This window comes from Streptomyces sp. 35G-GA-8 (assembly GCF_023534745.1).
Classification (GTDB): Bacteria; Actinomycetota; Actinomycetes; order Streptomycetales; family Streptomycetaceae; genus Streptomyces.
In genome coordinates this window covers 1-115,343 of the sequence record NZ_JAMHJQ010000016.1, presented here as the reverse complement: position 1 = coordinate 115,343, position 115,343 = coordinate 1, and the positions used below count along the sequence as shown (strand labels likewise).

The 115,343-nt window shown below is 68.9% G+C and carries 97 protein-coding genes, 1 tRNA gene, 3 pseudogenes and 1 CRISPR repeat array (1 of these 102 running past the window's edge); of the genes and pseudogenes, 55 read left to right on the top strand and 46 right to left on the bottom strand.

What is annotated here, in order from left to right; all coding sequences use genetic code 11:
• The 4 genes from M1203_RS31320 to M1203_RS31305 all read right to left on the bottom strand — a co-directional run.
• Window positions 1–1,450: the 5' portion of a hypothetical protein gene (locus M1203_RS31320; RefSeq protein WP_249953203.1), read on the bottom strand. The gene continues 518 nt to the left of window position 1, outside the view; the window shows 1,450 of its 1,968 coding nt (coding positions 1–1,450); it begins with the start codon at window positions 1,448–1,450; the stop codon falls past the left edge of the window.
• A 113-nt stretch (window positions 1,451–1,563) separates the two neighbouring features.
• Window positions 1,564–2,472: a hypothetical protein gene (locus tag M1203_RS31315; protein WP_249953202.1), complete on the bottom strand. Its 909-nt coding sequence runs from the start codon at window positions 2,470–2,472 to the stop codon at window positions 1,564–1,566.
• 209 nt (window positions 2,473–2,681) lie between these two features.
• Complete coding sequence (locus M1203_RS31310) at window positions 2,682–3,341, bottom strand: Crp/Fnr family transcriptional regulator (protein ID WP_249953201.1); 660 nt, start codon at window positions 3,339–3,341, stop codon at window positions 2,682–2,684.
• Window positions 3,342–3,750: 409 nt separating this feature from the next.
• Entirely contained in the window at window positions 3,751–4,215 is a 465-nt protein-coding gene (locus tag M1203_RS31305) for a tetratricopeptide repeat protein (protein WP_249953200.1), read from the bottom strand.
• A gap of 367 nt (window positions 4,216–4,582) precedes the next feature.
• On the opposite strand from M1203_RS31305, the gene M1203_RS31300 reads away from it, so the two are divergent.
• Window positions 4,583–4,732, top strand: coding sequence for a hypothetical protein (locus M1203_RS31300; RefSeq protein ID WP_249953199.1), 150 nt, complete (start codon window positions 4,583–4,585; stop codon window positions 4,730–4,732).
• Window positions 4,733–4,780: 48 nt separating this feature from the next.
• Here the strand turns inward: M1203_RS31300 and M1203_RS39330 are convergent.
• Window positions 4,781–5,293 (bottom strand): annotated as a pseudogene (locus M1203_RS39330) (regulator); the annotation flags it as partial.
• Window positions 5,294–6,247: 954 nt separating this feature from the next.
• On the opposite strand from M1203_RS39330, the pseudogene M1203_RS31295 reads away from it, so the two are divergent.
• The 9 genes and pseudogenes from M1203_RS31295 to M1203_RS31255 all read left to right on the top strand — a co-directional run.
• A pseudogene (locus M1203_RS31295) lies at window positions 6,248–7,009 on the top strand (tyrosine-type recombinase/integrase); the annotation flags it as partial.
• Window positions 7,010–7,767: 758 nt separating this feature from the next.
• Window positions 7,768–9,811: a CRISPR direct-repeat array (repeat unit 29 nt; unit sequence CTGCTCCCCGCGCCTGCGGGGATGGACCC).
• Window positions 9,812–10,909: 1,098 nt separating this feature from the next.
• Window positions 10,910–15,487 carry a type I-E CRISPR-associated protein Cse1/CasA gene (gene casA / locus M1203_RS31290; protein WP_249953198.1) on the top strand — a complete coding sequence of 1,526 codons (4,578 nt, stop codon included), beginning with the start codon at window positions 10,910–10,912 and terminating at the stop codon, window positions 15,485–15,487.
• A complete protein-coding gene (gene casB / locus M1203_RS31285) occupies window positions 15,484–16,224 on the top strand; it encodes a type I-E CRISPR-associated protein Cse2/CasB (RefSeq protein ID WP_249953197.1) in 741 nt (246 codons plus the stop codon). The genes casA and casB overlap by 4 nt, the downstream gene beginning before the upstream one ends.
• The gene (cas7e, locus tag M1203_RS31280) at window positions 16,221–17,438 is read left to right on the top strand and encodes a type I-E CRISPR-associated protein Cas7/Cse4/CasC (protein ID WP_249953196.1); all 1,218 of its coding nucleotides are present in this window, start codon (window positions 16,221–16,223) and stop codon (window positions 17,436–17,438) included. The genes casB and cas7e overlap by 4 nt, the downstream gene beginning before the upstream one ends.
• A complete protein-coding gene (gene cas5e, locus M1203_RS31275; RefSeq protein WP_249953195.1) occupies window positions 17,435–18,175 on the top strand; it encodes a type I-E CRISPR-associated protein Cas5/CasD in 741 nt (246 codons plus the stop codon). The genes cas7e and cas5e overlap by 4 nt, the downstream gene beginning before the upstream one ends.
• Window positions 18,166–18,870: a type I-E CRISPR-associated protein Cas6/Cse3/CasE gene (gene cas6e / locus M1203_RS31270; protein WP_249953194.1), complete on the top strand. Its 705-nt coding sequence runs from the start codon at window positions 18,166–18,168 to the stop codon at window positions 18,868–18,870. Before cas5e ends, cas6e begins: the two co-directional genes overlap by 10 nt.
• Before the next feature lie 2 nt (window positions 18,871–18,872).
• Window positions 18,873–19,850, top strand: a complete 978-nt coding sequence (cas1e, locus tag M1203_RS31265) for a type I-E CRISPR-associated endonuclease Cas1e (protein ID WP_249953193.1) — start codon at window positions 18,873–18,875, stop codon at window positions 19,848–19,850.
• Window positions 19,847–20,233: a type I-E CRISPR-associated endoribonuclease Cas2e gene (cas2e, locus tag M1203_RS31260; protein WP_066955287.1), complete on the top strand. Its 387-nt coding sequence runs from the start codon at window positions 19,847–19,849 to the stop codon at window positions 20,231–20,233. Before cas1e ends, cas2e begins: the two co-directional genes overlap by 4 nt.
• Window positions 20,234–20,386: 153 nt before the next feature.
• On the top strand, window positions 20,387–20,875 hold the full coding sequence (locus M1203_RS31255) for a hypothetical protein (protein WP_249953192.1): 489 nt from the start codon (window positions 20,387–20,389) through the stop codon (window positions 20,873–20,875).
• 1,236 nt (window positions 20,876–22,111) lie between these two features.
• Here the strand turns inward: M1203_RS31255 and M1203_RS31250 are convergent.
• Together M1203_RS31250 and M1203_RS31245 are read right to left on the bottom strand one after the other, a co-directional pair.
• Entirely contained in the window at window positions 22,112–22,516 is a 405-nt protein-coding gene (locus M1203_RS31250; protein WP_249953191.1) for a hypothetical protein, read from the bottom strand.
• Between the two features lie 113 nt (window positions 22,517–22,629).
• Window positions 22,630–27,801: a DUF6531 domain-containing protein gene (locus M1203_RS31245; protein ID WP_249953190.1), complete on the bottom strand. Its 5,172-nt coding sequence runs from the start codon at window positions 27,799–27,801 to the stop codon at window positions 22,630–22,632.
• Between the two features lie 947 nt (window positions 27,802–28,748).
• Here M1203_RS31245 and M1203_RS31240 point away from each other — a divergent pair.
• Entirely contained in the window at window positions 28,749–29,159 is a 411-nt protein-coding gene (locus M1203_RS31240; RefSeq protein WP_249953189.1) for a hypothetical protein, read from the top strand.
• Window positions 29,160–29,175: 16 nt separating this feature from the next.
• Here the strand turns inward: M1203_RS31240 and M1203_RS31235 are convergent, their stop codons facing one another.
• The 3 genes from M1203_RS31235 to M1203_RS31225 all read right to left on the bottom strand — a co-directional run bounded on the left by M1203_RS31235 (window position 29,176) and on the right by M1203_RS31225 (window position 31,490).
• Complete coding sequence (locus tag M1203_RS31235; RefSeq protein ID WP_308404938.1) at window positions 29,176–29,517, bottom strand: Rid family hydrolase; 342 nt, start codon at window positions 29,515–29,517, stop codon at window positions 29,176–29,178.
• 186 nt (window positions 29,518–29,703) lie between these two features.
• On the bottom strand, window positions 29,704–30,258 hold the full coding sequence (locus M1203_RS31230) for a GNAT family N-acetyltransferase (RefSeq protein WP_249953187.1): 555 nt from the start codon (window positions 30,256–30,258) through the stop codon (window positions 29,704–29,706).
• A complete protein-coding gene (locus M1203_RS31225; protein WP_249953186.1) occupies window positions 30,255–31,490 on the bottom strand; it encodes a Tat pathway signal protein in 1,236 nt (411 codons plus the stop codon). Before M1203_RS31225 ends, M1203_RS31230 begins: the two co-directional genes overlap by 4 nt.
• Before the next feature lie 401 nt (window positions 31,491–31,891).
• On the opposite strand from M1203_RS31225, the gene M1203_RS31220 reads away from it, so the two are divergent.
• The 3 genes from M1203_RS31220 (at window position 31,892) to M1203_RS31210 (ending at window position 33,563) form a co-directional block, all read left to right on the top strand.
• Entirely contained in the window at window positions 31,892–32,317 is a 426-nt protein-coding gene (locus M1203_RS31220; RefSeq protein ID WP_249953185.1) for an ATP-binding protein, read from the top strand.
• A complete protein-coding gene (locus M1203_RS31215; protein WP_249953184.1) occupies window positions 32,317–32,799 on the top strand; it encodes a hypothetical protein in 483 nt (160 codons plus the stop codon). Before M1203_RS31220 ends, M1203_RS31215 begins: the two co-directional genes overlap by 1 nt.
• A gap of 305 nt (window positions 32,800–33,104) precedes the next feature.
• Window positions 33,105–33,563, top strand: coding sequence for a LuxR C-terminal-related transcriptional regulator (locus tag M1203_RS31210; RefSeq protein ID WP_249953273.1), 459 nt, complete (start codon window positions 33,105–33,107; stop codon window positions 33,561–33,563).
• A 189-nt stretch (window positions 33,564–33,752) separates the two neighbouring features.
• Here M1203_RS31210 and M1203_RS31205 read toward each other — a convergent pair whose 3' ends face one another.
• The 5 genes from M1203_RS31205 to M1203_RS38860 all read right to left on the bottom strand — a co-directional run bounded on the left by M1203_RS31205 (window position 33,753) and on the right by M1203_RS38860 (window position 38,173).
• Window positions 33,753–34,757 carry an NAD(P)H-dependent glycerol-3-phosphate dehydrogenase gene (locus M1203_RS31205; RefSeq protein WP_249953183.1) on the bottom strand — a complete coding sequence of 335 codons (1,005 nt, stop codon included), beginning with the start codon at window positions 34,755–34,757 and terminating at the stop codon, window positions 33,753–33,755.
• A 24-nt stretch (window positions 34,758–34,781) separates the two neighbouring features.
• Window positions 34,782–35,624, bottom strand: a complete 843-nt coding sequence (locus M1203_RS31200) for a class I SAM-dependent methyltransferase (protein WP_249953182.1) — start codon at window positions 35,622–35,624, stop codon at window positions 34,782–34,784.
• Window positions 35,617–36,768 carry a YcaO-like family protein gene (locus M1203_RS31195; protein ID WP_249953181.1) on the bottom strand — a complete coding sequence of 384 codons (1,152 nt, stop codon included), beginning with the start codon at window positions 36,766–36,768 and terminating at the stop codon, window positions 35,617–35,619. The genes M1203_RS31200 and M1203_RS31195 overlap by 8 nt, the downstream gene beginning before the upstream one ends.
• Window positions 36,765–37,961: a TfuA-like protein gene (locus M1203_RS31190; protein ID WP_249953180.1), complete on the bottom strand. Its 1,197-nt coding sequence runs from the start codon at window positions 37,959–37,961 to the stop codon at window positions 36,765–36,767. Before M1203_RS31190 ends, M1203_RS31195 begins: the two co-directional genes overlap by 4 nt.
• 77 nt (window positions 37,962–38,038) lie before the next feature.
• Window positions 38,039–38,173: a hypothetical protein gene (locus M1203_RS38860; RefSeq protein ID WP_283959234.1), complete on the bottom strand. Its 135-nt coding sequence runs from the start codon at window positions 38,171–38,173 to the stop codon at window positions 38,039–38,041.
• A 280-nt stretch (window positions 38,174–38,453) separates the two neighbouring features.
• On the opposite strand from M1203_RS38860, the gene M1203_RS31185 reads away from it, so the two are divergent.
• Together M1203_RS31185 and M1203_RS31180 are read left to right on the top strand one after the other, a co-directional pair.
• Window positions 38,454–39,821 carry a transcriptional regulator gene (locus M1203_RS31185; protein WP_249953179.1) on the top strand — a complete coding sequence of 456 codons (1,368 nt, stop codon included), beginning with the start codon at window positions 38,454–38,456 and terminating at the stop codon, window positions 39,819–39,821.
• Between the two features lie 156 nt (window positions 39,822–39,977).
• Window positions 39,978–40,622, top strand: a complete 645-nt coding sequence (locus M1203_RS31180; protein ID WP_249953178.1) for an HAD family phosphatase — start codon at window positions 39,978–39,980, stop codon at window positions 40,620–40,622.
• Between the two features lie 234 nt (window positions 40,623–40,856).
• On the opposite strand, the gene M1203_RS31175 is transcribed toward M1203_RS31180, so the two are convergent.
• From M1203_RS31175 to M1203_RS31145, 7 genes are all read right to left on the bottom strand, one after another.
• The gene (locus M1203_RS31175; RefSeq protein ID WP_249953177.1) at window positions 40,857–41,945 is read right to left on the bottom strand and encodes an ImmA/IrrE family metallo-endopeptidase; all 1,089 of its coding nucleotides are present in this window, start codon (window positions 41,943–41,945) and stop codon (window positions 40,857–40,859) included.
• Window positions 41,946–42,012: 67 nt separating this feature from the next.
• Complete coding sequence (locus tag M1203_RS31170) at window positions 42,013–42,621, bottom strand: hypothetical protein (RefSeq protein WP_249953176.1); 609 nt, start codon at window positions 42,619–42,621, stop codon at window positions 42,013–42,015.
• A 1,259-nt stretch (window positions 42,622–43,880) separates the two neighbouring features.
• Window positions 43,881–44,681 carry an ABC transporter ATP-binding protein gene (locus M1203_RS31165; RefSeq protein ID WP_249953175.1) on the bottom strand — a complete coding sequence of 267 codons (801 nt, stop codon included), beginning with the start codon at window positions 44,679–44,681 and terminating at the stop codon, window positions 43,881–43,883.
• Window positions 44,678–45,646 (bottom strand): iron ABC transporter permease, encoded by a 969-nt coding sequence (locus tag M1203_RS31160; RefSeq protein ID WP_249953272.1) that lies wholly within the window; start codon window positions 45,644–45,646, stop codon window positions 44,678–44,680. Before M1203_RS31160 ends, M1203_RS31165 begins: the two co-directional genes overlap by 4 nt.
• Window positions 45,647–45,702: 56 nt before the next feature.
• Window positions 45,703–46,749 carry an ABC transporter substrate-binding protein gene (locus M1203_RS31155; protein ID WP_249953174.1) on the bottom strand — a complete coding sequence of 349 codons (1,047 nt, stop codon included), beginning with the start codon at window positions 46,747–46,749 and terminating at the stop codon, window positions 45,703–45,705.
• Window positions 46,750–46,832: 83 nt separating this feature from the next.
• On the bottom strand, window positions 46,833–47,510 hold the full coding sequence (locus M1203_RS31150) for a sigma-70 family RNA polymerase sigma factor (RefSeq protein ID WP_249953173.1): 678 nt from the start codon (window positions 47,508–47,510) through the stop codon (window positions 46,833–46,835).
• A 143-nt stretch (window positions 47,511–47,653) separates the two neighbouring features.
• Window positions 47,654–48,256, bottom strand: a complete 603-nt coding sequence (locus tag M1203_RS31145; RefSeq protein ID WP_308404933.1) for a hypothetical protein — start codon at window positions 48,254–48,256, stop codon at window positions 47,654–47,656.
• A 527-nt stretch (window positions 48,257–48,783) separates the two neighbouring features.
• Here M1203_RS31145 and M1203_RS31140 point away from each other — a divergent pair.
• Genes M1203_RS31140 through M1203_RS31130 form a run of 3 tightly spaced genes read left to right on the top strand, consistent with a single transcriptional unit; the run spans window position 48,784 to window position 51,868 of the window.
• Window positions 48,784–49,047, top strand: coding sequence for a hypothetical protein (locus M1203_RS31140; RefSeq protein WP_249953171.1), 264 nt, complete (start codon window positions 48,784–48,786; stop codon window positions 49,045–49,047).
• On the top strand, window positions 49,044–51,338 hold the full coding sequence (locus M1203_RS31135) for a cation-translocating P-type ATPase (RefSeq protein WP_249953170.1): 2,295 nt from the start codon (window positions 49,044–49,046) through the stop codon (window positions 51,336–51,338). The genes M1203_RS31140 and M1203_RS31135 overlap by 4 nt, the downstream gene beginning before the upstream one ends.
• Complete coding sequence (locus tag M1203_RS31130) at window positions 51,335–51,868, top strand: copper chaperone PCu(A)C (protein WP_249953169.1); 534 nt, start codon at window positions 51,335–51,337, stop codon at window positions 51,866–51,868. Before M1203_RS31135 ends, M1203_RS31130 begins: the two co-directional genes overlap by 4 nt.
• Window positions 51,869–51,892: 24 nt before the next feature.
• Here the strand turns inward: M1203_RS31130 and M1203_RS31125 are convergent, their stop codons facing one another.
• Window positions 51,893–52,594, bottom strand: coding sequence for a DJ-1/PfpI family protein (locus M1203_RS31125; RefSeq protein ID WP_249953168.1), 702 nt, complete (start codon window positions 52,592–52,594; stop codon window positions 51,893–51,895).
• Window positions 52,595–52,895: 301 nt separating this feature from the next.
• Between M1203_RS31125 and M1203_RS31120 the strand changes: the two genes are divergently transcribed.
• On the top strand, window positions 52,896–54,005 hold the full coding sequence (locus M1203_RS31120; RefSeq protein ID WP_249953167.1) for a ferric reductase-like transmembrane domain-containing protein: 1,110 nt from the start codon (window positions 52,896–52,898) through the stop codon (window positions 54,003–54,005).
• A gap of 346 nt (window positions 54,006–54,351) precedes the next feature.
• Window positions 54,352–55,593, top strand: a complete 1,242-nt coding sequence (locus M1203_RS31115; RefSeq protein ID WP_374404431.1) for an MFS transporter — start codon at window positions 54,352–54,354, stop codon at window positions 55,591–55,593.
• Window positions 55,594–55,649: 56 nt separating this feature from the next.
• Here M1203_RS31115 and M1203_RS31110 read toward each other — a convergent pair whose 3' ends face one another.
• The 5 genes from M1203_RS31110 to M1203_RS31090 form a co-directional block, all read right to left on the bottom strand.
• Complete coding sequence (locus M1203_RS31110) at window positions 55,650–56,405, bottom strand: class I SAM-dependent methyltransferase (RefSeq protein ID WP_249953165.1); 756 nt, start codon at window positions 56,403–56,405, stop codon at window positions 55,650–55,652.
• 437 nt (window positions 56,406–56,842) lie between these two features.
• Window positions 56,843–58,570, bottom strand: coding sequence for a relaxase/mobilization nuclease domain-containing protein (locus M1203_RS31105; protein WP_249953164.1), 1,728 nt, complete (start codon window positions 58,568–58,570; stop codon window positions 56,843–56,845).
• Window positions 58,567–58,908: a plasmid mobilization relaxosome protein MobC gene (locus tag M1203_RS31100; protein WP_308404937.1), complete on the bottom strand. Its 342-nt coding sequence runs from the start codon at window positions 58,906–58,908 to the stop codon at window positions 58,567–58,569. Before M1203_RS31100 ends, M1203_RS31105 begins: the two co-directional genes overlap by 4 nt.
• Window positions 58,909–59,400: 492 nt before the next feature.
• On the bottom strand, window positions 59,401–60,186 hold the full coding sequence (locus M1203_RS31095) for a DUF2637 domain-containing protein (RefSeq protein ID WP_374404428.1): 786 nt from the start codon (window positions 60,184–60,186) through the stop codon (window positions 59,401–59,403).
• A gap of 261 nt (window positions 60,187–60,447) precedes the next feature.
• Window positions 60,448–61,722 (bottom strand): DUF3631 domain-containing protein, encoded by a 1,275-nt coding sequence (locus M1203_RS31090; protein ID WP_249953270.1) that lies wholly within the window; start codon window positions 61,720–61,722, stop codon window positions 60,448–60,450.
• Between the two features lie 944 nt (window positions 61,723–62,666).
• On the opposite strand from M1203_RS31090, the gene M1203_RS31085 reads away from it, so the two are divergent.
• Window positions 62,667–62,879 (top strand): helix-turn-helix domain-containing protein, encoded by a 213-nt coding sequence (locus M1203_RS31085; RefSeq protein ID WP_249953162.1) that lies wholly within the window; start codon window positions 62,667–62,669, stop codon window positions 62,877–62,879.
• Window positions 62,879–64,042, top strand: a complete 1,164-nt coding sequence (locus tag M1203_RS31080) for a tyrosine-type recombinase/integrase (RefSeq protein ID WP_374404425.1) — start codon at window positions 62,879–62,881, stop codon at window positions 64,040–64,042. Before M1203_RS31085 ends, M1203_RS31080 begins: the two co-directional genes overlap by 1 nt.
• Window positions 64,043–64,366: 324 nt before the next feature.
• On the opposite strand, the gene M1203_RS31075 is transcribed toward M1203_RS31080, so the two are convergent.
• A tRNA-Gly gene (locus M1203_RS31075) sits at window positions 64,367–64,440 on the bottom strand.
• 243 nt (window positions 64,441–64,683) lie between these two features.
• Between M1203_RS31075 and M1203_RS31070 the strand changes: the two genes are divergently transcribed.
• From M1203_RS31070 to M1203_RS31060, 3 genes are all read left to right on the top strand, one after another.
• Window positions 64,684–64,866, top strand: a complete 183-nt coding sequence (locus M1203_RS31070; protein WP_249953161.1) for a hypothetical protein — start codon at window positions 64,684–64,686, stop codon at window positions 64,864–64,866.
• 69 nt (window positions 64,867–64,935) lie between these two features.
• Window positions 64,936–65,511 (top strand): dCTP deaminase, encoded by a 576-nt coding sequence (gene dcd, locus M1203_RS31065; protein ID WP_249953160.1) that lies wholly within the window; start codon window positions 64,936–64,938, stop codon window positions 65,509–65,511.
• A gap of 27 nt (window positions 65,512–65,538) precedes the next feature.
• On the top strand, window positions 65,539–66,036 hold the full coding sequence (locus tag M1203_RS31060) for a phosphoribosyltransferase (RefSeq protein WP_249953159.1): 498 nt from the start codon (window positions 65,539–65,541) through the stop codon (window positions 66,034–66,036).
• Between the two features lie 100 nt (window positions 66,037–66,136).
• On the opposite strand, the gene M1203_RS31055 is transcribed toward M1203_RS31060, so the two are convergent.
• The 4 genes from M1203_RS31055 to M1203_RS31040 all read right to left on the bottom strand — a co-directional run bounded on the left by M1203_RS31055 (window position 66,137) and on the right by M1203_RS31040 (window position 71,858).
• Window positions 66,137–67,126, bottom strand: coding sequence for a Yip1 family protein (locus M1203_RS31055; RefSeq protein ID WP_249953158.1), 990 nt, complete (start codon window positions 67,124–67,126; stop codon window positions 66,137–66,139).
• Between the two features lie 146 nt (window positions 67,127–67,272).
• Entirely contained in the window at window positions 67,273–68,496 is a 1,224-nt protein-coding gene (locus M1203_RS31050) for a VCBS repeat-containing protein (protein ID WP_249953157.1), read from the bottom strand.
• A 273-nt stretch (window positions 68,497–68,769) separates the two neighbouring features.
• A complete protein-coding gene (locus tag M1203_RS31045; RefSeq protein ID WP_249953156.1) occupies window positions 68,770–71,079 on the bottom strand; it encodes a (Fe-S)-binding protein in 2,310 nt (769 codons plus the stop codon).
• A gap of 266 nt (window positions 71,080–71,345) precedes the next feature.
• Entirely contained in the window at window positions 71,346–71,858 is a 513-nt protein-coding gene (locus M1203_RS31040; protein WP_308404932.1) for a sugar transferase, read from the bottom strand.
• Between the two features lie 310 nt (window positions 71,859–72,168).
• On the opposite strand from M1203_RS31040, the gene dnaK reads away from it, so the two are divergent.
• From dnaK to M1203_RS31020, 4 genes are read left to right on the top strand one after another with little or no spacing between them, the layout of a single operon-like run.
• Window positions 72,169–74,028: a molecular chaperone DnaK gene (dnaK, locus tag M1203_RS31035; protein WP_249953155.1), complete on the top strand. Its 1,860-nt coding sequence runs from the start codon at window positions 72,169–72,171 to the stop codon at window positions 74,026–74,028.
• Window positions 74,025–74,687 (top strand): nucleotide exchange factor GrpE, encoded by a 663-nt coding sequence (grpE, locus tag M1203_RS31030; protein WP_249953154.1) that lies wholly within the window; start codon window positions 74,025–74,027, stop codon window positions 74,685–74,687. The genes dnaK and grpE overlap by 4 nt, the downstream gene beginning before the upstream one ends.
• A gap of 45 nt (window positions 74,688–74,732) precedes the next feature.
• A complete protein-coding gene (dnaJ, locus tag M1203_RS31025; protein WP_249953153.1) occupies window positions 74,733–75,920 on the top strand; it encodes a molecular chaperone DnaJ in 1,188 nt (395 codons plus the stop codon).
• Between the two features lie 4 nt (window positions 75,921–75,924).
• The gene (locus M1203_RS31020; RefSeq protein ID WP_249953152.1) at window positions 75,925–76,386 is read left to right on the top strand and encodes a heat shock protein transcriptional repressor HspR; all 462 of its coding nucleotides are present in this window, start codon (window positions 75,925–75,927) and stop codon (window positions 76,384–76,386) included.
• Between the two features lie 17 nt (window positions 76,387–76,403).
• Here M1203_RS31020 and M1203_RS31015 read toward each other — a convergent pair whose 3' ends face one another.
• Together M1203_RS31015 and M1203_RS31010 are read right to left on the bottom strand one after the other, a co-directional pair.
• A complete protein-coding gene (locus tag M1203_RS31015; RefSeq protein ID WP_249953151.1) occupies window positions 76,404–77,381 on the bottom strand; it encodes a LuxR C-terminal-related transcriptional regulator in 978 nt (325 codons plus the stop codon).
• Between the two features lie 199 nt (window positions 77,382–77,580).
• Entirely contained in the window at window positions 77,581–78,600 is a 1,020-nt protein-coding gene (locus M1203_RS31010; protein ID WP_249953150.1) for a helix-turn-helix transcriptional regulator, read from the bottom strand.
• A gap of 102 nt (window positions 78,601–78,702) precedes the next feature.
• On the opposite strand from M1203_RS31010, the gene M1203_RS31005 reads away from it, so the two are divergent.
• Together M1203_RS31005 and M1203_RS31000 are read left to right on the top strand one after the other, a co-directional pair.
• Window positions 78,703–79,038, top strand: coding sequence for a hypothetical protein (locus M1203_RS31005; RefSeq protein WP_249953149.1), 336 nt, complete (start codon window positions 78,703–78,705; stop codon window positions 79,036–79,038).
• Window positions 79,035–79,355 (top strand): hypothetical protein, encoded by a 321-nt coding sequence (locus M1203_RS31000; protein WP_030353182.1) that lies wholly within the window; start codon window positions 79,035–79,037, stop codon window positions 79,353–79,355. Before M1203_RS31005 ends, M1203_RS31000 begins: the two co-directional genes overlap by 4 nt.
• Window positions 79,356–79,492: 137 nt before the next feature.
• Here the strand turns inward: M1203_RS31000 and M1203_RS30995 are convergent, their stop codons facing one another.
• Complete coding sequence (locus tag M1203_RS30995) at window positions 79,493–79,897, bottom strand: pyridoxamine 5'-phosphate oxidase family protein (protein ID WP_249953148.1); 405 nt, start codon at window positions 79,895–79,897, stop codon at window positions 79,493–79,495.
• 189 nt (window positions 79,898–80,086) lie between these two features.
• On the opposite strand from M1203_RS30995, the gene clpB reads away from it, so the two are divergent.
• Both clpB and M1203_RS30985 read left to right on the top strand, forming a co-directional pair.
• Window positions 80,087–82,708: an ATP-dependent chaperone ClpB gene (gene clpB / locus M1203_RS30990; RefSeq protein WP_249953147.1), complete on the top strand. Its 2,622-nt coding sequence runs from the start codon at window positions 80,087–80,089 to the stop codon at window positions 82,706–82,708.
• Between the two features lie 161 nt (window positions 82,709–82,869).
• Window positions 82,870–83,397 (top strand): YbjN domain-containing protein, encoded by a 528-nt coding sequence (locus M1203_RS30985; protein ID WP_249953146.1) that lies wholly within the window; start codon window positions 82,870–82,872, stop codon window positions 83,395–83,397.
• Between the two features lie 90 nt (window positions 83,398–83,487).
• On the opposite strand, the gene M1203_RS30980 is transcribed toward M1203_RS30985, so the two are convergent.
• A complete protein-coding gene (locus tag M1203_RS30980) occupies window positions 83,488–84,633 on the bottom strand; it encodes a pyridoxal phosphate-dependent aminotransferase (protein WP_249953145.1) in 1,146 nt (381 codons plus the stop codon).
• A gap of 176 nt (window positions 84,634–84,809) precedes the next feature.
• On the opposite strand from M1203_RS30980, the gene M1203_RS30975 reads away from it, so the two are divergent.
• From M1203_RS30975 to M1203_RS30895, 17 genes are all read left to right on the top strand, one after another.
• The gene (locus M1203_RS30975) at window positions 84,810–85,118 is read left to right on the top strand and encodes a hypothetical protein (protein WP_249953144.1); all 309 of its coding nucleotides are present in this window, start codon (window positions 84,810–84,812) and stop codon (window positions 85,116–85,118) included.
• Window positions 85,119–85,464: 346 nt separating this feature from the next.
• A complete protein-coding gene (locus M1203_RS30970) occupies window positions 85,465–85,983 on the top strand; it encodes a DUF2617 family protein (protein ID WP_249953143.1) in 519 nt (172 codons plus the stop codon).
• A 54-nt stretch (window positions 85,984–86,037) separates the two neighbouring features.
• Entirely contained in the window at window positions 86,038–87,678 is a 1,641-nt protein-coding gene (locus M1203_RS30965) for a polyamine aminopropyltransferase (RefSeq protein ID WP_249953142.1), read from the top strand.
• A 617-nt stretch (window positions 87,679–88,295) separates the two neighbouring features.
• Window positions 88,296–89,045: an SRPBCC domain-containing protein gene (locus M1203_RS30960; RefSeq protein ID WP_249953141.1), complete on the top strand. Its 750-nt coding sequence runs from the start codon at window positions 88,296–88,298 to the stop codon at window positions 89,043–89,045.
• Between the two features lie 9 nt (window positions 89,046–89,054).
• On the top strand, window positions 89,055–89,849 hold the full coding sequence (locus M1203_RS30955; protein WP_249953140.1) for an aldose 1-epimerase: 795 nt from the start codon (window positions 89,055–89,057) through the stop codon (window positions 89,847–89,849).
• A 23-nt stretch (window positions 89,850–89,872) separates the two neighbouring features.
• Window positions 89,873–90,412 carry an orotate phosphoribosyltransferase gene (gene pyrE / locus M1203_RS30950; RefSeq protein ID WP_249953139.1) on the top strand — a complete coding sequence of 180 codons (540 nt, stop codon included), beginning with the start codon at window positions 89,873–89,875 and terminating at the stop codon, window positions 90,410–90,412.
• 154 nt (window positions 90,413–90,566) lie between these two features.
• Window positions 90,567–91,598: a class II fructose-bisphosphate aldolase gene (fbaA, locus tag M1203_RS30945; protein WP_249953138.1), complete on the top strand. Its 1,032-nt coding sequence runs from the start codon at window positions 90,567–90,569 to the stop codon at window positions 91,596–91,598.
• A 113-nt stretch (window positions 91,599–91,711) separates the two neighbouring features.
• A complete protein-coding gene (locus M1203_RS30940) occupies window positions 91,712–93,343 on the top strand; it encodes an MFS transporter (RefSeq protein ID WP_249953137.1) in 1,632 nt (543 codons plus the stop codon).
• A 2-nt stretch (window positions 93,344–93,345) separates the two neighbouring features.
• The gene (locus M1203_RS30935) at window positions 93,346–93,759 is read left to right on the top strand and encodes a DUF3151 domain-containing protein (RefSeq protein WP_249953136.1); all 414 of its coding nucleotides are present in this window, start codon (window positions 93,346–93,348) and stop codon (window positions 93,757–93,759) included.
• A 318-nt stretch (window positions 93,760–94,077) separates the two neighbouring features.
• Window positions 94,078–94,944: a DUF3152 domain-containing protein gene (locus M1203_RS30930; RefSeq protein ID WP_249953135.1), complete on the top strand. Its 867-nt coding sequence runs from the start codon at window positions 94,078–94,080 to the stop codon at window positions 94,942–94,944.
• 93 nt (window positions 94,945–95,037) lie between these two features.
• Window positions 95,038–95,883, top strand: coding sequence for a tryptophan 2,3-dioxygenase family protein (locus tag M1203_RS30925; protein ID WP_249953134.1), 846 nt, complete (start codon window positions 95,038–95,040; stop codon window positions 95,881–95,883).
• Window positions 95,876–97,153, top strand: coding sequence for a kynureninase (gene kynU / locus M1203_RS30920; protein WP_249953133.1), 1,278 nt, complete (start codon window positions 95,876–95,878; stop codon window positions 97,151–97,153). Before M1203_RS30925 ends, kynU begins: the two co-directional genes overlap by 8 nt.
• A 134-nt stretch (window positions 97,154–97,287) precedes the next feature.
• Window positions 97,288–98,172 (top strand): alpha/beta hydrolase, encoded by an 885-nt coding sequence (locus M1203_RS30915; protein WP_249953132.1) that lies wholly within the window; start codon window positions 97,288–97,290, stop codon window positions 98,170–98,172.
• A 99-nt stretch (window positions 98,173–98,271) separates the two neighbouring features.
• The gene (locus M1203_RS30910) at window positions 98,272–99,114 is read left to right on the top strand and encodes an NAD(P)H-binding protein (RefSeq protein ID WP_249953131.1); all 843 of its coding nucleotides are present in this window, start codon (window positions 98,272–98,274) and stop codon (window positions 99,112–99,114) included.
• Window positions 99,115–99,320: 206 nt separating this feature from the next.
• Window positions 99,321–100,571, top strand: coding sequence for a sensor histidine kinase (locus M1203_RS30905; protein ID WP_249953268.1), 1,251 nt, complete (start codon window positions 99,321–99,323; stop codon window positions 100,569–100,571).
• Entirely contained in the window at window positions 100,568–101,227 is a 660-nt protein-coding gene (locus M1203_RS30900; RefSeq protein ID WP_249953130.1) for a response regulator transcription factor, read from the top strand. The genes M1203_RS30905 and M1203_RS30900 overlap by 4 nt, the downstream gene beginning before the upstream one ends.
• Window positions 101,228–101,365: 138 nt before the next feature.
• Window positions 101,366–101,950 (top strand): Uma2 family endonuclease, encoded by a 585-nt coding sequence (locus tag M1203_RS30895; RefSeq protein ID WP_249953129.1) that lies wholly within the window; start codon window positions 101,366–101,368, stop codon window positions 101,948–101,950.
• A gap of 81 nt (window positions 101,951–102,031) precedes the next feature.
• On the opposite strand, the gene M1203_RS30890 is transcribed toward M1203_RS30895, so the two are convergent.
• Both M1203_RS30890 and M1203_RS30885 read right to left on the bottom strand, forming a co-directional pair.
• Window positions 102,032–103,651, bottom strand: coding sequence for an ABC transporter permease (locus M1203_RS30890; protein ID WP_249953128.1), 1,620 nt, complete (start codon window positions 103,649–103,651; stop codon window positions 102,032–102,034).
• Window positions 103,648–104,583, bottom strand: a complete 936-nt coding sequence (locus M1203_RS30885) for an ABC transporter ATP-binding protein (RefSeq protein ID WP_249953127.1) — start codon at window positions 104,581–104,583, stop codon at window positions 103,648–103,650. The genes M1203_RS30890 and M1203_RS30885 overlap by 4 nt, the downstream gene beginning before the upstream one ends.
• Window positions 104,584–104,724: 141 nt before the next feature.
• Between M1203_RS30885 and M1203_RS30880 the strand changes: the two genes are divergently transcribed.
• On the top strand, window positions 104,725–105,261 hold the full coding sequence (locus M1203_RS30880) for a GbsR/MarR family transcriptional regulator (protein WP_249953267.1): 537 nt from the start codon (window positions 104,725–104,727) through the stop codon (window positions 105,259–105,261).
• A gap of 73 nt (window positions 105,262–105,334) precedes the next feature.
• Here M1203_RS30880 and M1203_RS30875 read toward each other — a convergent pair whose 3' ends face one another.
• Both M1203_RS30875 and M1203_RS30870 read right to left on the bottom strand, forming a co-directional pair.
• Window positions 105,335–106,501 carry a hypothetical protein gene (locus M1203_RS30875; protein WP_249953126.1) on the bottom strand — a complete coding sequence of 389 codons (1,167 nt, stop codon included), beginning with the start codon at window positions 106,499–106,501 and terminating at the stop codon, window positions 105,335–105,337.
• 37 nt (window positions 106,502–106,538) lie between these two features.
• A complete protein-coding gene (locus tag M1203_RS30870; protein WP_249953125.1) occupies window positions 106,539–107,420 on the bottom strand; it encodes a diacylglycerol kinase in 882 nt (293 codons plus the stop codon).
• 217 nt (window positions 107,421–107,637) lie between these two features.
• Between M1203_RS30870 and M1203_RS30865 the strand changes: the two genes are divergently transcribed.
• On the top strand, window positions 107,638–108,921 hold the full coding sequence (locus M1203_RS30865; RefSeq protein WP_249953124.1) for an adenylosuccinate synthase: 1,284 nt from the start codon (window positions 107,638–107,640) through the stop codon (window positions 108,919–108,921).
• A gap of 72 nt (window positions 108,922–108,993) precedes the next feature.
• On the opposite strand, the gene M1203_RS30860 is transcribed toward M1203_RS30865, so the two are convergent.
• The 4 genes from M1203_RS30860 to M1203_RS30845 form a co-directional block, all read right to left on the bottom strand.
• Entirely contained in the window at window positions 108,994–109,419 is a 426-nt protein-coding gene (locus M1203_RS30860; RefSeq protein ID WP_249953123.1) for a hypothetical protein, read from the bottom strand.
• Between the two features lie 1,753 nt (window positions 109,420–111,172).
• Complete coding sequence (locus tag M1203_RS30855) at window positions 111,173–111,859, bottom strand: hypothetical protein (RefSeq protein ID WP_249953122.1); 687 nt, start codon at window positions 111,857–111,859, stop codon at window positions 111,173–111,175.
• Between the two features lie 205 nt (window positions 111,860–112,064).
• A complete protein-coding gene (locus M1203_RS30850) occupies window positions 112,065–112,301 on the bottom strand; it encodes a DUF397 domain-containing protein (protein ID WP_249953121.1) in 237 nt (78 codons plus the stop codon).
• Window positions 112,298–113,134, bottom strand: a complete 837-nt coding sequence (locus tag M1203_RS30845) for a helix-turn-helix transcriptional regulator (RefSeq protein ID WP_249953120.1) — start codon at window positions 113,132–113,134, stop codon at window positions 112,298–112,300. Before M1203_RS30845 ends, M1203_RS30850 begins: the two co-directional genes overlap by 4 nt.
• Window positions 113,135–113,290: 156 nt before the next feature.
• Between M1203_RS30845 and M1203_RS30840 the strand changes: the two are divergent.
• Together M1203_RS30840 and M1203_RS39115 are read left to right on the top strand one after the other, a co-directional pair.
• Window positions 113,291–113,698, top strand: a pseudogene (locus M1203_RS30840) (hypothetical protein); the annotation flags it as partial.
• Window positions 113,699–114,033: 335 nt separating this feature from the next.
• On the top strand, window positions 114,034–114,702 hold the full coding sequence (locus M1203_RS39115) for a DUF4232 domain-containing protein (RefSeq protein ID WP_249953119.1): 669 nt from the start codon (window positions 114,034–114,036) through the stop codon (window positions 114,700–114,702).
• Window positions 114,703–114,755: 53 nt separating this feature from the next.
• On the opposite strand, the gene M1203_RS30830 is transcribed toward M1203_RS39115, so the two are convergent.
• Window positions 114,756–115,343, bottom strand: a 588-nt coding sequence (locus M1203_RS30830; protein WP_249953118.1) for a C40 family peptidase, incomplete at its 5' end; no start/stop codon positions are given.

Below are 115,343 nucleotides of genomic sequence, written 5' to 3'. Positions count from 1 at the left end.
CGGCGGGCCGGGCCAGGCCGTAGCTGCCCGCGCAGGTCTCCGCCACGGTGCAGCGCAGGGCGATGGGGGTGGATCGGCTCCATTGCCGTAACTGTTCCCGTACCGCGCTGGTGAGAGCGGGGTACTGGACCATCTCGCCGAGTGCGTATGCCACCAGTCGGCGCCGCCAGCGTCTGTCCGAGACGGCGAAGGGATGCAGCTGGCGCAGAGTGTCCGGGCCGGTCGCGTGGGCCAGTACCTTCCCGATCGCCTGGCCCGCAGCCAGTTCGATGCCGGAGTGGTGGGCAACCTCGCCCAAGGCCCGCCACATCAGGTCCGCCATGCCTTCGTAGTCGAGCCACAGACAGCGCAGCAGGGCCTCCGACCTGTGCCGGCCGGAGAACGCGACCGGCTGGACCGGATAGCGCTGCGCGGATCCGAAGCGGAGCGGCAGTTGGTGTGCGCCGACGGCTTCCAGCCGCTCCTCGAAGGACGGCCCGAGAAGGTTGCGTCCCGTTCGGGGCCTCGCCGTGGCCGGTCTCCGCGTATCGACAGGCTCAGGCTGCCCGGCCGCGTCAGGCGCCGGGCCCCCGCGTTCCTCGATGTGGGGGCGCAGAACCGCGCTGAACTTCTCAAGGACCGTACGGTCCTGTTCGGAGAGCAGCGAGATCGCCGCCATCAGGGCGAGACTGTCGGCCCGGTCGCCCGCTTCCGCCAGCGCTTTCCGGGCCGCCGTGATGCTGCCGGCCCGCAGATCGTCGAGTACGGATGCGGCGGGCTTTCCGAATACGACGAGGTCGCGCAGTCCCTCCGCCACGTCGACACCGTCCTGTGGCAGCGGATGGGCGCGCAGATAGTCGGCGAAGTCGGCGGCGCCGAGGCGTCCCAGCGCTTCGGTACTCTGCTCGGTGGTGAGTTCGCCCGCGTTCGGCGTGGTCTTCAGGCGCTTTGAGGCCACCTCGAACGCCGGCGGCTGGAGGTGCTCGACCTGCCAGGGCACCGTGTCGACAGGGAGCGTCGTCTCCGAACGAACGGTGACGACCAGATGGGCACCCGACAGGCGCAGCAACTCGGCCAATCCGGTGAGCACGACCTCGCCGAGAGATGTGGCAGCGGCGGGTGACAGCCCCTGCAGCAGGTATCCGCGCCTTTCGGCCGGGCGCCAGCGCGAGAGGTCGTCGGGGGAGTCGATACCGGTGATGCCGCCGGTTCCGTACCGCTCCGCGAGCAAGGCGAACGCCGCTGTGCTCGCACCGGTGCCACTGCCCGCCCTCAGCACCAGAATGTGGCTGTCCAGCACCTTGCGGCACTGTCTGAAGGTGGGTGGTTCGACGAACGCCCGCAGTCGGGCGCGGACATCGGCTGCGGGATAGGGACCTTCGCGCAGTCGTGGGGGGACGATCAGGTCCGCGACGGTCTCGTCGAGCGGTGCTCCGTTGATCACTGTGACGTTGCCGCCTACCGGGCCCATGACTTGTGCGCCTTGACCCAGCCGCTGTTGGTTGTCCCGGTAGGAGTCCCCGGCGTCCGATCGTTCGTCGGCCTCCGAACCGCTCGAGCCCCCATCCGCACCGGCCTCAGCGCTCACCGGTCGCCTCCGGCTCCGCCGACCTGCTTGTCACCCGTCACGTTGTCGCCGCTGCCCCAGTGCTGGTTGGTGCCGCGGTACGAGGTGGAGCCGCCCCGGTACGTGACGTCCCTTCCCACGCTGCCCATCACGGCGGCGCCCTCGCCCACGTGCTGTTTGTTGCCGCTGTACCGCGCGCCGGGCCCCGTGGCCTGGACGGGTTCACGATCGACGGATTCGCTGCCCTGCGCCGCGGATTCCTCGCGCGGTCGTACACCGGCCTGTACGAGGTTTCCGGACGGCGACGGGACGTAGAGCCAGGCCCGCTGCGCGAAGTTCTTCCCCTCAACGGTGGCCGGCACCTCCACACAGCGATCCGGATGCAGTCCGGTGTACGCGCCGAGTACGACATCCTCGTAAACGCGCTGGGAGATGACCGCCGCCAGGTGGGTGACCTCTTCACTCGCCGCCGCCATGATGGCTTTGACCGGACGGGAGTCCAGCAGTCGGTGGGTGTCGTTGCGGGCCGTGCCGTTGCCGTCGCCGGGATTGTCCGCGTCCGGCAGCGGTCCTACGTGGACACTGGCCCGGAGCCGGATGCGGGGACCCACACTCTGCCTGTTGTACGCGCCGAGGATGTCGTCCAGCACGCCCAGGAACGGCCAGAGGACGAAGGGCAGCAACGCCGGGTCGAAACCGAACACCACGCCGTCACCGGTGTTGGCCGGGAACCGCTTCGAGTCGCGCAGCTCGTGTAGCCCGGCCTGCTCCAGTGCCTGGTCCACCAGTTCGGGGATCAACTGGCTCACCGGACCGTGCTGCACGGCGGGCAGACCCGTGAAGTCCTTGGCGTCGACGGCGAACAGACCGCGGTAGGGAGGCAGCGCTCGGCTCTCGGAGTACGGGGCGGGAACGGACGTGGACATGCGGGATCTCCTCGTGGAAGCGGGGCGGGGACGAAGCCGTTGGCCGGCTGCTTCGAGGTTCTTCCGGATCCGTCCGTCCGACTGCACAGGAGAGGGCGCTTCGCGGGTGTCCCACGTCACAACGGCGGCGTACTCAGGCGGGGAAGCCCGCCCGCGGGCGGGCAGCGCTCATTCAGCGGAGGAGGAGAGAAGACCGTCGCTGTCGTAGTTCACGGTGCGGTCGTCGCCCAGTCGCGCAGCACCTTCATGTCCTTGATGACGATCGCCCGGCGGGCCGTCTCGACGGCGCCTGACTCCCGTAGCCGTTGCAGTCCTGTGATGGCGGCGTTGCGGGTTACGCCGATCGCCTGGGCGATCTCCTCCTGGCTCAGACCGGTCAGCCGTACGACGTCGGACTCGGCTCCGGGCGCGGTGAGTTCGACCAGCCGCAGGAGCGCCCGTGCCAGCCGCACGACCACCGGCAGGGTCAGCAGCTCGGTGCGGTGTGCGTCGGATTCGCGCAGCCGGGAGAGGGCCTGGCGCATCAAGTCCATGACGAGACCGCGCCGTTCGACGAACCGGCGGAACCTCTCCGCTTCCAGCACGACAGCCGTGCAGGGGGTGAGCGACACCACTTCCGCCGTACGTGGGGTGCCATTGAAGACGGACACCTCACCCAACAGGTCACCCGGCCCCCGGAAGGCCAGCCAGGTTACGACCCCGCCCGGCTCCCGGCACACGACCTTGGCCAGACCGTCGGTGAGGGCGAGCAGGTGCGTGCCCGCGGAGCCCTGTCTCAGCATCACGCTGCGCTCGCGAAAAGTGCGGATGGCTCCCTGCCCAAGCAGCTCACGCCATGCCTCGTCCGACAGCACCCGTCGCCTTCCCATCAGCCCTCTACACACGCCCGGCGTCGCCCCGTACGCGAGACCTCTTCACCCGTGCCTATCCTCAAAGAGTTCTACGCTGGGCCGACCGCTTCCGCCGAGAGTCGGGCGACCTTGTCCGAGAACGGCTCCACCTCGCACGCCACCACGCAGGCGCCTACTGCGCTGACGCGACGTGATGGCCCAGGTGAACGGTTATCTCGCCAGTCCGCCAGCGCACCCCTCTCGCGTTGGCTACAGTCCGGAGCGGAAAGGCTCCTGGGTGGTGCGCAACGTCGCCGGAACTAGGCATCTGTGAGCAAAAGGGCTGGTGAGGGCCAGCAAACAGGAAATGAGCCAGACAGCGCAGACAGATACCGGGCTCACTGCGACCAGAAAATACGGGTGCTGCACAGAATCGCTGTGCAGAGGCTCAGGATGTCCGATTCAAGCGTCGCAGAGACGACTCGGCCCGCTGTTGCATTTCTCGCGCCCTGGTAAATTCCCCCTGCTGAGTGAGGATCGAACTCATGTTGGCCAACGTGGTGACCAGGTTCTGATGGTCTCCGAGCTGCTGGAAGAGCTGCGCTCCTTCGCTGTAGCAACTCAGTGCGGTGTCCATCAGCCCGAGACCCATGTAGGCCCCGCCCATGTTCGCCAGTGCGATGCCGCGGTGATATCGACCGTCATCTCCGTCGGCGAGGTGCAGGGCCTCCTGGCAGACATCGAGTGCCTTGCGGTACCTACCCAAGAGAATCAGGGGGCCGCCCATGTTTCCTAGCGCGAGGGCTTCGGCGTGAGGGTCGCCGTATAGAGCGAATAGGCCGCCAGCCTGAGAAAAGTGGTTGACGGCCTTCTCCGGCCGACCGCTGGCCAGGTGGATTCGGCCGAGATGCATGATCGGTCCGGCTGCTTCGTAATAGCGACCAAACTGTTCGAAAAGCCAAACGGACCGGGCGTGCGCGCGTTCGGCGGTCTCCTTGTCGCCCGACGTGCTTGTAGAGCCGCAGTCTGGCCTTGTTCCGCTCGTTGTCCCGTGTCTGAGCGAGGATGCCGTGTTCCAAGGCGTGCAGCCGGACCAAGTCGTGCATGGACCAGCGGTCTTGGGGACCCTGCTTCAGGAGGTGGATGCGGGCCAGGCCCACCAGCAGTCGACGGGACACCGCCGTGCTCTCGCCGATCAGGGCAGCGGCCGCTGCGGTCGCCACGTCCGTTCCGGGACTACAACCCAGCAGGTGGAGTGCGCGAGCTTGATTCTGTGTCAAGTGCTGGTAGGACAGATCCAGGACCGCGCGCACTACCAGCGGCCTTCCCGAGCTGTCTACGTCGTCGTACGTCAGGACGTCCAGCCGACTGTGGGCTGCCGCCAGATCGGCAACTTGGTCGCGAAGCGGTCGTTCCCGCTCGTCCCGTAGCAACGCAGCCAGGACCACCAGGGCCAGCGGGAGACCCCCACACAGGTCGACGAGGCGACCAGCATCCTCGGCCTGCTCGACGAGCCGCTGGTCGTTCTCAGGTACCGGAGTGTCGATGCCCGGCGACTGCAGCGCTCGGGCCAGCAAGTCGAGACCCTCGCTCTGAGTCAGAGGATCTAGACGTATGTTCCCGAAAGGCAGGTCGGAGAGTTTCCGGCGTGATGTGACGAGCACACGGTGCGGGCCGGACGGCAACAGGTCTGCAATCTGGGCTGTCGCGTTCACATTGTCAAACACGACCAGTAGCGGGCGCTGCGAGTCTGACAAGCGCTCCAGACTTGCGTGCCATAGGGCCGACCGTCCCTCTCCGATCGGCGGCAGATCCTTGTTGCGAACTCCGACAGCTCGGAGCACACGCTCTGCCACGACTTGAGGCTTGAGGGGAGGTTCGTGACTGTAGCCGTGCACGTCAAGATAGATGATGCCGCCGGGAAACCAGCCCCTGTCGTGTGCCAGGCGCGCGGCCTGCAGGGCCAGGGTGGTCTTTCCCACTCCGGGCATTCCTACGATCGGTAGCACTGGGGCGTTGTTCGTTGCGGAGTCGTGTGCGGACGCCATCCACGACATGGTCCGGCGCAGTTCCTCGTGCCGGGCCGCGAAGATGAGCGGGCGGGCGGGCAGCGTGACGTGGTTTGGCTGCTCAGGGCTTCGGGGGGCTGACGGGCGGCCGCCCCGCTGAGCGTTGCGGTCCTGTCGCGCAGCGATGAGTAACTGGTGCCAGTCCGGTTCAGGCCCGGTTCGACGGCCACGATCGACCGCCTCCCGCTGAAGGAAGGTGACCAGGGATCCGAAGAAGGGTTGGAACCGTCTGCTCGGCACCGTCTTGCCAGTCAGCCAGTCAGCCAGTCATTCAGGGTGGACATTCCGGGAGCAGGGCCGGTGGACGGCATCCTTATCAGCTGATCGTGCGTGCAGCCGGCGGCCTCACGCAGGGTTCGCAACTCTGACCAGAAGCGGGTTGCCGCCCCTGTACCCATCCCGTACACCTCGCACCTTCCGGGGCTTAGGCGCCCCGGAAATCCGGAAATATTTGTCTGGCCACGGTATCCCGCTGGGTTCGGCGCAAGAGCAGCTCGCCGGAAACCTTCCGGAGGCGCGTTCATGGCTTTACCGCCAGGCCCTCGTCCGGCGGTTTTAGGCCGATGTGAGGAGTACTGCCGTGACTGCCCGCCGAAAGCCGTTCGTTTCCAACCGTCGCCTGCGCACGGTCCTGTGGCCTGTCAAGAGGAGGAGGAACAGAGCGCAGGGCCCGCGCCGGAGCTTCTGGTTTGGTGCAGCGAGGTCCGGCACTCTCACGCACCAGCGCCATGGATTCCAACAGGGATGGCGAGACCCTGACTCGCTGTCCGGGGCGATCCTGGTGTCGACAGTCAGCAGCCTGATTGTGGTGTTGCTCAGCATCGTCGTGGAGCGTCTCTCCCTTTGAGGGGCAGTGTCGCGGATGAGAGGTAGCCGTGGCGCGCGGAGCGGCTGCGGTCCACGGGCGGGACCGCGGTCGTCAAGTCGTACCGGCTGCTGAAAGCCGTTATGGAGACCGCGGTCGACGATGACATGATCCGCAAGAACCCGTGCCGTATCCGCGGCGCGGGACACGAAGAAGCGGATGAACGTCCCGTCGCGACGGTGGCCCAGGTCTTCGCTGTCGCCGATGTCATCGGACTGCGCTGGCGGCTGATGGTCCTCCTCGGAGCGTTCGCCTCGATGCGCCCTGAGGAACTCGCCGAACTCCGCCGAGGGGACATTGACCTCGACGCGGGCTCCCTCTGGGTGCGCCGTGCCGCGCCCGCGCTGAACACCGGACACCGCGTCATCGGCGACCCCAAGTCCCGCGCCGGCAAACGGGAGATCGTCCTGCCCGCCTTCCTGTACGAAGACCTCCGCCGTCACCTGGAATGGTTCGCCGAGCCAGGAGGCGACGGGCTGGTGTTCGTCGGAGAGAAGGGCGCGGCGCTGCGCGGTACGACCTTCGGGCGCAAGTGGCGAAGAGCCCGGGACCAGGCGGGCCTGCCCGATGGCTTCCGCTTCTACGATCTGCGGCACACCGGCAACACCCTCGCCGCCGACACGGAGGCCAAGCTGAAGGACCTCATGGTCCGCGCGGGCCAGTCCTCCGAGAAGGCACAGCTCATCTACCAGCACTCCACCAAGGAGCATCAGCGCCGGCTCGCCGCCGACATCGACCACGACGTCCGCCGCCAGACAGAGCCGACCCCACCAGAGCGGCAGCGGCGCGACCACTCACCCTCTCGTGCCACGCCCACCGGGGCCCGCCGCACAGGCCGCTCGGCGGCGGTAGTCCGAAGGACTGCCGCCTCCTACCGCAGAGTGAGGACGACAACAGCATTCGCTCCGCAGCGGATTCGCTCCCGCACAGCCCAGCCCGATCCAACTCTTATGACGCAGGTCACCCAAAGTGCGTCTCATTAAATGAGACGACGGGGTGTCAGGCGCCGCTTGAGGAGGTCCGAGAGCAACGTTCGGCCTGGTCGGAGGGGTCGCTATGGCACGCGAATGGCACGCGGCCGGAAAATGGTCTAGACAACAAAGGAGGCCCAAGTCGCTGACTTGGGCCCTCGTCATGGAGCGGGTGGCGAGAATCGAACTCGCGCTCTGAGCTTGGGCATCACGGGTGCCTTTGTGGTTCCCCTGCTGGTCAGGCGGGACTTATGTCCGGCGGCGGCTGAATCGTCGATGTCTTGCCTGGCCGTGGCTGACCACAGGATGCCGCTGTGAGTGGTGCGGAAGTGGTGCAGTGGAGGGAGGGTGTCGGGGTTCGACATCTTCCCTCGACCAGGCTCGGCCCGCACGACGTTTCCGGGCTCTTGGGCGGGAGGCTGGTGGCGGTCTGTGGGCGGCCGTAACCTGTTCGCTGGAGAGCCGTGCGCAACTAGTTGGCCGATTTACCCTATTTGTCGCTCTCGTTGCAGTTGGTTCAAAGCGGCCTTGCTCGCTAGGAAACCTGCTGGTCACGCACACTGCTCCCCGCGCCTGCGGGGATGGACCCGACTGATCGACCGCGCCCGGCCGCTCGAAGTGCTGCTCCCCGCGCCTGCGGGGATGGACCCGGGGCAGGGGATCGGGGGTGTGCTCGGACGGGCTGCTCCCCGCGCCTGCGGGGATGGACCCGAGAACTGAGAGGAGATCAGCACGTGAGCGACCTGCTCCCCGCGCCTGCGGGGATGGACCCAGTCGAAGAACACGCTGGAATCCCTCAGGACGCTGCTCCCCGCGCCTGCGGGGATGGACCCATCAGTCTGCCGGGACTGATCAGCCGCTACGGCTGCTCCCCGCGCCTGCGGGGATGGACCCAACGCATCGGCCGCGGAAGACCTGGTGGTGGCCTGCTCCCCGCGCCTGCGGGGATGGACCCACGATCTCAGCAGCGGCGCACAGTCCCGGGATCTGCTCCCCGCGCCTGCGGGGATGGACCCCCGGCGAGGATCACGTGCACGAGGTTCGTTTTCTGCTCCCCGCGCCTGCGGGGATGGACCTGAGCTGGGTGTCGACATGCCCACGATCATGGACTGCTCCCCGCGCCTGCGGGGATGGACCTGCCTCGTCCCCGCCCAGCTGGTCGTTCGAGCTCTGCTCCCCGCGCCTGCGGGGATGGACCCGCCATCAGCTCTTCGGCGTCTTCTCGTTGCATCTGCTCCCCGCGCCTGCGGGGATGGACCCACGTTGCGCGGCTCGGACCCGTACGTACCGGACTGCTCCCCGCGCCTGCGGGGATGGACCCAGCCACCACAACACCCCAACACCCATCCGCAACTGCTCCCCGCGCCTGCGGGGATGGACCCTTCAGCGGCGTCGACCAGGCCCGGCAGGTGATCTGCTCCCCGCGCCTGCGGGGATGGACCCAAGGCCGTCAAGGAGGGCTGGCAGCCGTGCTGCTGCTCCCCGCGCCTGCGGGGATGGACCCGTCCACCACTGGATGCTCGCCGACGTCACCGCCTGCTCCCCGCGCCTGCGGGGATGGACCCTCCGGCTCCGCAACAGCAGCGAGCACTCGCCACTGCTCCCCGCGCCTGCGGGGATGGACCCGCCATCGACACGGCGGGCGGCCGTGACTCCGGCTGCTCCCCGCGCCTGCGGGGATGGACCCGCGTCCGGACAGGTCTACACGACCGCCCCGACCTGCTCCCCGCGCCTGCGGGGATGGACCCACCGGTCGCCACCACGCCGAAGCACCAGCCCACTGCTCCCCGCGCCTGCGGGGATGGACCCTCATGGGCGCTGTCCGTCGGCTCCGGCGGCGGCTGCTCCCCGCGCCTGCGGGGATGGACCCTCGCCGTGGCGCTGGTCGGCGAGCAGCTGGCGCTGCTCCCCGCGCCTGCGGGGATGGACCCAACCGTGGGGGGGTGGGGAAGTCGGACGTGACCTGCTCCCCGCGCCTGCGGGGATGGACCCTCCTCCCTCGCCCGTTTGGCCTGGTCCCGTACCTGCTCCCCGCGCCTGCGGGGATGGACCCGCGACCGCGTCAGCCTGGATGAACGGGAACGGCTGCTCCCCGCGCCTGCGGGGATGGACCCGTCCCGGCAGAGGAGGGCGAGTCCAATCTGAGCTGCTCCCCGCGCCTGCGGGGATGGACCCGGGGTCAGATGCGCAGGGCGGCGACGGTGACGCTGCTCCCCGCGCCTGCGGGGATGGACCCACCCGTCATCTGCCCAGCGCACCAACCCCGGACTGCTCCCCGCGCCTGCGGGGATGGACCCGGGTACGGCGATGGCTCCGGCGGCGATGAGGGCTGCTCCCCGCGCCTGCGGGGATGGACCCGGCCTGCGCTGGCCTGGCGACGGCAAGGGCGACTGCTCCCCGCGCCCGCGGGGATGGACCCAGCTCCCAGATCTTCTCCAGGCCCTCGTACGGCTGCTCCCCGCGCCTGCGGGGATGGACCCGCCGACGCGGTCGCCTGGGCTCACGAGACCCGCTGCTCCCCGCGCCCGCGGGGATGGACCCGCCGAGGACGGGGGCGCCCGGCAAGGCTGGTGTCTGCTCTCCCGCGCTTGCGGAGGATGGGCCTAACTTGTCAGATTCCGAGCCGGTGGAGTCGCGTGGGGTGCCGTTCCTGGTTGAGCGGAAACCAGAGGTTTTTCCTAGGTGAGGCGAACGCTTCCCTGGCGATTGGCGGGCTTCCAAAGACAGGCGCACACAGGCAAGCCGTGGATTTGGCGCTGGGGATCCGCAGGACTGGTGACCGGCCGGACCCGCGAGATGTCCGGGTTCGTGCACGGGTGCGACGTGAGCGAGGGCGCCATGGCAGCACGGACTCTCCGGACCCCGGCTCTGACGCTCGACGGATTGCACCACCAGCCGAGCAGGTAAATGACGATTGCCGGGCAGAGCTGCGAGACGGGCGCAACAACTCCAACGGTCATTTTCTCCGCCAAACATTTAAGTCGCATTATCGATGACCTGCGTACTGGCATGGCACAACCCGGCCTGACGTTTGGGCCATGGCGGACGCTACCCATGAATCGTGAGCGTGCGCTATCGCCGCGCCGTGGGTGAGATGTCTGAACGCTTATTTCTAGCGTTGCTGGCTATTGAATCCTGGCGTTGCCGCTTGTGATTCCCGGATGGTTTGGTGCGGGGATTACCTCGCTCTGCCGGTGAGCGTGATGCTAATCCCCGCAGGCGCGGGGAGCAGGCGGATAATAAGAGTGGAACGTAAATTTCTAGCGGGTACATCCGGTTTGCTCCGGATCCTGAATATTCCCGCCGGTATAACCGGGCCACCGTTCGCACGCGGTTCTCGTGCGCTCATGGCTCCAGCCAATTTCCCCGCATCGGCGGGGAGCAGATCTTGGGTCAACCGTAATCGATCCAAACCTGTTGGCGGGTACTTGGGTCTATCGGGAGAGCGGACGCATCCTTGATGGCCGTCTCGTCGTGCGCTGTCGCGCTGTCCGCGTTCCGTTGAGTCTGCCTATATTTGACCGATCCTGATCGATTCGCCGAACGTAGCGCACGCTCCACGCGGCGCCCTGTTAAATGACCGCCGTGCGTAACGACAGGGCTCAGCCCGCAAGTCTCGGTGGCCGGTTGACGGCTGCTGCCCGGACCGTGTGGGCCAAGCACGATCGGACCACGGGGAAGTGGCTGCCCTTGTGGCGGCACATGGCTGACAGCGCTGCCGTTGCCGGGCTGTTGTGGGAGCACTGGTTGCCGCGCAATGTGAAGGGAATGGTGGCGGAGGTCCTTCCCGGGGGAGAGGACGACGGGCGGCGTCTGGCCGTGTGGCTGGCGGGAACACACGACATCGGAAAGTGCACGCCGGCTTTCGCCTGCCAAGTGGAGGAGCTGGCACAGGTGATGGCGTCCGCCGGTTTCGGGATGCGTACCCAGAAACAATTCGGTGACGATCGACGGATGGCTCCGCACGGGCTTGCCGGCCAGATACTGCTCCAAGAATGGCTTGAGGAGCGGCATGGATGGACCCGCCGGGCCTCGGCCCAGTTCTCCGTGATGGCAGGAGGCCACCACGGTGTCCCGCCGGATCACATGCAGATCCACAACCTCGACGCTCACCCGGAGTTGTTGCGGACTCCCGGCCCGGCGGAGGCCGTCTGGGCGCGCGTGCAGAACGAGCTGCTGGACGCGTGCGCGGAAGTGTTCCAGGTGGACGATCGGCTCGGCGACTGGCAGAAAGTGAAGCTGCCGCAGACAGTTCAGGTGTTGCTCACCGCCGTGGTGATCGTGTGTGACTGGATCGCCAGCAATCCTGACCTTTTTCCTTACTTTCCCGAAGAGCACTCCCGTAGTGATGCCGAACGGGTGGCTGCGGCATGGGAAGGTCTGAGGCTCCCGGCTCCCTGGGCGCCGGTCGAACCACCTGAACACGTTGACGAGTTGTTCGGTTCGCGCTTCGCGCTTCCCCCCGGCGCGTCAGTGAGGCCCGTACAAGAACAGGCCGTTGCGATGGCCCGCGATATGACACGGCCGGGAATGCTCGTCATCGAGGCGCCCATGGGGGAGGGGAAGACCGAAGCGGCGCTCGCGGTGGCAGAGGTGTTCGCTGCTCGCTCAGGTGCGGGTGGATGCTACGTCGCGCTGCCCACCATGGCGACCAGCAACGCCATGTTCCCGCGGCTGTTGGACTGGCTCGACCGGCTTCCGGGGTTCGTACCGCCCGCGCCGGACGCGCCCTCGGCCAGCGGCGAGCGGTCGGTACTGCTGGCCCACGCCAAGGCGGCGCTCCAGGAGGACTACGCCCTTCTGATGCGGGAAAGCCACCGCACCATCGCCGCCGTGGACGCGTACGGCGCCGACGAGCGCCCTGCCGCCCCGGTGGCTTCCGCCGGGGCCGCCCCAACCGGGCTGATCTCCGCCGAAGGGAAGGCCGCGTCCGCCGACCTCGTCGCACACCAATGGCTGCGAGGCCGCAAGAAGGGGCTGCTCGCCTCATTCGCGGTCGGGACGATCGACCAGTTGCTGATGACCGGCCTGAAGAGCCGGCACTTGGCGCTGCGGCACCTGGCCATGGCCGGCAAGGTCGTCGTCGTCGACGAAGTGCACGCCTACGACGCGTACATGAACACCTACCTCGACCGTGTGCTGTCGTGGCTGGGGGCCTATCGCGTTCCGGTGATCGTCCTGTCGGCGACACTTCCTGCCTCCCGGCGGAGGGAGTTGGCGGAGGCGTATACGGGCGCCGACGCCGCGGACGTGGCAGCCGCATCCGGTTACCCGCTGCTGACCGCGGTGGCCCCCGGTGCGGTATCCGTGACGGCGTCGCCCGCCGCCTCCGGCCGTCGTACCGACGTGGAGTTGGAGCGTCTCGATGACGACGTGAGCGTGCTGGCCGACCGGTTGGTCGAGGAACTGGCCGACGGGGGCTGTGCCTTGGTTGTCCGCAACACCGTCGACCGGGTGACGGACACCGCGGCCGTACTACGGGAGAGGTTCGGCGCTGAGCACGTCACCGTGGCGCATGCGCGCTTCATCGACGTCGACCGAGCCCGTAAGGACGCGTCACTGCTGGCCCGCTTCGGAGCGCCGGACCACGACGGCACGTCCCCGCAACGACCGTTCGGGGCGCACATCGTGGTGGCCAGCCAAGTGGCCGAGCAGTCGCTGGATGTGGACTTCGATCTGCTGGTGACCGACCTGTGCCCGGTGGACCTGCTGCTCCAGCGGATGGGGCGACTGCACCGCCACCCGCGTGGCGAGCACCAGAGCGAGCGTCCGCCACGCTTGCGGCGGCCTCGCTGCCTGGTGACCGGTGTCGACTGGCAGACGCGGCCTGCTCCCGAACCCGTACGAGGTTCGCGCACCGTCTACGGTGCCTACCCTTTGCTGCGTTCCCTTGCCGTCCTGGCCCCGTACTTGGGCACCGGAGACGGCCCGGCCCGGCCGGTACGCCTGCCGGAGGACATCTGCCCGCTCGTCCAGCGGGCCTACGGCGCGGACGAGCCCTGTCCACCGCAGTGGGCAGAGACTGTCGGCCAGGCACGCGCCGCGCATGAAGAGGTCAGTGCCGGACAGCGGCAGAAGGCCCGCGTTTTCCGGTTGGACGAGGTACGCAAGGCCGGGCGACCGCTCATCGGCTGGATCGACGCCGGTGTCGGGGACGCGGACGACAGTCGGGCCGGACGGGCACAGGTCCGTGACAGCCGGGAGAGTCTGGAGGTCCTGGTCGTGATGCGCCGGGCCGACGGGACTCTGTGCACCTTGCCCTGGCTGGACAAGGGCCGGGGCGGTCTCGACCTGCCGACCGACGCGGTGCCGTCGGCTCGCGCCGCGCGTGCGGCCGCCGCGAGCGGTCTGCGGTTGCCGTACCACTTCTCCTTCCCCAACGAATTGGAACGGGCTCTCGCCGAACTGGAGGAGCTCTACATCCCGGCCTGGCAGGAGAAGGAGAGCCACTGGCTCGCCGGGGAGTTGGTCCTCGCGCTCGACGAGGATTGCCGGGCCTCGTTGGCGGGGTGGTACCTGTCCTACGACCCGGACGAAGGACTTCTGGTGACCCGGGACGAACCGAGCAAGAAGGAGGAACTGGTGCGGCGGAGCGAAGCACCGTCCTTCGACTTGACCAACCGCCCCTGGCTACCGGTGCAGTTCACCGACGGCCAGAAGCGTGAGCTGTCGTTACTGGAGCTGTTCGACCAGGCCGGCGACATCCGTCGGCTCGTCGGGGATCTCCCGACCCAGGACTTCGCCCTGATCCGCCTGCTCCTGGCGATCCTCCATGACGCGCTCGGCGACGACCCGGAGGACGGCCAGACCCCGGCCGACACCGAGGCGTGGGGCGAACTGTGGCTGGAGGAAGCACCGTTCGCGCCGGTCGCCGACTATCTGGACCGCTACCGCGAGCGGTTCGACCTGTTGCATCCGGAACGTCCCTTCTTCCAGGTCGCCGAGTTGCGTACGGCCAAGGACGAGATCTCTTCGCTCAACCGCCTCGTGGCCGATGTGCCCAACGGCGAGCCGTTCTTCAGCATGAGAAGGCCGGGCGTCGACCGGCTCGGCTTCGCGGAGGCAGCCCGCTGGCTGGTCCATACCCAGGCGTTCGATTCGTCGGGCATCAAGTCGGGTGCCGTGGACGATCCTCGGGTGAAGGCGGGCAAAGGCTATCCGCAGGGCTTGGCCTGGGCGGGGAATCTTGGTGGGATTCTGATCGAGGGGGACACTCTCCGCGAGACGCTGCTGCTCAACCTCATGGCCGCGGACATGACCGGTCGGCATACGGACAGGGCCGACCGGCCGGCCTGGCGGGCGGCGCCCTGCGGGCCGGCCGAGGCGAAGGATCTCTCACAACGACCCTACGGTGTAAGGGACCTGTACACCTGGCAGTCCCGTCGCATCCGGCTGCACCACGACACCGACGGCGTTCACGGTGTTGTGCTGGCCTACGGCGACCGCCTCGAACCGCACAACAAGCAGGGATACGAGCCCATGACGGGCTGGCGGCGCAGCCCCGCGCAGGAGAAGAAGCGCGGAGAGCCGCTGGTGTATCTGCCCCAGGAGCACGACCCGTCGCGGACGGCCTGGCGCGGTCTGAAGGGGCTGCTCGCTGGCCAGGAGCAGGGGACCGCGATGCGGCAGGACGGGGCCCAACGTCTCACGCCCGGAATTGTGGAGTGGGTCGCACGGCTCGCGACCGAAGGGTTCCTGCCGCATCGGCACCTGATCCGCACCCGCGTCGTCGGCGCGAAATACGGAACCCAGCAGTCGGTGATCGACGAGGTGGTGGACGACGGGGTGCTGATGCCCGTGGTCCTTCTCCACCGCGACGACCGGCGTTACGGACAGAGGGCCCTGGACGGGCTCAAGGATGCGGAAGAGGCTGTCCAGGTGCTCGGCGACCTCGCCGCCGACCTCGCCCTGGCAACCGGCTCCGATCCCGAGCCGCGTAAGAACGCGGCACGTGACCTGGGATTCGGCACCCTCGACACCCCGTACCGCCACTGGTTGAGGGAACTCGGCACGGCTTCCGACCCGGATCGACAGCGCGACCGCTGGAAACGGGACCTGCGCCGCATCGTCGGGGACCTCGGCGCCGGGCTGCTGGACGACGCGGGGCTCGCCGCGTGGGAGGGCCGCGTCGTGGAGGCCCGGGGCGGACCGCGCTGGCTGAACGACGCCGCGGCCGAATCACGCTTCCGCACCCGGCTCGGTCGGCTCCTGACCACCGACAGCGACGGCCCCCCACCTTCGACGCCCGCCCAGCCCGCTTCTGTGGAGTCCCCGGCATGACCGCCACCGTTTCTACCGCCGCAACCGTCTCCGCCCCAGGAACCGGCCCCCGGCAGGCACCGCTCGGTCCTGTCGGCGCTGCCGTCCACCAGCACATCAACGCTCTACAGCGTGGCTATCTGGACGACCGGAGTGACGCGGTAAGCACCCTGGCCCGGCTGCGGCGTGGCATCGGCTGCTCCGCCGGGGAGGCACCCGATCTGTGGGGTCTGATCGGCACCGAACCGCTGTACGCGCGTTACGAACGTGGCGAGGTGGCCGAAGAGGCGATGTGCTGGGCCGAGGAGGCGGCGTACGCAGCGGTCACCCTGTGGTCGCTGCACCAGCAGTCCCACCGCATCGCCCGCATGCACCGCAGACCCGGTCCCGAACTCGGCTCAGCCGTACGCCGGTTGCATCCCGGTCCCGAGATCGACGAGCCCACACGTAAACGCTTCGTCCGCGTCGGCACCGCCGCCACCCCCGCCGTGCTTGCCGGACGGCTGCGCGACCTCGTTCTCCTGCTCCGCCGCGACACGATCCCACTCGATTACGCGCTGCTCGCCGACCAGCTCCACACCTGGCAACAGCCGGGCGGATCTACGTCGGTGCGTCGCTCCTGGGGCCGCTCCTACCTCGCGGTCCACCGGCCCCCGTCCGTCGGGGGCATGGCGGAGGCCGGAAACAGCACGGCGGAAGCCGGACAGAACACACCGGACGATCCCGACACCACCACCCCAGAGGACGACACCCCGTGAGCCGCACCATCATCGACGTGCACGTCCTGCAAACCGTGCCGCCGAGCAACCTCAACCGCGACGACACCGGAACCCCGAAGACCGCCATGTACGGCGGCGTGCGCCGAGCCCGGGTATCCAGCCAGGCGTGGAAGAAGGCCACCCGCCGGGCGTTCGGGAAACTGCTGGACCCGGACGAACTGGGTGTCCGTACCCGCCGGGTCGCTGAGCTGCTCGCCGAGCGGATCACTGCCGAAGAGCCCTCGCTCGAAGGTTCCGTCTCCTTGGCCCTCGCCGCCGAGACGCTGTCCGCCGCGACAGGGGCGAAGATCGAGGTGCCCCGGAGAAAGGCGGAGAGCGCCAAGAAGAGAGGCGAGCCCGAGCCACCACCCGAGTCCTCCTACTTGATGTTCCTCAGCTCCCGCCAGTTCCACGGCCTGGCCCGGCTCGCGGTCGACGGTGCCGATGACATCAAGGCGTATCTGAAGGTCAAGGAGAACAAGCAGAAGGCCCGGGAGATCGCCGACACCCGGCACTCGGTGGACATCGCGCTGTTCGGAAGGATGGTCGCCGACTCGTCTGACCTCAGCGTCGACGCCGCAGCCCAGGTCGCGCACGCCATCAGTGTCCACCAGGTCGAGAACGAACCCGACTATTACACGGCGGTGGACGACCAGAACGAGAAGGATGAAGAGTCCGGTGCCGGCATGATCGGCGTGGTCGACTTCAACTCGGCCACGCTCTACCGCTACGCGGCGCTCGACGTGGACCGGCTCCGGGAGAACCTGGGTCTCGGCCTGCGTGCCGACGAGCCGCTGGACGAGCCGGTACTCAGGGCGGTGAGGGCCTTCGTACAAGGCTTTGTGTCTTCCATGCCCACCGGGAAGATCAACACTTTCGGCAACCACACCCTTCCCGAAGCGGTCGTCGTCACCCTCCGCTCGGCCCGGCCGATCAGCTTTGTCACCGCATTCGAGGAGCCTGTCCTCGCTCCTCAGGGGGGCGGCCACCTGCGCGGTGCGTGTGCCCAACTGCTCGCGTACGTCTCCGACATCGAGAAGGCGTACGAGGTCACAGGCGACCCGAGCTGGGTGCTGCGCGCCGGGGCGGCCACCGAGCCGCTGGCAGCGCTCGGCACCGAGGTCACCATGGGCGGGCTGCTCGACGCGGTGGGCACAGCGGTTGCCGCCCGGCTGACCGGTACGGAGCCACAGGGACGGATCCGTTCCGCATGAGCGAACACACCAGGGTACTGACACTGCGCCTGGCCGGCCCGCTCCAGTCCTGGGGGGTGTCCTCCCGCTTCTCGCGGCGTACGACGGAACGCGCACCCACCAAGAGCGGTGTGCTGGGACTCCTCGCCGCGGCCCTGGGCCGCGATCGCAGCGCCGATGTCTCCGATCTGGCGGCTCTCGCCTTCGCCGTTCGGCTCGACCAGCCGGGCACCCGAGTACGCGACTACCAGACCGCGCGCCATGGTGACACCGGGAAGCCCATGCCGGTCTCCGAACGCTTCTACCTCTCCGACGCGGTTTTCGTCGCCGCCGTCGAGGGGGAGTCAGCGCTGATCGAAGCCCTGTACGAGGCGGTCCGGGCCCCGGTGTATCTGCCGTACCTCGGCCGCCGTTCCTGTCCGCCTTCCCGTCCGATCGATCTGGGTGTCCATCGGAGGGGCCTGTGGCGGGCCTTGCGTACAGAACCCTGGCAGGCATCCCCCTGGGTCCAGCGCCGTCGTACCCGTGAGCGACGCGTCGAACTCGAAGTGATCGCCGATCCGGTGGTCGGCCATGGTCCCGGCGACGCGGTACGGGACCAGCCGCTCAGCTTTGACCCCCGCCACCGACGGTACGCCCTGCGCACCGTCGAATCGGGTGCCGTCACTGTCCCCAATCTGCTGAGTACCTCCCGCCGTGCCTTCGTACCGTCGAACCATGATCCGATGCGGCCACTGAAAGACCGACCATGTTCCTGACCCGATTCCGCTTCAACACCGCACGCATGGGTGCCCGCCGCCTCCTCACTGCTCCTCAGAGCCTGCACGCCGCGGTGATGGCGTCCTTCGCTGAGAAGGTCGATCACCAGGGTGGCGGCCCCCGGGTGCTGTGGCGGCTGGACCAGGACTCGCGGAGCGACGTACTGCTCTACATCGTCAGCCCGCACCGGCCCGACCTCACGCATCTGGTGGAGCAGGCCGGCTGGCCGACGACGGGCAGCTGGCAGACCGCGCCCTACGCCCCCTTCCTCGCCCGGCTCGCCCCTGACGACACGTGGGCCTTCAGGCTCACTGCAAATCCCGTGCACAGTACCCGTCGGCATGCCGCCGAGCCGACGAAGCGCACCGCGCATGTCACCCCGCGCCACCAACTGGACTGGCTGCTCAAGCGGCAGACCGATGCCGGCTTCGCGATCGTGGAACGACCGGAACGCCTGCCGGACGGACGCGACGGCGTCTGGCGCGAGGTCGTTGTCCACAACCGTCACGACCTCACGTTCGGCAAGAAGGACCAGTCCGACGGCCGCGCGCACGAGGTGAAGCTGACGCGCGTCACGTACGACGGCCGCCTCCGGGTCCTCGACCCGGACACGCTGCGCCGCACCCTCACCGTCGGCCTCGGCAAGGCCAAGGCGTACGGCTGCGGGCTCATGACGCTCGCCCCGGCGGAGTAGCGGTGACCACCGTCGGCAGGCGTCCGGCCGCCGGCCCGCGACAACTCACCCGTGTCGGTGACCGCTTGTCCTTCGTCTATCTCGAACGCTGCGTCGTGCACCGCGACGCCAACGCCATCACCGCCGAGGACGCCGACGGCGTCACCCACATCCCCTCCGCGACCATCGGCACCCTGCTCCTGGGGCCGGGCACTCGGATCACGCACCAGGCCATGGCTGTTCTGGGTGAGAGCGGAGCCGTGGTGGTGTGGGTCGGCGAGCAAGGGGTTCGGTTCTACGCCGGCGGCCGGGCACTGAGCCGTTCCTCCGGCCTCGTCGAGGCGCAAGCGGTCGCGTGGGCCAACCAGCGGACCAGGCTCGATGTCGCGAGAGCCATGTACCGGCTGCGCTTCCCAGACGAGGAGCCCGCGGGCTGCACCCGGCGCCAACTTCTGGGGCGCGAGGGCGACCGGGTCAAGCGCTGTTACGCGGAGCAGGCCGCCCGTACTGGAGTCGCCTGGTGCGGTCGGCGGTTCACGCCCGGCGACTTCGGCTCCGGCGACCCGCCCAACCAGGCCGTCACCGCCGCCGCTCAGTGCATGTACGGCATCGCGCAGACGGTGGTCGCGGCGTTGGGGTGCAGCCCGGGGCTCGGGTTCGTCCACTCGGGCCACGAACTGTCCTTCGTCCTCGACGTCGCCGACTTCTACAAGACAGACATCGGCATCCCGGTCGCCTTCGACGTGGCCGCCGAAGGCCCTGAGGACATCGGGTCCCGCACGCGCCGGGCGCTTCGCGACCGGATCAACACCACCGGGCTGCTGGACCGGTGCGTACGTGACATCCAGGCGCTGTTCGCACCTGTGGGTGCCACTCTTGCGGACGGCGGCGACCGCGTCCTACTCCTCTCCGACAAGGGTGCGGAGGTGGCGGCCGGCCGCAACTACGGAGACGAGGAGGCGAGGCAGGACGCCCTCGTACAGGGCGGTGTCATCTGGTGACCGTCATCGTCCTGACCCACTGTCCTGTGGGCCTGCGCGGCTTTCTCACCCGCTGGCTCCTGGAGATCTCTCCCGGCGTTTTTCTCGGCAACCCCAGCGCACGTATCCGCGACGCCTTGTGGGACGAGGTCCGCCAGTACGCGGGGAACGGCCGCGCCCTTCTCGCGTACTCCACCAACTCCGAGCAGGGCTATACCTTCCGCACCCACGACCACAAATGGCACCCCGTGGACCACGAGGGACTGACCCTGATCCTCCGCCCGTCGGAACGACCCGCTCCTGGAAGCGCGTCTTCTGCGGTGGATGCGGGTTCATCCGGCACGTCGGGCTGGAGCAAGGCGTCCAAGCGCCGAAGATTCGGCAGCCGCAACCGCAACCCATAGCCGCACCACGAACACGCTGGGCGACGGCTCTCCGTCTGTCCGCACGAGGTGCGGTTAACGCTGACCGCTCCGGGTTCCGGCCGATGGGTGCTGCCTGAGTGCGTTAGCCCGGCCGCCCCCCGCCGTGGCTCTTTGATGAGGGGCCAGCCCATCGTGGACGATCTTCAACTGCTGCACTGTCCGAGCGGAAGACATGCCTGCCGTCCGAATCAGCCCGATCGCCTTCTTCGTGGCTTCCACACTGTGGTCGATGTCCCCTGCGCCGAAGGCTGCGGTCGCGAGCCGGCCGAGGCACATGCCTCTGTTCCGCGACTGAGCGCGCACCGTCTGACCGAGGTCGAGGCGGCACATCCCCTCCAAACAGACCAGTTCAGCTTGGTTGAGGAACAGTGTCCAATCAGGATCCCGGTCGTCCGTCCCGCGCTCCCGGTTGGTCGGGCGGTCCACCAAAGCGCGAGGGTCGGCCTCCCTGTAGACGTTCGCGCCCTCACCGCTTCCGCTCGGCAGCTCGGCGCCGATCTGGCCTCGACGCTGGAGCGGCAGAAGGAGGTCGCGGCCGGACTCGACGCCCGTGTGAGCGCGGAACGGCATGACGTGGCCGAGGCCAAGGCAAGCGGTGCGGAAGTGGTGCGCCGGGCCTGACGCTGGACTGGCCGACCGTTCGGGGGCTGACGTGACGCGGCGTCAGCCCCCGAACTGGCGTCTCGTCACGCTGAGTGCTCGACCCTGTCCGCCCGACGGCTGTCCACTTCGGCACCAACACGGCTTTCCAGCAGTCATGTTGGCTGATGCGGGTGCTCATGCCGCGATCAACAGCCGCGACGGTCAGTAGTTTTGGGGCGGCTAGAGGTGTGGCGCGCGTCACGCAAAGTCGGTCTCAGAATTCGAGAACGTATCCGAATGTATGCTCGACAGGGCGCCGAAGTGCGGTTCGTTGCTCCTGTTGACCGCCAGATGTCGTGCACAAGTGGTGCGCGGTCCTCGGATTGGACTAGACAACAAGGAAGCCCCGGGCCGGTGGCCTGGGGCTTTTGTGTGGAGCGGGTGACGAGAATCGAACTCGCGCTCTGAGCTTGGGAATCAACGGCGCTCTGGAGTGCCGCAGCGCTCTGACCAGGGACTACTTGGGTCTGCGAGCTGTACTGGAGCCGGTTGGATTGACCGTTTCTGACCCTGGTGTACCGCACTGAAGGGCTGGGACGGGGCTGGGTTGCGATGGGACGGCTACGAAGACGACTCGGGTGGCCTTGGCCTACGCGATGAGAGACTTCGAGCCCATGGCGACAGGGGCGTATGCGCACGCGAAGGATTCGGAGTCCCGTTCACTCGCGCGGACCAGCACGCTTTCCAGCTGTTCGTCTGGGGATTCGGGCGGGTTCATTACTGTCCTGGCCTGCGACGGAGCTACTCGCAGGCCGTCCTCCGGACCTGGCACGCATCCTGATGTGAGGCATCGTCGGGCTCCACGAAGTGCGTGGAGTACCGCTCCAGTGGAGGGCGGAGTTCGGGGCAGGCTCAGCCGACCATGGCCAACTCGGCCCAAGACAGAGTCGGTCCCGCCGCCCAGAGGCCGAGCACGCCCGAGAGCTCATCTGTCGGAGACGGCGGCGGGCGCTGAGGTCAGGGCCTTGCCGTGCCCTCCGGACTGCTCACGGGTCGACTACAGGGTGGGTCCGCAGAAGAGTGTTCCACCTTGAAGTCCGATCTCCCCGGGCGGTCGACCTACGACCCGTACGGCACTCGCGTCCTCAACACCACTACCAGCAGCACCCCCACCAGTAATCCCTCGGACGGGCGGCGCGTCGTCGGCCCTTGCAGGACAGCCTGTTCCGGTGGCCGAACCGGCCAAGCGGATCCCGGATCCAGAAATCTGACTGCTCAGCCCTGTGCGCGGAGAGACATGAAGAAATCGTCGATCTCCATGACTTCTTCATCAGTGAGAGGAGGCACGATCCATTTCACCCTCGCGCCGTGTTCCATGAATGCGGAAGGAAGGCGCGTGCCGTAGGTCTCCACGTACTCGGCTGTGTCGCGACGCCAGTAGTAGGTGCCGTCGCTGTGAAGGGCGGATCCGCCCATTACGGAGAATTTCTGACCCAAGACGTCCTCTGTGTGTCCCATGAGGGCGATAATCACGGGTGCCGCTCTCAGATATTCCGCAACGCGTGCGCGTTCGTGTACGGGTATCTGACCGGAGAGTTCCTTGATTTCCTCCGCGTTGCGGCTGAAGCGGGACTGGCCGGAGATACTGCCGAACAAGCCGAGGGGGGTGACTTGGCGCATGCGACGTCCTCCTGGTCGGGCTGCTGACGGCGTTGGATATGATCACGTTAGCGCATGAGGGTGCGCCAGGGCCCCCGGTCCTGGCGCACCCTCCGGACTACTTCTGGGCTGGTTTACTTCGGGTCGCCCAGGCTGCCCTCAGGCCATTCGCGGACCTTGCCGGTCCGTCGATCGAGGTCCACCTGATGGCCGCTCGCGTTTCTCACCTCCACGCCACCGAGCGCCTCGGAGAGTTCGCCTGCGGCCTTGCAGGCGCCGTGGCAGGTGACCAGCTGGATGGGACCCCCATCGTAGTACGGATTCTCTCTGACCAAATCAGCGATTTGCTGCGGGTGGGTTATCTTGCCGTCGACGATGAATTCTCCCTGTTCATTGCCGTGAACAATGACGTCGTGCCCGTAGTTCCCCTTCGACCGCAGAAGATTCTGGATCGTGTTTGCATCGTCGCCGATCGCCGTGGCAGTCCTCGTGTAGCGGACGCTTCCGCCGGCCCAGGTGAACGACGCGGCAGGCGGAACCCCCATCACGGTTGCTCCAGCCGCACCGCGAGGAGCCACCGCTGCCCGTCGCCAGCCGGTCAGTCCCCCGATGCCGGTGAGGGCGATCTGTTGGCTGAGTTCGTCGGCGGCTTTGGCGTATTGGTCGGCAAGGGCCTCGCAGCCTTGTTGGCGGAGCATGTCTTCGGCGCGGTAGAGGCGGTAGGCGGGGCGTACGGGGAGGTATTTGTCGACGAAGCCGCCGGCGCCGCCGTTTTCGCCGGTGAACGCGTCGTGTGCGTCCTGGAGGAACACGTACGGGGACGTGAAGACGTCGACGAAGGCGTCGCCGAAGATGCCGAGTGCTTCGCCGATGCTGTCGACGCGTTCGTTGTTGGGGTCGTCGGGTGTCAGGCCGCTGGGGTCGGTCAGGAGGGTGGGGACGTTGTCGGCGTACGCGTACGGCGAGATCCCCGGGGTCGACTGGTCGCGGGTCGCGGGGTCGGGGCTCGTGAAGCGGCCGGTGGCGGTGTTGTACTGGCGGGCGTGGAGGTCGAGGTTGCCGGTGGTGGTCTCGTAGCGGGCGCCGGTGTATGAGGGGGTGCTGGTGGGGGCGCCGCTGGTGGTGGTGTTGAGGACGCGGGTGCCGTACGGGTCGTAGGCCCAGCGCTGGTGGAGGGTGCCGGTGCTGCTGGTGACGTCGACCGGTGAGCCCTGGGTGTCGTGGTGGTAGTAGAAGAGGGCCCCGGTGCCGGTCTTGGTGGCGGTGGGCTGCCCGAGCGGGTCGTAGCGGTAGGACTGCTTGATCGCCCAGGCGCTGTCGTACTCGGTGGCAAGGATCGGCTGGGGTGCGTTGGGGTCCCACTGGGTGCGGTTGGTGACGGTGCCAGCCTCGGCGGTGGCGACCTGGTTGCCGCTGGCGTCGTGGTCGTAGGTGTAGGAGGCGCCGGCGACGGTGGCGGCGGATATCTGTCCGGCCAGGTCGTAGGTGTAGGTGTCGGTGCCCGCCTTGGTCTGGTTGCCCTCGGTGTCGTAGCCGTAGGCGGTGGTCGTGGTGCCGGTAGTGGTCGAGGTGAGCTGGTCGGCCGCGTCGTAGACGTAGCTGGTGGAGGCGGTACCGAGGGTGGAGGTGAGGCGGTTGCCGACCTTGTCGTAGGTGTAGGACGTGGTGCGGCTCGCCGCGCAGCCGGTAACCCAGGGCTGGGTGTAGCAGCCGGAGGTGAGGCGGCCGGCCGCGTCGTAGGTCTGGTCATAGCCACCGGTGCCGACACCGGCCCGGGTGACGTCGACGTGGGAGGGCAGACCTGCGGCGGAGAGGGTGAGAGCGGTCTTGGTTACCGTGGCGCCCGCTTTGGCGGAGGCGACGGCTGTCAGGCGGCCCGCCCGGTCGTAGGTGCGGTCCTCGGTCTCGGTGTTGGGCAGCGCCGACTTGGTCAGGTTGCCGACTGCGTCCCAGGTGTAAGTGGTGGTCTTGCTGTCGGCCGCCATCGTGGAGGTGCGGCCGTCGTTGTCGTAGGTGTAGGTGAGGGTGTTGCCGTCGGAGTATTTGCGGGTGAGCATCTGTCCGGCGGCATCGTAGGTGTAGGCGAAGCCGCGTGTCTTGGTGAGGTTGCCTACGGCGTCGTAGACGAAGTCCTCGGATATCTTGGAGTTGGCGCGGGCAGTCATGCGCCCGGCGTCGTCGTAGCCGAACGTCACGTCGGGCGTGGTGTCCGAGTAGTCAACCTTGGTGGGGAGTCCCCGCTGGTCGAACGAGTAAGTGGTGGATCCCCGGGGCGTGGTCGTTTTGACGAGGTTGTTGTCGGCGTCGTAGCTGTAGGTCGTCTCTCGTTTCAGCGGGTCGGTGACCGAGGTGAGACGGTGTGCGGAGTCATAGCCGTACGTGGTGACGTGGTCGTTGGCGTCGGTGCGCTGGGTGACATTGCCGACTTTGTCGTAGCCGTAGGTGGTGACGGCGCCGCCGGGTGCGGTGACCTTGCTCAGCTGGTCGAGGTTGTTATAGCCGTAGGTGGTGGTGCGCTTGTCGGCGTCCGTCTGCTTGACGACGTTGTTCACCGCGTCGTAGGCGGTGGCGGTCACGCCGCCGAGTGGGTCGGTGACGGTCGTGGGGTTGCCCGCCGGGTCGTAGCCATAGGTGGTCGTGTACTGGGCGGGGTTGGCGCCGGTGGCGTTGCCTCGGGGGTCGACCGCGGTGGCTCGGCGGCCGTCGTCGTCGTAGGTCCAGCTCGCCTTGTTGCCGAGCGGTGAGGTGCTGCTGAGCAGGTTGCCGTCGGCGTCGTACGCGTAGGAGGTGGTCTTGCTCAGCTGGTTGGTGCTGCTGGTGAGCCGATTGTTCTTGTCGTAGACGGAGGTGAGCGTCTTGCTTGCGGCGTCGGTGGTCTTGGTGACGTTGTCGTTGGCGTCGTAGGTGTACCCGGTGGTGTGGGTCAGTGGGTCGGCGACCACGAGGGGTCGGTTGATCGCGTCATACGTCGTGGTGGTGGACGCACCGGTGGGACCGGTGACCTTGGTCTGGTTACCAGCGGCGTCGTAGGTGTAGCTCGTGGTGTAGGCGGCCGGGTCGGTGCCGGAGACGTTGCCGCGCGGCGAGACGGTGGTGAGCAGGCGGCCCACCTTGTCGTAGGTGTAGGTGGTCTTGTTGCCGGCCGCGTCGGTCTCGGAGGCGAGTCGCCCGCTCGCGTCGTAGGTGCGGGTGGCGGACTTGCCGGACGGATCGGTGGTCCGGGTCGGGTGTCCGGCGTCGTCGTAGCCGAACGTGGTGATGTCGCCCGCCGGATTTCGCGCGGACGTCAACTGCTCGGCACCGTTGTACTCGTAGGCCGTGGTGTTGCCCAGCGGATCGGTGGCCGAGCTGAGGAGACCACGCCCGTCATAGGTGTACGTCGTGGTGTAAGGAGCCGGGTCGGCTCCCGCGACGTTGCCGCGTGGGTCCGTCTTGGACAGGATCCGGCCGGCCTTGTCATAGGTGAACGTGGTCTTCTCGCCGAGCGTGGTGGTGACCGATGCCCGGTTGCCTGCCGTGTCGTAGCCGTAGGTGGTGACCTTGCCGCGCGGGGTCTTCACGGTGGCGAGGGCACCGAGCGTGGTGTAGGTGTAGGCGGTTGCGCCGCCCATCGGGTCCGTGGTCAAGGTCAGCTGGTTCGACGTGTTGTACGCGTACGTCGTCTTGTTGAGACGGCCGTCGGTGTGGCTGGTGATGTTGCCCGAGGTGTCGTAGGTCCAGCTCTCCGAGTAGCCGAGGGCCGACGGCGCGCTGCGGGTGAGCATCCGCCCGGCGCTGTCGTACGTCATCTCCGTGGTGTTGCCGCGCTGGTCGGTGATGGAGATGGGCCGCAGATAGCGGTCGTAGTCGTAGCTGATGCTCTCGCCGTACGGGTCGATCGTCTCCATCAGGACGTTGGCGGCGTACACGTCGGTCCACACCCCGCCGTCGGGGGCCGTGGTGTGCGCCGAACCGGTGCTGCTGTCCCAGGTGAATGTGGTGGTCTTGCCGTTCTGGTCCGTCTGCGACGTGACGCGGCCCGCGCTGTCGTAGGTGTTGGCGACCTTGCCACCCGCCGGGTCGGTGTACGAGGAAAGCCGCTTGTCCGCGCCGTACGCGTAGGAGGACGTCTTCCCGGCCGGGTCGGTCACCGAGGCCAGCAGACCATCGGTATAGCCGTACGACACCGAGGTGCCGTCCGGCAGGCTCACCTTGGACAGCAGTCCGTCGGTGCCGGTGGTGAAGGTGGTCGTGCGGTCGGCTGCGTCCTTGACGGCAGCGAGCTTGCCGGACGCGTACGTCAGGCTCAGCCCCTTGCCGGCCGTGTCGACCACAGAGGTCAGCAGCCCCCCGCTGTCGAAGGTCCGTCTGGTGTGGTCCGGCGTGGTGAGCGTATAGGTGCTCGTGCCCTTGACCAGCTTGGCCGTTGAACCCGCCGGAGCTGTGTACGTGCCGTCACTGGCCTGTGTGAACACGAACGACGCCCCGTCGTCCGCCCGGTACGTCACCTTCCCCGTCGCTACGGTCAGCCCCGCATCGAAGGGCGTCGCCCACCCGCGCCCCAGCAAACCGGTGGCAGATGAGTCCGAACGGTAGGTCCGCTCCAGGGCCAGGGGCACGCCGGGACCCACCAACGAGGCGTCCGTGAGCTGCTCGTAGAACATGCCGGTCGCCGTGTTGACCGGGTCGGCACGGTTCGCCTGCGCGTAGCAGGAGCAGATGCCCGCCTGGGCACCTGGGATGTCCGGGGTGTAGAACGCCTCGATCAGCGGAGAGGTGGTGCCGTAGGGGTCCCACGTACCGTCCGTACCCTTGGTGTAAATCCATGCGTAATACTTCTTACCATCCTCAAGTGGGCCATCCAGCGCGGTGTTAGCCCACCAGAAGCATTGGTCGACAGGGAGCTGACTGGCCGGCCACCAGCCGTAGCACCAGGCCCCGCTGTCCATGATCCCCTTGCCAGCCGGGTCGTAGGTGGCCTTGTCGATCTCCCAGTCGTGAACGATCTTCCCGGCCTCGTCCAGGATGAATATCCACAATCCGGAGTAGTTCGCACCGGTGCCCGAGGCGAACTGTAGGTGCCCGCCAATGAAGAAGCTGCCGGGCCACACCCCGTTAGAGATTGATACCCATTTCGGGCCGACGGTGGCGGCCGCCGAGAAGGGCGTCGCCTCACTGTTCGCCGCCGGGCCCTTCTTGGGCTGCGCGTTGGGACGGCTGTGCGGCTTCTCGGTCGGCTCCGTGCCTGGCGAGCGCGCATAGTTGCGCATGGGCGAGAGCTCGTCCCGCTCCTGCGCTACCTGCTTGCGCCGCTCAGTCAGGGTCATGGCCTCGGGTGGTTCAGGTATGTCCGCAGCCGTCCGGGCCTCAGCCTGGGCGATGTTCGACGAAGCCGTGGACGGCGGCCGGTCTCGGGGCGACGCCCAGGACGGGACGACACCCGCTATCGCAAGGAGAGCCAGGGCCAGGACGGCCGTGAGAAGTCTTCGCGTCTGTGTGCGCATCGTGAATCACCTGTAGGGCAGCAGTGAATAGAGCCTCGGTGATGTTGATCCACGAAGTATTCGATCTAACGCGCGGTGAGGTACACGACTGGATTACGGCGGAGACTTAAGGGCGACTCCGCTGCATACTTCCTGGTAACGCGACCAGAAGAGGTCGACCAGCCAACCAACTTGGCGTGATTGCGCTCATGCGTACGCCATGGCGTACATGAACTCGCCACCGCCGACGAGCCAACGACATGAAACGGCCCGGTGGCTGGAGAGGAGGCCCGCTCTCGGACGGGCGCCTTACCCCTATGCCCGGCGTCTTAATCAGTTCGCGACAGACGAAGCCGGCGGCACGTCCGCCTTCGACGTCTTCGTCTGCAAAGAAACATTGACTGGCATCGACGACGCCGATCCAGCCCGGAATCGACAATGCGCGGCGCGGGTTGTGGCAGCCCAGCGGGTGGCTGTTCATACGGTCGGGTGAGTGCTGCTGTACCCGCTCCGAGCGAGGCAACTGAGACCACCCATGTCGAAGGGCCCCACCGCGTCTTCGAGCAGTTGCAGGCCCAGGCCGACGTGAAGGGACTGATCATCTAGGTCATCTCGGCGGACTCCACGGTTGCCCGCGCCCACCAGCACGCGGCCGGTGCCCGCAAAAAGGGGATCAGCAGGTCGAGCCGCCCGGCGGCGTCTTCTCCGAGCCTGACGACAACGGGCTTGGACGCTCCCGGGACGGGCTGACCACCAAGATCCACCTCGCGGTCGAGCAGGCCCAGAAGCCGATGTCGCTGGTGATCACGGCCGGGCAGCGCGGCGACTTTTCCCCAGTTTCAGGTCGTCCCGGGCCGCATCCGGGTCCCCCGGCCCGGGCAGGGACACCCGGGCAGCCGGCCGGACAAGGTCCGCGCGGACAAAGCGTACGGCTCCCGCGCGAACCGCGCCTACCTGCGCCGACGCCGCATCCGCTGCACGATCCCGGAGAAGCGCCCGCCCAGACAGCCAACCGCAAGAAACGCGGCTCCCGCGGGGGCCGACTGCCGACGTTCGACAAGGACGACTACAAGAAGCGCCACGCGGTGGAGTGCGGGATCAATCGCCTCAAGCGCCACCGCGCGGTGGCCACGAGGTACGACAAACTTGCCGTCCGCTACGAAGCGACCGTGCTGGTCGCGGCCATCAACGAGTTGATGTGACCAGCACTTTCGGACGTCAGTCGAGTACGGCGTCAATCTCCACTTCGACAAGCCAGTCGGGATCGATGAAGCGTGAGACCTCAACGAAGGTGCAGGCTGGCCGGACAGACGCGAATCGCTCTCCGTGTGCTCGTGCAGCTTCCTTCCAACGACTCACGTCCGTGAGCATGATGCGGGTCCGCACGACGTCTCCCGGTGAGGCCCCCGCTGCCTTCAGTGCCGCCTCGGCAATGTCGAGGTACCTTACGGTTTGGGCATAGACGCCGCCTTGCCCCACGGTCGTTCCGTCGTCGCCGATGGGGGCAGTGCCAGCAACCGCGATGTGCACGCCTCTGCGGATTGCCCGGGAAAATCCAATCTGGGGTTCAAGCGGTGAGCCAGAACTGACCGTCTGCCGAACAACATCCTTCGCACCATGCTCTCAGATCACGGCACTTTCGAAACACGCCCTACATCCAGTGCGAATTGTTGATCTACCCAGTGGGTTCGTCGGTGAGTGGAAGAGGCAGTTTGAACGCGCCACTTCACGAACGAGTCCCGGCCCTTATGGCAGTGGGCGGAGCATGGTCGCGTAGACCGGGGCGTCGGGGAATGGCTGCTGATCACCGATGTACTTATATCCCCACTGTTCGTAGAGCGCCTGCACCTTCGGATGGCTCGGCTCCACCAGGAGCGTCACCCGCTCCTCCGGGCGGTTGGCGAGGAGTGCTTCGTGGATGTGGTGGGCGTTGCCGGTCTTCCGCCACGGCTGGCGGACCATCAGCTCGAACAGCGCGAGTGTGCGCCTGCCGCCTGTCTCATCGATGTCTTCCTTGGGCAGTGGGCTGAGCATTCCCGCCCACCACCTCGACCCTTCAGGCAGGGCGGAGCCGTATGCGTAACCGATGGCCTCGCCGCCGTCGTACCCGACGACGACTTCCCAGCCGGGGCGGGAGACGTGCCCGTCCAGGCGCTCCTGGAAGCGTTCCACGGAGAAGAAGGGGTCGGAGAGCCGGTCTGCGTAGACCTCTGCGTAGACCTCGGCGAGCGTGGTGCGTACACCGTCGTCGAGTTCGTTCGGGCCGTAGTGGCGCAGGGTTACGGTGCCGTGGGGGTTCACGGGTGTCTCCTCGGTGAGGTGGCGGTGCGGTCGTTCCATTCGCGAGTGGTCCTCGCATGCGGGGCCTGGTTGTTGAGGTGCCGGGTGAAAGTGCTCAGCAGATGAGGAATGCGGCCGGTCGGGGTGGATCCCGGCGGCGGCATCACCGCGGCGGCGGTGGAACAGGCTTGGTCGATGTCCCCCTGGCCGAGCTGGGCGAAGGCGACGTGGACGGTGTAGTACGCGCGGTTGCGGCGCTGGTCGTCGCGGAGGTCGGACAGGCAGCGGTGCAGGTGGAACTCAGCCTTCTCTGCGTTTCCCAGGCGTAGATGGGTGATGCCGGTCAGACCGTCCAGTTCGCCCCGAGTGTAGAAGTCCATGGACGCCGGCCGGAACGCTTCCGGGTCAGCGCGGGTGAACGCGCGGCTCGCGTGGTCCAGAGCGTGCTGGGCGCGGGAGTGCTCGCCCAGCGCCGGGAGAGACAGAGCCAGTCGAGCGTGGGTGAGCGAGGCGTATCGGGGGTCGCTGCGGTGAACGGAGGTGCCCATGGCTGCTTCCGAGGCGGCGACCGCGTCGGCCCACCGTCCGCGCTGTCCGGCGAGCATGGATGCGTAGCGCCAGATCTGGTGCTGTGCCTGCCCGTCGCCGGACAGCCCGGCGAGAGTGATGGCCTTCTCCATGTGCCGCTGTGCGTCTCCGAGTCGGCGGGAGTCCGTGGCGGCCCACATCGCTGTTGCGGTGAAGGTGGCGGCCAGCGCGTAGAGACGGCTGCGGATACGGGTGGTGGCACTGCCGTTCTGCTGGAGTTCCATGGCATGCGCGCTCAGAGCCACCGCACGGGTTTCCAGCTCGGGGCCACCACCGTTCTGGTCGTCCAGCAGCCACAGTTCCGCGAGCTTGTCCCGAAGCCGCTGCACGTCGCCCGCGCCGACGGTGAGTCGGGTCGAGGGAATGGCGGACAGGGCCGTTCCGGTGGTCGCGGCTATAAATGCTCGGCGATGCACAGGATCCTCCGACGATCGCGCTGCCAGGGCCGGGTCCTTGCCCCGACGAACGAACCCTAAGTCCGTCGCGGCCAGCCCGGTGATCTGCTCCAGCGCGGCCCGTGTAGCCGACTTGGGCCATCGCACACGTCCAGCCTTCCAGCCGCGAACGTCGGAGCCGTCGAGCCCGCCCATCTTGCCGGTCAGCTCGCCGATGACCTGATTGACCTTCTCAGCCAGGGCGTTGGAACTCATCTGGTGCTCAGACATCCATGCACTGAGCGCGTCATTCCGTGTGCTGCTCACCACTTCACGGTAGGCCGAGACGAGCGAGCAAAGGTAAAGAGAATGTCAAATCCCCCTAGGGGATGTGCCGCGAGAAGTTGTTGATCCCCCTAACCAAGGGACGTTGAGGTGGCGTTAAGTCGCGGTACGGCTTCACTCCGTGCCGACGCGACAGGCGTTCACGGGCGGAGTGCGGCGCCACCCACGATCACGAGGCACGCCATGACTCGTACTGATCAGGAGAAGACGCGGCCCGACCCGCCAGGCCGGGAACGCGGGAAGAGCGGCCGTCACGCGGTGCGCCAGTCCCTGCGCCCCGGCTTGGCACTTGGTGTGTTGGGGGCTTTACCGCCCCTGGCAATCCTCGCCCCCCACATTGGCCCCCGATGAGCCCCGCCAGCGCCGTCGCGCCGCCCGCTGCACAGCTGAGGACGGGCGTCTTCGAGGTGGCCATGGCACCGGACCCGGCTCGCGTCGCCCAGATACGGCGCATCACCGTCGCCCACATGCGACTGTGGGCCGTCCCCGCCACGTTGGCGGAGGACGTACGGCTTGTCGTCTCCGAACTGGTCACCAACGCGGTCGAGCACGGCCACGGGACCGTGAGCCTGCGGATGCGGCACACCGGCAGCCACCTCCACATCGAGGTCACCGACGCCAACCCGACACCCGCCCAGTTATGTGCTGCTGCGGATGACGACGTGTGCGGACGCGGTCTGTTCCTCGTTGACGCTCTCTCTGGGAACTGGGGTGTCAGCAACGGCGGCACCACCACCTGGGCCACCTTCCACGTCCCCGAGGGAGGGGTGTGATGGTCGCTGTCGATGAAGCCACCGCCGCCGAACTGCTGGGGCGACCGGACACCTCCAAGGACGAGGCGAAGCGCCGCCTCGTCTATCTCCTGTCCCGCTCTCTCGCTGACGAGGGGATCAGCGATGACCTGATCGACACGCTCGAAGAGGTGCTCGCCGACCGGCCCGGACGCCCAGCCCGCAGCTGGCGGCTCGATGACCTGGCGATCCGCCTCGGGCTCCCCGCGTGTCGTCAGCAGCCCCCCGAGGTCGTGCCGCTGAGCTGCGAGGACGCGGCGCGGATCAACGACCGGTTCCGGCGGGCCACCCGTCAGCTCGTGCAGGTGGTCCCGCACCGCGTCGCGATGTACCCCACCGAGGAACTGCGCCACCTGCTTGCTCTGCGCGACGAACAGCCAGACCCCGACGAGGCGCTGTGGTATCTGCGCCGGTACGCCCTGGCGATTCTCGCGCTCTTGGACCTGATGGGAGACGACGCATGACGCCTCCTGTCGCAGATGTCGGGCCGCTTCCCCTCGCGGCTCGACGCTCCGCCCGGCGCTGGGAGAACACGGCTCCGTATGTCCCTCACGGGGAGCCGAAGCGCCTCAGCGCCGGGCGGACACCCAACCGCTCCGCCCTCGCTCTCTTCGTCGCGCTCGCCCTCGTGACGCTGCGCCGGGCGCGACACCGACGGCGACCGGCACTCGTCATACACCGCCTGGTGGCCGCCGACGAGCTGCGGTTCGCCGCATGGTGCCAGCGGATCGATCGTTCACACGCACTGAGGAGTTGAGCAGTGACCACCATGATCGTCACGAGGGTCTTCCTCGCGCCCCGAGAGCGGCAGGTGCTTGAGGGCCTGGCCGCCGGCAACACGCTTGCCGTGGTCGCGCAGGACCTCAAGATCCGCGAAGGGACCGCTGCCAGCTACCTGAGGCAGGCGAAGACCAAGCTGCATCGCGTGAGTGAAACCCCCGCTGCCATCGCTGTCGGCTACGCCACGAGGGCCATCCCGCACCCGCCGTTGCTCGACCCCGGAACGCTGTACCTGCCGCGCGAACAGCGCGCCCTTGTCCCGCTGATCGCGCGGGGCATGGGGCTCGCGCATATGGCCACGGAGCTGAACCGGCCGGTCAACGACGTACGCGCGGATGGCCGTGAACTCCTCACGAAACTCGGTGCCCGCAACCGGAACCACCTGATCCCCCGGGCGTGGCAGGTCGAGATCCTCACCACGGACCAGGTGGCGACATGGCTCCGCTGACCCCCACCGTGTCCGATGCGGCCGAGATCGCGCGCCTGTCCGCCGCGCATCTTCCCTTCGAGGGCGCGAGCTGGGCGACCTGCCTCGGCGCCGGGCTTGATCGTGGGGAAGGGCTTCCCGGCGAACGCGGGAAAGCCGGTGGTCAGCCCTGTGCTCGTACCGCTGTCCCGGCAGGGCGGCGCGTGGGGTTCAGTGAAGCTCGGGTTTCGCTGAGCGTGACATGAGTTCTTTGATGGCCTGTTGTAGTGGTGTGCCGCCGTGGACGATGCCGACAACGGTCTCGGTCAGTGGCATGTCTACGCCGTGGCGTCGTGCGAGGTCGAGGACGGACCGGCAGGAGGTGACGCCTTCGGCAGTCTGCTTGGTGACTGCGGCGGTTTCGGCGAGGGTGAGGCCGCGGCCGAGGTTGGCGCCGAAGGTGTGGTTGCGGGACAGGGGTGAGGAGCAGGTGGCGACGAGGTCGCCCATGCCGGCGAGTCCGGCGAGGGTCTGGGGGCCGGCGCCCATTGCCTGGGCGAGGCGGGTGGTTTCGGCCAGGCCCCGGGTGATGAGTGCGGCCTGCGTGTTCTTGCCGAGGCCGTGGCCGTCGGCGATGCCTACGGCCAGGGCGATGACGTTCTTGACCGCGCCGCCGAGTTCGCAGCCGATGACGTCGGTGGTGGTGTATGGGCGGAAGTACGGGGTGTGGCAGGCGGCTTGGAGGCGTTCGGCGACGTCCTTGTCCGCGCATGCCACGACGCTGGCGGCGGGCTGTCGGCGGATGATCTCGCCTGCGAGGTTGGGGCCGGTGACGACCGCGATCCGCTCTGGCCCGGCTCCTGTGATGTCGGCGATGACTTCGCTCATCAGCGAGGCCGTGCTGAGCTCGACGCCTTTCATCAGGGAGACGAGGACGGTGTCGTGCGCGAGGAGGGGTGCCCAGGTCGTCAGGTTGGCCCGCAGGGTCTGCGCGGTGACGCTGAGGACAGCGAAGTCAGCGTTCTCGGCGGCCTGTGCCGCGTCGGCCGTCGCCGTGATCCCGCTCGGGAGGGTCACGCCGGGCAGATAGTCGGGATTGCTGCGGGTGCTGTTGATGGCGTCGACGAGTTCGGCACGCCGCCCCCACAGCGACACTTCACACCCGGCGTCGGCGAGGATCATGGAGAAAGCGGTGCCCCAGGATCCGGCCCCGTAGACGGCCACACGAGTCGGCATCGGCCGGTGCACCTACCTTTCGTTTCATGCCCCGGAACGGCTCTGTCGTGCCGTGGCGCTTGAGGGTGCGTCCTCAATACTGGGCCGCCTCAGCGTAACGGTGACGGAGCGTCGATTTCCGAGTGCCGGTGCATGTGTGCGGGCCTCGGTGAGCATGCTTTCGGCCTGCTGGTCGCCGAGGTGGCGGCGCAGGTCCGCTTCGTGTCCGGTCCACAGTTGGTAGAGGCGGTGCCACATCGCCGGTTCGCCTGGTCGCTCTTCCTCCGATTCCAGCTCCAGGCCGGCCGCCGCGGCCCGGTGCGACCACGGCGGGGCGACGGGGTTTGTGTGGCGGCCGCCGGAGGTGAGGACAGCCCGGCTGCCGGGGCGTAACACCCGGCGCATCTCTCTGAGCGTGCCCATCCGGTCGGGGGCGAATCCCAGGGCGTCGATGCAGACGATGCCGTCGGCCTGCGCGTCGGGGAGGCCGGTCGCCTCCAGGGTCGCGACGCGGAAGGCGGCCTGTCCGGGCGGTACGAATGCGGGAGTTCGTCGGGTGGCCAGGGCGATTGCCGTCGGTGAGATGTCGATGCCGACCAGGTGCACGGACAGTGCGCGGGCCAGCCACAGCCCTGCGCCTCCGGTGCCGCATCCCAGGTCGATGAGCCGCTGGCCGGGGCGCAGCCGCAGTCGGCTGATCAGGGTCCCGAGCAGGGGCCAGTCGCATGAGCTGGAGGCTTCCAGCTCATGTGGGTAGGCGTCGCCCATGGCTTCGGCGTAGAGCTGTGCGACCAGGGTGGTCGAGGCTCTGGCCGTGTGGAAGGCGTCGTATACGGCTGCGAGCTGCTGCTCGGTCGCGGTCTGGTGGCTCCGGTGGCTCTCACCCATGGTGGTTGCCTGGGCGGGGGATGGAGCGGATGATGCGCATTTCCAGTCCGGGGCTGATGACCTTCGCTCCGGCGTAGGCGTCGGACTGGTGCAGGGTGACGGCGATCGGCTCGTGGCCGGTGACGGAGGCGATCCGGGCGGCCACTGACGCCGTTTCCTGGGTGAAGTCCGGCTCGGCCGGCCCGTAGTGGCTGATGAGGGTGTTCCAGTCGGCGGTGCCCGGCCAGGCCGGTTCGGGGGACGGAGGGCGGGCGGCGAAGGCGTTCTCGTGGGAGTCGAGGTCGTCGCGGGTGCCGGCGATGCAGGTCAGCCGGGACTGGGCGGCTTCGGTGAGGGCTCGGGAGAGCGCGATGTGCGGATCGCGGTGGCATCCAGATCCGGCGAAGAGGACCGGATAGTCCTCCGACCAGATGTAGGCCGCGCACACGGGGAGCTGGTGGTCACTGTCCACGAGCGCTATCTCCAGGAACATGCCGGCAGCCTGGAACCGGCCGATCAGCTCCCGGCAGTACGGGTCGTCCACGCTCTGCGGGTCGACCAGGGTGCGGCGGCGTCCCCCGCTTGCGTAGTCGCAGTGCAGGACGTCCCGCTCGACGACCTCGAACAGCCCGTGCAGGATCGCTTCCTCCAGAGTGTTTCCACAGGCCAGGCCGTTGCTCGTGACATGGAAAGGCTCCGGCTGCGATACATCGCGCCGTACGCGGCGCCGGACCAGGTCGGCGGGGACCGGGATGTCCTGACCGCTGAGCAGACCCGCGCCCGTAACCCAGTCCAGCTCGATGTCCTTGAGGCTTTCGTGATGGAGCTTCACCGGCAGGAGAGCCATCGGGTAGGGCGGTTCGAGGGCGCGGTAGGAGCCGCGTACTGGTGCTGTCGCCGGGAGCTGCTCGGCGTGCCACAGTTCCGCGCCCTCCAGCACGGCCGAGATCTTGGCCAGCTCGTCGCTCGCGCCTTTGCCCTGGGAGGTGACGAGGGTGTGCGAGTGCGGGCGGATCGCCGTCCACACCGGGATACCGAGGTGATCGAGACCCGTGAGGCACGCCACGCGGGAGATACCGAGGTGCTCCAGCTCCGGTTCCAGAGCCCGCCACGTTTCCCCCGGGGGCCTGGTGCGCACCGTGCCGTCGAGGACAATCCGGCTCACCGTCCCACCTCCTGATCGTGTAAAAACCCCAGTACGAACACCTTGACCGCGTCCACCGCATCGCGGTCGCCCTGGAATCCACGGGCCCAGGACTCGTCCTCCAGTGCGTCATCCGTCTGCGTGGACCAGAGTGAGGCGAGGAGCCTGCGGGCCAGGCTGTTCTTGATGGCGTCCGGGAAGAAGCCCTGGTGCGATCGGGCCGTCTCCTCGTTGCGCGCGACATACCGGGCGATGGCGGTCCGGTCGGCCGGTGTCTCGCGCACCAACAGCCGGGCCACCGTGTCCTGGTCCGTCAGGTCTGTCTCCGGACGGATCACCGCGCAGGCCAGCGAGCGGGGCAAACCCGCCGCGCCGGACGCGGCCGTGCTGAGGTAGTCCCACCACAGCTCTTTGAACTGCGGGTCGAAGAGCTGCTGATAGGTGATCCGGTGACGTGTCGCCAGCTTGACCCCCTCGACGGTCTGTACGGCGAACATGTTGGCCCACGCGCGGAAATGGCGGGTCCGCCAAACCAGCGCGGACGGCGGCGACGCGGGCGTGCCGGCGAGGGACAGTGCGGTCTTCAGCGCCCGCAAAGCGTCGGCCCGTTTGAGATCGCCGAAGTGCCGGTCCTCAGCCACGCGCGCGGTGAGCCACCGGGCGAACTCCTCGGCTCCGCACCGACGGCTGATGACCAGGACGGCCGTCAGTGACCGGTGCGGGTAGTAGACGCCCCGCAGTTCCCCGAGGACCTCCGCGGACGCGTCCGGTGTGATGACTCCGGCTGCCGCTGCGAGCTTCAGCACGTGGCGGAGATTGACCAGGGGCCAGGTCACCGAACGCATATCAGCATCGGCCGACTGCCCGACGGCGACTTCATCGTCCCCCTGGATCCTTCCGGCGGCGTAGGCGTCGTAGATCTCGCCCACTCCGACCATTCCGCACGGTGCCAGCTCAGCCGCGCGCAGGGCGCCGATGCTCGCGGCGCCGACGACGCGCACGCCCTTGCCGAGAGCCCAGATGATCTCTTTGTGCCGGACGGCGGGCGTGTGGTGGTAGACGCCGTCGATGATGACCACGCTGTCCGCTGCGGCGATACCGGTGTCGAACAGGTCACCGTGCCGGATGGGGAGCCGTGGGGCGAACCGGGGATCGGACAGTACCGGGTCGTCCGGGCTGAGCGTCGGCCCGGTGAATACGTGGATCAACCGCACCTTCTCCTTTGGCTTTGAGTACGAGGGGGTGCCCTGCGCCGATGGCTGCACAGCACCCCCTCGCCCCCATCAGCGGGTCAGAACGTGTAGCACTCTTCCTGCTCGACGTCCTCGGACCGAACGACCGCGGACGGCTCGATCACCTCCATGACGTCCGTCTCGCCCTCCTGGACGCTGCTCTGGGCAGCCGCCTGCGACTTCGAGATCTCCATCTCTCATCCTCCTCAGGTGTAGCGGGCTGAATGCGCCCCTGGTGGGGCACACGGTGCACGGCAGCCGCCCCGTGAACGGAGCGGCTTGCCGTGCATCACACATCGTCAGCCCGGGGCACGGGCCGAGGGAACGGCCTCCTGTCTGCCTCTGGTTGCGCCCGTCTGCCTCCGATTGCCTTCTCGTGCAGGCACCTTGACCGGCTCCACGAGAGGGGCAGGACACTGGGAACGGTGGGTACACATGTAGCTCCGCCCGCCATAAATAGGGGGAGGACCGCGCGTGGCCGCAGCCGTGGACGACGGGGCCGGGGGCCTCCTGCAATTGGTGTTGGATCAGGAACGCTGCGACGGCAATACGTTCGCCCGCCGCCTGGCGGCCCACCACCAGCGTCTCGGCCTCGGAACCATGGCCTGCCGCCCGGAGAAAATCTCCCGGTGGAAGAAGGGCCGTAGCCGGCCGGACCGCCGCGCCACCATCGCCATGGCCGACATGCTCGGCGTCCCCCTCGACCAGGTCCACGCGCTGGGCTGGCCCCACTGGTTACGGCTCGCGCTCAGAGACGACCGTGCGCTGCTCGCCTCCCCATGGACACCATCCGGAACCGTCCAGGCACTGGAACTCGTAGGAGGGTCCGCCGACATGGAACGCAGGGAATTCGTGATCACCGGCGGCACGCTGGCCGCCCTACTGGCGAACTGGGCCGCCGCCTCACCGGCGACCGCCGTCCTCTCCTCCCACCGGCGCCCCCTGATCAACGACCACACCCCCCGGCTCATCGAGGACCGCCTCGCCACCCTCAGACACCTGGACGACCAGATCGGATCGGGCCAGACCTATGCCCTCGCCTGCGCCGAACGCCGGATGATCACCCACACCCTCAAGAACACCTCCTACAGCGCCACCACCGGCCGCCGCCTGTTCGCCGCCGCCGCCGAAGCATCACGTATCTCAGGCTGGTGCGCCGTCGATTCCGGCCACCCCGCGCAGGCGCAACGCCACTACCTGGCCGCCTTGCGCTCCGCCGGGAGCGCGGCCGACCCCGTTGTTACCGCCAACACCCTCGGCTTCTGGGCCATGCTCCGCTACAGCACAGGTGACCCCGAAGGCGCGCTTCAACTCGTCGACGCTGCCCACCGTCACGCCGTCCGAGCCGACTCGCTCAGGATGACCGCGGTACTCCACGCACGTGCCTCCCGCGCCCACGCACGCGCCGGAAACACCCTGGCCAGCCAGCGGGCCGAACACGCTATGTTCGACACCTACGAACGCGTCGGCCCACCGGACGACGAACCCGCATGCGTGTACTGGATCAACCGCGACGAACTCCACGGCTGGGCCGCCACCAACGCCCTCGACCTCCGCGACCCCCGCCGCGCCCTCACCCACCACGCCGCCATCGCCACCGCCCACCAGGTCGGCACACACGACCAGCCCCCGCCGCGCACAGCCGCTCTACGCCTCACCCGCGAGGCCGACGCGCATCTCGCGCTCGGAGACATCGACGCCGCCGTACACACCGCCAACCGGGCAATACAAACCCTCGGCGGCGTCACCTCCTCCCGCGGAACCAGCCTCCTCACGGGACTCAAAAGCAAGCTCGCCGCACATACGACCCCCCTCGTGAGGGACTTCCTGGAAAGAACCTGACCAGTCGGCATACGGCGTGAGAAGCAAAGTCTGTTTCCTGTTAGAGCAGCCCGGAGCAAAGCGGTACCGAGATGCTGGTGTCTCTCTACCGGGAGGGCACCCAACGGTCTGTCTGCCGTTGCGGTGGCTGGGCCGCTTCAGCATCACCAAATCCACATGGAGGATGAATTGCCCGCCCCATACCGTGGCCTGATTCTCGACTTCGGTGGCGTTTTGACCACTCGCATGAGGCTGAACGGCGAGGCGTTCGAGAGGTCCGAGGGACTGAGCCCGGGTGCCTACTTCCACGCGCTCGGCCAGCACCCGGAGGGCGTCGCGATCTACTCGGCGCTGGAAGTCGGGGAGGCCACGCAAGAAGACTGGAACCGTGTCATCGGAGGCATCCTCGGCATTGACCCGACGGACCTGATGCGGCGCGCACTCGCCAACCTCCACCCGGAACCTCAGATCGTCGAGGCAGCCCAGCGCGCCCGCGCGGCGGGAATCAAGGTCGCCATCCTCAGCAACTCGTTCGGCATCGAGCCGTACAACCCGTACGAGGACAAGGGGATGTGGCGCGACTTCTTCGACGCAGTGATCTTGTCGGAGCTGGAGGGTGTACGGAAGCCGTCGCCGACCATCTACCAGCGTGCGCTGGAGGCTCTGGAGCTTGAGGGTCCGGAGTGCGTGTTCGTCGACGATCACGCTGAGAACCTGCCTCCGGCCGAGGCCCTGGGTATCCAAACCATTCACCACACCACCGACCCCGCGGCTACCGCGGCGCTCCTGGATTCCCTGCTCCGCGATCGCACCCCCGCCTGACCGGCGCCGCCGAGGAAACGGAGACCTACGTGCAAGACGCCATGCCCTTCAAGCACTCGGCCGGCCCAGTGCCGCGCAGTCGGCACGCAAGTGGGCCCGCCGCACTGTTCTTTTACGGAACGCGGGTGGATCAAGTCTAAGCCGGTGGAGCGGGTGTGGTTGGTGTCCTGCCTACTTTGGAAGCTCCCCGGGGCGGGCCACTGCACGGCCGCGCGGTGTGTGCGGACGTGGCCCTCAGGGGACGATGGACAGACTGCGCTTTGCAGGAGCCGTCACGTGTCGGGCCTCACCGTCGAAGGTGGTGAGGGTGAGCCCGAAGAGGAGCCGGTTCATCTCCTCACTGGTGAGCCCGAGTTCTGCCGCGACGGACCAGGGGCGAACGCGCTTCGAACGCAGCGCGGTGAAGACTTTCGTCAGTACCTGCGACGTTTCGCGCTGGCCCATGCCCTGCGGCTCGTTGGACCGGTACCCCAACCGGCTCAGCTCGGCGCATGTGGACCGGTACTGCCAGTCGGAGAGCAGGCCCAGATCGTGGATGCGGTAGGTCAGGGCCATGGCGGAGACATTCCAGATCTTCTTGCCGTGAAGGATCTGGTCGACGTGCGCGCCCGACGGCATATGCCCCAAAACGCTCGCTCGCGGCATCAGGAACGCGGAGGCGAACTCGTTCGCTTGCCGTTCGGCCTCGGGCCCTGAGCAGGCATGCTCGCTACCGTGCATGACGAGATGGCCCAGTTCGTGGGCTGCGTCGAAGCGGCCACGCTCGGCTGACTTGAGCGTATTGAGGAACACGAACGGAACGCCGTCGCGCCAAACCGCGAATGCGTCGACTTCGGCGTGGTCGGGATCCAGTGAGAACACCCGAACCCCATGTGCCTCCAGAAGGTGCACCATGTTGGGTGCCGGCGCTTCTCCCAGGCCCCAGCGGGTGCGGACCATGCCAGCGGCTGTCTCCGGGTCGGGTTTGCCCAGTGAGGGCACGTTCACTGCTGGGAGGTGGAATCTTTCATCGATCCACTCGTACAGCATCGCGCCCAACGTGCCGGCGGCCCGAGCGGCTTCGAGGACTCTCGCCGACGTCTTGCTGCGCGCCCGCCAGGAGATACCTTCGGCGGGGAGCTCGTCCAGCGCCGGGCCCTCGAAGAAGGCGGCAGGAAAGTCCAGCGCCGAGGCGATCTTGTTGAGAGTGTCAGGACGTGGTGCGGTGCGTCCCGTCTCGTAGTTCGACAGGCTCTGCAGTGACACCCCAGCCAGGTCCGACAGCTCAGCGAGGGTGAGGCCCCTGCGCTTGCGGGCCAGCGTGATACGTGACGGGGTAACCATGTGGGGCTGCCTCAGTTATTGGCGGTGCACGGTGGGGCGACAGGGTTCGCCGCCCCACCGACGGGCCTCAGCGGAAGTCGACGGGGATGTCGATCTCTCCAGGCCCATCATCGTTCACGGGTTCGATTCCGTCCATCACCAGGGTGGGAAGCGGAATCCGTCTACCCCATTCGACCACGAAGCCGTCCTCGAACCTCTTTGGCTGCGACAGTTCGCAGTCGATCCGCACAGTGTCGCCGATCTTGGTGCGGTAGGACAGCAGGAACCACGTCTTGAGGGCGTAAGCCTCTTCTTCACTCAACGCAACCCCGTCAGGACCGGCACCGGCTACGAACAGAGCCGTCTGTACGTGCGAGGTACCTTCACCGGCATTGGCGCGAGTGACCATGTCGGTGGCGGGTCCGCGTCGGCGTGCGTTCTTCGGGAACAGGCTTGCCTGTCCCGTGGCGGCGTCGCCGATCATCACGCCCATCGCGACCGACCGGTCCGCGTTGCAGACAAGCTCCAGGCGACCGTGGATGAGCCGGGCCCACCCCTCCTTCTCGATGTGGAACTCGCGGATGGTCCGCACGTGCGCCTCGTAGGCCCGTCGGCCCGCCGTTCCCGTCGGGTCATTGGGGACGGCGGTGCGCCTCGCAGCCTCGCCCGCGCGCAGTACGTTGTGCAGGAACTCCAACCTGGTCCCCAGGCCGCCCAACTGGGCCCGTACGTCATCGGGTTCAGGGGACGGCTTCGCGAGGGACAGGACCAAGGGAACCTCCGGGAGTCGATAGCAGGCTTATAAAGACTCTACCGCAAACGAGGATTGAGTTTTATAAGACCCTCCAGGGTCCGTGATTTGGGAAGGCCCGTACAGCTCGTGCCGACGAGTGCAACTGGGACGCAGAAGTGGCCTGTCTGCGGCAGTTGTTCGCAAGGGAGAGGGCGGAAGGGACTGCTCCCTTCGACTGCAAGAGTTTCCCCCGAGATGATCTCCTTGCCCGCGGGGCCGCGTACCCGTACAGGCCGGCAGCGATCCGGCCGACAACGGTGTCCGGCTTCTATGGTCCGCCTCCTGCCGTGTCGCTGTTGCTGTGTGAGCTCGTGCGGCGCGTGCTCGGGCGATCGGGGCAGGGCGTTGGGGGAGGCGGTGGCTTCGCCAGGTGAGGACCTGCGCGTGGAGCGTGCGTCATCCACTGCTCGCTTGTCGACTGCTTGCTGCAGTTGGTGCTCCGGGGTGTGGCCCTGCGGCTTCGGCGTTGGTGAGCGCGGCGGCGAGGGATGCCCGGTGGCGGTTGGTGAGGATTTCTGGGTGGACGTTTCCGCCTCTTGAGTGGTGCGCAAGTGGTGCGAGAGGCCATGAGCGGTCTAGACAACAATGATCCCCGGGCCACTGGCCTGGGGCTTTCTCACGGAGCGGGTGACAAGAATCGAACTCGCGCTCTGAGCTTGGGAATCACAGGTGCTTTGTTTGCTTCCTTGCAGGTCAGCGACTTAAGTAGCTGTTGTGTGTGAGTTGTGGAGCAGCCGTCACGTGCTTCGATTGGCCGTGGTCTACCGCCTCTGCTGGTGCGGCGGTAGTGACGAGACACCGGGGGGACGCTCCGTCGTCGTGTTCGCCAAGCGGAACTACGGGCTGCGGGCGCCCGTCGAAGGGGAGCTGAACCATGCGCGGTTCATTGAATTCAGCGCCCAGACCCGGGTGAGCGGTGTCGACCTTCGCTGGGAGAACGGTGCCGCCTGCCTCATTCGCAAGGGCGCCGCCGCCCAGGTGATCCAGTGGGTGAAGACAAGTGGCGGGCTCGTACCGCCGAGGCCCGACGGTTCACCGACTCGATCTCCGCCTCGGGCGACAACCTGCTGACGGCGCGGGCCATCACGGACGCGCCTGGCAGGGACCAGGCGCGCCGTCCTGCAGGCGGGTTCGGCACTGCTGCGTACCTTGGCTCCCCGCGGTTATCGAGCCGCCGTCCCCGTGGGCCGGTCCGCGTTGAGAGGCTGTGCCGCATAGGTGATGCGTACGACGCCGTCGGGATGGCGGTCCGCACTGGCGGCCACGCCGAAGACATCGGCCAGGATCCGGGAAGTGAGAACGTCGAGGACCTCTCCCGCCGCTACCACGGCTCCTTCGTTGAGGACGATGATCCGGTCGCAGAGCCGGGCCGCGAGGTCGAGGTCGTGCAGTACGGCGAGCGTCGTGGTGCCGGTGGACCGGATCAGTTCCAGGAGCTCGAAACGGGCCCGGATGTCCAGGTGGTTGGTGAGTTCGTCGAGAACGAGGACGTCCGGGCGCTGGGCCAGGGCGCGGGCCAGGAGCACACGTTGGCGTTCGCCGCCGGACAGGGAGGCGAAGTCCCGGTCGGCGAGGAGGTGTGCACCGCATCTCCGGAGGGAGTCGTCCACAGCCTGGTGGTCGTCGGCGCTGTCCCGGCCGAGGAGGCCGTGATGGGGGGTGCGGCCGAGGGCGACGATCTCGGTGACGCTCAGCCCCGACACGTTGCCGCCGTCCTGCAGGACGGCGGCGGTCCGGCGTGCGGCGTCCCGGGAGGAGAGTGTCCAGACGTCGTCGCCGCCGACGCGGACGACGCCGGTTCTGGGGCGCAGGGAGCGGTAGACGGCGCGCAGGAGTGTCGACTTGCCGCTGCCGTTCGGACCGACGAGGCCGACAACCGTGCCCGGCGGCACGTCCAGGGTCACATCACGCAGGATCGGCTGCCGTTCGAGGGTGATGTGGAGCTCTTCGACGGTGAGTCTCATGCGGAGTCCAGTCCTTTGTTGCGGCGCAGCAGCCATAGGAAGAACGGGGCGCCCAGCAGGGCGGTGAGAATGCCGATCGGCAGTTCGTTGGGGCGGTTGAGCGTGCGGGACAGCAGGTCGACGAGGACCAGGTAGATGGCGCCCACCACGGCGGTCAGGGGAATCAGTCTGCGGTGGTCGGCGCCGGTGGCGAGGCGTACGAGATGGGGGATCATCAGGCCGACGAAGCCGATACCTCCCGCGACGGCGATGACCGTGCCCGTGATCAGGGCGGACATCACCAGCAGGAGGCCCCGCAGCCGGTGGACGTCCACGCCGAGCGCTGTCGCGGACTCGTCCCCGGCCAGCAGGGCGTTGAGTCGGCGGCCGAACAGCGAAAGAGCGAGGGCGCCGGCGAGGACGACCGTGGCGACCACGGGCAGCTGATCCCACCTGGCTCCCGAGACGCTTCCGAGCATCCAGAACATGACGGTGCGCAACTCGGTCGGCGTCGCACGCAGTTGGAAGAAGCTCGTGGCCGCGAGGAAGAGGTAGCCGACGGCGACTCCCGAGAGCACCAGCCGGGTTGGTGCCATGCGTCCTCTCTTCTGCCCCAGGACGAAGACCAGAGCTCCGGCGGCCAGAGCGCCGACGAAGGCTGCGGAGGAGACGCCGAGCCCTCCCAGTGTCGCGCCGCCGGCCGCGGTGATGGCGAGGACGGCGCCGAGTGACGCTCCGTAGGAGAAGCCGAGAACGGTCGGATCCGCGAGCGGATTGGATACCACCGCCTGGAGGATCACGCCGGCGATCGCGAGCCCGGTGCCGACCAGCGCGGCCAGTACGACACGGGGCGTGCGGAAGCTCCACACGATCTGGTCCGTGGCGGGATCGCCCGTCGCGCCGCCACCTGTCAGATGACGGAGGATGATGTGCCACACCTCCGCGACCGGGATGGTGACCGCCCCGATACTGACGCCCACCACCATCACCAGGGCGAGCAGGGCCAGGAGCACCGTCAGCAGGAGCGGCAGGGGAAGCCGGTTCAGAACGCGTCGGGGTGAAGCTTCCTTGCCAGCTTGTCGACCGCCAGGTCGTTGCTCGGCCCGAGGTACATCGAGTCCGACAGGATGGTGTACGTGTTGTTCTTGGCGGCCGGCCACTGGGGGAACTCCTTGAGCAGTTTCTTGGCGTACGCCTCGGGGGCGGGGTCGTTGTAGCTGATGACGACGAGCTCGTCGACGGCGGTGGCGGCCACCTTCTCCTTGCTCAGGTCGACGAAGGTGGTCCTGGAGGAGTTCGCGAAGGCGTTGGAGCCGCCGGCCTTGGTGAGGATGTCGTTGATGATGCCGTTGGCGACGACCGCGCTGAAGTCGTTGCCGCCCATGGCCATGTTCGAGAAGAGCACCATCACGTTGGGCTTGTCCTCGCCCGCGATCTTGGCGGAGATCGTGTCGACGCGTTTCTCGGACTCGGCGATCAGCTTCTCCGCCCGGTCGCTCACGCCGAAGATCTTGCCGAGGTCGCGCAGCAGTGTGTAGCTGTCGGCGACGGTCATCTTGGAGGGGTCGTCGTCGCAGCCCTGCGGCGAGATGTAGCTGTTCGCGCTCACCGAGCTGAGGTCGTCGCGGGTGGCGAACCCGTTCTTCGCGTCGAACCCGTAAGAGGTGACGGACAGGACCAGATCGGGACGCAGCCCGAGCATCGCCTCGCGGGGGATGTCGTAGGCGTCGTTCAGCTTGACGTCGCCCGTGGGCAGGGCCTTGATGGCCTCGGCCCGCCCCTCGACCTCGGATTTACCGTACGACTGCTGGTTGGCGATGATCCGATCGCCGAGGCCGAGCGCGAGGAGCGAGGAGACCTCGGCGACGGACATGCCGTTCATGACGACAACACGCTCGGGCGCCTTCGTGAAGGTCTGCTTCTCGCCGCAGTTCTCGACGGTCACCGGGTAGCCCGATCCGGACCCGGCCTGGGCCTCGGGCGACTTGTTGCTCGCCGTTCCCGTCGAGGAGTCGGCGCATCCGGCCGCGAGCAGACAGAGCGCGGTGACCGCGGTGACCGCGATGGCAACCGGTCGTTTCCTGGACATTTTGGCTCCTTGGTGCTGCCTGATCAGATTTTCCGTCCGAGTAGTCGGGGCGGAAGCCTCCGTGGTTCCCCCTCTCCGCCGCATCAGGCCGCCGCACCTGTGAGATCCGGCACGGACGTGCGGTGGGACGTGCCCGTCCCACCGATCGCCGAGCGCTCGGCGGCGGTGAGCATGCCGATCAGATGGCCGCGGGCGCGGGACACCCGGGAGCGGACAGTGCCCACCGGACAGCCGATGGTCTGGGCGGCTTCCTCGTAGGGCAGGCCGACCAGTTGAGTGAGTACGAAGGCGTCGTGCCGTTCCGCCGGGATGGACGCCAGCAGCTCCGCGAGGGCGATACCTTCCTCGAACCCGGGGACGCCCCGCGGTGTGGCCCTCTCGGCCGCGACGCGCCAGTCCACCTCGTCGGAGAGGACCGGCCGGACGGCCGCGTACCGAAGACTGTCGATGAATGATCGTCGGGCGATCGACTGCAGCCAGGTACGGGCGGAGGAACGGCCCTCGAAGCGGGGCAGGCTGCCCAGCGCTCGCAGGAAGGTCTCCTGGGTCAGGTCGTCGGCGGATTGCGGGTCGCCGCTCAGATACGCCAGGTACCGCCAGATGTCGCGGTGCAGGGCGCCGACGAACCGTTCCACGGCGTCGGCGTCACCTTCGCCCGCCGCGAGGGCCCAGTTCGTGATGGTCTCCTCGTCCCCCTGCGGGCGGTCCGGTGTTCGTATGCGGCTGTTTCTCTGTACGGGGCGGGGCAGGGCATGCGTCATCGCCTGATGTCCTTCGTGGATTCCGGGATCGGTCCGGACGCCGCGCGCAAGCGGCTCCGGCCCACTGGTACGGCCCCGTTCAGGCAGGGCCGGGCACCGTGACCGCGCCGGGCGGAACCGTCGTGGTCACGGGAATCGGGCTGTCACAGGACAGCGGTTCCCGTGGGCGGGCCCCGTGAGGTGATGGCATGGGCGAGCAGCAACTGGCGCGGTCTGTCCACGGTGTGCGGCAAATCGACGCGCGCGGGTGGTGGAGCGGAAGATGTCGGCACGGCGCCCGGCAGTCGCAGAGGCGCGACGATCCAGCCGGCGCAGGCGCGTAGGCACTGGAAGGCGGCCCGCTCCCCGAACGCGAGCCACAGGCCGCACAGCACGGCGGCCAGGAGATGCGCGGAGAGCATCCCGAACGGCGCGATACCGCCCTGTCCGGTGCCCATGGCCATGCCGTCGGACATGCCCGGCATTCCGGCCATCCCGGCCATGGTGTGGTGGGTGTGGTCAGCCATGGTCACGGCAGGTGCTGCGCACAGCACATGCTGGATCCACTGTGCCATGATCGAGGCGCCGCCCGAATCGGCGGGACGCAGTGTCACCTGGGCCAGGGCGAACCAGGCGTGCAGAACGGCTTGGACAGCGACCACCGAGGACAGGACCGCCGGGAAGCCGCGTTCCCTGTCGGTCAGTGCCCATCCTGTGGCCCCGGCGATCGCGCTTGCGAGGAGCACCGCCGGCCATGGAACGGTCATTCCCGACATGAGGACGTGACCCAGGGCAGCGAGAAGCACACTGACGGCCGCGAACAGCGCGGCCCTCACTCCGCGGAAGCATGGACCCAGGGTCATGACGGTGTCATCGTCGCACCGCGATCACCCCGGGAAAAGCCTCTTCCGCGATGTCCGCCAGGGAGACGGAGACCTCTGTCACAACGGAGAGAAACCTTGGCAAAGCGGGGAACTGGACGGCTGCCAAAGCCGACGGGTAGACGGGTGTCCACTCGTCGGCCGACATGAATGGAGTCTCCTGCCCCTTGAGGAGACACGCGACCGCGCAGTCGGCCGCGTGACTCACTTTCCATGATTGTCGGGCGAGCGGTGCCCGGAGTTCCCGCGGCTCGGCGGGAGAATCCTCACACGATGACGAGCCCGCACAACCGCGGCCCGCGAGTCCGCCTCATGTCAGCATGGCGTCCCGAGCGTGTGCGGGCCCACCGCCACGACCCTCGATTCCCGCCGTTTGTCCGGCAGCCGGCGGAGATCTCTTCTCTGGAGCAGTGATGGCGGACCGGCATGTGCCCTTCGTCCCGCGGGTGGTGGCGTTGCTGAGGCGATGCGTGCCGCCCCCGGCATTGACCGGGTTCCTGGTTCTGCTGATGGTGCTCTTCGGGGTGTCGTACGCGGTCGGCTCGGCGGTCGGCCCAGTCGCTCCAGGCATGCACTCCACCGACACCGGGCCCCAGGACTCGTCCGACAGCCCACGGGGCGGCGACGCCGACGACATGGGCGACATGGGTGGTATGCACTCGGACGGCGGGCGATGAGCACGGAGACCAAGGACACCGCGGCGGTCACCACGGACCTCCTGGTCGGCGGGATGACCTGTGCCGCGTGCGTGAGCCGCGTGGAGAAGCGGCTGGCCAAGCTCGAAGGAGTCACCGCCACCGTCAACCTGGCCACCGGGAACGCCCGTGTCAGTCACCCTCCGGACATCACGCCCGAGGTCTTGGTGGCGACGGTCGAACGGGCCGGCTACACCGCTCAACTCCCCCTGCCGCCGGCGCCCGAGGAGGGGACGGAGCAGACGGAAGCCCCCGATTCGCAGGAGGCGGACGAGGCGCGCCGACGGCTGTTGGTGACAGCGCTGCTCTCCGTACCGGTCCTGGTGCTCTCCATGGTTCCGGACCTGCAGTTCCGTAACTGGCAGTGGCTCTGTTTCGCGCTCGCCGCTCCGGTGGCTACCTGGGGGTCCTGGCCCTTCCACCGCCGTGCGCTCACGGGAGTGCGCCACTCGGCGGCCACGATGGACACACTGGTGTCGCTCGGCGTGGCGGCCTCCTTCGCCTGGTCGACCTACGCGCTTTTCCTCGGCGGCGCCGGCGATCCGGACATGCGTATGCCGTTCACGTTCCTGCCTTCCGCGGGCGACGGCATACCGCACATCTACCTGGAAGCGGCGGTCGGTGTACCGCTGTTTGTCCTCACCGGGCGTTTCCTCGAAGCACGGGCCCGGCGGGCCACGGGGCAGGCGATGCGCGCGCTCGCCGGACTGGCCGTCAAAGACGTCACGGTGCGGGTCGACGGCGAAGAGCGCAGTATCCCCGTCGAGCAACTCCGCGTGGGGCAGGAATTCGTCGTCCGGCCCGGCGAGCGTGTCGCCACCGACGGCGTCGTGGTCTCCGGCAGCTCCGCGCTCGATCTGTCCCTGGTCACCGGGGAGAGCGAGCCCGTCGAAGTCGCCCCCGGCCGGGCGGCGGTCGGCTCGGCGGTCAATGCCGGTGGCCTGCTCACCGTCCGCGCCACGGCGGTCGGGACGGACACCCAGCTCGCCCGCATCACGCGTCTCGTCACCGATGCCCAGGCCGGCAAGGCCCGCGCGCAGCGGCTGGCCGATTCAGTGGCGGGCGGCTTCGTCCCGGTCGTACTGACGCTCGCCGTCACCGTGCTCGGATTCTGGCTCGGTGCCGGAGCCGACCCGCAGGCAGCGGTCACCGCCTGCGTGGCGATCCTGGTCGTCGCCTGCCCCTGTGCCCTGGGGCTGGCGACCCCCACCGCGCTGCTGGCGGCGACGGGGCGCGGCGCGCAGCTCGGCGTACTCGTCGGCGGTCCCCAAGCACTGGAGACACTGCGCCACATCGACACGGTGGTTCTCGACAAGACAGGCACTCTGACCACGGGCCATATGAGTGTCACCGACGTCACGGTGGTCGCCGACGGCCTCGGGGAGCGGGCCGTACTCCGGCTGGCCGGAGCGGTGGAACGAGGTTCGGAGCACTCACTCGGCCGGGCACTCACCGCGTACGCCCGACGCACCTTGCCCGAGGTGCCCTTGCCCGAGGTGACGGAGTTCGCCGCCACCGCCGGGATCGGCGTCACCGGTCTCGTCGACGGCCACCGCATTGAGGTGTGTGCCCCCGGGGACGGCATGGCGGAGTCCCTGACGCGGGCGCTGGCGGACGCGGAGGCCGCGGCGCGCACGGCGGTACGGGTCCGGGTCGACGGGGTGGACGAGGCGCTCATCGCCCTCGGAGACGTCCTGCGCCCAGGGAGCTACCGCGCCGTTGACCGTCTCAAGCGCCTTGGGGTGGAGCCCGTACTGGCAACTGGTGACCGCGAGGTCACCGCCGAGGCGGTCGCCGCCGAACTCGGCATCACCGAGGTGCACGCCCGGTGCACCCCCGAGGGCAAGGCCGACCTCGTCCGCCGACTACGCGCCGAGGACCGTCGTGTCGCGGTGATCGGCGACGGCGTGAACGACGCCGCCGCCCTCGCGGGCGCGGACCTGGGCATCGCGATGGGAAGCGGAGCGGATGTCGCCATCGGCGCGGCCGACGTGACGCTGGTGCGCGGCGACATCGAGTCCGTCCCCGACGCGATCGGCCTCGCCAGACGCACCCTCGGCACCATCCGTACCAACCTGATCTGGGCTTTCGGGTACAACGTCGTGACCGTGCCACTCGCGGCAGTGGGGTTGCTCAACCCGATGGTCGCCGCCGCGGCGATGTCCGTCAGTTCCCTGCTCGTGGTGGGCAACAGCCTCAGGCTGCGCGCCTGGCGGCCCTCTCACGCACCGAGAAGCGGAGCGCGTATGAAACAAGGAGCACAGCGGAGATGACCGACCGGCCCTCGCACGAGATCTCGACGGGATGGCACATCACGCGCGAGCGTCTGCGCGACGGTTTCTACGCCGCGCTCATCCCCTGGACGGCCTGCGTGCTCGCGCTGGCAGGTCTGACTCAGTGGGTCGCGGCGGGGCAGGCGGGCAGGCCGCCCGCCCTTGAGGTCACCGACCCGCACGTCTTCCTTCCGTACAGCGACAACACGGAGACCGCCGCGTTCTTCACGGTGACCAACAAGGGCGGCGCGGACGACGAGCTCATATCCGTGACGTCGCCCGCCATTTCGAAAGCCATGCTGAGCCGGCACCAGAGCAACGGAGGAGGGGCCGACTCCATGGGGATGGCGGAGTCGGCCACGGTGCCCGCCGGGGCGGCCCTGACCATGTCGCCGTACGACCTGGACGTGATGGTCACACTCGACGAAGGGACTCGCCTGAACGAAGGGGACGCCGTCCCGTTCGTCCTCCACTTCCGTCACAGTGACAGCGTCAGAGCGGTGGCGACCGTGGTGCGCCCCGGCAGTTGATCGAGCCCGTCGGCGTCTCACGGCTCAGGCCCGCCGCCACACCGTGCCGCGTCGCTCGTACTCCAGCACCGTCTCGACCCGCTGGGCGAGTTCCGCGCCCACGAACCGCTCCACCAGCCACAGCGCGACGTCCAGCCCGGAGGTGATGCCGCCGCCGGTGACGAGGTCGCCGTCGTCGACCACGCGCCCGTTGATCACCGTCGCACCCTGGGCGGCCAGATCCGCCTTCGCCCCCGCGTGGGTGGTGGCGTTGCGCCCCTTGGTCAGCCCGGCGGCCGACAGCACCATGACGCCGGTGCAGATTCCCACGGGCAGCGCCTCGGAGGCGGCCAGTCGGTGCAGGAATCCCCGGTCCGCGATAAGCCTGTTCACACCCGGTCCGTCCTTGGCCGTGTACCCGCCGCCCGGCACCACGAGCACGTCCGCCTCCTGCGGCGACCAGCCCTTGTCCACCTCGACCTTCGTGCGGTAGGTGCAGGTGATCGTGGAAGGCCCCCCGGGCGTCACCATTGTCGTCGTCAATGCGCCGCCGCTCATCCGCCCCGCGAGCCCGAGCACCTCCACCGGGGCGATGAAGTCCTGTTCCTCCACGCCGTCGAACATCAGCACCTGCACCCGCAGTGGATTCGCCGCCGATACCGCCAACGCGCCGTCGCCCACGGCCCCGACACCGGCTGCCGCGCCGACGGACAGAGCCGAAGCGCGCAAGAACGTACGTCGCTCCATGACCGACCTCCCTGGATTCATCGTCTGCACAAGATGTCGGCAGACATCCGCGTCCAGTTCCTGAGCCTGACCAAGTGGTCGGCGTGAAAGCCGACTCCAGTCGTTCAGCGGCCCCGATAAGTTCCCGGCGATGGTGGTGTTTTTCAAATGCCCGCGAAATGTGGAGTCCGGATCGCTGTCTTCCCTGGCGGGAAAATCGTCGTTATTCTCCACCGCAGGGAGCGTGGTACAGACCAACGTTGCCGCGGGTTGCTCACCATCGGTGTCCCGTGGCACGTCCTACGGGAACCGGAGTTGAGTGATGGCTGAGTCCTCGGGATCGGTGACGCCTTCGTCGCGTCAGCGGAAGGAACGTGCCCGTTTCGACTGGGCCGGTCTGCGCGCCGATCTGCGAGGCGCGGTACCGGACGCCTCACTGGCTCTGGTGATCACCCTGTTGATCTACTGGCTGCTCTACGTCCGCGCGGAGAACGGGACCTCGGCGACCGTCAAACTCATGCCTACCATGGCGAACGCCGGCGAGTACTGGATGTACTGGATGTGCCAGGCGTTCGGATGGTCAGCGATGCTGTGGGCCTACGGGACCGTCATATTCGGGCTGATGCGCTCCGGTCCGAGACCACGCTGGGGCTGGCTGCCTGCGGCGCGGCTGGAGAAATGGCACCGCACCACGAGTCTGACCACCATCGGTCTGATGTTCATGCACGCGCTCTTCTTCTTCACCGACCAGATCAGGACCAACCAGGATCAGTGGTCGCTCGGGCGCAGCGTATGGACCGCGTTCGTCGACGTCTTCGTACCCGGCGGATACGCGACCGGCACCGGCCGTGTCGCCATCCTGGTGGGCCTGCTGGCGATGTACCTGGCCATCCCCCTGGGGCTCGCCTTCTACCTGCGGCACCGGACCGGTTCGCGCATGTGGCTGGCCCTGCACCGCTTTGTCATCGTGGTCTACATACTCAGCGCCTGGCACACCCTGCTGTACAGCAGCCAGGCGTGGTTCGACGGCCCCTTCCGCACCATGGTGTGGGCTCTGCAGATCCCCATCGCCGTCCTGCTCCTGGTCCGCCTGATGGCACCGGCCCGCCCTGGCGAACGCCTGCGACTGCGGGGCCCCCGGCGCCGTGACGTCGCGTTGCCGATCAGCGCGCGGCTGCTCGGCAGGATCGTGGTGGCGGCCACGATCCTGGGGCTCGTCGCTGTCGTCGTCACCGGCGTGGACGGCGGTCGGTCGCCCGAGGACGGCGCTCTCGTGCCGTGGCCTCACAAGTGGGTGATCTGGGCTGGCCTGGTGCTGTTCACTCTGGCCATCGTCGCTGTGGTTCTCAGGCTCCGGCCCCGAGCCGCCGGCACGGCGAAGTCCGGGGTCCCTGAGGAGGAGCGCGCGACCGACACGGCCGACCGGGTCTGACGCCGCGGCGGTGCGTTTCGCCGAGGGCATGGTGTATTCAGGGAATCGGGGCCGAGAGTGCCCCGGTTTCTTGGCGACTGGATATTCCCCGCCCCGCGGCTGTCGTGAAAGCACCGAAAGGGAGAGTACCGAAAAGGAGAGCCCCGGAAATTCGCAGGGTTCCTTCGAGTCCTTCAACGGTTTTCACCACGACGCTTGAAGAGGAAGATTCCTCGTACGGATTTCCTGAAAGCCGCCGGGAACCCCGCGAGCCTCATCGACGACTTCTCAGGCAGGACTCCACCGTCCGAACCAGGGAGGCGGCAATGCGTGGACGCAAGAACGACAGGTCCCGGGCCACAGGCCGATGACCACGTCGACACCGCCCCCCGCGAGCACCCGGCGGCGGCGCTTCCCGGCCCTCCAGGCTTGGCGTGTCCTCACTGGCGCCCAACTCGCCTTGTTGGTCGGCGGGTTGCTTATCAACATCGGCACCTTCGCCGTCTACCCGTACCTTGCCGTTCTGCTGCGTGAACGTCTGGGCACCGGGATCGCGCAGGTCGGCATCATTCTCGGGGCGGCCACGCTGGTGCAGTTCGCCGGCGCACCGTTCACCGCCGCGTTCGCCGAACGGATCGGGCTGAAACGGTCCCTGATGCTCGCCACTTGCCTCTACACTCTGGGCGCGCTGATGTATCTGGGCGGGATGGGTGAGCCCGCACTGATGGTGGTGGCCCTCTTCGTGAGCTGCGGCGCGGGGGCGCTCTATTCCCCCGCGTACCGTGCGTACCTGGTGCAGTCGGCGACAGCCGAGCAGCGCCCGCAGGCGATGTCCGCGGGCAACGCCGCCGGCAACCTTGGCATCGCGCTCGGGCCGGTGGCCGGGGCGCTGTTCCTCCGTGATCCCGCCCTGCTGTTCACCCTCAGCACGGCCCTGTACTCGACGCTGATGGTCGGCCATTTCCTCCTGCGACCCGAGCGTCCGGCTGCGGGCGGGCAGCCGCCCGTGGAGCCCTTCCGGCGGGTACTTCGCGGCCTGGCCCGCGTTCCCTTCGCGGTGACGGCGCTCACCCACTATCTGTACATGCAGTTTTACCAGTATCTGTCCGTATACGCGGATGGACGAATGGCCACGGCCCTGTACGGCACGATCATGATGGGCTACTCACTCGGCCTGGTCGTGGTTCAGCCGCTGGCGGCGCGATGGGTCGGACAGACGCGGCACTCGGTGGCGATGGCGATCGGCTTCTCCTGTATGGCCGTTGGCATGGCCGCGTTCGCCACGGGCCGACCGGCCGGAGTGGCTGCCGGGGCCGCGGCGATGAGCGTCGGCACCGGTGTGCTGTTCCTCAAGAACGAGCTGGAGGCGCTGGAGCTGTCGCAACGATCGGCCGCGGTGACGTTCGGCCAGCAGCGACTTGCGGTCGGAGTGGGCGCGTTGCTCAGCGGTGTGATCGGCGGCGCCGTGTACGGGCTGTTCGAGCGGGCGGAGCTGCTGCCGGGATTCTGGCTGGCCGTCGCCGCGCAGTGTGTCCTGCTCCCGCCGCTCGTATTCGTGGCGGCGCGCCGACTGAGTCGGACGAAGACCGAGTTGAGTGGCGCGACGTGAGACCGGGGGTCGCGCTGCTGCGCGAGCCCCGGTCCGCACGATGATGCCGGGGATGGTCAGGAGGCCGGCGCGGCGGGCTTCTCGTAGACAGTCACATAGTTGCCTTTGCCGCTGAACTTCTCACCACGCCAGTCGCCCCACCGCCCGCTGAATTCGAGACCGGCCAGACGTGCCATCAGGTCGAGCTCGCTGGGCCAGGCGTAGCGCATGAACGCGGGTGCGAGCCTGATCCCGCTATTGGTGATCATTACGTGATGGCCTTCGAAGCGCTGCTCGACGGGGTCGTGGCGGACGGCGGTGAGCCGTACATGGTCAAGACCCACCTCGTGGGCTTCCACGCGCTGCTCGCGGTCGTAACGTGCCACGTCCGGCATCGGGCATTCGAGGACGAACCGGCCGCCGGGAAGCAGCCGGCTTGCCGCGTTGGCGAAGCAGCGCACCTGCTCGTCCTGGGTCATCAGGAAGAAGAACGTGGAGAACACGACGAACACCATCGCGAACTGGTCGTCGGTGCCCGGGTCGACGTCGGCCATGTCGCCGATGGTGGCGGGGATCCGGGCACCGCCCGGCTTGGCGCGCATGCGTGCCACCATCGCCTCCGAGGCGTCGACGCCTCGCAGGTCGACGCCCTCCGCGGCCAGTGGGATCGTCACCCGGCCGGTACCCACCGCCAGTTCGAGGACGGGTCCTGCGGGCCCTTCCTTGATGAGCTCGGCGAGGAACCGGACCGCGTCCGCGGGGTCGATGTCGTGCCACTCGTCGTACACGTCGGCGTTCAGCTCGCCATAGGTCTCCGGCCCGTGCTTCTCCATGAAGAATCCTCCTGGAAGGTCGAGTCGCCGTCGAGCACGGCCGGGAGCCCGTGCGCTATGACGAGGGTCCACTCAACACGTCGGTCGACCGGCCCGGAGAGTGGTCGAGTCGCCGTCGAGCACGGCCGGGAGCCCGTGCGCTATGACGAGGGTCCACTCAACACGTCGGTCGACCGGCCCGGAGAGTTCCCCAACCGGACCGATTCGGGGACGTCTTGACGTCGTCGGGTACGTGGCGCCGGCCTTCCCCGCCGTAGACCGAGGGATCGGCTTCCGTTTCCTGCAACGGAAAAGGGGGCTGTCGCAGGGGCGGACTGCCGGAACGCCGAAGGTGGAACGAGGTCTCAACGGTTGTTTCGACCGGGACATCACGGGTGCCGTGATCGCGCCAGTGGCGTATGGCCGGCCCCACTCAAGAAACCTCTGGCCATCGCGGATCATCGGCCTCTGCGCGGTTGATGCGGAAGATCCGTGACGGGGCGTGCTGTCCTCAGCGAGGACGATGGCGGGGTCGCTTTCTCGCCCACCGGCGCGTGCTGGGCGTGGGCCGGGAGGCCGGCAATGTGCCGGAGGCGCCATACCAGTACGTCGCTGAGGGAGTCGGCGGTGTCGAGTTCTCGTTGTGTGGCTGCTTGGGTGAGCAGGGTGGCGGGGTGGTGGCCGGTGGCTTCGGTGTCGGCGAGGGTGGTGGCCAGGGCGTGCCAGCCGGGCTCGGCGAGGATCCGTTCGGCCAGTTCCGGCACCGCTTGGCGCAGGTTGGCGGCCTGTCTGCGCTTGACGGGCTGCGGCAGGTCTCGGCCGCGGTGGTGGAGGACGCCCATGGGCTGCTGTGCGGCCGCGTGGTAGGCGGCGCGCAGGTGTTCGGCGGCCTGCCGTGCGGCAGCGGCCTGCTGGGCGTGCTGGTGTCTGGCGTGCCAGTGCGCGGCGCCGGTCACCAGGAAGAACACCATGTCGATGACCATCGCCGTGGTCGCGCCGTCTTCTCCGCGGCCCAGGGCCGGGCCGCTGTGGACGAGGTCGCGGGCGGCCTGGCGCAGGGCGTGGTCGTGTCCGCGTTCCGCGCGGATGTGGGAGCGGGTGGCGCGCTCGAACGCGAAGGCGGCCTCACGCAGTTCACGCCGCGTATGAGCGGCGGAGGTCTTGGCGAGCGCGTCCAGCACCTCACCCGCCGCCGCGACCTGCGCGGCCACTGCCCTGTCGTCACCGTGGTCGACGACCAGCACCGCCTGCCACACCGCGGTGGTCGCACGACGGCGCGCCGCTGCCGGGCTCATGGGCTGGCCCGCCCGGCTGGTCCGGGCTTCGCTGTCGTGGTCCGGTTCCGTGCTGTTGCCGGACCAGCGTTCGCGGATTTGGGGGAGCGAGAGGTCGGGGGCTAGCTTGGAGCCTGGATAGAAGACCGGCTCGCCGTCTCTGTTGCGATCGTCGGGCAGTGCGACCTTGTAGCCCAGCAGGTCGCCGGAGGGGGCGGCGCGCTTGCGGATCAGCAGGCCGGCGGCAGCGAGACGGTCGAAGAACTCCTCTTCGCCCTGGGCGCCCGCGACTGCCCGGCGGACGTGCTCACGCAGTTCCTCACGTGAGGTCCGCTCGCGGCCCTGACGTTCGGCTTTGTGGCGTTCGGCGCTGGTGGGGCGTTTGGCGGCGGTGCCGTCGCCGGGGGTGACCCGGCGCAGGCCGTAGTCGGCTTCGATGCGGCGGGCCTCGGCTTGGGCGCGGCGGGCTTCGTTGTGCAGCCGTGGGCGGCGGCCGTCGTCGCGTACCAAGGTGGCGACGATGTGGATGTGGTCGTCGGCGTGGCGGACGGCGGCCCATCGGCAGGCTCGTTCGTCTCCGTCGGGGGCGACACCGGTGGCGGCGACCGTCCGGCGGGCGATGGCCGCCCAGTCCTCGTCGGACAGGATCGGGTCCTCGGGGCTGGCCCGTACGGACAGGTGCCATACGTGCTTCTCCGGGCGCCTGTCTTGGGCGAGGGCGTTGACGGGCTGATCGAGCAGGCGCTCAAGTTGCTCGTAGGTGGCACTGGGGTCGCGGCCGGGGTCCGGAGTCAGCGGATCGAAGGCGGCGACCAGATGCGGGTCTATGTGGTCTTCGTGGGTGCCGGGTCCGTAGAGGTAGCGGATCAGGCCGATCGTCCTGCTGCCGCGTTTGTGGATGCTGGGGATCATGCCGGGGTGTGGCCGTCGCGGTGGGCGAGCAGGGCGTCGGCGGCGTCCTCCATCCGGCGGGCCGCGCCGAGGACCGCGTGGGCTGTGGCGTCGAGGTGGGGTGCGTCGGCGCCGGAGTTGAGGGCTTTGGCGGCCTGGTTGAACAGGCCGTGGATGCGGCCCAGGTGCCGGCGGGCGGCGAAGATCTCGGCGATGACTTCCCGTTCGGTGGCTATCTCGGCGGCGGTACGGGTCAGGTCGCGGGCCGCTTTGTCCACGGCGTAGGCGAGGAAGGCGGCGTTGCTCATCTCGCACTGGTCGGCGGCTTTCGTGAAGCGTGCGAACTCGGCGTCGTTCATCCGGCAGCTGGGCTGGTGCATTCGCTTGAGCGGCTTGGGCTGGCGCGGGCGCTGACGCTTGCGCGAGAAGTGCTCGGTCGGCCGTTCCCCTCCATGCTGCGAACCGCCCTCGGTCGCTGCCTGCCGGTCCGGTGCCCCCTGGCGCCGGACCGCTCCCGCCACCCCTGGGGCGGGAGACCCGGGAGCATTGCTCCCGGTACAACTTGCTCCGCTGGTACTGGTGGCCGTCATCTCCCGCTGCAAACGGTCCGGCTGCCCAGGCGACTTCGTCGGTGTCAGCGACTCGTCGGGTGTGTGGTCGGGGTAGTGCGGGTGGTACGTCACGAGCGGTTCTCCGAAAGTGGGCGGGGCAGGGCGGGCAGGTTCACTGGGACGGGCTGGCGGCTGCTGTGGTCAGCGCCCCATCCATAGATGTGGATGAGCGGGTGACGAGTGGGGACTGGCGGGTCGGGGTGACCGGAAGGGGTTCCGGTCACCCCGTCGGGATTCCGGTCAGCCGCTCTCCGGACCGGCCCCGGCGCCGGCTTCGATCTCGGGCCGAAGGATGTCCATCACCTCGGTCTGCCGGTCTCCGCCGATCGTCAAGTCCCTGTCCTTGACGGCCTTCCGGAGAAGGGAGCGACTCAGCGTGCCGTGCTCAGAGAGAGCGGTCCGGCCGATCTCCACAAGTTCCTCGACCGTGGCTTTCGCCGGACGGCCACCGCGCGGCTTGCTCTCCGAAACCCGGGCAGGTGATTCCCGCGTCTCGGCGGACGCCGTGGTCGGCAGGTCGGCGGGCCGCTCGGAAACCGTGTCCGGACGGCCTGCGGGTTGGTCGACGAGCTGGTGGATCTGCCGCATCAGGACACCGAAAGCGAGCAGGGCTGCGGTGGGCGGGACCGCGGCGACCACATAGTCGAGCAGCGGCACGGCGTTGGTGCTGTTGACGCCTGCGACGTTGAGGGCGATGGAGCCGACCGATCCGGTGGCGGTCACGGCGATGGCCCATCCGTCGGTGACCCTGCGCAGGCCGGCGCGGAGCATAAGGAGTTCACCGGCGACGATGAACGCGTCCAGGGTTGCCGGCCAGGCCCATTGACGGACGGGTGAGCCGCCCAGCCCGTGCTTCCCTGCGACTTCGGCGAGATGCGCGTAAGACAGCCAGAACGCCCCGGCGGTCAGGGTCACGATGACGACACCGGCGGCCACGAGCGCGTAGCGCTCGGCGGTGTGCTTCGTCACCCGCAGACCATGGTTCGACGTGACGGTGGTCTCGTGCCGGGTGGTGGGCTGGGGCAAGCGGGTTCTCCTCAAGTAGCGGGTGGTCCGTCCTGGCGGGCCGGGGGTGACATGCCGGGGATGCCTGGGACGGCACAACTGGGGGTGGGGCACTGCCTCAGCGAGGGCAAGGCCGCCGTGGGGGCGGGACTCGTACCACTCGTTGCGTGCCTGGTCAGGACAGGTACGGGTGAAGTGGTGATGTCGAGTCGACTCGTTGCGAGGTCTTCACTCGTCCCCGCGCTGACCTGGGCGGGGACGGGTGCGACGGGACGTTCCGAGTCAGGGCGCGGTGCCGGGCAGCAGCTCCGCCGTGGCCACGGTGGAACCGGCTGCGGGTGCCGGTTCGGGGCAGTAGCGGGCCCAGGCGTCGAGGAACTGGTTGCGGGCGAAGCCTTTGGCCTGGGTGCCGTCGGGGAAGCGGCGGTTGGCCGAGCTGATGCCGTAGGGCTTCAGGAGCAGTTGCAGGCCGCGTGGCGTCAGGCCGCCGGCACCGTACTCCGCCCACGGCGCTTCCCTGTCCGCGTTCAGTGCCTCCAGCAGGCGCTTGGTGGCCAGCACCGCCGGGTCGCGCTCGGCGCCGAAGGCCCGGCGGATACCGACCAGCAGGCGGGTACGCAGACCGCCTTCCTCGTCCTGCCCCGCCTCGTAGTCGCTCATGATCCGGCAGGCGGTACGCACGAGCGCGGGCCAGTCGCCACCGGCGAGGTCGGCGACGATCACCAGCGGCTCCCATGTGTCGGCCGCGCGGTCCTCCACCGGCATCACCGGCTCCCTGTCCGCCGCCAGCGCACCGAGGGGCTGGAGCCAGGAGGCGAGGCGGTCACGCAGGGCGTGGAGCGCGGGGGTGTCGCGGTGGGTGCGGAAGGCCGCGACCTTCTCTCCCGGTGCGCGGCGGCGCATCCGGATGACGACCGACCGGTCCATGATCGTGTCCGGCAGGTCGTCGATCCCGGCAAGGGCTGCCATGGCGAACGTGGGGAACGGGGTCGGCTTGTGCTCGGGCCCGGAGACCCGCAGCGTGGGCCGGTTCCGCTGATGCCCGGCGTTCAGCAGGCCCCGGAGGTCCTCGTTGCGCTCCGCCGCCTTCGCGGTGCCGAAGAGGGTGTCGGCCTCGTCGACCAGGAGGGTGGGCGGATTGTCGTCGGTGATCGAACGGAAGATCGCGGCAGGACTGGCGTTGACCGTGATCAGGCAGTTGTGCACCGTCTCGGTCAGCACGTCCAGCAGCCGTGACTTGCCGCACCGCTTCTCCGGAGCGACCACCGCCAGACGCGGCGCGTGCTGCCACGCTGGTTGCAGATGCGTCGCCGCCACCCACAACGTCACCGCCGTGAGGGCCTCAGCCGAAGGCAGGATTACGTACCGCGTGATCTGCGCCTGCAGATCGGCCAGTACTTGTGCCCCTTCGAGCGGCGGCGTCGCTGGAGGCTCGTCGTCGCGGTCCTCGTCCGTGGGAGGCACGGTGGACTTGGCGCCCTGGCCGGGTACGGCGACCGGACGCCACGGTGGCGTCACGTCACGGTGGGACGGGGTCTGCGGCTGGGCTTCGGTCATACTGGGCATCAGCTCCTCTGCTCGCGGGCCTTATGGGACGGCAATCCCGGTTTCCGCAGGTTGATCGCTAGGGATGGCGGTTGAGAGGTTGCGGTTGAAGCCCCCGGCCTTGCCGGGGGCTTCATTCATGCATGGGGCGGTATGGCTGCGGCGGGTCAAGAGGCAGGCGGCTAGGGCTGGTTGGGTCGCCGCTGGCGGGCGAATCCAAGACAGCCACAACCACCCCGCACAAGTCCAGCATTCGCCAGAGAAAGCGGACAGCTGTCGGCGAACACCTGCTGCGGGGCTTGCATATAACGGTAGACCCGAAACGCCGGTCGACAAAAAAGCCCGAGCAACGGCAAAGTCAGAAGCATCACATCACGGATATCTTGCACAGCCGTCGTGACCCGAGCTACAACACATAACCCCACGTCAGACCACGCCTTGTCGGCCGAATCCACCACTCATGGCCGCGCCCTCAGGGGGGGGCCAGCTAACCCCCCTCACGGATATGCGGAGCGCAACATAGCCGCAGAACGCCGGTTCACCAAACCGGCGAACGCGAGGTACACATTTGGTCATGGAAAACAGGCCGCTCGCAAATAGGCTCGGCAGGATCCCAGGGGAGCCAACCGTTGAATCCCCCCGCGCTCAACAAGGCACCGGCCAGCGCCAACCCGTCCACCGAGCCGCCGCTTTGGGCAGGCTGATGACCAACGCCTTCGTGTCCCCAAGCGGTCCTGCCGGTGAGAACGGCCCCACCAGCGACGCGTAGCTCAACTCCCGCCCTGGCTCCCCCGCAGGGGCGGGCGCCCGTAACCAACCGCCATCCCATGCGATCGACCACGCAGGCCGGCATTGCCGTGCCATATGCCTGCGAAGAGAGGACCCCGCCTTGCGCCGGCCAGCGACACCCCATGGCTCCGCTCGGACCACGCGTGCCGCGAAGGAGGTGACGCTGCATGGCTGACCCCCTCCTCACCGTGGACGAGGCGGCCGAACGACTCGGCACAGGTGTGCGTTTCGTCCGCCGCCTTGTGGCGGAACGCCGCATCGCTTTCGTCAAGGTCGGACGCCACGTTCGCATCGCCGACAGCGCCCTCACCGCCTACATCGAGGCCCACACCATTCAGCCCGCGCGACGGGTTCGCTCCGGCTACGGCAGGGCCGCCTGATGCCGCGCAAGCCGCAGCGGCGGCGCGAGTTCGGCAGCGTGCGCAAGACCCAGTCGGGACGCTTCCAGGCCCGCTACTGGGCTCCGGACGGTGTGCGGCGCTACGCGCCACACACCTTCGAGACCAAAACTGAGGCGACGACCTGGCTCACGCTGACCCAGGCGGACATAGAGCGCAAGCACTGGACCGACCCCGACGCCGGAGCGGTCAACTTCGAGGACTTCGCCAACAAGTGGGTTCGGGAGCGCGGCCTCGCGGCGACCACCGAGGATCTGTACACCCGCTTGCTCAGGCTCCACATCCTGCCTGCCTTCGGCGCGTGGGACCTGGACGACATCCAACCGGCGGATGTGCGCGTGTGGCGAGCCGAGCGGCTCAAGGCGACCAACGGCGCCAAGACCACAGTGGCCAAGTCCTACCGTCTGCTGAAGGCGGTGCTCCAGACTGCGGTCGACGACGAACTCCTCAAGAGCAACCCGTGCCGTATCAAGGGCGCCGGCAAGGAGGAGGCGGACGAGCGCGATGTCGCCGAGATCCATCAGGTCTACGCGCTGGCCGAGGCGATCGGACCGCGCTGGCGCCTCATGATCTTCCTGGGTGCCTTCGCGTCCCTCCGCCCCGAGGAACTCGCGGAGCTGCGGCGCGGTGACATCGACCTTGACGAAGGCGTCGTGTGGATCAGGCGAGCCGCACCGGAGCTGACCAACGGCCAGAAGGTCGTGGGAGCCCCGAAGTCGCGTGCAGGGAGGCGTGCGATCTACCTGCCCGACTTCGTGGTGCCCGAGCTGCGTCGCCACCTTCAGTGGTTCGCCGAGAAGGAACCGGACGGACTGCTTATCGTCGGAGAGCGCGGAGCCGCTTTGCGACGGTCTTCCTTCGGGCGCAAGTGGCGCACGGCGCGGACCGCGGCGGGCCTGCCGGACAGCTTTCGCTTCTACGATCTCCGCCACACCGGCAACACCCTTGCGGCGGACTCGGGCGCGAAGCTCAAGGACCTCATGGTCCGGGCGGGCCAGTCGAGCCCCAAGGCACAGCTGATCTACCAGCACTCCAAGAAGAAGCACCAGCGCAAGCTCGCGAAGAGCATCGACGCCGAAGTCCGGCAGCAGCGCGGCGAAGCAGCCGAGCAGGCCCAGGCGGAGACGCGGAAGCACTCCGGCTGAGGTCGTGGTGGCCTCGTCCGTCGCGGCGTGGCGGAGACAGGACCGCTCAGGAACAGTGGTCCTGTCTCCGCCGCATGCTCTCGGCGGAGTTCGCGGGCAGCGACATTGCCTTCGCAATGCCGCAACGCCTCACGCTCCTGTGACCCAGTTCACAGGAAATGCGTCTCGCCATTCGAGAAGTCCGGCGCGGAAAGGCTCGGGCATCGCGCAGAAGGCCGCCGAAACCGCGCTTCTGCCAGCAGAAAGGGCTGGTGGAGGGCTGGCCGGACAAGAAATGGTCTAGACAACAAAGGAGGCCCAAGTCGCTGACTTGGGCCTTAGTCGTGGAGCGGGTGACGAGAATCGAACTCGCGCTCTGAGCTTGGGAAGCTCATGTTCTACCATTAAACTACACCCGCGAGGCGAGCCGGTGATCGGCTGTGCATCGTCGGACACTCTACCTCATCGCGGGCCCCGGGCGTATTGCGCCGTGGGGCCGCTCGCGTTCCGGGGCGGGTTGCTGGGGCGTTGGGTGTGGGGTGGATGTGGGGGTGGTGGGCGGGAGTTGGGGCGTAGGGTCGGGGGCGGAGTGCCGTTGACGGGTGGGTTTCGTTCATCCCCTAGTGTGGGCTTTCGTCCGCGTTTGTTGGGGAAAGGACCTGATGGACTTGATGGAGCGCACCGTCGTCCGCTGTGCCGAAGGGCATGTGTTCAGTACCGCCACGTTTCCGATGCAGCAGCTCGATTCCGGACGGATCGGTCCCGGGCGGCTCATCCGGTGTCCGCGGTGTGCGCGGTTGCGGCATGCCGTGCCCGTAGAGGCCGTGGCGGTGGAGCGGCACTGACCGTAGTGGCTCAGGCGCGCGGGGCTGCCCGATTGGGGCGGGCTCGCGCGCTCTGCGTATCCTCGGGGCGTGCTTCTCTCAGACAAGGACATCCGGGCCGAGCTCGAATCCGGACGCGTGCGCATCGAACCGTATGACGCGTCGATGGTGCAGCCCTCCAGCATCGATGTGCGGCTCGACCGGTTCTTCCGGGTGTTCGAGAATCACCGCTATCCCCATATCGATCCCGCCGTCGAGCAGGTCGATCTGACGCGCACCGTCGAGCCGGACGGGGACGAGCCGTTCATTCTGCACCCCGGGGAGTTCGTGCTCGCGTCGACGTACGAGGTCATCTCGCTTCCCGACGACATCGCCTCCCGGCTGGAGGGGAAGTCCAGCCTCGGCCGCCTCGGGCTGGTGACGCACTCGACCGCCGGCTTTATCGATCCCGGGTTCTCCGGGCATGTCACGCTCGAACTCTCGAATATGGCGACCCTCCCGATCAAGCTCTGGCCCGGCATGAAGATCGGGCAGCTGTGTCTTTTCCGGCTCAGTTCGCCGGCGGAGTTCCCGTACGGCTCCGAGAGGTACGGCTCGCGTTATCAGGGGCAGCGGGGGCCGACCGCCTCCCGCTCGTATCTCAATTTCCATCGGACACAGGTGTGATATGGGAATGACAGGTGTGATACCGGAATGACCGAGACCCGAGAGAACCTCACCTACGAGAAGTTCGGCCGCGCCGTCCGCGAGCTGGCGCAGACGATCGCCGACGACGGGTACGAGCCCGATGTCGTGCTGAGCATCGCGCGCGGTGGTGTGTTCGTCGCCGGTGGGCTCGCCTATGCCCTGGACTGCAAGAACATCCATCTGGTCAACGTCGAGTTCTATACCGGCGTCGGGACCACGCTCGCGATGCCCGTCATGCTCGCGCCCGTTCCCAACGTGATCGACTTCTCCAACAAGAAGGTCCTCATCGCGGACGATGTCGCCGACACCGGCAAGACGCTGAAGCTGGTGCACGACTTCTGCGTAGACCACGTCGCCGAGGTGCGCAGCGCCGTCATCTACGAGAAGACCCAGTCCCTCGTGAAGTGCGAGTACGTGTGGAAGCGCACCGACGACTGGATCAACTTTCCCTGGAGCGTCGAGCCGCCCGTCGTCCGCCGCGGCGGGCAGGTCCTCGACGCCTGACGCGCTGTACGCCCAAGGGGCCCGGCGGTTCTCCCGTCCGGGCCCCTTCCGGGCGCGTGGTGTGTGGTGCGCGGTGCGTAGTGCGTGGTGCCCGAGCCCGCTACAGCGTGCCCAGCTTCAGCAGCGACAGCAGCGCGATCAGCTGGATCGCCGACGCGCCCAGCGCCTTCGGCCACGGCAGGTCGTGCGACTTGCCGACCATGACCGTGAACAGCGCGCCCGCCCCGATCCAGGTGAGCCAGCCGAGCACCTGCACCAGCGCGTTCTCCCCGCCGAGGAAGAGTGCGAAGACCAGACGCGGGGCGTCCGTGATCGACATGATCAGCATGGACAGGCCCACGGTCGGCTGCCAGGCGCCGTCGCCGCCGAGCTGGCGCGCGAGCGTGTGGGTCACCGCGCCGAGGATCAGACCGCCGAAGACGAAGGCGATGCCGGTGGTCAGGACGTACGGAATGGCCGTGGAGAGGGTCGCGTTGATCGCGTCCTCGCGGGCCGTGTCGAAGCCGAAGATCGCCAGCAGGCCGTAGACGAACGTCACGATCAGGGCGGGGCCCCAGACCGGGTAGTCGCGCATCCGCAGGAACGTCTCGGAGGGGCGCAGTACGACGCCGCTCAGCAGTTCCTTCCAGTGCAGCCGGGGGCCCGCGGGGACCGCGGCCGCGCCGGCGCGGTAGGCGGTCCCGTCGCCGTACGGGTCGTCGTTGACGCTGAAAGCCTGGGTATGACCGGGGTCGTTGGCGTACGGGTCGCCGGGCCGGCCGCCGTGTCCGCCCTGCGGGGGGTGGCCGTACTGCGCATGCTGCCCACGAAGGCCCTGCGGATTGTGCGGGCCCGGCTGTCCCTGCTGGCCGTACGGGTCGCCGAAGTACTCCGGTTCACCATGACCACCGCCGTGTCCGCCACCGCCGTATCCGTTCGGTGCGCCGCCGGCGGGAGGCCACTGCTGTCTGCCGTACGGGGGCGCGGCTTGGTGCCCGCCCCCGTAACCCGGGGGCGGTGCCTGCCCTCCGTACGGCTGTTGCTGCTGCCGCTGCGGTTGTTGTTGCGGGGTGCGGTTGTCCCGGCCGCGTCCGATCCTGAATCCAGCCACGCGATCGAACGTACCCGGTCCGGGCGGATCGGGTAGCTGAGGTGGCGTAACGGGGGGTCCTTTGCGGCCGAGCTGTGACATCCCCTAAGGGATCCCCGTGGGGACAACCCCCGGTCCGCCAGGGACCTCTCGCGACCTCCTCCGCCCTATCCGAGGAAGATCGAAGTACTGAACGTGATCACGGGCCGGTCGGCTCCCGACGGGTACAGCGCGATCAGATCCGTACGCTCGCCGCGGTGGGTGCGGGTCACCAGATCCTGGCGCCCGTCCCCGGTGAAGTCGGCCGAGGCGACGAGCTCCGTCACGGCCCGGCCGGACCCCGACGGGAGCCTGGGCGGGGTCGGGAACCGGGCGCCCTTGAAGCGGTACGCGCCTCCCGCGCGCCCCGGCCCCTCCGGGCCGCCGAGCAGCAGCTCGCCCTTCGCGGCGTGGCCCGGGGCGCGGGCCCTGGTCAAGTGGACGAGGTCGTCGTAGCCGTCACCGTTGACATCGGCCTTGGGCGTGGGCGCTTCGAGGACAGGGCCGCCGCCCGGGATCGGCGCGGAGGCGGCGCGTGGGGCGCCGGTGCGGCTGAAGGGGCCCCGGAGATAGCTCACCTGGCCCGCGCTCGCGGTCACCGCGAGGTCCATCTCGCCGTCGCCGTCGAAGTCGCCGCAGACGGGGTGGTCGGGCCACTCGTCTCCGGCGCGGGCCTTGGCGGGGATCCGGAGGACGACCGCCCTGCCACGATCACCGCCCCTGCCGGCCTTGTCGGTCTTGTCGGTCTTGCCGTCACCGCCCCCGCCGAGGCCGTCGGGACCGCCGAAGAGGATCTGGAGCGGCACGGGCGGGGCTCCGATCCCGTCGTACGGCGGGTCCGTGGTGACGATCAGATCCCCGAACCCGTCGCCGTCCAGATCGCACGCGGCCTCGGCGTCGAACGCCGAGGGCAGCACGCCGTCGACACGGGCGCCGTGTTCCCGCGGGCTGAGGATCTGGCGCACGGCCGGATCGACACCGCGGGCCGTGGCGGTGCCATAGACGATCCCGATGCCCGCGTCGTCGCCGTAGGTGTCGCCCGGGGCCTTGACCAGGTCGTTCAGTACGAGGTCAGGGTGGCCGTCACCGTTGAAGTCGTCGGGGACACGGCTGCCCTTGCCGCGCGGTACGGGACGACGCGGGGCGCCGGAGCGGCCCGAGAGGGGCGCGGTGTCGCCGTTCTTGTCGGCCGCCGTGCCCTTGCCCCGGTCCTGGCCGCCGCCTCCGTCCGGGCCCGAGAAGGCGGTGCAGCCCGTGAGCAGCAGCGCCGTACAGACGGCCGCGCACACCGCCGCGCACGCGGCCGTACGGAACCCACGTCCGCGGAAGCCACATCCGCGTTCGCGTCTCACCGCCGCCCCGGCAGCCGCCCTCGCTGTCACGCGTATGCGCATGCCCCACTCACCCGTCCGCCCGCCGTCCGTCCGCCCGGTCCCTCTCACCGGCCTCAGTCGTCACATGGTGCCCCAGTCCTCTCCCATTCAGCGGCCGAAATCGGAGCCGAATCCCCAGGATCACGCCACACGCACCGCACGCCACACACCGAGCGGCCGGACCCGCCCCCAGGCAGATCCGGCCGCTCCTCCACTCCTGCTCGTCCTGCTCGCTCGCTCCTACCCGCTCATCTACTTCACCGGCTGAGGCTCCGGGTCCGGATCCGGGTCCGGCGCGCTCTCCGGCTCCTCCGAGCCCTCCGGCCCCGCCGGCGTCCGCACCGAGTCGAGCAGCAGCTGCGCCACGTCCACGACCTGGAGGGACTCCTTCGCCCGTCCGTCGTTCTTCTTGCCGTTGACCGAGTCGGTGAGCATCACCAGACAGAACGGGCAGGCCGTCGACACGATGTCCGGGTTCAGCGAAAGGGCCTCGTCCACCCGCTCGTCGTTGACGCGCTTGCCGATCCGCTCCTCCATCCACATCCGCGCGCCACCCGCGCCACAGCAGAAGCCGCGCTCCTTGTGGCGGTGCATCTCCTCGTTCCGCAGACCGGGCACCTTCGCGATGATCTCGCGCGGCGGCGTGTAGATCTTGTTGTGCCGGCCCAGGTAGCAGGGGTCGTGGTACGTGATCAGACCCTCGACCGGGGTGACCGGGACCAGCTTGCCCTCGTCCACGAGGTGCTGGAGCAGCTGCGTGTGGTGGATGACCTCGTACTCGCCGCCGAGCTGCGGGTACTCGTTCGCGATCGTGTTGAAGCAGTGCGGGCAGGTCGCGACGATCTTCTTCGACGACTTCGGCTTCTTCGTCGAGGCGTCGTCATCGTCCTCCCCGTACGCCATGTTCAACATCGCGACGTTCTCCTGGCCGAGCTGCTGGAACAGCGGCTCGTTGCCGAGGCGGCGGGCCGAGTCACCCGTGCACTTCTCGTCGCCGCCCATGATCGCGAATGTGACGCCCGCGATGTGCAGCAGCTCCGCGAAGGCCTTGGTGGTCTTCTTGGCCCGGTCCTCCAGCGCGCCCGCGCAGCCGACCCAGTACAGGTAGTCGACCTCGGTCAGGTCCTCGATGTCCTTGCCGACGACCGGTACCTCGAAGTCGACCTCCTTCGTCCACTCCAGGCGCTGCTTCTTCGCCAGACCCCAGGGGTTGCCCTTCTTCTCCAGGTTCTTGAGCATGGTCCCGGCCTCGCTCGGGAAGGCGCTCTCGATCATCACCTGGTAGCGGCGCATGTCGACGATGTGGTCGACATGCTCGATGTCCACCGGGCACTGCTCCACACACGCGCCGCACGTGGTGCAGGACCACAGCACGTCCGGGTCGATGACGCCGCCCGTGGCGAAGCCGCTGTCGGACACCGGCTCCAGCGTTCCGATCAGCGGGCGTTCGGCCTCCGCGAGGGCCGCGGCGGGCACCCCGGCCAGCTGCTCCTCGGTGGCCTTCTCCTCGCCCTCCATCGTCTTGCCGCCGCCGGCCAGCAGATAGGGCGCCTTGGCGTGGGCGTGGTCGCGCAGCGACATGATCAGGAGCTTCGGGGAGAGCGGCTTCCCCGTGTTCCAGGCCGGGCACTGCGACTGGCAGCGGCCGCACTCCGTACAGGTGGAGAAGTCGAGGATGCCCTTCCAGGAGAAGTGCTCGATCTGGGAGACACCGAAGACGTCGTCCTCGCCGGGGTCCTCGAAGTCGATCTCCTTGCCCGCGCTCGTCATCGGCCGAAGGGCGCCGAGGGCCGTCCCGCCGTCCGCCTCGCGCTTGAACCAGATGTTGGGGAAGGCGAGGAAACGGTGCCAGGCGACGCCCATGTCGGTCTTGAGCGCGACCGTGATCATCCAGATGAAGGACGTCGCGAGCTTGATCAGCGCGACCAGGTAGACCAGGTTCTGGAGAGTGCCGAGGCTGAGCCCGTCGAACGCCGCGACCAGCGGGTACGAGACCAGATACGCCGCCTGGTACGAGTCGACGTGGTGCAGCGCGCCCTCCAGCCCGCGCAGGACCAGGATCGCCAGGCCGATGACGAGGATGACGGCCTCGACGAAGTACGCCTGGCCGAAGTTCGAGCCCGTGAAGCGGGACTTGCGGCCGGCGCGGCCGGGGAGCGAGAGCTGCCGGATGACGATCAGGGTCAGGATGCCGAGCGTCGTGAGCAGGCCGATGAGCTCGACGAAGACCTCGTACGGCGTCCAGTTCCCGATGACCGGCAGCAGCCAGTCGGCCTTGAAGAGCTGCCCGAAGGCGTTCACCAGGGTCAGTACGAGCGAGAAGAAGCCGATGGCGACGAACCAGTGCGCGACGCCGACCACGCCCCAGCGGTTCATCCGGGTGTGGCCGAGGAACTCCTTGGCCACGGTCAGGGTGCGCCGGCCGGGCTCATCGGTCCGTGTGCCCGCGGGGACGGGCTGGCCGAGCCGTACGAAGCGGTAGATCTGCGCGATGGCTCGGCCGAACAGCGCCACACCGACGACGGCGAGTACCAGCGACACGATGATCGCGGCGAGTTGCATTGGGGGCTCCTCGGGCCTGCGAGGGTGGGAGATCGGCCCACTCTTCCACGGGCTTGTGCGTTACGGGGACGGGTGGCCGGCTCGCTGCTGCTCACCGACCACGGGTGTTGTCGAACCACTCGTGCTGTCAAACCACTGGTGCTGTCAACTATCGCCGCTCACTGGCGCTTACTAAGCGGTAACTTAATCGTTTCGTGCTGAGGTTACCCACTTATCCAGCCGCAATGTAGCGGCGCAGCCGGTGATCTGTGTCGCTCAGGGGACCCTCAGGGAAACCTGGCCGCCCGCAAGGCGCGTCCGGGCGTGCGGGCGAGGATCGCGAGGTCCAGGCCGATCCAGTGGTGTTCCACGTAGTGCTGGTCGAGCAGCGGTGTCTCGTCCCACGGCAGCCCCGAGTGGCGCCGTACCTGCGCGAGACCGGTCAGGCCGGGCCGTACGCGCTGACGCCAGGGCGCCGACCCCGTGGGGGAGCCGGTCTTCAGGGGCGCGGGCCCCACCAGGGACAGCTCGCCGCGTACGACATGGGGCAGCCGGGAGAGCAGGTCGAGCCGGAACAGGCGGGTGCGCAGGGAACTCAGCAGGAAGGGGTGGCCGTTGAGTCCTGTGCGGTAGTCGCGTACGAAAACGCCCCCGGCCGGCCGGGACAGCGCGAGGGTGAGGGCCGCCGCCCCGAGCAGGGGCGCGGTCAGCACCAGGAGGGCCGAGCCGAGGGTCAGATCGAGTAGGCGCTTGGGCTCCGGGAGGTGGGGCGGGCGCCATGCCGTGGGGCGTCGCTTCAAGGTCACACCTGACCGTTCTGTTCGCTATAAGTGCTCTATTACATTCAGCTGGGTTCAGCGGTAGTTTCGATTACTTCGCGAGTTTCATCAGCTTCGGTGTTTTTGGGTGTTTTCAGTGCTTTTGCCACGGAACAATCGCACGGTGTGGGTGCCCGGATCGGGTAGGTGGGCCCCTCAGGCGCGTCCGGCGGCCCCCGGAGACGGGCGCGGCGCACGATAGTTGAGTCCCATCGACTCAGGTCCTTTGACTCTCGGGGATCCGTCATGCATCCTTGAGTCAGTTCCACTCAAGTCAGCTGGAGGAATCGAAATGGCACGTGCGGTCGGCATCGACCTGGGCACGACTAACTCCGTCGTCAGCGTTCTCGAAGGCGGCGAGCCCACCGTCATCACCAACGCCGAAGGCGCCAGGACCACGCCGTCCGTCGTCGCCTTCGCCAAGAACGGCGAGGTGCTCGTCGGCGAGGTCGCCAAGCGCCAGGCAGTCACGAACGTCGACAGGACCATCCGGTCGGTCAAGCGCCACATGGGCACCGACTGGAAGATCAACCTGGACGGCAAGGACTTCAACCCGCAGCAGATGTCGGCCTTCGTGCTGCAGAAGCTGAAGCGGGACGCGGAGTCGTACCTGGGCGAGAAGGTCACCGACGCGGTGATCACCGTCCCCGCGTACTTCAACGACTCCGAGCGTCAGGCCACCAAGGAGGCCGGCGAGATCGCGGGCCTCAACGTGCTGCGTATCGTCAACGAGCCGACGGCGGCGGCGCTGGCCTACGGGCTCGACAAGGACGACCAGACGATCCTCGTCTTCGACCTCGGTGGCGGCACCTTCGACGTCTCGCTGCTGGAGATCGGTGACGGCGTCGTCGAGGTGAAGGCCACCAACGGCGACAACCACCTCGGTGGTGACGACTGGGACCAGCGTCTCGTCGACTTCCTGGTGAAGCAGTTCGCCAACGGCCACGGCGTGGACCTCTCCAAGGACAAGATGGCTCTCCAGCGTCTCCGCGAGGCCGCGGAGAAGGCGAAGATCGAGCTGTCGTCCTCGTCCGAGACCACGATCAACCTGCCGTACATCACGGCGTCCGCCGAGGGCCCGCTGCACCTCGACGAGAAGATCACGCGCTCGCAGTTCCAGCAGCTGACCGCGGATCTGCTCGACCGCTGCAAGACCCCGTTCCACAACGTCATCAAGGACGCCGGCATCCAGCTGTCCGAGATCGATCACGTGGTGCTCGTGGGTGGTTCGACGCGTATGCCCGCCGTCGCGGAGCTCGTCAAGGAGCTGACCGGTGGCCGCGAGGCCAACAAGGGTGTCAACCCCGACGAGGTCGTCGCCATCGGCGCCGTGCTCCAGGCCGGTGTCCTGAAGGGTGAGGTCAAGGACGTCCTGCTCCTCGACGTCACCCCGCTGTCCCTCGGTATCGAGACCAAGGGCGGCATCATGACCAAGCTGATCGAGCGCAACACGACGATCCCGACGAAGCGTTCGGAGATCTTCACGACGGCCGAGGACAACCAGCCGTCCGTGCAGATCCAGGTCTACCAGGGCGAGCGCGAGATCGCGGCGTACAACAAGAAGCTCGGGATGTTCGAGCTGACCGGTCTGCCGCCCGCGCCGCGCGGTGTGCCGCAGATCGAGGTCGCCTTCGACATCGACGCCAACGGCATCATGCACGTGGCCGCGAAGGACCTCGGCACCGGCAAGGAGCAGAAGATGACCGTCACCGGTGGCTCCTCGCTGCCGAAGGACGAGGTCAACCGGATGCGTGAAGAGGCCGAGCAGTACGCGGACGAGGACCACCGCCGCCGCGAGGCCGCGGAGACCCGCAACCAGGCCGAACAGCTCGTCTACCAGACGGAGAAGTTCCTCAAGGACAACGAGGACAAGGTTCCCGGCGACATCAAGACCGAGGTCGAGACGTCCATCGCCGAGCTGAAGGAGAAGCTCAAGGGCGAGGACACCGCCGAGATCCGTACCGCCACGGAGAAGGTCGCGGCCGTCTCCCAGAAGCTCGGTCAGGCGATGTACGCCGACGCCCAGGCGTCCGGTGCGGCCGCCGGCGGTGCCGAGGCCGGTGCGGGCGCCGGACAGGCCAAGGCCGATGACGATGTCGTCGACGCCGAGATCGTGGACGACGAGAAGCCCAAGAAGGACGGTGCGGCGTGACGGAGGAGACCCCGGGCTTTGAGGAGAAGCCCGACGTTCCCTCCGGCGCGACCCCCGAAGAAGCCGCGTCGAAGGGCGCCGAGTCCGACTCCGCTGCGGAGTCGGGCCCGGCGGCCCCGGGCGGGGACGTACAGGAAGTCGCTTTGACGGCGCAGCTGGACCAGGTCCGTACGGCGCTCAACGAGCGCACGGGGGACCTCCAGCGGCTCCAGGCCGAGTACCAGAACTACCGCCGCCGGGTGGAGCGGGACCGGGTCACGGTCAAGGAGATCGCGGTCGCGAGTCTGCTGACCGAACTGCTGCCGGTCCTGGACGACATCGGCCGGGCGCGCGACCACGAGGAACTGGTCGGCGGGTTCAAGTCGGTGGCCGAGTCGCTGGAAGCGGTCACGGTGAAGCTGGGCCTCCAGCAGTTCGGTACGGAGGGCGAGCCCTTCGACCCGACGATTCATGAGGCCCTGATGCACTCGTACGCGCCGGATGTCACGGAAACGACGTGCGTCGCGATCCTCCAGCCTGGGTACCGGTTCGGCGAGCGGACTATCAGACCCGCCCGCGTCGCGGTGGCCGAGCCCCAGCCGGGGGCCCAGCCCAAGGCCGCGGACGAGGGCGCCGAGTCCGCCAACGACAAGGAGAGCGGTGGCCCGGACGAGGGCTGACGCGGCGGGCAGTGGGGTAGCGGGCGGAGAGGAGGGACGTCGGGAATGAGCACGAAGGACTTCGTGGAGAAGGACTACTACAAGGTTCTCGGCGTCCCCAAGGACGCCACCGAGGCCGAGATCAAGAAGGCGTACCGGAAGCTCGCGCGCGAGTTCCACCCGGACGCCAACAAGGGCGACCTCAAGGCCGAGGAACGCTTCAAGGAGATCTCCGAGGCGAATGACGTCCTCGGGGATCCCAAGCGGCGCAAGGAATACGACGAGGCGCGCGCCCTCTTCGGCAACGGCGGGTTCCGGCCCGGTCCCGGCGCCGGGGGCAACGGCTCGTTCAACTTCGACCTGGGGGACCTCTTCGGCGGCGGCCCCGGGGGCACCCAGGGCGGACCCGGCGCCGGCGGCTTCGGCGGCGGGCTCGGGGACGTCTTCGGCGGGCTCTTCAACCGGGGCGGCACCGGGACCCGTACGCAGCCGCGCCGCGGCCAGGACATCGAGTCCGAGGTGACGCTCAGCTTCACCGAGGCGGTCGACGGGGCCACGGTCCCGCTGCGGATGTCCAGCCAGGCGCCCTGCAAGGCGTGTTCGGGCACCGGCGACAAGAACGGCACCCCGCGGGTCTGCCCGACCTGTGTGGGCACGGGACAGGTCTCGCGCGGCAGCGGCGGCGGCTTCTCGCTGACCGACCCCTGTGTGGACTGCAAGGGCCGTGGGCTGATCGCCCAGGACCCGTGCGAGGTCTGCAAGGGCAGCGGGCGCGCCAGGTCCTCCCGGACCATGCAGGTCCGTATCCCGGCGGGCGTCAGCGACGGGCAGCGGATCAGGCTGCGCGGCAAGGGCGCTCCCGGCGAGCGCGGCGGCCCCGGCGGCGACCTGTATGTCGTCGTGCATGTCGACGCCCATCCGGTCTTCGGCCGCAAGGACGACAACCTCACGGTCACCGTGCCCGTCACGTTCACGGAGGCGGCGCTCGGGGGCGAGGTGAAGGTGCCGACCCTGGGCGGTCCCGCGGTCACGCTCAAGCTTCCGGCGGGGACACCCAACGGCCGTACGATGCGCGCCCGCGGCAAGGGCGCGGTACGCAAGGACGGCACCCGTGGCGACCTGCTGGTCACCGTCGAGGTCGTCGTCCCCAAGGACCTCGACGCGCCCGCGCGGGACGCGCTGGAGGCCTACCGGAAGGCGACCGCGGCCGAGGACCCGCGGGCGGAGCTGTTCCAGGCGGCGAAGGGAGCATGACCTCATGGACGGGCGGCGGCAGTCTTCATCGTTCACCAGGGCGTATCAGCTGACCGAGGAAACGCCGGTGTATGTCATCTCGGTGGCGGCACAGCTCTCCGGGCTGCACCCGCAGACGCTCAGGCAGTACGACCGCCTCGGTCTGGTCTCCCCGGACCGTACGGCGGGCAGGGGACGCCGCTACTCGGCCCGTGACATCGAGCTGCTGCGCCAGGTGCAGCAGTTGTCGCAGGACGAGGGCATCAATCTGGCCGGCATCAAGCGGATCATCGAGCTGGAGAACCAGGTCGCCGCGCTTCAGGCACGGGTCGCCGAGCTGTCGGCGGCGGTGGACGGCGCGGCGACGGCGATGCGGCAGCGCGAGGCGCAGGTGCATGCCTCGTACCGCCGGGATCTGGTGCCGTACCAGGACGTGCAGCAGGCGAGCGCGCTGGTGGTGTGGCGGCCCAAGCGGCCGACGGACTGAGTCCGCTTCCGCTCGCGTCAGTCCAGCCTGCGTTCCTTGGCGGCGGCCTCGGAGCCCCACCACACCCCGAGGGCGAACAGCGTGTCGACCCCCACGGCCTCATAGAGCTTGTTGAGGTCGGTGTTGACGGTGCGGAGGCTGACCCCGAGCTCGCTCGCGATCTGCTTGAGCGCGCGTCCCTCCCGCAGCTTGTTGAGGATGCGGCGGGACCTGCTGGTGGTCAGGGTCGCCTGCTCCCGCCGCCGGAACCGGCCGCCCATCCAGGGCTCGGCCCGTTCCCACTGCTGCTCGTACACATGGTGGAAGAAGGCGAGCATCCCGGGGTGCGTCACCTTGAAGGCGACGTCCCTGTTCGGTTCGCCCCGGTGATCGGCGATCACGGCGACCTTGTTGTCCACGAGGATCATGCGCTCGAAGTCGGTGGCGAGGGTACGTATCTCCGCGCCGTGTCCGCTCGCCGCCGCGGCCCATTCCTTCTCGCCGGGCCTGGTGCGCGCGGTGTCCGGATAGAGAGTGCGGTAGCCGACACCTCGCTGGAGGACCGCCACATCGGCCACGAGCGCCTTGCGCAGCGTATCCACCTTTCTGTCCTGCGGATGCGCCGTACAGATCCGTGAAGTCGCGGAATTCGTCGCTTGGACGATGGCGGCGTTGACGAGCTCGATTCGGTCGAGGAATTCGATGCCGTTTCCGCTCGGCGGCTCGATATTTCTCATCTCGCGGTGCAGCTCGGACAGCCGGCGCATGCGCTGAAGATGATGGGCGATGCCCGCGCGCTCCGCGGCCAGAGCGGTCTGCTCCGCGTGCCACAGGTCCGCCGAACTCCAGCGGTCGTCATGCGGGTTGTGCACCGCCAGGCCCAGAGCGGCCAGTTCCGCGAGCCCGGGTTCGGTACCCGTGACCTGTTCGCCCCGAATAAGCCTGCGCAGCAGGGCGTGTGTTTCCTCTGATATGTCGAGCGATGCTTCGTTGTGCAGCGCTATGTCGGATTTCATATGTCCCTCCTGCGAGCTTCCGCAGTGCACATCAGTGCAGGCATCTATCACTTGATCCGCGCGGACCGGCCCCGCATTCTACAGAGAGTGACGGAAGATAAGTGACGGAAGATGCCGGAAGGCGACATCGCGCGCCCGGACGGAATTGAGGCGCCCCTTCGCCGGGGTCGCCGGGGGCGGCTGAATGGCAATTCCTGGGTTAATCCGACTCGGTGCCCTGGTCCAGGATTCCCGACTGCGCGATGAGATATCCGAGTTGGGCGCGGCTGCCGCTGCCGAGCGTGGTGGCGAGTTTGGCTATGTGCGCGCGGCAGGTGCGTACGTTCATGCCGAGGCGGCGGGCGATGGCCTCGTTCACGTACCCCTCGATGAGGAGCTTGGCGATGGACCGCTGGACGCCGGTGATGCCGAACGGTGTGGGCTCGTAGGAGACCTGCTCCGTGAGCGGGGTGGCGCGGCGCCACAACTGCTCGAAGACCTGGGCGAGATAGTCGACGAGTCCCGGGTGGCGCAGTTCCAGCGCGACCTGCCGGTCGGAACGGGCCGGTATGTACGCGACGGTGCGGTCGAAGACGATGAGCCGCTCGATGAGTTCTTCCAGCGTCCGTATCTCCACCTTGCCCTCGGCCAGCCGCTCCGCGTAGGCGAGTGTGCCCTGGCTGTGCCGGACGGTGTGCTGGTACAGGGTGCGGATGCTGACACCGCGGTCCACCACGGAACGGCCCCGCTCCAAGGCCTGGGCGAGCACATGCGCGCTGCGTCCGCCGCCGGGCTGCACGGTGAGTACTTCCGTCCGGCATTCGGCGGTGGAGAGGTCGAGCGCGGCGTTGATCCGGCTGTCGCCCTCCAGGACGGTGATCGCGTGTGTGGTGGGCGGGTCCTGGGCGCTGATGGTCATGAACGGCTCGAAAGAGTCGGTCAGTTCGACGGCGAAGTGCCGGCGTTCCTGGATCTCGCGCTCGATGGGGTGGAGACGCTGGGCAAGGGCCGCGGAGGGCGGAACTGGGCGTAGCCAGTCGGCATCGTCGGGATCGGGGTGGAGAAGAGGGAATTCCATGAGGCAGGGAGCCGCCGCGGCCTCGCTGCGGGCGATCCGTCCGGAGCGCAACGCGCTGGCGTAAATCCGTCTGCCGTCATCACACAGCTCAGTCACAGCGTGGGGATGTGTCTGTTTTGTGTTGTTTGCTAGCAAAGCTCCACCCCCCAGGGTCCTGAACATACAGGAACATGATGCCTCGTCCCGGTGGTGTTGACGTGTCCGGGTGAGACATCGTCTAGATGGCGGGGGAGAGGAATCCATCAAGTGAGGACGAAGCCGACTATGTACAAGAGAATGCTTCGCGCGGTGGTTGTCACTGCTTTCTCTGCGGCTCTGGCCTATGGTGCGCTGGGTGTTGGGGCGGACATTGGCTGGAACCCAACGCCTGCCGGATCTGTCGCCCAGGGTGTGGAGTCGGGCGACATCGGGTGGAAGTCGGGCGACATCGGGTGGGGCGAGCCCGCCGCATCCGGTAACTCGGGTGACATCGGCTGGAACCTGAAGGCCGCTGGATCCACTGCTGTGCGTTCGGGGTCCGGTGACATCGGCTGGGTGGCCCCTCAGGCAACTCCCAAGGACATCGGCTGGATCGTCACGTCGGCCGACACCAGCGCATGACTGTCCCGCCGGACGACCGGGTCTTCCGGCGCGAGATGGCCACGGCCTACCGGTCGGGCTGGCACTTCATCGATCTCGTCACCGCTATTCCTCACCGTGGCGACTCGTTGATGGTCACCCTCTTCGGAGAGCCGATCGTCGTCGTACGCGAGGAGGACGAGGACGTCCGTGCCTACCGCTGCCTTCGGAGGCCGCGGGGGGCTCCGCAGCCGGTCCGGTGTGCCATCCGATACGACATGATCTTCGTGAACCTCGACCAGCGTGATCACCAGCTGGTCGGGTCGAATACCACCATCGCCACCCCCCGCAGTGCCTGAGCGATTCCCCCGTCGTTGTAAATCGCTCAGGCGCTTCCCCCACACAGCGGCGCCATCGTGGACCTGAAACACGATGGCGCCGTTGTGCTGTCCGCGTCCGTTCCGAAGGACTGGAAGGCCTGTCCGGGCCCTCGCGGTCAGACGCGGCCGAGCGCCCGTTCCAGGGCGATCTCGATGACCACCCGCTCCGGGTTGGGTCTCGGAGCGCGCTCGTAGCGCTCCTCGTAACGCCTCTCGGCGTCCGCGACCACCTCAGGGTCCGTGCGGACCGTCGCGCGGCCCTCCAGCGTCGCCCAGTGGCCCTTCTTGACCTGGCACACGGCCACCCGCGCGCCTTCCGGTCCCGCCGCCAGGATGTTGGCGACCTTCGTGCTGTTCTTGTTGGTGATGACGCGGGCGAGTCCGGCCGCCGGGTCATACGTGACGCCCACCGGCACCACATGCGGGCTGCCGTCCGGGCGCAGGGTGGTCAGGGTGCATACGTGGCGCTCGCTCCAGAAGGCGAGAAACTCGGGGCTGGGATCGCGTACGTCATGGGCCATGCCGGAAGCCTAGGGCGTGTCTTCGAAGTCCCGCCTGCCCGGCGACGCCCCGGGCCGGGCAAGGGCACGGAAACCCCCGGAGCGCGGCCCCGTTTCAGGCTTGAGTGGAATAGACTCAACTTTGCGCACGTTCTCAGTGTCAGGGTCGGACGGAGACCCGAGGTCTGTGCAGGAGAGGAGAGGGCGTACGTGGACGCCGAGCTGACCAACAAGAGCCGGGACGCTATCAATGCCGCCACCAACCGGGCCGTGGCGGCCGGGCATCCCGATCTGACCCCCGCGCATCTGCTGCTCGCGCTGCTGGAAGGCCAGGACAACGAGAACGTCACCGACCTGCTGGCCGCCGTCGAGGCGGACCAGGTCGCGGTACGGTCGGGGGCGGAGCGGCTGCTGGCCGCGCAGCCCAGCGTGACCGGTTCGACGGTCGCGCCCCCGGGGCCCAACCGCGAGCTGCTCGCCGTCATCAACGACGCGGCTCAGCGGGCCAAGGAGCTGGGGGACGACTACCTCTCCACCGAGCACCTGCTGATCGGCGTCGCCGCCAAGGGGGGCCAGGCCGGGGAGGTGCTCGACCAGCAGGGGGCGGGCGCCAGGAGACTGCTTGACGCGTTCGAGAAGGCAAGGGGAGGGCGCCGGGTGACCACACCCGACCCGGAGGGCCAGTACAAGGCCCTGGAGAAGTTCGGTACCGATTTCACGGCCGCCGCCCGCGAGGGCAAGCTCGACCCGGTCATCGGCCGGGACCAGGAGATCCGGCGTGTGGTGCAGGTGCTGTCACGCCGTACGAAGAACAATCCGGTGCTGATCGGCGAGCCCGGCGTCGGCAAGACCGCCGTCGTCGAGGGGCTGGCACAGCGCATTGTCAAGGGCGACGTGCCGGAGTCACTGAAGAACAAGCGGCTGGTTTCGCTGGACCTCGGTGCGATGGTGGCGGGCGCGAAGTACCGCGGTGAGTTCGAGGAGCGGCTCAAGACCGTCCTGTCCGAGATCAGGTCGAGCGACGGGCAGATCATCACCTTCATCGACGAGCTGCACACCGTCGTGGGCGCGGGCGCCGGCGGCGACTCCGCCATGGACGCCGGGAACATGCTCAAGCCGATGCTGGCCCGCGGCGAGCTGCGCATGGTCGGCGCGACCACACTGGACGAGTACCGCGAGCGGATCGAGAAGGACGCGGCGCTGGAGCGGCGCTTCCAGCAGGTGCTGGTCGCCGAGCCGACCGTCGAGGACACCATCGCGATCCTGCGCGGGCTCAAGGGCCGGTACGAGGCCCACCACAAGGTGCAGATCGCGGACGCGGCGCTGGTCGCCGCCGCGACGCTCTCCGACCGTTACATCACCTCGCGCTTCCTGCCCGACAAGGCCATCGACCTCGTGGACGAGGCGGCCTCCCGGCTCCGGATGGAGATCGACTCCTCGCCCGTCGAGATCGACGAACTCCAGCGCTCCGTCGACCGCCTCCGTATGGAGGAGCTGGCGCTCAAGAACGAGTCCGACCCCGCCTCCAAGCAGCGGCTGGAGAAGCTTCGCCGCGATCTCGCCGACCGCGAGGAGGAGCTGCGCGGCCTCAACGCCCGCTGGGAGAAGGAGAAGCAGGGCCTCAACCGCGTCGGTGAGCTGAAGGAACGCCTGGACGACCTGCGCGGCCAGGCCGAGCGCGCACAGCGCGACGGCGACTTCGACACCGCCTCCAAGCTGCTGTACGGCGAGATCCCCGGCCTGGAGCGCGAGCTGGAGGAGGCCGCCGAGGCCGAGCAGGAGGCCGCCAAGGACACGATGGTCAAGGAGGAGGTCGGCCCGGACGACATCGCCGATGTGGTCGGCTCCTGGACCGGGATCCCGGCCGGCCGGCTGCTGGAGGGCGAGACACAGAAGCTGCTGCGGATGGAGCAGGAGCTGGGCAGGCGGCTGATCGGCCAGGGCGAGGCGGTCCAGGCCGTGTCCGACGCGGTACGCCGTACCCGCGCCGGAATCGCCGACCCCGACCGCCCCACCGGCTCCTTCCTCTTCCTCGGCCCGACCGGTGTCGGCAAGACCGAGCTGGCCAAGGCGCTCGCCGACTTCCTCTTCGACGACGAGCGGGCCATGGTCCGTATCGACATGAGTGAGTACGGCGAGAAGCACTCCGTGGCGCGGCTCGTCGGCGCGCCTCCCGGCTATGTCGGCTACGAGGAGGGCGGCCAGCTCACCGAGGCCGTGCGCAGGCGGCCGTACTCCGTGGTCCTGCTGGACGAGGTGGAGAAGGCCCATCCCGAGGTCTTCGATGTGCTGCTCCAGGTCCTGGACGACGGCCGGCTCACCGACGGCCAGGGGCGGACGGTGGACTTCCGCAACACCATCCTGGTCCTGACGTCGAACCTCGGCAGCCAGTACCTGGTCGAGCCGACCACCCCGGAGGAGACCAAGAAACAGCAGGTCCTGGAGGTGGTACGGACCTCCTTCAAGCCCGAGTTCCTGAACCGCCTCGACGATCTGGTGGTCTTCTCCGCCCTCTCGCGCGATGAGCTGGCCCATATCGCCAAGCTCCAGATCGACCGGCTGGCCCGCCGCCTCGCGGAGCGCCGGCTCACCCTGGACGTCACCCCCGCGGCGCTGGAATGGCTGGCCGACGAGGGCAACGATCCGGCCTACGGGGCCCGGCCACTGCGCCGTCTGGTGCAGACCGCGATCGGCGACCGGCTGGCCAAGGAGATCCTCGCGGGCGAGGTCACGGACGGCGACACGGTCCGGGTGGACCGCTTCGAGGACGGCCTGATCGTGGGCGCGGCGACGACCGCGGCGACGGGGGCGGAGTCCGGCAAAACGCTGTGAGCGCCCGGAACCCGGGGCCGGTACGCGCCTGATCGCGCACCGGCCCCTCCGGGCGCCCTGTGTGCCATGCGTGCCTTGTTCGCCGGATCGGCGGGCCGGGGTTGCCAGGGCCTCCCCGCTATGGGGGAGGATGGCAGGAACCGTACGAAGGGAAATTCACGGTGAGCATCGACCCGTCCTCGATTCCGAATTTCGGGGGCCAGCCCCAACCGCAGGGTGCAGGACCGGCGGGCCCCGTCGTCCCCGACCAGGATCTGGTCAAGCAGCTCCTCGAACAGATGGAGCTGAAGTACGTCGTCGACGACGAGGGCGACCTCGCGGCGCCGTGGGAGGAATTCCGTACGTACTTCATGTTCCGCGGCGAGGAGGACCAGCAGGTCTTCTCCGTGCGGACGTTCTACGACCGGCCGCACCCGATCACGGACAAGGCGAAGGTCCTCGACGCGATCGACGACTGGAACCGCCGCACCCTGTGGCCCAAGGTCTACACCCACATCCACGAGGAGGGTGACGGTCCGCCCACCGTCCGGCTCATCGGCGAGGCCCAGATGCTGATCGGCATGGGGGTCAGCCTGGAGCACTTCGTGTCGTCCACGGTCAGCTGGGTGCGCGCGTCGATCGAGTTCGACAAGTGGCTCATCGAGCAGCTGGGCCTGGAGCCGGGCGACGAGAAGCCCGAGGACGCCTGAGCACGCGGACCGCGCCGCACGAGGGCCCGGCCGGCGCCGCGATCGTCTGTGATCGCGGCCCTGAGCCGGGCTTTCGCGTCCCGTGAGCGGCTACAGCCGGCGCAGCCGTGACACGGCCTCCTCCAGAACGCCGGTCCGCTTGCAGAACGCGAACCGTACGAACGGGGCGCCCTGCTTCTGGTGGTCGTAGAAGACGGCGTTGGGGACGGCGACCACACCGCACCGCTCCGGCAGGGCGCGGCAGAAGGCGAAGCCGTCGCTCTCCCCGAGCGGCCGGATGTCGGTCGTCACGAAGTAGGTTCCGGCCGGGCGGTAGACCTCGAAACCGGCCGCCGCCAGACCCGTGGAGAGCAGATCGCGCTTGGCGCGCAGATCGGCGCGCAGCCCTTCGAAGTAGGTCTCCGGCAGCCGCAGGGCCTCGGCGATCGCGTACTGGAACGGGCCCGACGCCACATACGTCAGGAACTGCTTGGCCGAGCGCACCGCCCGCACCAGCTCCGGCGGTCCCGTCACCCAGCCCACCTTCCAGCCGGTGAACGAGAAGGTCTTGCCCGCCGAGCTGATCGTCAGGGTCCGCTCGCGCATGCCGGGGAACGAGGCGAGCGGGATGTGCTCGCCCTCGAAGACCAGGTGTTCGTACACCTCGTCGGTGACGACCAGCAGATCGCGTGCGACGGCGAGTTCGGCGACGGCGGTCAGTTCCTCGCGGCTGAGGACGGTGCCGGTGGGGTTGTGCGGGGTGTTGAGGAGGATGAGGCGGGTGCGGTCGGTGACGGCGTCCCGCAGCTCGTCCAGGTCCAGGTGGTACGCGCCGTCCCGGGGGCGCAGGGTGACCGGTACGCGGGTGCCGCCCGCCATGCCGACGCAGGCGGCGTAAGAGTCGTAGTACGGCTCCAGCGCGATCACTTCGTCACCCTGCTCGACCAGGGCGAGCAAAGCCGCGGCGATCGCTTCGGTGGCGCCCGCCGTGACCAGGACCTCGGTGTCCGGGTCGTGGGTCAGTCCGTAGCGTTCCAGCTGGTGTCCGGCGATGGCGGCGCGCAGTTCCGGGACGCCGGGGCCCGGTGGGTACTGGTTGCCCTTGCCCTCGCGCAGCGCCCGTACCGCCGCTTCCCTGACCTCCTCGGGGCCGTCGGTGTCGGGGAAGCCCTGGCCGAGGTTGATCGCGCCGGTGCGTACCGCCAGCGCCGACATCTCCGCGAAGATCGTGGTGCCGCCGAGCCATTCTTTGGTCATGGCCGCCATCCTGTGCCGAACCTCTGGACTTGCTCAAGTCGGCTTTGGCCGCGGGGCGCCGGGGGGACACCCAAGGCACGCGAGAAGTTCACGCGGGAAGTTCAGGCAGCAAGCCGGTCGATGCGGAGCCGGTCGCGCGACGGCGCGGGGCTTCGCCACGGGGGAACAGAAGGACGGTGAGGGCGATGGTAGCCGTGGTGGTCGTACTGATCGCGGTGGCGTTCGTCGGGGTCGTGGCGAGTGTGGGCAGCGGGGACAAGCGCAAGAAGCCGCCGCGTGTGAAGGCGAAGAACCGCGTGTCGAGCCCCTCGCTGAAGAAGCGGGGCGCCAGGCGCCGCGCCGACGGCAGTTGGTGGGCCGGCGGCAGCGGCGGCGGTTCGTCGTGCGGCGGCGGTGGTTCGTCGTGCGGCGGTGGTTCTTCATGCGGCGGTGGTTCGTCGTGCGGCGGTGGCGGTGGCGGGGGTTGCGGCGGAGGAGGCAGCTGACACGGGGCAGCTGATCCACGCTCACGACGGTGCCCGGTGGGGAACGAACTCCCGCCGGGCACCTTCGTGTTGGCGGCGCCGACCGTTCGGACGGCGGCCCGGCGGGCCTTCTCCGACCGTTTTTGATTGAACAGTTGAACCCTTGGGCCCCCGACGGGATGGAAACCCCTTCAAGTTGGGTAAAAACACTGTGAGCGTCGCGTACTTCGTGATTCCCTCGCTGTTGAGAGCTTCCAGCCCTCGGGCCTGATACGGAACCGAGCAGGCGATCTCCCCCCACAAGCCACTCGCTCATCGTCCGGGACATCCCCGGTTCACCCGTCAAGCGTGTTTGCGGAGCCGACCCATGCTCACCACCCTCAATACCGCCTACACCGACACCCGCGCCGCTGATCTGGCCTGGGCGTTGGGCCGGGAGCCGGTCCCCGCCCTGGCCGTCCTCGACCTCGATCTCGCGGGCGCCGGGCTTCAGCTGAGGCTGCTCGGCGCCTCTCACCAGGTGATTCTGGAGGAGGAGCGCGGCACCTGCTCCGAGACCGTCGCCTGTATCCCGGGCAGCAGCACACCGCTGCCGCTCGGCGTCTCCAAGCGGCTCGGGGACTGGGAGTACGAATTCGCCGCGCGCGTCGAGACGTTGTCCCAGGGGTCGTTCGCCGGGCGCGCGCAGGAACTGCTCGCACTCGTGGCCGACCACCCGAACGGATTGGCGGGGACATTCCCCGGCGCCCCGAACGCCTTCACCGCGATGCTCGCGCAGCGCGACGGCGGCCAGGTCCGATGGCGTACCTGGCATGCGTATCCACAGGAAGGCCGCCTGGTCGTCACTCGGACGCGGGTGGGGGTCCGTATGCCTGCCGTGCTGTAGATGCACCCGTGTGGGTGACAAACCGCAATGAATTCGTGACGTAGCGTTACGAACATGATCGAGCAGTCCGTGTCCTCGCCGCCCCGGGGTGGCGCGCGGCTTCCCGTGCGCGCGGGCGCCGGGCGTTACCTGATCCTCACCGTGGTCTTCATCTGCGCCGCGTGCGGGCTGGTGTACGAGCTGGAGCTGGTCGCGCTCGCCTCGTATCTGATCGGGGACTCCGTCACGCAGGCCTCGGTCGTCCTCTCGGTGATGGTCTTCGCGATGGGTGTCGGCTCGCTGCTCGCCAAGCGGCTGCGGTGCCGCGCCGCGTTCGGATTCGGGCTGCTGGAAGCGGCGTTGGCGCTTCTGGGCGGCTCCTCCGCACTCGTGCTGTACGCGAGCTTCATATGGCTGGGCGAGTCCCGCTACGCACTGGTCGGTTTCTCGCTGGCCATCGGCGTTCTTATCGGCGCCGAGATTCCGCTGCTGATGTCGCTCATCCAGCGGTTCTCCCGCCAGGACGCGGAGGGAACGGTCGCGGATCTCTTCGCGGCCGACTACGTGGGGGCGCTCGTCGGCGGGCTCGCCTTCCCGTTCCTGTTGCTGCCCTGGCTGGGCCAGCTGACGGGCGCGCTGCTGACGGGCGCGGTGAACGCGGTGGCGGGGGGCGGGCTGGTGCTCTGGCTCTTCCGGCGCGATCTGAGGCCGCGCTCACGCTGGGTGCTGGTGATCGTCAACGTGCTGGTGCTGGCCCTGCTCGGCACGGCGGCCGTCCTGGTGGACGACTTCGAACGGGCGGCGCGGCGGGCCGTCTACGGCGACCAGGTGCGGGTCGCCCTCCACACCGGCGCCCAGGAAGTCGTCATCACGGGCGGCCGGAGCGGGCCGCTGGAGCTGTATCTCGACGGGCGGCTGCGGGTCAGCGCGCGCGACGAGTTCCGCTACCACGAGGCGCTGGTGCATCCCGCGATGCGCGGTCCGCACGCGCGGGTGCTGATCCTGGGCGGGGGCGACGGGCTGGCCGCGCGCGAGGTCCTGCGGTACCGGGGCGTCCGCGAGGTCACGGTGGTCGAGCTGGACCCGGAGGTCGTCCGGCTGGCCCGCACGGATCCGGCGCTGCGGGAGCTGAACGGGGAGGTGTACGGGGACGGGCGGGTGAGGGCGGTGTACGCGGACGCGTTCATGTGGTTGCGCGGAGCGGTGGACGCCGGTGGCGTCGGGGGTCGTGGGGGGCGTGGGGGGCCTGGGGGTGGGCGGTACGACGTGGTCATCTCGGATCTGCCGAATCCCGGCGTGACGGCGAGTACGAAGCTGTACTCCGAGGAGTTCTACGGCCTGGCCACGCGCGTGCTGGCGGACGGCGGGCGGCTGGTGGTGCACGCGGGGTCGCCGGTGGCGGAGCGGCATACGTACTGGACGGTGGACGCGACGTTGCGGGCGGCCGGGTTCGGGACCACGCCGTACCACGCGACGGGGCGGCCGTCGGGCTTCGCGGCGGGCCCCGACCGGGTCAAGGACGGCACGCCGGCCGTGAGCGACTGGGGGTTCGAACTGGCGGCGGTGGGCGCGACCCCGAGGCTGGGGCTGGCGCGGGACGCGCCGAGGTTGCGGTCGCTGGAGGGGGCGGTGTTGGTGGCGGGGGCGCGGGGGGTGGAGCGGACGAGGATGCGGGGGCTGCCGTCGTCGACGCTGGTGCATCCGCGGTACGGGTAGGTGTGCGCGGTGCGGGTTGCGGGTGCGTGCGTTGTGGTGCCGGGGGCCGGGGCCTCCGGAGGTACATGTCCGGACGGCATGATTTACGGCGCGACCCTGCCCAGACGATGGTTCGGGCGTCCGCGCGCCACAAATCACGCTTTAGTGTCCGGACACGCACCTCCTACGACCCCGACCCCCTCCCCCCGGTGGGTCCCGACTACTCGCCGCCCGGCGGGTTGTGGGGGGCAGGTGCGGCCCGGTGGTCCCGGCCATCGCCGTCCCGGTGCGGGTGGGTGGGCTGGTGCGGGAGAGTGCCGCCGCCTCCCCCTCCCACCCTTGCGCACGGCCGGGCCAGTCGGTGACGGGCGGTGAAGGGGGGCGCGCAGGGGTCGTGTCCGGGACGTAGAGCGTGATTTGTGGCGCGCGAACGCCCGACCCATGGGCTGGGCCGCTGCGCGCCGTAAATCTTGCCGGCCCGGGCGCGAGCCCGGAGCGACCACCGGCGACAACCCGCACCCGGCCACGCACCCGCACCCCGCCGGAGGCGCACCGCACCCCGGCAACAACCCGCACCCGAAACCGGCCCCAGCCGAAACCCGCCCCGAACAAGGCGCACGGCGTTACCCTCGGGGTTTATGGAGCATGAGGTGTTCGTTCCGGTCACGGCAGAGGCTCTTCGGCAGGCGCTTGGCGACCCCGCTCGGGTCGCCCGTTGTGTGCCTGGGCTTCAGCACGACGCGGAAGAGTCGGCCGGGCCGCTCTCCGGGCGTATGAAGGTGCGTATCGGCGGTCACACGATCACCTATCGCGGCAGGCTCACGGTCGCCGAGCGGGACGGTGTCTTCGAGGTGGAGGGCGAGGGCGAGGAGGTCCGGGGTTCTGGCTCCGCCAAGTTGACGCTCACCGTGCGGTTGATGGAGACGCCGGACGGCACGACGCTCGCCTTCACGGGCGGATCGCGTTCGGAGGGCCGGCTCGCGGAGCTGCCCGCCGAGACGACGACCGCCGCGGCGCGTCGGCTGCTGGACCGTTTTGTCGCGCGGCTGGGGGAGGAGACGGAGCCGCCGGAGGACATCGTGGCGGAGGCGCTGTCGGAGTTCGGGCCCGAGACGCCCGGCCTCGCTCTTGACGGGGAGACCGTCGCCGGTGAGGGAGACTTCATCATTCCGGACGAGCCGCCGGCCGAGGCCGCGCACGCGCGTCGCACCATGATCGGGCGCAGCGCCGAGGAAGTGGATCACGCGCCGCCGCGTGGGCGCTACGCGCCCGTGCCCGCTCCCGACGCCGGGGGCGCGCGGGCCACACTGCGCTGGGTCGCGCCCGCCGCCGCGCTCGCGCTCGCCTCCGCCGTGGTGGTCGGACGGGCACTGCGTCGGCGCAAGTAATGTCGTGGTGTGAGTAGCAGCGAAGAGAGCATCCGACTGGCGGCGGGCGACGCCGAGTTGACCATCACCCCGGCGAACGGCTGCCGGATCGGCAGTCTGCGTATCGGCGGGACCGAAGTGCTGCGCCAGGGCGAGCGGTACGGCTGCTTCCCGATGGTGCCGTGGTGTGGGCGGATCGAGAACGGCCAGTTCCGCAACGGCGGGGTCGTCCATCAGATGCCGCTCAACTCCCCGCCGCACGCGATCCATGGCACCGGCCGGGACACCGCCTGGCGCCCCGCGCGGGTGGCCGGGAGCGAGGCGGTGTTCACGTATGACCTCGTCGACCCCTGGCCGTACAGCGGCCGGGTCACCCAGACGTTCGAGCTGACCGAGGACTCGCTGACGCTGGGGCTGGGGGTGGAGACGTACGACACGTCCTTCCCGGCCCAGGCCGGCTGGCACCCGTGGTTTCTGCGTGATCTGGGGGGAAGCGAGGCGCGCGTCGACTTCGACCCCGCCTGGCAGGAGGAGCGCGGCGCCGACCATCTGCCCACCGGGCGCAGGATCACGCCGCGCCCCGGTCCCTGGGACGACTGCTTCGGGATGCCCGACGGTGTCGAGGTGACCCTGACCTGGCCCGAGCGGCTGGAGCTGAAGGTCACGAGCCGCGCCGAGTGGGTGGTGGTCTATGACGAGCAGGCGGAGGCGGTGTGTGTGGAACCGCAGTCGGGTCCGCCGAATGGGCTCAATACCGCGCCCCGGCTGGTCACCCCCGTGGAGCCGCTGGAGATCGGCGCGACCTGGCGTTGGCGGCGGCTCTGAACACAGGACCTAAGCTCGTGGGCATGACTGACGTACGGGCTGAGCTGCTGCAACTGATCAAGGACAAGGCCGTGGTGCACGGCAGGGTGACCCTCTCCTCGGGGATCGAGGCCGACTGGTACATCGATCTGCGCCGGATCACGCTGGACGGTCATGCCGCACCGCTGGTCGGTCAGATCATGCTCGACACCACCGCCGAGCTTGACTTCGACTGCGTCGGCGGGCTGACGCTGGGCGCCGATCCGGTGGCGACGTCGATGCTGCACGCCGCCGCGGCGCGCGGGCAGCGGCTCGACGCGTTCGTTGTCCGTAAGGCGCAGAAGGCGCATGGCCTCCAGCGCCGGATCGAGGGGACGGACGTCAAGGGGCGCCGCTGTCTGGTGGTCGAGGACACCTCGACCACGGGCGGTTCGCCGCTGACGGCGGTCGAGGCGGTCCGTGAGGCCGGCGGCGAGGTTGTCGCGGTCGCGGTCATCGTGGAGCGGGGCGCCGCTCCGGCGATCGCGGAGGCGGGCCTTCCGTACCTCAATGTCTATGCGCTGGATGAACTGGGTCTCGGCTGAGCTGGGCTTTCGTCCGGGTCCCGGCTGTTTCACGTGAAACGGCCGGGACCCGGGTGGAGTCCGTACAGGAGTCTGGAAAGATGGGGGTGACGATGACGTCGCCCCCAGGTCAGGGACAAGAACCTCTCACCCGCACATCACAAGGAGCGGCCCGATGCCCATCGCAACCCCCGAGGTCTACGCCGAGATGCTCGATCGGGCGAAGGCAGGCAAGTTCGCCTACCCGGCCATCAATGTGACCTCGTCCCAGACCCTGCACGCCGCACTGCGTGGCTTCGCGGAGGCCGAGAGCGACGGCATCATCCAGATGTCCACCGGCGGTGCGGAGTTCCTGGGCGGCCAGTACAACAAGGACATGGTGACCGGTGCGGTCGCCCTTGCCGAGTTCGCGCATATCGTCGCCGCGAAGTACGACATCACCGTCGCGCTGCACACCGACCACTGTCCCAAGGACAAGCTCGACGGCTATGTCCGCCCGCTGCTCGACATCTCCGCCGAGCGCGTCGCGGCCGGCCGCAACCCGCTCTTCCAGTCGCATATGTGGGATGGCTCCGCCGAGACGCTCGCCGACAACCTGGCCATCGGCGAGGAACTGCTCGCCAAGGCCGCCGCCGCCAAGATCATCCTTGAGGTCGAGATCACCCCGACCGGCGGCGAGGAGGACGGCGTCAGCCACGAGATCAACGACGAGCTGTACACCACCGTCGAGGACGCGCTGCGTACGGCCGAGGCCCTTGGCCTCGGCGAGAAGGGCCGCTACCTGCTGGCCGCGTCCTTCGGCAATGTCCACGGCGTCTACGAGCCGGGCAATGTCGTGCTCCGCCCCGAGCTGCTCAAGGACCTCCAGGATGGTGTGGCCTCCAAGTACGGCAGGGCCGCAGGCAGCCAGCCCTTCGACTTCGTCTTCCACGGCGGCTCCGGCTCCACCGCCGAGGAGATCGCCACGGCGCTGGAGAACGGCGTTGTGAAGATGAACCTCGACACCGACACCCAGTACGCCTTCACGCGTCCCGTCGCGGACCACATGCTGAAGAACTACGACGGTGTGCTGAAGGTCGACGGCGAGGTCGGCTCCAAGAAGACCTACGACCCGCGCACCTGGGGCAAGCTGGCCGAGGCCGGCATGGCCAAGCGCGTCACCGAGGCGTGCGCCGCGCTGCGTTCGACGGGCACCAAGCTCAAGTAACGCGCGGGAGCGGTATCTCCCGTACGGCGGGCCCGGCATCGATCACGATGCCGGGCCCTTGCCATATCGTCCGCCGGGTCGCCACCGGGCTTCGGGACGAGGATGATCCCCGTATGGACATCAGGCTGTCGTCCGCCAAGGGGCGCTGGGTCATTCTGACGACGGTGCTCGGCTCGACCATGGCCCTGCTGGACTCCACCGTCGTCAATGTCGCGCTGCCGCATATCGGGGACTCCCTGAACGCGAATCTCGCGGACCTCCAGTGGACCGTCAACGCCTACATGCTCACGCTGGCCGGGCTGATCCTGCTGGGTGGATCGCTCGGCGACCGGTACGGCAGGCGGCGGATCTTTGTGATCGGGATCGTCTGGTTCGCGTGCGGCTCGCTGCTGTGCGGGGTCGCGCCGAGCGCCCTGGTGCTGATCATCGCCCGCGCGCTCCAGGGTGTGGGCGGGGCGCTGCTCGTACCGGGCTCGCTCGCGATCATTCAGTCGAGCTTCCATCCGGACGACCGCGCGCGGGCCGTCGGGGTGTGGTCGGGGCTCGGCGGGGTCGGCGCGGCCGTCGGCCCGTTCCTCGGCGGCTGGCTGGTCGACGGTCCCGGCTGGCGCTGGGTGTTCCTGATCAATGTGCCGCTGGCCGCGCTGTGCGTACCGGTGGCGCTGCGCCATGTACCGGAGACCAGGGATCCGGCGCACCACGGCCGGTTCGATGTGCTGGGCGCGTTCCTCGGTGCGGCGGCGCTGGCGCTGATCACCTACGCGCTGATCGGCAAGGCGGCCTGGTCGGGGGTGGCGGGCGTGCTGGTCGCGGTCGTCTTCGTACTGGTCGAGCGGCGCAGAGCGGACCCGATGCTGCCGCTGTCGATCTTCGCGTCCCGGCAGTTCAGCGCGGTGAATCTGGTGACGCTCTGCGTGTACGCGGCGTTCGGCGGCTTCTTCTTCCTCGCCTCGCTCCAGCTCCAGGTGGTCGTCGGGTACTCGGCGCTCGGCGCGGGGGCCGCGCTGCTGCCGACGACCGTGCTGATGCTGCTGCTCTCCGCGCGCTCCGGCGAACTGGCGGAGCGGATCGGCCCGCGGATCCCGCTCACCGTGGGGCCGCTGCTGTGCGCGGCCGGGCTGCTGCTGATGCTGCGGGTGGGCTCGGGCGCCTCGTATCTCGCGGATGTGCTGCCCGCGCTGGTGGTGCTGGGGATGGGGATGGTGACGCTGGTCGCGCCGCTGACATCGACGGTGCTGGCCTCCGTGGACACCGCGCGCGCGGGTCTGGCCAGCGGCATCAACAACGCGGCGGCCCGCGCGGCGGGCCTGCTCGCGGTCGCCGCGCTCCCGCTGCTCACGGGCACGGGCCCGGAGGCGTACCACTCGGCGACCCAGTTCGACACCACCTTCCACCGCGCGATGCCGCTGTGCGCGGGGGTGCTGGTGGCGGGCGCGCTGATCGCCTGGGCGACGGTACGTACGCCGAAGGCGGCTGCCGCCCGGACCGAGCCCGAGTGCCGGGTGAACTGCGGACTGTCCGCGCCGCCCTTGGAGCGGCTGGCCGGGGAGGGAGCGGCCGACGGCGGGGGCGGCGCGGCCGGCGGTTCCGGCGGGCCCGGTAGCGGTTTGGGCGGGGGGCCCGGCGGCGGTTTGGGCGGGGGTTCGGGCAAGGGTCCGCGTGGGGGATTGGGCGGAGGTCCGGGCGGGGGTTCGGCGGGAGGCGGGGACGCGGGGTCCGCCGGGCCGGAGCAAGGCAGACTGTAGGTATGGCCATCCATGAAAACCTGCTGGGGGGACCGCCCCCCACTCAGCTGCCCGACGATCCCGAGCCGCGTGAGCTGCTCGCGAACGGCACGCCGCCCGCCGACGTCGCCGCGAAGTATCCGACCTCCTCGCTGGCCTGGGCACAGCTCGCCGACGCCGCGTTCGAGAACGGCCATGTCGTCGAGTCGTACGCGTACGCGAGGACCGGTTACCACCGCGGGCTGGACTCCCTGCGGCGCAGCGGCTGGAAGGGCCACGGCCCGGTGCCGTGGGAGCACGAGCCGAACCGCGGCTTCCTGCGTGCCCTGCACGCGCTCGCCCGCGCCGCGCAGGCGATCGGGGAGCAGGACGAGTACGAGCGCTGCGCGACGTTCCTGCGCGACTCCTCGCCGCTCGCGGCCGACACCCTCGGCTGACCCGCGCCTCCCTGGCTGATCCCTGTTTCTACGGCGGCTCCCCGACCGGGGGCCGCCCGTTCCCTCGTGGCCGACAAGCAGCCGACCGTTGCTGATCGCTCCGAAACGGAACCCATCGAGGGCCCCGTCCGTCATCAAGGGCGCGGGCCTTCGGTCTGATCGATCGCGCGCAGCAGATCATCAGCAGACCCCGGCACAGAGGCCCCCACTCGCGCCTCTCCCCCCACGCCGGTCGCACCAGGGGAGACGTTCGTTTTGGGTAAGCGCGCCGCCGTCCGTCGAATAGGCCGCCGCGGTCGTGACCGTGTCCGTGCTCGCGTGCGCGGGAGGCGCCGTGGCCGCGGCCGTCCGCCCGTCCGGCTGGGCCCGGTAGGGCTGGGCCTGGTCGTCGTACTCCTCGGCGCGGGAGCCGCCGTCGCCGCCTGGCAGGGCGGCGGTACGGGGGAGAGCGGGGCCACCACGACCGCGGACGTGCTCCCCGCGTCGCCCAGCACGCCGTTCCCGGAGCCCCCGTCCCCGGAGCCCCCGCCCCCGTCGTCCTCGCCGTCCGCGTCGGCCGGCGAGGACGACGGCGAGGACGACGGAAAGGACGACGGGGAGAAATCGTCGGCAGCGCCCCGTGTCCCCGCCTCGGGGCCCGGCACCTTCACCACCGCGCGGGCGCATGGCGACCCGGTCGGTCAGGGGCCGCTGCGCCGCTACCGCGTCCAGGTCGAGAACGGGGTCGACATCTCCGCGAAGGAAGCGGCGGCCGAGATCGAACGGATCCTCGCCCATCCGCGCGGCTGGGCCGCGCACGGCCGGGGCTCCTTCCAGCTGGTCTCCACGAACGCCGACTTCGTCATCCGTATCGCCACCCCGGCCACCGCCGACAAGCTCTGCGGTGCCCAGGGACTCGACACCCACGGCGAGCTGAACTGCGAGACGGTGGACGGTGTCGTGGTCAATCTGCGGCGCTGGGTCCTTGGATCCCCGACATTCGACGGGCCGGCCTCGGAATACCGGCATCTGATCATCAACCACGAGGTCGGCCACGAGATCGGTCTGCGTACCCATTTGGGCTGCTCCGGCCCCGGCCGGCTCGCCCCGGTGATGATGCAGCAGATCAAGGGCCTGGACGGCTGCGAGTCCAACGCCTGGCCGTACGACGAGAACGGGAAGTACATCACAGGCCCGGAGGTCTGACCCCGGATTATGATGCCGGGAGGGGACCGGGGCTCCGTAACCAACACGGAAGGGGCGGACCGCTACCCGGGAACACATATCGAGGAGACAGAGATGTCGCACGCCTCCGATGTCCCCGAAGCCGGTTCGGAAGCCCCGAACCTCGACTTCGCCGGGACCACCCCCTACGAGGACTACGTCCAGGCGGACGTCCTCACCCATTTGCAGCACCCGCGCTCCGACGACCCCGGCGAGATGGTCTTTCTCGTCACGACTCAGGTCATGGAGTTGTGGTTCACCGTCCTGGTCCATGAGTGGGAGACCGCGTCCCGCGCGCTGCGCGAGGACCGGATCCCGGTGGCGATCGACGCGCTCAAGCGGTCCGTCCACGAACTGGAGGCGCTGAACGCCTCGTGGAAGCCGCTCGGCCGGCTGACGCCCGCGCAGTTCAACTCCTACCGCGCCGCGCTCGGCGAGGGCTCCGGCTTCCAGTCGGCGATGTACCGGCGCATGGAGTTCCTGCTCGGCGACAAGTCCGCGTCGATGCTCGTCCCGCACCGGGGCGCGCCGCGCGTCCACGCCGAGCTGGAGAAGGCGCTTCAGGAGCCGAGCCTGTACGACGAGGTCCTGCGGCTGCTCGCCCGGCGCGGGCTGCCGGTGCCCGCGGATGTGCTCGACCGCGATCTCGCGCAGCGGTACGAGTCGTCGCGGGCGGTCGAGGAGATCTGGGCCGGGATATACCGCGAGCCCGATCAGCACACCGAACTCATCCGGCTCGGTGAGGCGTTGACGGATGTCGGCGAGCTGGTGTGGCGATGGCGCAACGACCATCTGGTGGCGACGAGGCGGGCGATGGGGTCCAAGACCGGTACGGGCGGCTCCGCGGGCGTGGCCTGGCTGGAGAAGCGGGCCACGAAGAACGTGTTCCCCGAGCTGTGGACGGCGCGCAGCCATGTCTGAGTCTCTTGCCGTCCAGGCCGCGATGCTGGACTCCGCCGACGAACTGGCCGCGCTGCGCGATCTGTTCACCCTCCACGACGACTCCGTCTATCTCGACGGCAACTCCCTGGGCGCGCTGCCCCGCCATGTCCCCGAGCGCGTCCAGGACGTGATCACCCGGCAGTGGGGCGAGCTGCGCATCCGCTCCTGGACCGAGAGCGGCTGGTGGACCGCGCCCGAGCGGATCGGCGACCGTATCGCCCCGCTCGTGGGCGCGGGGCAGGGCCGGATCGTGGTCGGCGACTCCACCAGCGTCAATGTCTTCAAGGCCGTGGTGGGCGCGGTACGGCTGCTGGATCCGGCGGAGCCGGCCAGGGACGAGATCCTTGTCGACGCCACGACCTTCCCCACGGACGGATACATCGCGCGCTCCGCGGCCCGGATGACCGGCCTGCCGATCGTCCCCGTCGACCCCGGGAATCTGCTCGGCGCGCTCGGGCCGCGCACCGCCGTCGTACTCGTCAACCATGTCGACTTCCGGACCGGCCGGCTGCACGACCTCCCCGGGATCACCGCCGCCGTGCACGCGGCCGGGGCGCTCGCCGTCTGGGACCTCTGCCACAGCGCGGGCGCCCTGCCGGTCGGTCTCGACGAGCACGGCGTCGACCTCGCGGTGGGCTGCACGTACAAGTACCTGAACGGCGGGCCCGGTTCCCCCGCCTTCCTCTATGTCGCCGAGCGCCACCAGGCACGCTTCGACTCCCCGCTGCCCGGCTGGAACTCCCACACCGACCCGTTCGCCATGTCCCAGGACTTCGAGGCGGCGGACGGCGCGGTACGGGGCCGGGTCGGCACGCCCGACATCCTCTCCATGCTGGCCCTGGAGGCGGCCCTCGACGTCTGGGAAGGGGTGAGCCTGGCGGCGGTACGGGAGAAGAGCCTGGCGCTCACGGACTTCTTCCTGGAGTGCGTGGAGGCATACGCGCCACCGGGCCGGGTCCGTTCGCTCACGCCCGCCGCGCACGCCGAGCGCGGCAGCCAGATCGCACTGCGCTGCGCCGAGGCGCCCGCCGTCATGGCGGCGCTCATCGCCCGGGGCATCGTCGGGGATCTGCGCAGGCCGGACGTGCTGCGCTTCGGATTCACCCCGCTCTATACGGGTTTCGCCGACGCGGAACGGGCGGCGAGGGTCCTCGGCGAGGTGCTGACCGAGGTGCCGGCCGAGGTGCCGGCCGAGGTGCCGACTGAGGTGCCGACCGAGGTGCCGACCGAGGTGCCGACCGAAGGCTAGGCCGGTTCGGGTCACAGCGGCCCGGCGGCCGTCCTCGCGGCCGCCGGGCATCGGGGTGAACGGGCCCCCGCGGGGCTGATAGCGTCCCCGCTGATCAGGTCAATTCGGCCCCCGTACCGAAAGGTTGGAGCAAGATGCCGGACCCCGCCGCGCACGATGCCCTTGCTCGTGACGCCGCAGAGACCGAATCGGTCTTCTCCCATCCGGTCGTCCGGCCCGATGCCACCGCCGCGTACGGCGAGCACCCTGATCAGGTGATCGACTTCTACGCTCCCCGGGGCAACCAGGAGCGTGTGCCGCTGGTCGTCGTTCTGCACGGCGGCGCCTGGCGCGCGCCGTACGACCGTACGCATCTGACCCCCTTCGCGGACTTCCTGGCCCGTCGCGGATTCGCCGTCGCCAATGTCGCCTACCGGCGGGGTCCCGCGATCCCGCAGCAGGACGACGGGCCGCCGGTGGCGGGGCGCTGGCCCGAGACGTTCGACGATGTGGCCGCGGCGATGGACGCGCTGCCCGCGCTGGCCGCCGACGCGCTGCCGGGGGCCGACGCGCGGCGGACCGTGCTCACCGGCCACTCCGCGGGCGGCCATCTCGCGCTGTGGGCGGCGGCCCGGCATGTGCTGCCGGTGGGTTCGCCGTGGCGGCTGCCGGAGCCCCCGCCGCTGCGCGGGGTCGTCGCGCTGGCGCCGATCGCGGATCTCGTACGCGCCGTGGAGCTGGATGTGTGCGGCGGGGCGCCCATCCAGTTGCTGGGCGGCGAGGAGGAGTTCAAGCAGCGCAGGGAGAGCGCGGACCCGGCGGCGCTGCTGCCGACGGGGATCGCGACGGCGGTGGTCCAGGGCCGTACGGATCTCACCGTGCCGTACACGGTCTCCGAGGCGTTCGTGGAAGCGGCGGGCCGGGCGGGCGAGATGGTCGGGCTCACGCTGCTGGAGGATGTCGGTCACTTCCCGCTGATCGACCCGGCGGCGGACGCGTGCGCGGTGGTGGCGGAGGAGATCGCTCAGCTCGCCTGGTGAGGTCCGCGCCTTCCCGACAGGGGGGAGAGGCTGGGGGACGCCGGGGGACGCCGAGGCTTGCGGACAGAAACTGACCGCAAGCCTTCCTACGGTCTCCCCATGACCCAGAACACCAGCCAGACCGTGCTCGTGACCGGCGCCACCGGAACCGTGGGCCGGCAAGTCGTCGCCGAACTCCTCCACCGCGGCCACACCGTCCGCGCGCTCACCCGTGACCCCGAGAGGGCGAGGACCGTCCTCCCCGGCGTCGACGTCGTACGGGGCGACCTCACCGACCCCGCGAGCCTCGCCCCCGCCCTCGAAGGCGTCACCGCGATCCATCTGATCACCTTCGGCGGGGCGATGTTCGCGCCGCTGGAGACCGGACCCGAGATCGTGGAGCTGGCGCGGAAGGCCGGCGTTCGGCGGGCGACCGTCCTCTTCGGTGGCGAGGAGACCCCGCTCCAGCGGGCAGTCGAGGCGAGCGAGCTGGACTGGACCGTGGTGCAGCCCGTCGAGTTCATGTCCAACGCGCTGGAGTGGGCGGAGGCGATCCGTACGGAGGACACCGTCGCCGAGCCGTTCACCGGCCGGCTGAGCGCCATGATCCATGAGGCCGACATCGGCGCGGTCGCGGCGGTCGCGCTCACCGAGGAGGGACACGCGGGCCGTACGTATCTGATCACCGGCCCCGAGACGCTCACCCTCCAGGACAAGGTGGACGCGCTGGCGGCGGCCCGGGGCCGGGAGATCGCGCTCGTGGAGCTGAGCGAGGAGACGGCGAAGGAGCGGTGGCGCGCGGCGGGCCAGCCCGAGGAAGTGATCGGCTTCCTGATCATGGTCTACCGGGACACCCCGCCCGAGGGCAGGACCGTGGTGGGCACGGTCGAGGAGGTCACCGGCAGGCCGGCCCGTACGTTCGCGGAGTGGGCGGCGGAGCACGCGGCGGCGTTCCGGGCCTGATCCCGCCCGCCGACCGTCCGCCACCGCCGCCGACCGTCCGCGGCGCGCGTCATACCTGGTGGGCGCCGGAGACGCGCAGTAGTACCTGGGACGGACGGGCAAGGATCCGCTTCGCTGGTGACGACCCCGTCCCTCCCTCCGCTTACCGTGGCAACGTGACCGAGACAGACACCGGGAAGACCCGGAGCCCCGAGTTCCGCTTGGCCATGGGAGCGCTTCATGGCATGCGCCAGGATCTCTTCCACGACGCTTTCGCCTACCGTCCGCTCAAGCCCATGCGGACGGACGGCCCGATCACCCGCCGGCTGCCCGGCCGGATACGTGAGAACGCGGCCTGGACCCCGCATGTCCTGATCACGGCGTGCGCGCTGCTGGTGATGTTCGTCGGCTTGACCGATCAGGGCAGTCTGTTCGGCTTCCTTCCGGCGATCCCGGTCCTGCTCACCATGGTCAGGCCGGTCGGTGCCCTGTGGCTGTCGCTGGGGGTCTCCGCCGTGCTGGGTGCCCTGACGTACGACGAGTGGCCCTGGGGGGCCGCCAGCTTCCTCGGTTATCTCGCCGTGCTGACGGTGGCCGCGATCCGTACCCGCCCGCGCACCGGCGCCTATATGTGGGCGCTGACGGCGGCGTACGCGTTCTGCATGGAGATCCTCTTCAACCGCGGCTACGGGACCGGCGGAGCCTCCGTCTCGGTGATGATGCTCTTCCTCTCCGCGCTCGTCCTGCTGACCGTGACCGTGCTGCATGTCCGCCGGGAGGCGGAGCAGGAGGTGGCCGCGCAGCAGAGCGTCACCGCCGTCGAACGCGACCGGCGCACGCTGCTGGAGGAGCGCACCACCATCGCCCGCGAGCTGCACGATGTGGTCGCCCACCACATGTCGGTCGTCGCGATCCAGGCCGAGGCGGCCCCGTACCGGGTGGAGAATCCGCCGCCGGAGCTGGAGCAGGCGTTCGTCACGATCCGGGAGAACGCCGTGGCCGCGCTGACGGAGCTGCGCCGGGTCCTCGGGGTCGTACGGGCGGAGGACTACGAGGCGCCCGACGCCCCGCAGCCCACGCTCGCCGATCTCGACGGACTGCTCGGGAATGTCCGTGACGCCGGGCTGACCGTGGAGAAGACGATCACCGGATCGGTGCGCACACTGCCGCAGGGCGTCGAGCTGTCGGCGTACCGCATCGTTCAGGAAGCCCTCAGCAACGCGCTCCGGCACGCGCCCGGCTCGACCGCGCGGGTCGAGATCTCGTATGTGCTGGGCGGGCTCGGTCTGCGGATCGTGAACACCCCGCCGCGCGGCCTGGTCAAACCGTCGCCCGGCTCCGGGCACGGCATCACGGGGATGCGGGAGCGTGTCACGATGCTCAACGGCGAGATGACCGCGGACCTCCTGGAGGACGGCGGCTACGAGGTCGCGGCGTTCATTCCGGTGGCCGCCGTGCGGGACGGAGACGCGTCATGACCATCCGGGTACTGATCGTGGATGATCAGGTGATGGTCCGCGAGGGCTTCTCGGTCCTGCTGAACGCGATGCCGGACATCGAGGTCATCGGCGAGGCGGTGAACGGCCGCGAGGCCGTGAGCCAGGTCGCCGCGCTCCACCCCGACGTGGTGCTGATGGACATCCGGATGCCGGAGCTGAACGGTATCGAGGCGACCCGGGAGATCGTCGCGGCGGACGCCGACGCGAAGGTCCTCGTGCTGACCACCTTCGACCTCGACGAATACGTCTACCAGGCGCTGCGCGCCGGCGCCTCCGGCTTCCTGCTGAAGGACGCCTCGGCCCGCCAACTGGCGGACGGTGTACGGGTGGTGGCCTCCGGCGAGGCGCTGCTCGCCCCGACTGTCACCCGTCGTCTGATCACGGAATTCTCCAAACTCTCGGAGACCCCGCGCGCCCCGGCGATGGCCAGGATCGGCGATCTCACGGAGCGCGAGACGGAGGTCCTGGTCCTGATCGCGCAGGGGCTGTCGAACGCGGAGATCGCCGAGCATCTGGTGGTCGCGGAGTCCACGATCAAGACGCATGTGAGCCGCATCCTGGTGAAGCTGGGGCTGCGGGACCGTACGCAGGCGGCGGTGTTCGCGTACGAGGCTCGGCTGGTGACACCGGGCTGAGTCGCTACCGGGGGCCGCGTGGGGCGGGGTGGCGAGTACCGGTCATGTGATCACTCGCGCGGGTGATCGGATCGGGAGGGACCGTTTCGGCTGCTCGGGGGCACGTCACGCTGGTGTCCGCCTGACAGGAGGTGCACCATGACAACTATGGACGAGCGTGCGTCACAGATGACCGTAGAGGAGTTCGAGAGGTTCGCCGCTGTGGAGTCCGAGACCGTCAGGCTGGAATTCATCGGCGGGCGAATCGGAGTCAAGAAGGTGGCGGACGGGGATCACGGAGCGATCATCATGTGGTTGCTGCGTCAGTGCATGCAGTCGCGGCCGGATCTCGACCTGGACACCATGCAGGGGCTCGCGGTCGAGAAGTACCGTGCGGGCCGTGCTCGGCCGGACGGATCACTTGCCCCCGTCGCGCATTTCGCGGGGCAGGGGGAATGGGCCAGTCCCGCCGGGGTACTGATGACAGTCGAGGTCACTTCTTACGACTCGGACACCGGTCCGCGGGACCGCGTGGAGAAGCCCGCGGCCTACGCTGCCGCCGGTATCCCGGTGTTTCTGCTGATCGACCGGGACTTCTGCACCGTCACCGTGCACAGCACTCCGGATCCGGTCGCGGGGGACTATCGGCATCGGGACATGTTCCCCTTCGGAGAGCGGGTTTCCATCCCGGACCCTGTCGGTATCGAGTTCGACACCGAGATCCTGAAGCACTACGTGCGCTGACGGTCCACGCATCGGCCCGCCTTGTCCACAGCCTGTGGACAAGGCGGGCCGTCGCCCGTCTCGGGCCGCCCGCGTCTCCGGTCAGTTCAGCAGGTCGCGGCGCCGCAACCCCGCCAGTCCCGCCCCTACCAGCGCCACCGCGAGCACCGTCAGCACCACCGCCGGTGTCCAGGCCATCTCCCCGCCCGGCAGCTTCGGCAGATGTCCGAACGGCGACAGGTTCATCACCGACTGCGGCAGATCCAGCACCGGCCCGATCCAGCCCAGGGCCAGCGCCACGCCCGCGACTCCCCACGCGGCCACGGCCGCCTTCGGGAAGACCCCGTACAGCAGGACCGCCAGCGCGCCGAGGACCCAGATCGCGGGCAGTTGGACCAGGGCGGCGCCGAGGATTCCCGGCAGATCGTCGCCGTAGCCGAGGAAGAGTCCGAGACCGCCGAGCGCCATGATCAGGACCGCGCCGCCGAAGGCGATCGTCAGATGCCCGGCGGCCCAGCGGAGCCGGCCGACCGCGCCCGCGAGGACCGGTTCCGCCCGCTGGCCGGTCTCCTCGGTGTTCAGCCGCAGTACGGACGCGACCACGTACAGCGCCGCGACCATCCCCAGCATGCCGACCATCGCGGCCAGGAAGGCGTCGGTCAGCCCCTGCTGGCCGCCCATCCGCTGGATGATCTGCTGGGTGCCCTCGTTGTCGCCGACCAGATCCGCGGCGCCGTCGGTGATGCCGCCGAACATGATTCCGGCGAGCAGGAAGCCGATGCCCCAGCCGAACACGCTGCCGCGCTGGAGGCGCCACGCGAGCCCGCCCGCCGTGGCGATGGCGCCCGTCGCGGGTCCCGGTCGCGCGGGCAGGAAGCTCATGCCGAGGTCACGCCGGCCCGCCAGGATGTACGCGAGGACCGCCTGTACGGCGATCGCGGCCAGCAGGACCAGCAGCACCCACCAGCGTTCGTCGGCGTAGGCGCGTACGTTCTCGGCCCAGCCGATCGGGGAGAGCCAGGTCAGTACGGACGAACCGTCGTCGGTCGACGCGTCGCCCGCCGCCTTGAGTACGAACGCGGCGCCGATGACGGCGGCCGTCATCCCCTTCGCGAGCCGGGCGTTCTCGGTGATCTGCGCGGCGATGGCGGCGGTGCAGGCGAAGAGCATCCCGACCCCGCCGGTCGCCAGGCCGAGCGCCAGCGCGCCGGTGGCGGCCTCCCCGTTGCCGACGAGCCCGGCGGCGACGGCCAGGACCAGCGCGGCGTTGGCGATCAGCGCCGTGAGCAGCGCGGCGGTCAGCGGCGCCCGGCGCCCGACCATCGCCGCCGAGAGCATCTCCTGACGGCCCGTCTCCTCTTCCTCCCTGGTGTGCCGTACGACGATGACCAGGCTCATCACCGCCGCGAGCGCGGCCCCGAAGGCGATCATGCGCCAGGAGGTGAGCCCGCCCACGGAGTCGCTGAAGACGGGTCCGTACAGGGCGCGCAGCGAGCCGTTGGCGGACATCGACTGGAGGAGGTCGGCCCGTTTGGCGTCCGTGTCGTACAGCGTCGAGACGGACTGTGTGACGGACAGGAACGAGGCGCCGAGCACCAGTACCCACACCGGGACGATGATCCGGTCCCGGCGCAGGGCGAGCCTCAACAGCGTTCCGGTGCCCGCGAGTTGCCGGGTGCCGCCGGTGCGTGCCGACGGTACGGCCAGGGTGGCGGCGGTCATGACGCGACCGCCGGATCGGCCGCGGGTGCCTGGCCGGCCGGGGAGGCGTCATCGGCCGCGTAGTGGCGCATGAACAGCTCCTCCAGGGTGGGCGGGGTGCTGGTCAGCGAGCGGATGCCGGACTCGGAGAGGGAGCGCAGTACGGCGTCCAGCTTGTCGGTGTCGACCTGGAGCCTGACCCGCTTCCCCTGGATGTCGAGGTCATGCACGCCGGGGAGCCGGCCCAGTCCGTTCGGCTCGCCGGAGAGCTCCGCGCTCACGCTCGTACGGGTCAGATGGCGCAGCTCGGAGAGCGAACCCGACTCGACGGTGACGCCCTTGCGGATGATGCTCACCCGGTCGCAGAGCGCCTCGACCTCGCTCAGCACATGGCTGGAGAGGAGCACGGTCCTGCCCCGGTCGCGCTCCTCCTCGACGCACCGCTGGAAGACCTCCTCCATCAGCGGGTCGAGCCCGGAGGTCGGCTCGTCGAGGATCAGCAGATCGACGTCCGAGGCGAACGCGGCGACGAGGGCGACCTTCTGGCGGTTGCCCTTGGAGTACGTGCGCCCCTTCTTGGTGGGGTCCAGCTCGAAGCGCTCGACGAGATCGGCCCGCCGGGCCGGGTCGAGCCCCCCGCGCAGCCGCCCGTACAGGTCGATGACCTCGCCGCCGGAGAGGTTCCGCCACAGGGTCACATCCCCCGGTACGTAGGCCACGCGCCGGTGCAGTTCGACCGCGTCCTTCCAGGGGTCCCGGCCGAGCAGCTGGGCCGCCCCGGAGTCGGCGCGCAGCAGCCCGAGGAGGACTCTGATGGTGGTGGACTTGCCGGCTCCGTTGGGGCCGAGGAAGCCATGGACCTCGCCGGTCTCGACGGCGAGGTCGAGGCCGTCCAGCGCGTGCGTCCGGCCGAACGACTTGTGCAGTCCGGCGACGGTGATTGCCTTCGTCATGCTTCGGAACGTACGCTACTTTCACAAAATTATGAAGTTAAGGAAGCGTAAAAAGGGTTCGGGTTAAGATCGAGGTGGACGCCGAGCAGGGGAGACGATGGGCCGATGAACAGCGAGGACCAGAGCACCGTGGGCCAGGGCATGGAGGGCCGGCACCGGGGTGCGAACGGCAGCGGGGACGGTACGCCGCGGGACGAGGAAGCCGTGTCCCGCTTCGTGGAGCGCTTCGCGGCCGACATGACCGAGGCCGGGATGCAGCGCACGGCCTCCCGGGTCTTCGCGGCGCTGCTCACCTCGGACGACGCGAGCATGACCTCCGCCGAGCTGAGCGAGCAGTTGCGGATCAGCCCCGCGGCCGTCTCGGGGGCGGTCCGCTATCTCACGCAGGTCAGCATGGTCGGCAGGGAGCGCGACCCCGGCTCGCGCCGCGACCGCTACCGGCTGCACAACCAGGGCTGGTACGTCACCATCACCCAGCGCGACTCCATACTGAGCCGCTGGGAGCACACCCTGCGCGAGGGCGTCGAAACGCTCGGCCGCGACACCCCGGCGGGGGAGCGGGTGGCGGAGACCGTCGAGTTCTTCGAGTTCCTCCAGCAGGAACTGCTCGCGCTGATGGACCGCTGGAAGGACTACCAGGAGACGAAGCGCGCGGCGGAAGCGGGCGGCGCGGGCTGAGGGGCGAGCGGGCTGAGTGGCGTCGTCGGCCTCAGCCGGTGGGCTCGGGGGCCTTGGCCGGTGGCTCGGGGCCTCAGCCGGTGGGCTCGTGGCGTCGGCCGGTGGGCTCCCGCCGGTACACGCGTTTGACGGCGCCCCTCACCAGGCCCACCAGGCCCACCAGTGTCAGTGCCGCACCGGCCAGGAACAGGGAGTCGTTCACGTCATTGGCGGGAGTGCCCCGCCAGTCGGAGTCGTAGAGGTCGCCCTTCCACGGTCCGTACGAGACCACCCAGCCGGTCCACCAGTCCTCCAGCAGCGGATCGCGGTCCGGGTCGCAGTGGAAGGGGCCCTCGTGCCGCGCTCCGCTCCAAGGGTCGGACCATCGCACCTCGCAACTGCCGTCGGGCTGCTGGCTGATCACGGTCAGATCGATCTGCGGGTCCTTGTCCGCGGCGGTGGACCCGGCGATACCCAGGCCGAGCAGGGCCGCTCCCACCAGCAGGATCCCGGGGAAGAAGCCCCTGCGCCGGGGAGTGGCTTTCGATATCGCCGCCCCGAGCCGCGCATGGAGTGCGTGGGGTCCGTACGGTCCGTACGGCATGTGCGTTCCGTCCGGCATGTGTGTTCCGTCGGGTCCGTCCGGTCCGTCGGGCGTGTGCGGCGTGTGCGGCGTGTGCGGCAGGGGCTGCTCCAGCAGCCCGGCCCGCTCCGCCCGCTGTACGGCCAGCCGCCGCGCCCTGCTTCCCCGTACCGCTCGCGTCCAGCACAGCCCCGCACCGCCCGGAAGCGCGATCACCCCGCCGGTCCGGGGGTCGCCGCACCACCACAGGACGTCGCCCGTGGGGTGATGGACGACCGGCTGGTTCAGGCCCGGTATCGCCCACACGGTCAGTGGCCACAGCTCCTCGGTCACGGGGTCCCGCAGCACCACCGTCTCGCCCCGCCATCCGCGGGGGATCGACACGGCGAGGCGGACGGTCCAGGGGCCCGCCGCCAGGTGGCGCCACATCCGGCCGGAAAGCCCGAGGGAGAGGAGGCCCAGAGCCAGCGCGGCCAGCGACAGCCCCACCAGGTTCGGGATCAGCGAGACCACCGCGTCCAGGCCCAGGCTTGCCGCGATCAGGCCGATGATCTGGCTTCCGGCCAGCATCGCCAGACCGCCACCCGCGCAAATGAAGCCGCGCGCCCGATAGCCGACCAGCGCCTCGGCCGTGCCCGTGTCATCCAGCGCAGGGCTCTGCGACGCGTTGTCCCCCATTGATGTGCCCCCCCGGGCCTCGAACCGGAGGCCGAGACTACCTGGACCCTGCTCCTGCCCCCGGACCCGCCACCGCCCCCGCCGGAAGTGTCAGCTGCCATGCCTCCGGCCGGAGCGTCCACGTCCGGGTCCGTACCGGGCCCGTGACCCGCGTGTCCGCGCGGTAGCGGAAGTCGGCGCCCGACACCGTGACGGACAGCGCGCTGGCGCGTACCGGTTCCTCCGAGGCGCGCGTACGGATCACGACCTCGGCGCGGCCCCCGCGGGAGGACACCCGTACGCCCTCGACCGGCTCGTCCAGATCGTTCAGCACTATGCCGTCCGCCTCCACCCTCAGCCGGTGGTGCGCATGCGCCGCGAACACCGGCGGGACCGGCCGTACGAGCGTACGGACCAGCGAGCGGCAGGTGTGCCAGACCGACGTCATCGACGCCGCGCCCGGGACGCCGCCCAGGACCGCGCCCGTCGCGGGCAGCGCCGGGATCCGCAGATCCCCCAGCACCACCCCGTCGCTGTCGTCCACCAGCAGATCGAGCCGCCGCGCCGCGCCGTCCAGCACGGCCCTCGCCGCCGCCACCGCGCCCGTGGGCACGCCCAGGGAGCGGGCCAGCTCGACGGAAGCGCCGATCGGCACCAGCGACAGCGCCCCGGAGGCCAGCTCCCGTTCCCGGTGGAGCAGGGCGACGGTCCGCAGCAGCGCCCGGTCGTCGCCCACCACCACCGGCCGTCTGCTGCCCCGCCGGGCCAGCGCCCGCGCGAATTCCTCGGGGCCGTCGGGGAGACAGAGTTTCACCCCCGCACCCGCACTGAGCACGTCCTTCGCGATCCGGACCGATTCACCGTCGGTCCTGCGGGCGAAGGGGTCGATGACCACCAGAAGCTGTCGCGCACCGTTCTCGGCGGGCTCTGCAGCCGACACCTCGGTCCTTCCTCGGGTAGCATCTTTGTGCAAGAGCCCCTTGCGCTATTGCGCCAGGGGCTTCGTCTATTCCGGGGCATCCGGTTCGACGGTCAGGACCGCGTCGTACAACGTCGTGCGGTGTCATACGCGTAGATATGGCGTACACGCGCCGAATGAACGGCGTTTGCGCGCCCCCTGGCCTTGGACATGCCCCGCCCGGAAGGGGTGTACGCCTGTGCCCGCACTTGTGCTGCTCGGTGCTCAGTGGGGTGACGAAGGCAAGGGAAAGGCCACCGACCTGCTCGGTGGGTCCGTGGACTATGTCGTGCGCTATCAGGGCGGCAACAACGCCGGTCATACGGTCGTCGTGGGCGACCAGAAGTACGCACTGCATCTTCTCCCTTCCGGAATCCTCTCCCCGGGGTGCACCCCGGTGATCGGCAACGGAGTGGTCGTCGACCCGGCTGTCCTGCTCTCCGAGCTGAGCGGTCTCAACGAGCGCGGTGTCGACACGTCCAAATTGCTGATCAGTGGTAACGCGCACCTGATCACGCCGTACAACGTAACCGTCGACAAGGTGACGGAACGGTTCCTCGGCAAGCGGAAGATCGGTACGACCGGCCGTGGCATCGGCCCGACCTACGCGGACAAGATCAACCGCACCGGCATCCGCGTCCAGGACCTCTACGACGAGTCGATCCTGGAGCAGAAGGTCGAAGCGGCGCTGGAGTCCAAGAACCAGCTGCTCGCCAAGGTCTTCAACCGTCGTGCCATAGAGTCCGGCAAGGTCGTCGAAGAGCTGCTGACATTCGCCGACCAGCTCAAGCCGTACGTCGCGGACACGACGCTGATCCTCAACAACGCCATCGACGAGGGCAAGGTCGTCCTCTTCGAGGGCGGCCAGGGCACGCTGCTCGACGTGGACCACGGCACGTACCCCTTCGTCACCTCCTCCAACCCGACGGCGGGCGGCGCCTGCACGGGCGCCGGGGTGGGGCCGACGAAGATCAGCCGGGTCATCGGCATCCTCAAGGCGTACACGACGCGCGTCGGCGCCGGACCGTTCCCGACGGAGCTGTTCGACGAGGACGGCGAGGCGCTGCGCCGCATCGGCGGCGAGCGGGGCGTCACGACGGGCCGCGACCGCCGGTGCGGCTGGTTCGACGCGGTCATCGCGCGCTACGCGACGCGGGTCAACGGGCTGACGGACTTCTTCCTCACCAAGCTGGACGTGCTGACGGGCTGGGAGCGGATCCCGGTGTGCGTGGCGTACGAGATCGACGGCAAGCGCGTCGAGGAACTCCCGTACAGCCAGACGGACTTCCACCACGCGAAGCCGGTGTACGAGTACCTGCCGGGCTGGTCCGAGGACATCACGAAGGCGAAGACCTTCGCCGACCTGCCGAAGAACGCGCAGGACTATGTGAAGGCGCTGGAGGCGATGTCGGGGGCGCCGATCTCGGCGATCGGCGTGGGGCCGGGGCGTACGGAGACGATCCAGATCAATTCGTTCCTGTAGGGCCGGTAGGGCCTGAAGGGCCTGCGGGGCCGGTAGGAACGGGGTCCCCGGGGGGAAGCCCCGGGGACCCGGTCACACCATCCCGGCGAAGAGGTAGCCACCGGGCTGCGCGGGGTCGGCGACCAGGAGGACCTGGTCGCCGGCGCGCGGGATGGCCAGCTTGGAGACGATGGTCTGGAGCGTGACGTGGTCGGGGCCGGGGCTGGTGGCTCCGGTCGGCTGGACGACCAGGTCCACGACGGGATCGAAGTTGACGAGCTTGCCGGTGTCGCTGATCGATACGACGACGGCGACGGTGGTGGGCGCGCCCATGGCGATCAACTGCTGAACGTTGACGCCGGAGTTGTACGCGCCGATCGCCCCCTGGAGCTGGGCGAAGTCCTCGCGGCCGATGAACGCGCGTGTGGTCCGTCCATAGAAACCCTTGCCGCTGGCCACCTTGTTCGCGATCTCGGCGGCGCGCTCTTCGCGGCTCTTGCGCTTCCCGAAGATACCCATGACGTCCATCCTTCTGCGGCGTGGTGTGTTGCCTGGTGAGGTGGACGCTAGGGGCACGGAGGGACCTACCGATCCCAGGTTTCGGGGGTGGGTGCGGGTCAGGACCGAGGGGTAGTCGGGGTGGGCCGGGGGGTTTGGGCTCGGGTGGGGGCCGCCCCTGATCTTTGAGTGTCGCGGTTGCGGGTCGGGCGTCAAGGGCGCTCCTTCGTCGCGTCGGCAAGCCGATGGGCTGCGCCCACCCTTGACCCCCAACCCTCCACCGCAAGTGCTGCTTTGAGGGGGGCGGCCCGGGGGGAGGGGTCCCCGGGGAAGCTCCCATGCGCCGGGGGTCTGTTCCCGGCCTCGGGTCGGTGGGTGGTCTGCGCAGCAGTGGAGTGGGGCGGCCCGGCACCGGCTCAGCGACTGACGGTCGGGAAGCGGCTGGGACTCATGCCCCGCTGTGCGGGTCCGTTGTCGCCTGCACCTGTCGACGGAGGTGGGCGGATCCTCGACCCATCCCCTATGTCCCAGTTTGGCGAGCTGTTCGGGGGCTCCCCGGCCGGTCATGTGTCCTGGGTTCGGTTAAGTCGTTCCCACGACGCATCACCGGCTCTGACTGGCCCATTGGTCGCCGCATGAGTCACACCCGCCCCATCGCCCACATGCTTGGGGGTGAGGTCTGGGGTCAGGACCGAGGGGTAGTCGGGGTCACCCGGAAGGTTCGGAGACGGGTGGGGGCCGCCCCTAGGTTTCAGTTTCGCGGTTCCGGGTCGGGTGTCAAGGGCGCTCCTTCGTCGCGTCGGCTGCGCCGATTCCGCTGCGCTCCACCCTTGACCCCCGCCCCTCCACCGCAAGTGCTGCTTTGAGGGGGGCGGCCCGGGGGGAGGGGTCCCCGGGGGGCCTGTCTATTGGACCGGCCCGAATCCCGGCCTCGGGTGGGTGGGCCCTGCGGGGCTGCGCGGCAGTGGAGTGGGGTGGCCCGGCACCGGCTCAGCGAGCTGATGCGAGTGGGCGGTTGAGACTCATGCCCCGCTGTGCGGGCTTGTTGTCGGGTGACACCTGTCAGCCGAGGTGGGCGGATCCTCGACCCATCCCCTATGTCCCGGTTTGGCGGGCTGTTCGGGGGCTCCCCGGCCGGTGATGCGTCCTGAGTTCGGTTAAGTCGTTCCCACGACACATCGCCACTTCCCACCGGCCCATTGGCCGCCCCGTGAGCCACCCCTGCCCCTGTGGGCCGGTCGGAGGGGGTGATGTGCCAGAGGGTCCGGTTAACCGAACTCCCGACGCATGAGCCGCCGGAGCCCTCTCCGAAGCCCCTTCCAAACTGGGACATTGGGTGCAGGTGGCAGGTCCGTCCGCCTCGGCTGACAGGTGTCATCCGACAACGGACCCTCACAGCGGGGCATGAGTCCCGGCCACTCCCCGACCGTCAGTCGCTTTGCCGGTGCCGGGCCACCCCACTCCACTGCCGCGCAGACCACCCACCGACCTGCGGTCGGGAACCGGCCGCCGGAACATGGGTGCTTCCCCGGGGACCCCTCCCCCCGGGCCGCCCCCCTCAAAGCTGCACTTGCGGTGGAGGGTTGGGCGTCCAGGGTGGAGCGCAGCGGAATCGGCGCAGCCGACGCGACGAAGGAGCGCCCTTGACGCCCGACCCGCAACCGCGAAACTGAAACCTAGGGGCGGCCCCCACCCGTCTCTGGACCCTCCGGGTAACCCCGGTTACCTCTCGGCACGAACCCGCGCCTACCCCCGTGCGCACAGTTGCGCTTTGTCAGACGATGACCGGGATGGTCTCGGAGGGGTTGGTGGACCAGTTGGTGACGATGGGCTTGTCCACGACCGCAGTGTCGGGGAGCTTGAGCTCGGCGGGGTTGGGGTCTTCTTCGGCGACGCCGATGATGACGTTCTCGAATTCCACGCCGCCATTGTTGTCAGTGGTCTTGGGGTTGATACCCGTGTACGCGACGGCAGAGCCGGTGAGCTTGATGGGGTCTTCGCCACCCTGTCCGACAGGGGAGGCGACGCCCTCGGCGTTGGAGCCGAAGGACACCGTGGGGGTGTTGACGTCCAGGTAGCAGGTGATGCCGGACTTGGCCTTGGCGGTAACGCGGTAGTAGCCGCCGGCCTGGGACTCCGAGGTGACCGTGAAGTCCAGGTCGTTGGCTCCGCAGGACTGTCCGTAGCCGCTCTTCCCGCTGTCGGCGGATTCGCCCTTGTCGGTGGAGCCGCTGGAGTTGGAGTCGGAGCCGCTGGAACCGGATCCGTCGGTGGAGGAGTTGTCGCCGGAGGAGCTGTCGCTCCCGCCGCTGCCGGCGGAGGCGACGGCGGAGGGGGCCCCGGTGCCGCTCGCGTCCGAGCCGTCGTCGGGGTTGCAGGCGGTGGTGGTGGCGGCGAGGGCCGTCACGGCCACGGCGGCCAGGACGAGGCGGGCGGAACGGGCGGCGAGACGCGAGCGCATCTTGATCTCCAGCGGCTGTCGGTTGCGGTGCTTCCTGCTGACACCGACGACACTAGGGCCGCGTCGATCCTGAAATGATCCTGTACATGTCCGGGTTCTGTCTCAGCGACTTCGGTCCACGTAACAGCGCTGGACTGCACAAACCCCAGCTCAGCGGACCGCGTCGAACCGTGCGGGGCCGGACTGCGACCGGCCCCGCTCCGGATCAGGCCGACCAGGTGAGGAACCGTGCCCAGGCGTCGGGGGCGACGGCGAAGGTGGGGCCTTCGACGTTCTTCGAGTCACGAACGTGGACGGCGTGGGGGCAGGTGGCGACCTCTACGCAGTCGCCGCCACTGGGACTGCTGTAGCTGGACTTGCGCCAGTCGAAGGCGACTTCGATGCACTCGCCGCCGCTGGGGCTGCTGTAGCTGGACTTGAACCACCGCAAGGTGCTGCTCATTGCTGGACTCCTGCCAACCGCTCGATGAGGCCCAGCGATTCGCGAGGACCCAGGGCCTGTGCCCGGATTTTCGCATAACGCTGGGCGTACGCGCTCACCTTTGTGGGGTCGCTGATCAGAAGGCTCTCGTCCTGCGGCTCCAGATAGACCAGATGGTCATGGTCCGGAGTCTCCACCAGGTTCATCTCGCCGTGCGCTCCTGCGTGTTCACCGCTTAGCCCGCAGTCCAAGGGCAGCACTTGAAGCATGACATTGCGCCGTTTCGCACACTCGCTGAGATGCAGCAGCTGTCGGCGCATGATCTCCTGGCTCCCGATCGGCCGAGTGAACACCGATTCATCCAGGATCAGTTCGAGCAACGCGGTGGGTACCCGGTCGAAGAGCGCCTTCCGCGCCATTCTGACCTCGACCAGTTCCTCCACTCGCTGCTCCGGCAGCGGTGGGTATCCGCCGCCGATCAGCGCCCGGGCGTACTCCTCCGTCTGAAAGAGGCCGTGGATGGCGTGCACCGCGTACAGCTGTAGCCCCACCGCCTTCTGCTCCAGCAGCACATAGTCCTTGAACTGCTCCGGATACTTGTCCAGCCGTACATACTCCCGCGCCTGCTCAAAGATCCCCATCCCCTCCCCGAGCACCCGCTCCAGCGCCACCAGCATCTCGTCACTCGCCGGCTGCGCGCACGTCTCCATCGCGCTCACCGCCGCGCCCGAGAAGCCGATCTCCTTTCCCAGCTGTTCTTGCGTCAGCTTTTTCTTGAGGCGCATCCTGCGGGCGACATCGGCCACCAATCGCGTTGCAGGACCCGCCGTTTCCTTGTTTTCCGCTCGCGCCATCGCGATCACCTTTTCGACTCAACCGGACTCAACCGGTCACAACCGAGACTTACGGAATTTGACCTTCCGCAAAGGGTGTTCGGGCAGGTCAACCCCTGTCCGACGGACCCCGCGCAGACATGGAAAACGCTAGCCAGTTGGCCGCAAAATGTCCCCATGGATGCGACAACTCGCCAATTAGGTGACATCGATTGGATTCCGTCCTCCGGATTCCAACTCCGGAAAGCCGGAGCCCGATTCGATGCCGTGAGAGTCGACGCGGATGACGGCCGTCGTCTCGCCGACATGCTGGAGGCGCTCTGCGGCGGTGAGCCCGGGCCCGTGGTCAGTGAGGCGAATGGGCGGCGGGGAATGTATTTCCTGCTTCCGCCCGGAAGCACGGCGCACCGGTCGTGGCCGCCCGGCGTTCAGCGGTTCAACTCGGCGCGGAATACGGTGAGTTACGTACCGGTGCCCGCGCTGTCGGGTCGTACGTGGCCGCTTTCCTGGTACTTCCCGCCCACCGGCCGTGACCGCTTCGTCCACCCCCTCCTCCTGCTGAACGCGGCGATCGCGCTCCTCTCCGAACCTCCGGGCCGAGACGTCCTGGAGAGGGTCGGCTTCCGGCTCTCCGCGCTCGACGGCCACGGCGGCAGCATCTCGGGAGGTGCGCCTCCTCACCGGCAGTAGCGGTTCCTCCGGTGCCTTCGATCACGACAGAGGGGGGGATCGAAGGCCCTCCAAGCCGGGAACTGGCCAGGTCAGCGCGGGATTCGCGTGATCGCGCGGTGGCGGCTCGGCGGACCCTGAGGCCAAGGCGCCTGTGACAGAACGAAGACGGCGCGGGAGACCGCCTGTAACTCGGTGCGAGCTACAAATACTTCCGACCGCACGCACCACACAGGTTCTGGAGGAACACCGTGAAGTACACCCGCCTCTCCGCTCTCGCCGCCCTCGGGGTCGCCGCCACCTTCTCGCTCACCGCCTGTGGCCCCGACGGCTCCGGGAAGGACGCCTCCTCCAGCGTCTCCTCGTCCTCGTCCTCTTCGTCCTCGGACGGTGGCTCGAAGGCGGAGGGCGGCTCGGGCTCCGGCGGTTCGGAGGCGAGCAACGCGAAGGCGGGCTCCGGTGTGGACACCGAGGCCGGCGCCGGTGCCGCGAGCGGCGGGACGGAGACGGGCGGCCAGGTCGCGTTCTGCAAGACGGCGGACCTGGCCATCGATGCCACGGACGCCGCGCCCGACGCGGGCACCGGCAGGATCAACATCACCATGATCAACCGGGGTTCGACCACCTGCTCGGCGACGGGCTTCGCGGGTGTCAACATCAAGGACGCCGACAACACCTCGAACCCCATCGAGCGCGGCCAGGCCCAGCCGCGTATCACCAACCTGAAGCCCGGCGATGCCGCTGTGTTCAACCTCGCCTACCAGATCGACAGCGGCGACAGCCTCCCGGACCCGACCAACATCGAGGTGACGCCCCCGAACGAGACCCACACCGTGAGCCTGGACTGGCCTGCGGGCGCGGGGGAGATCATGGGCGCCTACACCGACGTCGAGGTGTACCCCACGCACACGGTCGAGTAGGGATGAGGGCCGCCCTGGCGCCACGCGATTCCGCGTGGTGGCTTCGGTTCCGGTCACGGTGTGATGTGGCGGTAGCTGACGACGGTGGACGGGGCGGGGAGTTGTGCGGTGGTGACGGTGCGGCCGGTGCCGGGGGCGTGGATGACCTTGCCGTCGCCGATGTAGAGCTGGACGTGTCCGCCGTTGTTGCTGATGATCAGGTCGCCGGGTACCAGTCCGTCGCGGGTGGTGGCTTTGCCGGCTTTCACCTGGCCCCACGTGGTGCGGGGGAGTTTCACCCCGGCTTTCTCCCAGGCCCGCATCACCAGACCTGAGCAGTCGTAACCGCGCGGGCCGGTGCCGCCCCAGATGTAGGGCTTGCCGAGCTGGTTCCGTGCGAAGGCGACGACCGCTTTCGCCCCCGACGTGGGTGCCGTCTTCGGTGCCTTCTTGGGCGCCTTGTCGGGTGCCTTCTTCTTCGGCGGGTCGGACTTGGACGGGTCGGACTTCGGCGGATCCGACTTGGGTGAATCGGTGTCCGGGAGTTCCGTCTCCGGCAGATTCAGTTGCCCTTGCGCGGAGGGCGGGGTGCCGGGGACGCGCAGGGTGTCGTCCGCGTAGATGAGTGTCGAGGTGCCCAGATCGTTCAGCTCCTGGAGGGC

Bases quoted from the DNA above. Each gene is read 5' to 3' on its own strand.
- M1203_RS30965 (WP_249953142.1), top strand. From the start codon at position 86,038: ATGATCGAGCAGTCCGTGTCCTCGCCGCCCCGGGGTGGCGCGCGGCTT.
- M1203_RS30935 (WP_249953136.1), top strand. From the start codon at position 93,346: ATGGCCATCCATGAAAACCTGCTGGGGGGACCGCCCCCCACTCAGCTG.
- casB (WP_249953197.1), top strand. From the start codon at position 15,484: ATGACCGCCACCGTTTCTACCGCCGCAACCGTCTCCGCCCCAGGAACC.
- M1203_RS31070 (WP_249953161.1), top strand. From the start codon at position 64,684: ATGGACTTGATGGAGCGCACCGTCGTCCGCTGTGCCGAAGGGCATGTG.
- M1203_RS30905 (WP_249953268.1), top strand. From the start codon at position 99,321: ATGGGAGCGCTTCATGGCATGCGCCAGGATCTCTTCCACGACGCTTTC.
- M1203_RS31245 (WP_249953190.1), bottom strand. From the start codon at position 27,801: ATGACCCTGACTGAGCGGCGCAAGCAGGTAGCGCAGGAGCGGGACGAG.
- M1203_RS30895 (WP_249953129.1), top strand. From the start codon at position 101,366: ATGACAACTATGGACGAGCGTGCGTCACAGATGACCGTAGAGGAGTTC.
- cas5e (WP_249953195.1), top strand. From the start codon at position 17,435: ATGAGCGAACACACCAGGGTACTGACACTGCGCCTGGCCGGCCCGCTC.
- M1203_RS31015 (WP_249953151.1), bottom strand. From the start codon at position 77,381: ATGAAATCCGACATAGCGCTGCACAACGAAGCATCGCTCGACATATCA.
- M1203_RS31315 (WP_249953202.1), bottom strand. From the start codon at position 2,472: ATGTCCACGTCCGTTCCCGCCCCGTACTCCGAGAGCCGAGCGCTGCCT.
- M1203_RS30915 (WP_249953132.1), top strand. From the start codon at position 97,288: ATGCCGGACCCCGCCGCGCACGATGCCCTTGCTCGTGACGCCGCAGAG.
- M1203_RS31250 (WP_249953191.1), bottom strand. From the start codon at position 22,516: ATGCGCCAAGTCACCCCCCTCGGCTTGTTCGGCAGTATCTCCGGCCAG.
- M1203_RS31220 (WP_249953185.1), top strand. From the start codon at position 31,892: ATGAGCCCCGCCAGCGCCGTCGCGCCGCCCGCTGCACAGCTGAGGACG.
- M1203_RS31085 (WP_249953162.1), top strand. From the start codon at position 62,667: ATGGCTGACCCCCTCCTCACCGTGGACGAGGCGGCCGAACGACTCGGC.
- M1203_RS31155 (WP_249953174.1), bottom strand. From the start codon at position 46,749: ATGTCCAGGAAACGACCGGTTGCCATCGCGGTCACCGCGGTCACCGCG.
- M1203_RS31125 (WP_249953168.1), bottom strand. From the start codon at position 52,594: ATGGAGCGACGTACGTTCTTGCGCGCTTCGGCTCTGTCCGTCGGCGCG.
- M1203_RS31100 (WP_308404937.1), bottom strand. From the start codon at position 58,908: ATGAACGACGCCGAGTTCGCACGCTTCACGAAAGCCGCCGACCAGTGC.
- M1203_RS31150 (WP_249953173.1), bottom strand. From the start codon at position 47,510: ATGACGCATGCCCTGCCCCGCCCCGTACAGAGAAACAGCCGCATACGA.
- M1203_RS30995 (WP_249953148.1), bottom strand. From the start codon at position 79,897: ATGGCCCATGACGTACGCGATCCCAGCCCCGAGTTTCTCGCCTTCTGG.
- M1203_RS30850 (WP_249953121.1), bottom strand. From the start codon at position 112,301: ATGAGCAGCACCTTGCGGTGGTTCAAGTCCAGCTACAGCAGCCCCAGC.
- M1203_RS31005 (WP_249953149.1), top strand. From the start codon at position 78,703: ATGTACAAGAGAATGCTTCGCGCGGTGGTTGTCACTGCTTTCTCTGCG.
- M1203_RS31215 (WP_249953184.1), top strand. From the start codon at position 32,317: ATGGTCGCTGTCGATGAAGCCACCGCCGCCGAACTGCTGGGGCGACCG.
- M1203_RS30860 (WP_249953123.1), bottom strand. From the start codon at position 109,419: ATGGGTATCTTCGGGAAGCGCAAGAGCCGCGAAGAGCGCGCCGCCGAG.
- M1203_RS31175 (WP_249953177.1), bottom strand. From the start codon at position 41,945: ATGGTTACCCCGTCACGTATCACGCTGGCCCGCAAGCGCAGGGGCCTC.
- M1203_RS31130 (WP_249953169.1), top strand. From the start codon at position 51,335: ATGACCGACCGGCCCTCGCACGAGATCTCGACGGGATGGCACATCACG.
- M1203_RS30910 (WP_249953131.1), top strand. From the start codon at position 98,272: ATGACCCAGAACACCAGCCAGACCGTGCTCGTGACCGGCGCCACCGGA.
- M1203_RS30970 (WP_249953143.1), top strand. From the start codon at position 85,465: ATGCTCACCACCCTCAATACCGCCTACACCGACACCCGCGCCGCTGAT.
- M1203_RS30960 (WP_249953141.1), top strand. From the start codon at position 88,296: ATGGAGCATGAGGTGTTCGTTCCGGTCACGGCAGAGGCTCTTCGGCAG.
- M1203_RS31145 (WP_308404933.1), bottom strand. From the start codon at position 48,256: ATGACCGTTCCATGGCCGGCGGTGCTCCTCGCAAGCGCGATCGCCGGG.
- M1203_RS31020 (WP_249953152.1), top strand. From the start codon at position 75,925: ATGGACGGGCGGCGGCAGTCTTCATCGTTCACCAGGGCGTATCAGCTG.
- M1203_RS31240 (WP_249953189.1), top strand. From the start codon at position 28,749: ATGTCGCTGGTGATCACGGCCGGGCAGCGCGGCGACTTTTCCCCAGTT.
- M1203_RS31225 (WP_249953186.1), bottom strand. From the start codon at position 31,490: ATGTCTGAGCACCAGATGAGTTCCAACGCCCTGGCTGAGAAGGTCAAT.
- M1203_RS31080 (WP_374404425.1), top strand. From the start codon at position 62,879: ATGCCGCGCAAGCCGCAGCGGCGGCGCGAGTTCGGCAGCGTGCGCAAG.
- fbaA (WP_249953138.1), top strand. From the start codon at position 90,567: ATGCCCATCGCAACCCCCGAGGTCTACGCCGAGATGCTCGATCGGGCG.
- M1203_RS31165 (WP_249953175.1), bottom strand. From the start codon at position 44,681: ATGAGACTCACCGTCGAAGAGCTCCACATCACCCTCGAACGGCAGCCG.
- M1203_RS30845 (WP_249953120.1), bottom strand. From the start codon at position 113,134: ATGGCGCGAGCGGAAAACAAGGAAACGGCGGGTCCTGCAACGCGATTG.
- M1203_RS31160 (WP_249953272.1), bottom strand. From the start codon at position 45,646: ATGGTGGTGGGCGTCAGTATCGGGGCGGTCACCATCCCGGTCGCGGAG.
- M1203_RS31010 (WP_249953150.1), bottom strand. From the start codon at position 78,600: ATGTTCAGGACCCTGGGGGGTGGAGCTTTGCTAGCAAACAACACAAAA.
- M1203_RS31000 (WP_030353182.1), top strand. From the start codon at position 79,035: ATGACTGTCCCGCCGGACGACCGGGTCTTCCGGCGCGAGATGGCCACG.
- M1203_RS31305 (WP_249953200.1), bottom strand. From the start codon at position 4,215: ATGCATCTCGGCCGAATCCACCTGGCCAGCGGTCGGCCGGAGAAGGCC.
- M1203_RS31200 (WP_249953182.1), bottom strand. From the start codon at position 35,624: ATGGGTGAGAGCCACCGGAGCCACCAGACCGCGACCGAGCAGCAGCTC.
- pyrE (WP_249953139.1), top strand. From the start codon at position 89,873: ATGACTGACGTACGGGCTGAGCTGCTGCAACTGATCAAGGACAAGGCC.
- M1203_RS30940 (WP_249953137.1), top strand. From the start codon at position 91,712: ATGGACATCAGGCTGTCGTCCGCCAAGGGGCGCTGGGTCATTCTGACG.
- M1203_RS30880 (WP_249953267.1), top strand. From the start codon at position 104,725: ATGGAGGGCCGGCACCGGGGTGCGAACGGCAGCGGGGACGGTACGCCG.
- dnaK (WP_249953155.1), top strand. From the start codon at position 72,169: ATGGCACGTGCGGTCGGCATCGACCTGGGCACGACTAACTCCGTCGTC.
- M1203_RS31180 (WP_249953178.1), top strand. From the start codon at position 39,978: ATGGAGGATGAATTGCCCGCCCCATACCGTGGCCTGATTCTCGACTTC.
- M1203_RS31135 (WP_249953170.1), top strand. From the start codon at position 49,044: ATGAGCACGGAGACCAAGGACACCGCGGCGGTCACCACGGACCTCCTG.
- M1203_RS31115 (WP_374404431.1), top strand. From the start codon at position 54,352: ATGACCACGTCGACACCGCCCCCCGCGAGCACCCGGCGGCGGCGCTTC.
- M1203_RS30890 (WP_249953128.1), bottom strand. From the start codon at position 103,651: ATGACCGCCGCCACCCTGGCCGTACCGTCGGCACGCACCGGCGGCACC.
- M1203_RS30885 (WP_249953127.1), bottom strand. From the start codon at position 104,583: ATGACGAAGGCAATCACCGTCGCCGGACTGCACAAGTCGTTCGGCCGG.
- casA (WP_249953198.1), top strand. From the start codon at position 10,910: ATGGCTGACAGCGCTGCCGTTGCCGGGCTGTTGTGGGAGCACTGGTTG.
- dnaJ (WP_249953153.1), top strand. From the start codon at position 74,733: ATGAGCACGAAGGACTTCGTGGAGAAGGACTACTACAAGGTTCTCGGC.
- cas6e (WP_249953194.1), top strand. From the start codon at position 18,166: ATGTTCCTGACCCGATTCCGCTTCAACACCGCACGCATGGGTGCCCGC.
- M1203_RS30925 (WP_249953134.1), top strand. From the start codon at position 95,038: ATGTCGCACGCCTCCGATGTCCCCGAAGCCGGTTCGGAAGCCCCGAAC.
- M1203_RS31210 (WP_249953273.1), top strand. From the start codon at position 33,105: ATGATCGTCACGAGGGTCTTCCTCGCGCCCCGAGAGCGGCAGGTGCTT.
- M1203_RS30900 (WP_249953130.1), top strand. From the start codon at position 100,568: ATGACCATCCGGGTACTGATCGTGGATGATCAGGTGATGGTCCGCGAG.
- M1203_RS31105 (WP_249953164.1), bottom strand. From the start codon at position 58,570: ATGATCCCCAGCATCCACAAACGCGGCAGCAGGACGATCGGCCTGATC.
- M1203_RS31110 (WP_249953165.1), bottom strand. From the start codon at position 56,405: ATGGAGAAGCACGGGCCGGAGACCTATGGCGAGCTGAACGCCGACGTG.
- M1203_RS31120 (WP_249953167.1), top strand. From the start codon at position 52,896: ATGGCTGAGTCCTCGGGATCGGTGACGCCTTCGTCGCGTCAGCGGAAG.
- M1203_RS31090 (WP_249953270.1), bottom strand. From the start codon at position 61,722: ATGACCGAAGCCCAGCCGCAGACCCCGTCCCACCGTGACGTGACGCCA.
- kynU (WP_249953133.1), top strand. From the start codon at position 95,876: ATGTCTGAGTCTCTTGCCGTCCAGGCCGCGATGCTGGACTCCGCCGAC.
- M1203_RS31060 (WP_249953159.1), top strand. From the start codon at position 65,539: ATGACCGAGACCCGAGAGAACCTCACCTACGAGAAGTTCGGCCGCGCC.
- M1203_RS31310 (WP_249953201.1), bottom strand. From the start codon at position 3,341: ATGGGAAGGCGACGGGTGCTGTCGGACGAGGCATGGCGTGAGCTGCTT.
- M1203_RS31205 (WP_249953183.1), bottom strand. From the start codon at position 34,757: ATGCCGACTCGTGTGGCCGTCTACGGGGCCGGATCCTGGGGCACCGCT.
- M1203_RS30980 (WP_249953145.1), bottom strand. From the start codon at position 84,633: ATGACCAAAGAATGGCTCGGCGGCACCACGATCTTCGCGGAGATGTCG.
- M1203_RS31045 (WP_249953156.1), bottom strand. From the start codon at position 71,079: ATGCAACTCGCCGCGATCATCGTGTCGCTGGTACTCGCCGTCGTCGGT.
- M1203_RS30875 (WP_249953126.1), bottom strand. From the start codon at position 106,501: ATGGGGGACAACGCGTCGCAGAGCCCTGCGCTGGATGACACGGGCACG.
- M1203_RS38860 (WP_283959234.1), bottom strand. From the start codon at position 38,173: ATGGAGATCTCGAAGTCGCAGGCGGCTGCCCAGAGCAGCGTCCAGGAG.
- M1203_RS31140 (WP_249953171.1), top strand. From the start codon at position 48,784: ATGGCGGACCGGCATGTGCCCTTCGTCCCGCGGGTGGTGGCGTTGCTG.
- M1203_RS30855 (WP_249953122.1), bottom strand. From the start codon at position 111,859: ATGCGCTCGCGTCTCGCCGCCCGTTCCGCCCGCCTCGTCCTGGCCGCC.